Source organism: Blastopirellula retiformator (assembly GCF_007859755.1).
In the GTDB taxonomy this organism is placed as follows: Bacteria; Planctomycetota; Planctomycetia; order Pirellulales; family Pirellulaceae; genus Blastopirellula; species Blastopirellula retiformator.
Genome location: NZ_SJPF01000008.1, coordinates 4,878 through 119,971, shown reverse-complemented (window position 1 = coordinate 119,971; position 115,094 = coordinate 4,878). Strand labels below are relative to the sequence as shown.

General features: G+C 58.5%; 106 protein-coding genes and 1 pseudogene (1 of these 107 only partly in view). 47 read left to right on the top strand and 60 right to left on the bottom strand.

The window, feature by feature from the left end:
• Window positions 1-344: the 5' portion of a GNAT family N-acetyltransferase gene (locus Enr8_RS24745; RefSeq protein ID WP_146436995.1), read on the bottom strand. Its footprint begins 166 nt before the window's first position; the window shows 344 of its 510 coding nt (coding positions 1-344); its start codon is at window positions 342-344; its stop codon lies off the left edge, out of view.
• 33 nt (window positions 345-377) lie between these two features.
• A complete protein-coding gene (locus Enr8_RS24740) occupies window positions 378-1,154 on the bottom strand; it encodes an inositol monophosphatase family protein (RefSeq protein WP_146436992.1) in 777 nt (258 codons plus the stop codon).
• Between the two features lie 330 nt (window positions 1,155-1,484).
• Here Enr8_RS24740 and Enr8_RS24735 point away from each other — a divergent pair, with 330 nt between their 5' ends.
• A complete protein-coding gene (locus Enr8_RS24735; protein ID WP_146436989.1) occupies window positions 1,485-2,201 on the top strand; it encodes a hypothetical protein in 717 nt (238 codons plus the stop codon).
• A 101-nt stretch (window positions 2,202-2,302) separates the two neighbouring features.
• Window positions 2,303-3,592 (top strand): glucuronate isomerase, encoded by a 1,290-nt coding sequence (locus Enr8_RS24730; protein ID WP_146436987.1) that lies wholly within the window; start codon window positions 2,303-2,305, stop codon window positions 3,590-3,592.
• An 18-nt stretch (window positions 3,593-3,610) separates the two neighbouring features.
• Here the strand turns inward: Enr8_RS24730 and Enr8_RS24725 are convergent, their stop codons facing one another.
• Window positions 3,611-4,603 (bottom strand): hypothetical protein, encoded by a 993-nt coding sequence (locus Enr8_RS24725; protein WP_146436985.1) that lies wholly within the window; start codon window positions 4,601-4,603, stop codon window positions 3,611-3,613.
• An 803-nt stretch (window positions 4,604-5,406) separates the two neighbouring features.
• Here Enr8_RS24725 and Enr8_RS24720 point away from each other — a divergent pair.
• Together Enr8_RS24720 and Enr8_RS24715 are read left to right on the top strand one after the other, a co-directional pair.
• Entirely contained in the window at window positions 5,407-5,928 is a 522-nt protein-coding gene (locus Enr8_RS24720) for an RNA polymerase sigma factor (protein ID WP_246120252.1), read from the top strand.
• Window positions 5,929-5,989: 61 nt separating this feature from the next.
• Window positions 5,990-6,844: an anti-sigma factor family protein gene (locus Enr8_RS24715; RefSeq protein WP_146436980.1), complete on the top strand. Its 855-nt coding sequence runs from the start codon at window positions 5,990-5,992 to the stop codon at window positions 6,842-6,844.
• Here the strand turns inward: Enr8_RS24715 and Enr8_RS24710 are convergent.
• Window positions 6,830-7,651 (bottom strand): gluzincin family metallopeptidase, encoded by an 822-nt coding sequence (locus Enr8_RS24710; RefSeq protein ID WP_146436976.1) that lies wholly within the window; start codon window positions 7,649-7,651, stop codon window positions 6,830-6,832. The genes Enr8_RS24715 and Enr8_RS24710 overlap by 15 nt on opposite strands.
• Before the next feature lie 451 nt (window positions 7,652-8,102).
• Between Enr8_RS24710 and Enr8_RS24705 the strand changes: the two genes are divergently transcribed.
• The 3 genes from Enr8_RS24705 (at window position 8,103) to Enr8_RS24695 (ending at window position 10,047) form a co-directional block, all read left to right on the top strand.
• Window positions 8,103-8,495, top strand: a complete 393-nt coding sequence (locus Enr8_RS24705; RefSeq protein WP_146436973.1) for a hypothetical protein — start codon at window positions 8,103-8,105, stop codon at window positions 8,493-8,495.
• Between the two features lie 451 nt (window positions 8,496-8,946).
• Entirely contained in the window at window positions 8,947-9,240 is a 294-nt protein-coding gene (locus Enr8_RS24700; RefSeq protein ID WP_146436971.1) for a hypothetical protein, read from the top strand.
• A 234-nt stretch (window positions 9,241-9,474) separates the two neighbouring features.
• Window positions 9,475-10,047, top strand: a complete 573-nt coding sequence (locus tag Enr8_RS24695) for an RNA polymerase sigma factor (protein WP_146436969.1) — start codon at window positions 9,475-9,477, stop codon at window positions 10,045-10,047.
• Window positions 10,048-10,109: 62 nt separating this feature from the next.
• On the opposite strand, the gene Enr8_RS25655 is transcribed toward Enr8_RS24695, so the two are convergent.
• The 3 genes from Enr8_RS25655 to Enr8_RS24685 all read right to left on the bottom strand — a co-directional run bounded on the left by Enr8_RS25655 (window position 10,110) and on the right by Enr8_RS24685 (window position 11,961).
• On the bottom strand, window positions 10,110-10,250 hold the full coding sequence (locus Enr8_RS25655; protein ID WP_186767874.1) for a hypothetical protein: 141 nt from the start codon (window positions 10,248-10,250) through the stop codon (window positions 10,110-10,112).
• A gap of 12 nt (window positions 10,251-10,262) precedes the next feature.
• On the bottom strand, window positions 10,263-10,760 hold the full coding sequence (locus tag Enr8_RS24690; RefSeq protein ID WP_146436966.1) for a hypothetical protein: 498 nt from the start codon (window positions 10,758-10,760) through the stop codon (window positions 10,263-10,265).
• 190 nt (window positions 10,761-10,950) lie between these two features.
• Window positions 10,951-11,961 (bottom strand): DUF1559 domain-containing protein, encoded by a 1,011-nt coding sequence (locus Enr8_RS24685; RefSeq protein ID WP_146436964.1) that lies wholly within the window; start codon window positions 11,959-11,961, stop codon window positions 10,951-10,953.
• A gap of 251 nt (window positions 11,962-12,212) precedes the next feature.
• Here Enr8_RS24685 and Enr8_RS24680 point away from each other — a divergent pair, with 251 nt between their 5' ends.
• Entirely contained in the window at window positions 12,213-13,592 is a 1,380-nt protein-coding gene (locus tag Enr8_RS24680) for a sensor histidine kinase (protein WP_186767873.1), read from the top strand.
• Window positions 13,593-13,595: 3 nt separating this feature from the next.
• Window positions 13,596-14,981, top strand: coding sequence for a sigma-54-dependent transcriptional regulator (locus Enr8_RS24675; protein WP_146436959.1), 1,386 nt, complete (start codon window positions 13,596-13,598; stop codon window positions 14,979-14,981).
• Window positions 14,982-15,163: 182 nt separating this feature from the next.
• Here Enr8_RS24675 and Enr8_RS24670 read toward each other — a convergent pair whose 3' ends face one another.
• The 3 genes from Enr8_RS24670 to Enr8_RS24660 form a co-directional block, all read right to left on the bottom strand.
• Complete coding sequence (locus Enr8_RS24670; protein WP_146436956.1) at window positions 15,164-15,736, bottom strand: HYExAFE family protein; 573 nt, start codon at window positions 15,734-15,736, stop codon at window positions 15,164-15,166.
• Window positions 15,737-15,812: 76 nt separating this feature from the next.
• Window positions 15,813-17,144: a histidine--tRNA ligase gene (gene hisS / locus Enr8_RS24665; RefSeq protein ID WP_246120255.1), complete on the bottom strand. Its 1,332-nt coding sequence runs from the start codon at window positions 17,142-17,144 to the stop codon at window positions 15,813-15,815.
• Between the two features lie 93 nt (window positions 17,145-17,237).
• Window positions 17,238-17,681 (bottom strand): YkgJ family cysteine cluster protein, encoded by a 444-nt coding sequence (locus Enr8_RS24660; protein WP_146436951.1) that lies wholly within the window; start codon window positions 17,679-17,681, stop codon window positions 17,238-17,240.
• A gap of 218 nt (window positions 17,682-17,899) precedes the next feature.
• Between Enr8_RS24660 and Enr8_RS24655 the strand changes: the two genes are divergently transcribed.
• On the top strand, window positions 17,900-18,757 hold the full coding sequence (locus tag Enr8_RS24655; RefSeq protein WP_146436949.1) for a formyltetrahydrofolate deformylase: 858 nt from the start codon (window positions 17,900-17,902) through the stop codon (window positions 18,755-18,757).
• Between the two features lie 173 nt (window positions 18,758-18,930).
• Window positions 18,931-21,564 carry a response regulator gene (locus Enr8_RS24650; protein WP_146436946.1) on the top strand — a complete coding sequence of 878 codons (2,634 nt, stop codon included), beginning with the start codon at window positions 18,931-18,933 and terminating at the stop codon, window positions 21,562-21,564.
• On the opposite strand, the gene Enr8_RS24645 is transcribed toward Enr8_RS24650, so the two are convergent.
• The 4 genes from Enr8_RS24645 to Enr8_RS24630 all read right to left on the bottom strand — a co-directional run bounded on the left by Enr8_RS24645 (window position 21,535) and on the right by Enr8_RS24630 (window position 29,240).
• On the bottom strand, window positions 21,535-22,239 hold the full coding sequence (locus Enr8_RS24645; RefSeq protein WP_146436943.1) for an N-formylglutamate amidohydrolase: 705 nt from the start codon (window positions 22,237-22,239) through the stop codon (window positions 21,535-21,537). The two genes, Enr8_RS24650 and Enr8_RS24645, sit on opposite strands and share 30 nt — an antisense overlap.
• Before the next feature lie 19 nt (window positions 22,240-22,258).
• Window positions 22,259-24,022, bottom strand: a complete 1,764-nt coding sequence (locus tag Enr8_RS24640; protein ID WP_146436941.1) for a HEAT repeat domain-containing protein — start codon at window positions 24,020-24,022, stop codon at window positions 22,259-22,261.
• A gap of 109 nt (window positions 24,023-24,131) precedes the next feature.
• Entirely contained in the window at window positions 24,132-26,732 is a 2,601-nt protein-coding gene (locus Enr8_RS24635; protein WP_146436938.1) for a PVC-type heme-binding CxxCH protein, read from the bottom strand.
• A 396-nt stretch (window positions 26,733-27,128) separates the two neighbouring features.
• On the bottom strand, window positions 27,129-29,240 hold the full coding sequence (locus Enr8_RS24630) for an esterase/lipase family protein (protein ID WP_146436936.1): 2,112 nt from the start codon (window positions 29,238-29,240) through the stop codon (window positions 27,129-27,131).
• Between the two features lie 220 nt (window positions 29,241-29,460).
• Here Enr8_RS24630 and Enr8_RS25650 point away from each other — a divergent pair, with 220 nt between their 5' ends.
• Window positions 29,461-30,429 (top strand): Gfo/Idh/MocA family protein, encoded by a 969-nt coding sequence (locus Enr8_RS25650; RefSeq protein WP_186767871.1) that lies wholly within the window; start codon window positions 29,461-29,463, stop codon window positions 30,427-30,429.
• Here the strand turns inward: Enr8_RS25650 and Enr8_RS24620 are convergent.
• Window positions 30,426-31,523 carry a sensor histidine kinase gene (locus Enr8_RS24620; RefSeq protein ID WP_146436933.1) on the bottom strand — a complete coding sequence of 366 codons (1,098 nt, stop codon included), beginning with the start codon at window positions 31,521-31,523 and terminating at the stop codon, window positions 30,426-30,428. The two genes, Enr8_RS25650 and Enr8_RS24620, sit on opposite strands and share 4 nt — an antisense overlap.
• A gap of 70 nt (window positions 31,524-31,593) precedes the next feature.
• On the opposite strand from Enr8_RS24620, the gene Enr8_RS24615 reads away from it, so the two are divergent.
• Complete coding sequence (locus Enr8_RS24615) at window positions 31,594-32,085, top strand: HEAT repeat domain-containing protein (RefSeq protein ID WP_146436931.1); 492 nt, start codon at window positions 31,594-31,596, stop codon at window positions 32,083-32,085.
• A 128-nt stretch (window positions 32,086-32,213) separates the two neighbouring features.
• Here Enr8_RS24615 and Enr8_RS24610 read toward each other — a convergent pair whose 3' ends face one another.
• Window positions 32,214-33,191, bottom strand: a complete 978-nt coding sequence (locus Enr8_RS24610) for a sterol desaturase family protein (RefSeq protein WP_146436928.1) — start codon at window positions 33,189-33,191, stop codon at window positions 32,214-32,216.
• 232 nt (window positions 33,192-33,423) lie between these two features.
• On the bottom strand, window positions 33,424-34,962 hold the full coding sequence (locus tag Enr8_RS24605) for a hypothetical protein (RefSeq protein ID WP_146436926.1): 1,539 nt from the start codon (window positions 34,960-34,962) through the stop codon (window positions 33,424-33,426).
• A 533-nt stretch (window positions 34,963-35,495) separates the two neighbouring features.
• On the opposite strand from Enr8_RS24605, the gene Enr8_RS24600 reads away from it, so the two are divergent.
• The 6 genes from Enr8_RS24600 to Enr8_RS24575 all read left to right on the top strand — a co-directional run bounded on the left by Enr8_RS24600 (window position 35,496) and on the right by Enr8_RS24575 (window position 41,061).
• Complete coding sequence (locus tag Enr8_RS24600; protein ID WP_146436923.1) at window positions 35,496-35,933, top strand: type II secretion system protein; 438 nt, start codon at window positions 35,496-35,498, stop codon at window positions 35,931-35,933.
• A gap of 233 nt (window positions 35,934-36,166) precedes the next feature.
• Window positions 36,167-36,865: a redox-sensing transcriptional repressor Rex gene (locus tag Enr8_RS24595; RefSeq protein WP_146436921.1), complete on the top strand. Its 699-nt coding sequence runs from the start codon at window positions 36,167-36,169 to the stop codon at window positions 36,863-36,865.
• A 288-nt stretch (window positions 36,866-37,153) separates the two neighbouring features.
• Window positions 37,154-37,915, top strand: a complete 762-nt coding sequence (locus tag Enr8_RS24590; RefSeq protein WP_146436918.1) for a Crp/Fnr family transcriptional regulator — start codon at window positions 37,154-37,156, stop codon at window positions 37,913-37,915.
• A 191-nt stretch (window positions 37,916-38,106) separates the two neighbouring features.
• A complete protein-coding gene (locus Enr8_RS24585; protein WP_186767869.1) occupies window positions 38,107-38,532 on the top strand; it encodes an anti-sigma factor family protein in 426 nt (141 codons plus the stop codon).
• Window positions 38,533-38,798: 266 nt separating this feature from the next.
• Window positions 38,799-40,784: a carbon starvation CstA family protein gene (locus Enr8_RS24580; RefSeq protein WP_146436914.1), complete on the top strand. Its 1,986-nt coding sequence runs from the start codon at window positions 38,799-38,801 to the stop codon at window positions 40,782-40,784.
• 55 nt (window positions 40,785-40,839) lie between these two features.
• Window positions 40,840-41,061 carry a hypothetical protein gene (locus tag Enr8_RS24575; protein WP_146436912.1) on the top strand — a complete coding sequence of 74 codons (222 nt, stop codon included), beginning with the start codon at window positions 40,840-40,842 and terminating at the stop codon, window positions 41,059-41,061.
• On the opposite strand, the gene carA is transcribed toward Enr8_RS24575, so the two are convergent.
• From carA to rpsB, 8 genes are all read right to left on the bottom strand, one after another.
• Window positions 41,058-42,203 carry a glutamine-hydrolyzing carbamoyl-phosphate synthase small subunit gene (gene carA, locus Enr8_RS24570; RefSeq protein ID WP_146436909.1) on the bottom strand — a complete coding sequence of 382 codons (1,146 nt, stop codon included), beginning with the start codon at window positions 42,201-42,203 and terminating at the stop codon, window positions 41,058-41,060. The two genes, Enr8_RS24575 and carA, sit on opposite strands and share 4 nt — an antisense overlap.
• Before the next feature lie 390 nt (window positions 42,204-42,593).
• A complete protein-coding gene (locus tag Enr8_RS24565; RefSeq protein ID WP_146436906.1) occupies window positions 42,594-43,847 on the bottom strand; it encodes an aminotransferase class I/II-fold pyridoxal phosphate-dependent enzyme in 1,254 nt (417 codons plus the stop codon).
• A gap of 216 nt (window positions 43,848-44,063) precedes the next feature.
• Entirely contained in the window at window positions 44,064-45,902 is a 1,839-nt protein-coding gene (locus Enr8_RS24560) for a peptidylprolyl isomerase (RefSeq protein ID WP_146436903.1), read from the bottom strand.
• 202 nt (window positions 45,903-46,104) lie between these two features.
• Complete coding sequence (locus Enr8_RS24555) at window positions 46,105-46,932, bottom strand: glycerophosphodiester phosphodiesterase (RefSeq protein ID WP_186767867.1); 828 nt, start codon at window positions 46,930-46,932, stop codon at window positions 46,105-46,107.
• A gap of 120 nt (window positions 46,933-47,052) precedes the next feature.
• On the bottom strand, window positions 47,053-47,613 hold the full coding sequence (gene frr / locus Enr8_RS24550; protein ID WP_146436897.1) for a ribosome recycling factor: 561 nt from the start codon (window positions 47,611-47,613) through the stop codon (window positions 47,053-47,055).
• A gap of 226 nt (window positions 47,614-47,839) precedes the next feature.
• A complete protein-coding gene (pyrH, locus tag Enr8_RS24545; RefSeq protein ID WP_146436895.1) occupies window positions 47,840-48,595 on the bottom strand; it encodes a UMP kinase in 756 nt (251 codons plus the stop codon).
• A 184-nt stretch (window positions 48,596-48,779) separates the two neighbouring features.
• The gene (gene tsf / locus Enr8_RS24540; RefSeq protein ID WP_146436892.1) at window positions 48,780-49,628 is read right to left on the bottom strand and encodes a translation elongation factor Ts; all 849 of its coding nucleotides are present in this window, start codon (window positions 49,626-49,628) and stop codon (window positions 48,780-48,782) included.
• A 117-nt stretch (window positions 49,629-49,745) separates the two neighbouring features.
• Window positions 49,746-50,480, bottom strand: a complete 735-nt coding sequence (rpsB, locus tag Enr8_RS24535) for a 30S ribosomal protein S2 (protein ID WP_146436889.1) — start codon at window positions 50,478-50,480, stop codon at window positions 49,746-49,748.
• A gap of 448 nt (window positions 50,481-50,928) precedes the next feature.
• Between rpsB and Enr8_RS24530 the strand changes: the two genes are divergently transcribed.
• The 4 genes from Enr8_RS24530 to Enr8_RS24515 all read left to right on the top strand — a co-directional run bounded on the left by Enr8_RS24530 (window position 50,929) and on the right by Enr8_RS24515 (window position 55,944).
• Window positions 50,929-51,978: an NAD(P)/FAD-dependent oxidoreductase gene (locus Enr8_RS24530; RefSeq protein ID WP_146436887.1), complete on the top strand. Its 1,050-nt coding sequence runs from the start codon at window positions 50,929-50,931 to the stop codon at window positions 51,976-51,978.
• 134 nt (window positions 51,979-52,112) lie between these two features.
• Window positions 52,113-53,945: a divalent metal cation transporter gene (locus tag Enr8_RS24525; protein ID WP_146436884.1), complete on the top strand. Its 1,833-nt coding sequence runs from the start codon at window positions 52,113-52,115 to the stop codon at window positions 53,943-53,945.
• 122 nt (window positions 53,946-54,067) lie between these two features.
• A complete protein-coding gene (gene asnS, locus Enr8_RS24520; protein ID WP_146436881.1) occupies window positions 54,068-55,459 on the top strand; it encodes an asparagine--tRNA ligase in 1,392 nt (463 codons plus the stop codon).
• 35 nt (window positions 55,460-55,494) lie between these two features.
• On the top strand, window positions 55,495-55,944 hold the full coding sequence (locus Enr8_RS24515; protein WP_146436878.1) for a rhodanese-like domain-containing protein: 450 nt from the start codon (window positions 55,495-55,497) through the stop codon (window positions 55,942-55,944).
• A gap of 13 nt (window positions 55,945-55,957) precedes the next feature.
• Here Enr8_RS24515 and Enr8_RS24510 read toward each other — a convergent pair whose 3' ends face one another.
• Both Enr8_RS24510 and Enr8_RS24505 read right to left on the bottom strand, forming a co-directional pair.
• Window positions 55,958-56,329 (bottom strand): hypothetical protein, encoded by a 372-nt coding sequence (locus Enr8_RS24510; RefSeq protein ID WP_146436868.1) that lies wholly within the window; start codon window positions 56,327-56,329, stop codon window positions 55,958-55,960.
• A gap of 140 nt (window positions 56,330-56,469) precedes the next feature.
• Window positions 56,470-56,871: a hypothetical protein gene (locus Enr8_RS24505; RefSeq protein ID WP_146436865.1), complete on the bottom strand. Its 402-nt coding sequence runs from the start codon at window positions 56,869-56,871 to the stop codon at window positions 56,470-56,472.
• A 353-nt stretch (window positions 56,872-57,224) separates the two neighbouring features.
• Between Enr8_RS24505 and Enr8_RS24500 the strand changes: the two genes are divergently transcribed.
• The 4 genes from Enr8_RS24500 to Enr8_RS24485 are packed head-to-tail and all read left to right on the top strand — an operon-like array spanning window position 57,225 to window position 61,733.
• Window positions 57,225-58,130 carry a coiled-coil domain-containing protein gene (locus tag Enr8_RS24500; RefSeq protein ID WP_146436863.1) on the top strand — a complete coding sequence of 302 codons (906 nt, stop codon included), beginning with the start codon at window positions 57,225-57,227 and terminating at the stop codon, window positions 58,128-58,130.
• A 53-nt stretch (window positions 58,131-58,183) separates the two neighbouring features.
• Window positions 58,184-59,383 carry a formylglycine-generating enzyme family protein gene (locus Enr8_RS24495; protein ID WP_146436860.1) on the top strand — a complete coding sequence of 400 codons (1,200 nt, stop codon included), beginning with the start codon at window positions 58,184-58,186 and terminating at the stop codon, window positions 59,381-59,383.
• Between the two features lie 4 nt (window positions 59,384-59,387).
• Window positions 59,388-60,290, top strand: coding sequence for a TRAFAC clade GTPase domain-containing protein (locus tag Enr8_RS24490; RefSeq protein ID WP_146436857.1), 903 nt, complete (start codon window positions 59,388-59,390; stop codon window positions 60,288-60,290).
• 57 nt (window positions 60,291-60,347) lie between these two features.
• Complete coding sequence (locus Enr8_RS24485) at window positions 60,348-61,733, top strand: GAP1-N2 domain-containing protein (RefSeq protein WP_146436855.1); 1,386 nt, start codon at window positions 60,348-60,350, stop codon at window positions 61,731-61,733.
• Between the two features lie 125 nt (window positions 61,734-61,858).
• On the opposite strand, the gene fliM is transcribed toward Enr8_RS24485, so the two are convergent.
• The 16 genes from fliM to Enr8_RS24405 form a co-directional block, all read right to left on the bottom strand.
• Window positions 61,859-62,998: a flagellar motor switch protein FliM gene (gene fliM, locus Enr8_RS24480; RefSeq protein WP_146436853.1), complete on the bottom strand. Its 1,140-nt coding sequence runs from the start codon at window positions 62,996-62,998 to the stop codon at window positions 61,859-61,861.
• Window positions 62,999-63,040: 42 nt separating this feature from the next.
• Entirely contained in the window at window positions 63,041-64,315 is a 1,275-nt protein-coding gene (locus tag Enr8_RS24475; RefSeq protein WP_146436851.1) for a glutamate-5-semialdehyde dehydrogenase, read from the bottom strand.
• A 166-nt stretch (window positions 64,316-64,481) separates the two neighbouring features.
• A complete protein-coding gene (locus Enr8_RS24470) occupies window positions 64,482-65,045 on the bottom strand; it encodes a hypothetical protein (protein ID WP_146436849.1) in 564 nt (187 codons plus the stop codon).
• Window positions 65,038-65,454, bottom strand: coding sequence for a hypothetical protein (locus Enr8_RS25880; protein WP_222434945.1), 417 nt, complete (start codon window positions 65,452-65,454; stop codon window positions 65,038-65,040). Before Enr8_RS25880 ends, Enr8_RS24470 begins: the two co-directional genes overlap by 8 nt.
• Before the next feature lie 116 nt (window positions 65,455-65,570).
• Complete coding sequence (locus Enr8_RS24460) at window positions 65,571-66,131, bottom strand: hypothetical protein (RefSeq protein WP_146436845.1); 561 nt, start codon at window positions 66,129-66,131, stop codon at window positions 65,571-65,573.
• A gap of 31 nt (window positions 66,132-66,162) precedes the next feature.
• Window positions 66,163-67,062, bottom strand: a complete 900-nt coding sequence (gene folP / locus Enr8_RS24455; protein WP_146436843.1) for a dihydropteroate synthase — start codon at window positions 67,060-67,062, stop codon at window positions 66,163-66,165.
• 32 nt (window positions 67,063-67,094) lie between these two features.
• Window positions 67,095-67,628: an LPS assembly lipoprotein LptE gene (lptE, locus tag Enr8_RS24450; RefSeq protein WP_146436841.1), complete on the bottom strand. Its 534-nt coding sequence runs from the start codon at window positions 67,626-67,628 to the stop codon at window positions 67,095-67,097.
• On the bottom strand, window positions 67,625-68,857 hold the full coding sequence (gene bamD, locus Enr8_RS24445) for an outer membrane protein assembly factor BamD (RefSeq protein ID WP_186767865.1): 1,233 nt from the start codon (window positions 68,855-68,857) through the stop codon (window positions 67,625-67,627). The genes lptE and bamD overlap by 4 nt, the downstream gene beginning before the upstream one ends.
• Before the next feature lie 77 nt (window positions 68,858-68,934).
• Entirely contained in the window at window positions 68,935-69,687 is a 753-nt protein-coding gene (gene recO, locus Enr8_RS24440; RefSeq protein WP_146436837.1) for a DNA repair protein RecO, read from the bottom strand.
• A 130-nt stretch (window positions 69,688-69,817) separates the two neighbouring features.
• Complete coding sequence (locus tag Enr8_RS24435; RefSeq protein WP_146436835.1) at window positions 69,818-71,110, bottom strand: hemolysin family protein; 1,293 nt, start codon at window positions 71,108-71,110, stop codon at window positions 69,818-69,820.
• Window positions 71,107-71,604, bottom strand: a complete 498-nt coding sequence (gene ybeY / locus Enr8_RS24430; RefSeq protein ID WP_146436833.1) for an rRNA maturation RNase YbeY — start codon at window positions 71,602-71,604, stop codon at window positions 71,107-71,109. Before ybeY ends, Enr8_RS24435 begins: the two co-directional genes overlap by 4 nt.
• An 8-nt stretch (window positions 71,605-71,612) precedes the next feature.
• Window positions 71,613-73,901 (bottom strand): HD family phosphohydrolase, encoded by a 2,289-nt coding sequence (locus tag Enr8_RS24425; RefSeq protein ID WP_146436831.1) that lies wholly within the window; start codon window positions 73,899-73,901, stop codon window positions 71,613-71,615.
• Window positions 73,902-73,914: 13 nt separating this feature from the next.
• Complete coding sequence (locus Enr8_RS24420) at window positions 73,915-74,862, bottom strand: PhoH family protein (protein WP_146436829.1); 948 nt, start codon at window positions 74,860-74,862, stop codon at window positions 73,915-73,917.
• A 170-nt stretch (window positions 74,863-75,032) separates the two neighbouring features.
• Window positions 75,033-75,941 (bottom strand): phosphatidate cytidylyltransferase, encoded by a 909-nt coding sequence (locus Enr8_RS24415; protein WP_146436827.1) that lies wholly within the window; start codon window positions 75,939-75,941, stop codon window positions 75,033-75,035.
• Window positions 75,942-75,944: 3 nt separating this feature from the next.
• On the bottom strand, window positions 75,945-76,724 hold the full coding sequence (locus Enr8_RS24410) for an isoprenyl transferase (protein WP_146436825.1): 780 nt from the start codon (window positions 76,722-76,724) through the stop codon (window positions 75,945-75,947).
• 123 nt (window positions 76,725-76,847) lie between these two features.
• Window positions 76,848-78,164, bottom strand: a complete 1,317-nt coding sequence (locus Enr8_RS24405; RefSeq protein ID WP_146436823.1) for an adenylosuccinate synthase — start codon at window positions 78,162-78,164, stop codon at window positions 76,848-76,850.
• Between the two features lie 227 nt (window positions 78,165-78,391).
• On the opposite strand from Enr8_RS24405, the gene Enr8_RS24400 reads away from it, so the two are divergent.
• A complete protein-coding gene (locus tag Enr8_RS24400) occupies window positions 78,392-79,066 on the top strand; it encodes a CPBP family intramembrane glutamic endopeptidase (RefSeq protein ID WP_186767864.1) in 675 nt (224 codons plus the stop codon).
• Window positions 79,067-79,155: 89 nt separating this feature from the next.
• Window positions 79,156-80,715, top strand: coding sequence for a bifunctional GNAT family N-acetyltransferase/carbon-nitrogen hydrolase family protein (locus Enr8_RS24395; protein ID WP_146436819.1), 1,560 nt, complete (start codon window positions 79,156-79,158; stop codon window positions 80,713-80,715).
• Here the strand turns inward: Enr8_RS24395 and lhgO are convergent.
• Both lhgO and Enr8_RS24385 read right to left on the bottom strand, forming a co-directional pair.
• Entirely contained in the window at window positions 80,712-81,893 is a 1,182-nt protein-coding gene (lhgO, locus tag Enr8_RS24390) for an L-2-hydroxyglutarate oxidase (RefSeq protein ID WP_146436817.1), read from the bottom strand. The two genes, Enr8_RS24395 and lhgO, sit on opposite strands and share 4 nt — an antisense overlap.
• The gene (locus tag Enr8_RS24385) at window positions 81,893-82,231 is read right to left on the bottom strand and encodes an MTH1187 family thiamine-binding protein (RefSeq protein ID WP_146436815.1); all 339 of its coding nucleotides are present in this window, start codon (window positions 82,229-82,231) and stop codon (window positions 81,893-81,895) included. The genes lhgO and Enr8_RS24385 overlap by 1 nt, the downstream gene beginning before the upstream one ends.
• A gap of 187 nt (window positions 82,232-82,418) precedes the next feature.
• Here Enr8_RS24385 and Enr8_RS24380 point away from each other — a divergent pair, with 187 nt between their 5' ends.
• Window positions 82,419-83,498, top strand: a complete 1,080-nt coding sequence (locus Enr8_RS24380; protein ID WP_146436814.1) for a DUF1207 domain-containing protein — start codon at window positions 82,419-82,421, stop codon at window positions 83,496-83,498.
• 173 nt (window positions 83,499-83,671) lie between these two features.
• Here the strand turns inward: Enr8_RS24380 and Enr8_RS24375 are convergent, their stop codons facing one another.
• Window positions 83,672-84,007 carry a hypothetical protein gene (locus Enr8_RS24375; RefSeq protein ID WP_146436812.1) on the bottom strand — a complete coding sequence of 112 codons (336 nt, stop codon included), beginning with the start codon at window positions 84,005-84,007 and terminating at the stop codon, window positions 83,672-83,674.
• A gap of 382 nt (window positions 84,008-84,389) precedes the next feature.
• Here Enr8_RS24375 and Enr8_RS26340 point away from each other — a divergent pair, with 382 nt between their 5' ends.
• The 3 genes from Enr8_RS26340 to Enr8_RS24360 all read left to right on the top strand — a co-directional run bounded on the left by Enr8_RS26340 (window position 84,390) and on the right by Enr8_RS24360 (window position 86,296).
• Window positions 84,390-84,563: a type II secretion system protein gene (locus tag Enr8_RS26340; protein WP_390620215.1), complete on the top strand. Its 174-nt coding sequence runs from the start codon at window positions 84,390-84,392 to the stop codon at window positions 84,561-84,563.
• Between the two features lie 157 nt (window positions 84,564-84,720).
• Window positions 84,721-85,062: a DUF1559 family PulG-like putative transporter gene (locus tag Enr8_RS26335; protein ID WP_146436810.1), complete on the top strand. Its 342-nt coding sequence runs from the start codon at window positions 84,721-84,723 to the stop codon at window positions 85,060-85,062.
• A 334-nt stretch (window positions 85,063-85,396) separates the two neighbouring features.
• Entirely contained in the window at window positions 85,397-86,296 is a 900-nt protein-coding gene (locus tag Enr8_RS24360; RefSeq protein ID WP_146436808.1) for a DUF1559 domain-containing protein, read from the top strand.
• Between the two features lie 82 nt (window positions 86,297-86,378).
• Here Enr8_RS24360 and Enr8_RS24355 read toward each other — a convergent pair whose 3' ends face one another.
• A complete protein-coding gene (locus tag Enr8_RS24355; RefSeq protein ID WP_146436806.1) occupies window positions 86,379-86,879 on the bottom strand; it encodes an NUDIX hydrolase in 501 nt (166 codons plus the stop codon).
• Between the two features lie 90 nt (window positions 86,880-86,969).
• On the opposite strand from Enr8_RS24355, the gene Enr8_RS24350 reads away from it, so the two are divergent.
• Window positions 86,970-87,389, top strand: a complete 420-nt coding sequence (locus Enr8_RS24350; RefSeq protein ID WP_222434943.1) for a VOC family protein — start codon at window positions 86,970-86,972, stop codon at window positions 87,387-87,389.
• Window positions 87,390-87,469: 80 nt separating this feature from the next.
• Here Enr8_RS24350 and Enr8_RS24345 read toward each other — a convergent pair whose 3' ends face one another.
• The 3 genes from Enr8_RS24345 to Enr8_RS24335 all read right to left on the bottom strand — a co-directional run bounded on the left by Enr8_RS24345 (window position 87,470) and on the right by Enr8_RS24335 (window position 90,146).
• Window positions 87,470-88,093, bottom strand: a complete 624-nt coding sequence (locus tag Enr8_RS24345; protein ID WP_146436804.1) for a hypothetical protein — start codon at window positions 88,091-88,093, stop codon at window positions 87,470-87,472.
• 186 nt (window positions 88,094-88,279) lie between these two features.
• Window positions 88,280-88,978 carry a dioxygenase family protein gene (locus tag Enr8_RS24340; protein ID WP_146436802.1) on the bottom strand — a complete coding sequence of 233 codons (699 nt, stop codon included), beginning with the start codon at window positions 88,976-88,978 and terminating at the stop codon, window positions 88,280-88,282.
• A gap of 136 nt (window positions 88,979-89,114) precedes the next feature.
• Entirely contained in the window at window positions 89,115-90,146 is a 1,032-nt protein-coding gene (locus tag Enr8_RS24335; RefSeq protein ID WP_246120251.1) for an alpha/beta hydrolase, read from the bottom strand.
• Between the two features lie 313 nt (window positions 90,147-90,459).
• Here Enr8_RS24335 and Enr8_RS24330 point away from each other — a divergent pair, with 313 nt between their 5' ends.
• Window positions 90,460-91,932 (top strand): hypothetical protein, encoded by a 1,473-nt coding sequence (locus Enr8_RS24330; protein ID WP_146436798.1) that lies wholly within the window; start codon window positions 90,460-90,462, stop codon window positions 91,930-91,932.
• A gap of 244 nt (window positions 91,933-92,176) precedes the next feature.
• Window positions 92,177-92,761, top strand: a complete 585-nt coding sequence (locus Enr8_RS24325; RefSeq protein WP_146436796.1) for a DUF2239 family protein — start codon at window positions 92,177-92,179, stop codon at window positions 92,759-92,761.
• 65 nt (window positions 92,762-92,826) lie between these two features.
• Here the strand turns inward: Enr8_RS24325 and Enr8_RS24320 are convergent, their stop codons facing one another.
• Window positions 92,827-93,768 (bottom strand): glycerophosphodiester phosphodiesterase, encoded by a 942-nt coding sequence (locus Enr8_RS24320; RefSeq protein WP_146436794.1) that lies wholly within the window; start codon window positions 93,766-93,768, stop codon window positions 92,827-92,829.
• Window positions 93,769-93,943: 175 nt separating this feature from the next.
• Window positions 93,944-95,350: a DEAD/DEAH box helicase gene (locus tag Enr8_RS24315; RefSeq protein ID WP_246120250.1), complete on the bottom strand. Its 1,407-nt coding sequence runs from the start codon at window positions 95,348-95,350 to the stop codon at window positions 93,944-93,946.
• Between the two features lie 635 nt (window positions 95,351-95,985).
• Between Enr8_RS24315 and Enr8_RS25640 the strand changes: the two genes are divergently transcribed.
• Both Enr8_RS25640 and Enr8_RS24310 read left to right on the top strand, forming a co-directional pair.
• Window positions 95,986-96,150: a hypothetical protein gene (locus tag Enr8_RS25640; protein ID WP_186767862.1), complete on the top strand. Its 165-nt coding sequence runs from the start codon at window positions 95,986-95,988 to the stop codon at window positions 96,148-96,150.
• Between the two features lie 27 nt (window positions 96,151-96,177).
• Window positions 96,178-96,951, top strand: a complete 774-nt coding sequence (locus Enr8_RS24310) for a sulfite exporter TauE/SafE family protein (protein WP_246120249.1) — start codon at window positions 96,178-96,180, stop codon at window positions 96,949-96,951.
• Window positions 96,952-97,073: 122 nt separating this feature from the next.
• Here Enr8_RS24310 and ilvA read toward each other — a convergent pair whose 3' ends face one another.
• A complete protein-coding gene (gene ilvA / locus Enr8_RS24305; protein ID WP_146436790.1) occupies window positions 97,074-98,654 on the bottom strand; it encodes a threonine ammonia-lyase, biosynthetic in 1,581 nt (526 codons plus the stop codon).
• Window positions 98,655-98,908: 254 nt separating this feature from the next.
• On the opposite strand from ilvA, the gene Enr8_RS24300 reads away from it, so the two are divergent.
• The 3 genes from Enr8_RS24300 (at window position 98,909) to Enr8_RS24290 (ending at window position 101,622) form a co-directional block, all read left to right on the top strand.
• Entirely contained in the window at window positions 98,909-99,940 is a 1,032-nt protein-coding gene (locus Enr8_RS24300; protein WP_146436788.1) for an aldo/keto reductase, read from the top strand.
• 217 nt (window positions 99,941-100,157) lie between these two features.
• Window positions 100,158-100,760: an HXXEE domain-containing protein gene (locus Enr8_RS24295; RefSeq protein ID WP_186767860.1), complete on the top strand. Its 603-nt coding sequence runs from the start codon at window positions 100,158-100,160 to the stop codon at window positions 100,758-100,760.
• A 79-nt stretch (window positions 100,761-100,839) separates the two neighbouring features.
• Window positions 100,840-101,622, top strand: a complete 783-nt coding sequence (locus Enr8_RS24290; protein ID WP_146436784.1) for a substrate-binding periplasmic protein — start codon at window positions 100,840-100,842, stop codon at window positions 101,620-101,622.
• Window positions 101,623-101,636: 14 nt separating this feature from the next.
• On the opposite strand, the gene Enr8_RS24285 is transcribed toward Enr8_RS24290, so the two are convergent.
• Window positions 101,637-102,347, bottom strand: a complete 711-nt coding sequence (locus tag Enr8_RS24285; protein WP_146436782.1) for an MBL fold metallo-hydrolase — start codon at window positions 102,345-102,347, stop codon at window positions 101,637-101,639.
• Between the two features lie 140 nt (window positions 102,348-102,487).
• Here Enr8_RS24285 and Enr8_RS24280 point away from each other — a divergent pair, with 140 nt between their 5' ends.
• Window positions 102,488-103,624 (top strand): SGNH/GDSL hydrolase family protein, encoded by a 1,137-nt coding sequence (locus tag Enr8_RS24280; protein ID WP_146436780.1) that lies wholly within the window; start codon window positions 102,488-102,490, stop codon window positions 103,622-103,624.
• A gap of 13 nt (window positions 103,625-103,637) precedes the next feature.
• Here Enr8_RS24280 and Enr8_RS24275 read toward each other — a convergent pair whose 3' ends face one another.
• The gene (locus tag Enr8_RS24275) at window positions 103,638-104,120 is read right to left on the bottom strand and encodes an SRPBCC family protein (RefSeq protein WP_146436778.1); all 483 of its coding nucleotides are present in this window, start codon (window positions 104,118-104,120) and stop codon (window positions 103,638-103,640) included.
• Window positions 104,117-104,455 carry an ArsR/SmtB family transcription factor gene (locus tag Enr8_RS24270; protein WP_222434942.1) on the bottom strand — a complete coding sequence of 113 codons (339 nt, stop codon included), beginning with the start codon at window positions 104,453-104,455 and terminating at the stop codon, window positions 104,117-104,119. Before Enr8_RS24270 ends, Enr8_RS24275 begins: the two co-directional genes overlap by 4 nt.
• Before the next feature lie 184 nt (window positions 104,456-104,639).
• Between Enr8_RS24270 and Enr8_RS24265 the strand changes: the two genes are divergently transcribed.
• Window positions 104,640-105,704, top strand: a complete 1,065-nt coding sequence (locus Enr8_RS24265; RefSeq protein ID WP_146436776.1) for an alpha/beta hydrolase — start codon at window positions 104,640-104,642, stop codon at window positions 105,702-105,704.
• A 17-nt stretch (window positions 105,705-105,721) separates the two neighbouring features.
• Window positions 105,722-106,297: an alpha/beta hydrolase gene (locus tag Enr8_RS24260; protein ID WP_246120248.1), complete on the top strand. Its 576-nt coding sequence runs from the start codon at window positions 105,722-105,724 to the stop codon at window positions 106,295-106,297.
• Here the strand turns inward: Enr8_RS24260 and Enr8_RS24255 are convergent.
• Entirely contained in the window at window positions 106,294-107,292 is a 999-nt protein-coding gene (locus Enr8_RS24255; RefSeq protein WP_246120247.1) for an acyl-CoA desaturase, read from the bottom strand. The two genes, Enr8_RS24260 and Enr8_RS24255, sit on opposite strands and share 4 nt — an antisense overlap.
• 727 nt (window positions 107,293-108,019) lie before the next feature.
• Here Enr8_RS24255 and Enr8_RS24250 point away from each other — a divergent pair.
• Both Enr8_RS24250 and Enr8_RS24245 read left to right on the top strand, forming a co-directional pair.
• Complete coding sequence (locus tag Enr8_RS24250) at window positions 108,020-109,438, top strand: SUMF1/EgtB/PvdO family nonheme iron enzyme (protein ID WP_246120246.1); 1,419 nt, start codon at window positions 108,020-108,022, stop codon at window positions 109,436-109,438.
• Between the two features lie 49 nt (window positions 109,439-109,487).
• Window positions 109,488-110,867, top strand: a complete 1,380-nt coding sequence (locus Enr8_RS24245; protein ID WP_146436774.1) for a Gfo/Idh/MocA family protein — start codon at window positions 109,488-109,490, stop codon at window positions 110,865-110,867.
• 90 nt (window positions 110,868-110,957) lie between these two features.
• On the opposite strand, the gene Enr8_RS24240 is transcribed toward Enr8_RS24245, so the two are convergent.
• From Enr8_RS24240 to Enr8_RS24230, 3 genes are all read right to left on the bottom strand, one after another.
• Window positions 110,958-112,682: a DUF1559 family PulG-like putative transporter gene (locus tag Enr8_RS24240; protein WP_146436772.1), complete on the bottom strand. Its 1,725-nt coding sequence runs from the start codon at window positions 112,680-112,682 to the stop codon at window positions 110,958-110,960.
• Between the two features lie 174 nt (window positions 112,683-112,856).
• On the bottom strand, window positions 112,857-114,113 hold the full coding sequence (locus Enr8_RS24235) for a DUF4272 domain-containing protein (protein ID WP_186767859.1): 1,257 nt from the start codon (window positions 114,111-114,113) through the stop codon (window positions 112,857-112,859).
• A 66-nt stretch (window positions 114,114-114,179) separates the two neighbouring features.
• On the bottom strand, window positions 114,180-114,467 hold the full coding sequence (locus Enr8_RS24230; protein WP_146436768.1) for a hypothetical protein: 288 nt from the start codon (window positions 114,465-114,467) through the stop codon (window positions 114,180-114,182).
• 209 nt (window positions 114,468-114,676) lie between these two features.
• Between Enr8_RS24230 and Enr8_RS26685 the strand changes: the two are divergent.
• A pseudogene (locus tag Enr8_RS26685) lies at window positions 114,677-114,941 on the top strand (IS4 family transposase); the annotation flags it as partial.
• Window positions 114,942-115,094 lie beyond the last annotated feature (153 nt).

The window sequence follows — 115,094 nt, the reverse complement described above, 5'->3', positions numbered from 1 at the left end:
GGATCGCCAAGCACGATCACGAACGCCCCGCCCTGCTGTCGCAGTTCTTCCAGCCCTTGGCGGACCAGCGTAGCGCCAATCCCGCGGCCTTGCGACTTGGGAGCGACCGAGACCGGCGCCAGTCCCCAACCCTGGACAACATGGGCGTCACGCTCGATCGTCGCCGGCGTAAACAAGATCTGACCGACGATGTTGCCGTCAACTTCGGCAACGAGCGAAATCTGCTCGCATTTGGAGTCTCGAATTTGGTCGACGATCTCGTTTTCGATCGCGGTCGGAAAAGCGGCGAGCAACAGTTGGCGGATCGCCGGAACGTCTTCCGGCTGTTCTTGGCGGATGATCATGATGAGCAGACTCCAAGCGGCATGAGAGGGAGATCAGGCGCCGATGGAAGCCTGCAGTTGGTCATGCAGTTGCTCGGTCGAAGCGGCGACCACCTTAGGGCGATTCCAATCGAACGGCTCTCCACCAGGCCCGCGAATGACGCCGCCTGCTTCCTGGACCAACAACACGCCAGCGGCGACATCCCAAATTTTAACGCTCGACGCCCAATAAGCATCCAAAGTCCCCGCGGCGACATACGCCAGATTGAGCGCCGCCGACCCCAAACGCCGCATCGCCTGACAGCGCACTAGCACCTCGATAAACTGTTCGATCTCGGGCGAATCGCGCTGGATGCCAGCGGCGAAACTAGCCGCCACCAACGCAGCCTCTAGATCGGTAACGTCGCTGACCTGCAATTTCTCGCCGTTAAGGGTCGCCCCTTGGCCCCGCTCCGCCGCAAAGCATTGATCATGCACCGGATCGTAGACGACGCCGACGATCACTTCGCCGCGATGCTGCAATGCCAAGGAGACCGAATAGTTCGCTAGCCCATGAACGTAATTGGTCGTGCCGTCGAGCGGGTCGGCAATCCACCGATACTCATACTGGCTAGAGACGGCGTTGGCGGGATCTTCCTCTTCTCCCAAGAATCCGTGTTCCGGAAATTCTCCCAGCACGATCTCCTGGATCTTCTTTTGCGACTCGACGTCGGCCTCGGTTACCAAGTCGGCTCGCCCTTTCTCTCGGACGCGAAATTTCCCCTGCCACTCAAGTAAAACGGCGCCAGCAGCGCGGGCCGCCTTCTCGCAAGTCGTTAGGTAGTCAGACATTTGGCTCTCTCACCATCGGGCCATCTTGATCGCCTCTGTAGTTTCCGTCACGACCAATGATAAGAAATCCGGTCGACAGTAGAACTACCGAGACAAAACGCTCGCTCGGATCCCAAACTTTCGCCCAAGTTTTTGGGAACCAAATGGTGGACAATGTCGAACACTCTGGTATCATGACGAGTGGAAGAGGGCCAACTACGGCATCATACCAATCATAACGCCGTGCCTACGGGTGCAAGTCTTCGGCCTCTTCTCTGTTCCGGCCCCGTCGCTCACCTTGGTGAGAGACGGGGTTTTTTTGTTCCCTGGTCGTAGCCGCTCACTTCGCTCATGCCACGCTTGCCGAAATTCGAGATCACGGGCAAAGTGCCCCCCCCACCGAAAAACCTTCCCGTCAAGAAATGGGAAAGCCACGGCCCGCAGAAGTTTGAGTGCAGCTTTCCTAATACTAGCCTTACGACTTGGCACGACGATCCGCTGAAGGTCCGCCTCTTTAAGATCCCGACGGGAGGCTATCAAACGATCCATGTCGACTTCGGAGCCCCGCTTCACTCCGAAGTCTATATTCGCGAGCACGACCTTGTCTTTACCGGGGAAGAACGCGAAAACGTCCCGGTTCGAAGCCAGGCCTACGTTCGCGCTATTCCCGATCAGGATGCCAGCGACCTGATCCTGTCGCGGCAAACGTCGCTACTCGATTTCGCAGCGCCAGTCTCGGTCGAAATCGGCGCCAGCGGCGCCTACCGCCTGGTCGATGGTCAGTTAGTCACGGCCCAGTCCGATTCGGCCCCAGTCGAAGAGGTCGCTTTGGCGGCGCCGATCAATGACGATCTGGCGATCTGCTTGCTGGTCTTCCCAGGCGACGCCGATGCGATTGTCATCGAACCGCAGCGGCTGAGCGTCCGTTCGTTCGTCAAACCGCTCGAGAAGGGCGTCATCCGCCAGGTGCGCGTCCGCGCCCTGCTTGCCGAACGCGCGGGTCTGGCCGAGTTTCTCGCCCAGACGTACGCCACGTTTCGCCAGTCGGAACTGCCGCTAACGACCTAGTTGGCGCCCCCAGCCCTCGTGTTCTTGGGGGATGAAATGCGCGCCTCATTCAGTTACTCTGAGATCTTTGCCACATCCTACCTCACTTAGCCGGTCCCCCCATGTCGATCGAGTTGCGGAAACAGCTTTTCGAACAACTAGACCAAATCGTTCTGGTTGACCCCCATTCGCACATCAATCCGCTCAGCGCCGCGTCGACGACGCTGGCCGACATCCTGGGGTACCACTACTACACCGAGCTATCGCACTCGGCCGGCATGCCGAAAGATCAGATCGAAGAGCCCGGTCTCGATCCCAAAGAAAAGGTCCGCCGCCTGGTCGAAAACTTCGGCCCGATCGAAAACACGATCCAGTACAGCTGGTTTATCGAGTTCGCCCAGAAGATGTTCGGCTTCGCCGACGAGCGGCTGACGACCGACAATTGGGAAGCGCTCTACGATTCGGCCGCCGAGCGAATGGCCAAAGACGACTGGGAAGAAACGGTCCTGCGCGAGAGCAAGCTGGAAGGGATCTTTCTGACCAACGACTTCGACGACACGCTCGAAGGTTTCGATACCGGCCGCTACATTCCTTGCTTGCGAACCGATGATCTCGTCTTTCACTTGGCGAAGCTGACCGTCGTTGAACGCCTGGAGAATGCGACCGGCATTTCGATCAGCGGCCGCGAGGCGCTCGAGAGCGCACTCGACAAGTTGTTCGAGCATTTCGTCAGCAAAGGCGCCAAGGCATGTGCGATTTCGCTGCCGCCTGATTTCGCGCCCCACTACGTCAGCGATAACCGCGCTGACATTGCGATCAAAAACATCTTAGGGAAAGGGGACGACGCCGCCCCGAACGATCGGCACGCCGCATCGAACTTCGTCTTCTGGTCGCTGGCCGAACGTTGCCGTCAACACAAGTTGCCGTTCGACCTGATGATTGGCGTCAACCGCGGCGTCTATGAAACCGGCGTCTACCAAGGACAAGACCTGTACGACAGCCGCGTCTCACTGATCCAATACCGTCAACTCTTCAACGCTTTCCGCGACGTTACCTTTCCGGTTTCGGTCTTGGCCAGCGTCACCAATCAAGAGCTGGTCAGCTACAGCTGGATCTTCCCGAATGTCGTCGCCAACGGGCATTGGTGGTATTCCAACACGCCGGCCTATATCGAAAGCGACCTGGCCGCGCGGCTCGAAGCGATCCCGCAAACCAAGGTGATCGGCTACTACACCGACATGTACAAGCTGGAATTCGGCATGCCGAAGTTCGCGATGTTCAAGCGGATCCTGGCCAAGGTGTTGGCCGAGCGATTCGTGATCGACCGCGGCTGGAGCGAAGACCGGGCTTTAGAACTAGGCAAGACGGTCCTCCGCGGCAACGTCGAATCGATCTTTGGACTGGGCAAGTAGCTCGCCACAGATCCGAACTCACCGTCGCTGCACCTGTGCGCCCGGTCGCGCGGATTCGTACTCATCCGCATTGGCGAAAGTAGTCACCGCTTTCCCTTCGGGGCCCCACAGCCACAAGCGTCCCGCTTCGCCATCTTTGCGATATTCGACGACGACGGCATTGGGAAGGAACGCGAATCCGAGTTCCTTATCGAGATGCTCGGCGTTGACGACGGCGCTGGTGATGGTCCACTCGACAAACAGGCCTGCGTCGTCGGAACTGGTCGCCATCTCGCCATGGTTGCCAAAGCGCACTTGCTGCGGATACCACAGACCTTCGGCAAGTTCTTGCCACTTTAGCACCTTGAAGGTCGCGAGCATTGTCGCTGGTTTGCCGGTCTCGACGTTCGTGCCGGCGCCGGTGACGACAATCCGCAGCGATTCGATCATGTAGCCCTTGTCGCGACGCAACGTTACCAACAGGCAACTGCCGGCATGTTTTCCGGCGATGCGAGTCGGCAGGTCGGCCCGAATCTGAATGGCGACACCGTCATCTTTCATCAATTTGCAGTCCCACTGCTGCACCAGTTCGCTCAAGGTCAGCGATTGGGAGACGACCATCACCGGGATTTTTTCGAGCGTCTGCGGAACCATCTCCTCCATCAGTCCCGGTTTCGCGGGCGAGATCTCGGCGCGATACGACTTCTGATCGTACGGAAGCAAGGACTCTAGTTCGACGTCAAACGCCAAGTCGTACGATTGCTCGCGCATCAGACCATTGGCCAGATAACGATCGACGACCCGCTGTTGCCCAGGCGCCGGATTGATCCGCAGTCGCTTTTGCCGGCTGGTTCGCGAGTAGGCGTAAAAATTCTCCTGCGGCTTGGCCATCGGCCGCGACGTTCCGTTCTTTTCACGTAGCTCCGACTGCACGCGATACTGCAGCTGCAAGTTTTCGATCTGGCTGAGGCTGCGCTCATTCGCAGCGGCGATTTCAGCCAGCGATTCAGCGGCTGTTAGCGGCGGGGACATAGCCCCTAGAAGCGCCAAGGCGAACGTACAGATCGAAAACGCGAAACGTATGCGAGTGAACATCCTATTCATTTCCATTCCGCCCTCATCGCGGCTGGATCGCGAGTCATGGCGAAATTTCTAAGGTGGGTAGCGCTGGGGCATAGCGCCATCAATGGGGTTGGGGTCGCCGCGGCGCGGAGTCCCTACTTAAACGAACCCCGGCGACGCCACCTTGTAACGATTCCAGAAGCGGCGCCCAAGATCAGTTTGATTACGAACGAAAGTCCCCCAGTTTCCCAACGTGTCTTTTCGTGGCGCTGACAGCTCGCTCAAACAAGTCTGGCAAGGTAGGCAAGTTGCCTCGATTCAGCAAGGGGCCATAAGGAAACTTGTCCACCACTATACCCAAGGTTCACGCCTATAATGGGAAGAAAGTGATTGCCGCAACGAACACGGCGTTGCAACATTTTTCCGATTGAGATGCCTCGATGCCATGCGGTCTTCCGCAATGATTGCCCTAGTTGCCTCCCGTATGCAATGATTTATTCCAGATCCTCCAATAAGGCATTTAGCGCCAAGACGATTTCGTACCTCATGCAGGCGGCTGTAGCTGGGGCACGAAAGGCGCGTTCACCTGCGTTGTTGCAGCGCCTATCACTCCGATTTTTCCATGACGGGTTCGGTTCTGTAGGGAGTGCCGATCTCGCTGCGACCCACCTAGCATGAATACGGCAAAAACTCCCAATCTCTCGCGAAGAAACTGCGAGCCCGCTGCATCGAAGATAGTGAATGAATCGACGACTCCGCCGGGAGTTGATCCTTTGGCCTCCATCATTTTGGCTTGCCGCCAAGGGAACATGGCGGCGCGTTGTCAGTTGTACGAAGCCTGCAGCGAGCATGTCTTTCGCGTGGCAGCCCGCATCGCCGGACCGCAGGATGCCGCCGACGTCGCGCAGCAGGTCTTCCTGCAAGCGTTCCGTTCGCTCGACAAGTTCGACGGCCGGTCCCGCTTCGAAACATGGCTCCACCGACTAGCCGTCAACGAGGCGCTGCAGCACTTGCGGCGCAATCGTCGACACAAGCACAGCGATCTCGACTGGGAGCCGGAAGCGACGGCCAGCGGCGGCGAACAATCGGAACAGAAAGAGGCGCTCGAACGTGCGTTGGCGAAGATCGACCCCGAGCTGAAATCGATCTTCCTGCTGCGTGAGCTGGAGGACTTTTCGTACCACGACATTGCCATGGCGCTCCATATTCCAGAAGGAACGGTAGGGTCCCGCTTGAATCGCGCTCGGCGAGAATTGAAGCGACAGTTGCAAGATTTGGGTTATTCTGACAAGTAAACGACGATCTTCCGCCGCAAATGGAGGGGATCGGTGCGATCGACACAAGAAGAAACGCGACATGGACTGCTCGGAAGCAAGAGAACGAATGTCGGACTTCTTCGACGGCGAAATGCCCGAAGAGGAGCAGCTGGCGATGGCCGACCATCTAGCCGACTGCGACGCCTGCGCACAAGAGCTGGCCTCGTTTGACGCTCTTTCACGTTTGACGGCGACGCTCGATCATCCTTCGCCGCCTGCCGGAATGTGGGACCAACTAGAATCGCACCTGGTCGACGCGAATGGCGTCTCGGCTGAGAGTTTGGCGGCGGCGCAGCCTTATCGCTGGACTACCGGCCCTTTTGCTCCGCTGGTAATGGCGCTTGCCGCCAGCGTTGTGTTCGCCATCGGCTGGGTCAGCTACCAGGCGAATCTCACCACGCTAGGCAACCTGGCGATCGGCGCCGTCTTTGACCAGTACTTCGATACGCTGCATCAAGACCCAATTGCCGCGCAGCAACTTTTACTGGCGAGCTACGACGGGCAGCCGGTCGACGCCGACAGCGCCGTCCATCTGGTTGGCTATCACCCCGCCATCACTGGCGGCCTGCCGGAAGGCTACGCCCATCACTCGTGCAGCGTGATCAAGCTGCCCCAAGGAGACGCCGTCCATTGCCAATACCTACGGCCTGACGGCAGCGCGCTGGCGCTGTTTGAACATACCGACGAACGGCCTGCTTGGTTTGGCGATCGCCCAGCGACCGAAGCGGTGCATGGCGATACCAAGGTGAAGGTAGTTGATCTCGATAAGCGGGTCGCGGGCACGTGGCGTCAGGGAGATCGACACATCACCGTGGTTGGCGCCCATGACGCCGACGAGATCGGCCAGTTAGCCGGCTGGTTCGATGAGCAAGGGGACGCACTAGCGGACCAGTGACACAAGCGCCTGCGGAGCTTGCGTGCCGTGACGTAAGGCATATGTTCGCCAACGCCGCTCAAGCTCTGCGACGCCGTCGATCTGATAGATTTCGCGAAGAGCGCGGTCATACCCCTTGTGGCCTGCCGTCTCGGCGAATTCGACCAACCGGATCGGCTCGTCCTGACTACCCAGGAAGTGGACCAGCGACAAGCTTTGCCCGTAGAAAGCTGGTACTTGTTTTGCCGAAGCGAATTCGTCGAGGTGGAGCAATTGTACGACCGGCAGGGCGTCGCCGCTGCGGAGCGCCGCATGACAATCACGTTGATGCAGCGTTCGCTTCTCAGTCGGATCAGCCATGGTCGCGATTCCCTCGTCGAGCCATCGCGGAGGACGTCCGTTGTCAAAACGGTCGGCGAGAACGACGTGCGTCAGTTCATGCGGCAATGCCGATGCCCCCCGCTCTTCGCTGTAGAGCAAGTCGATCCGGCGCAGGACGATCTCCCCCTCGACCGACTGAACCAAACTACTCCCCGAAGTTTGTGCGCCCCCACGACCTATTGCAGTCTGATAGCTCGCTTTAGACGCATGTACGATGACCTGACACCGCGGGCTCCAATCGTGACGATCATCGCCCCCTAACCAAACTTGCTGCAGATCGGACCGCAGCTGTTCGCAACGCGCCAGCAACTTCACGGCGCTGGGACCACCGCGAAAGGTACGAATTTGGAAGTTATCGGATTGGCGATCCCATCCATCCGCTTTGATGGTCGACGCCGCGACCAGCCCCAGCATCAGGAACAGAAATCCAAAGTAACACGTCCGCATTCGTCGAAATCCGCCGAAGAATCCTTGGCTTAGGAAAAATCTTTCGCCCCCAATCGTGACGCAAACGCACAAAAAAGGGGCGATGCATCTGTAAAGACAAATTGCATGCCTAAAGGCAAAAATCCGCATGCGGCTACACGCACACTTGTTTGCAAAGGTTGACTCCGTCGCTGGTTATGACTTTTGGGCCCTGGCGTCAGAGCTAACCCGGTCCAGGTAGCTTGCGGCGCCCCGAGGCAAGGGCGCCGCGGATCTGGGCAGCGGAGTTGAAGCTCCCTCGAAACGGGTGAGACGGCGTTCCAGAAAAAACTTTTAGGGTCGCCGTGAAGAAAGGAGGAGGTCGCCGCATCGAATCTGGCAATGGATCGATTGACCGCGCCATGTGACGCAGCCAACCGCAAGCGAATCGATCCGCGAGCCCAATTCAATGGAAAGTTTGAGGAGAAGTGCGATGAAGAAGATGTTCTTAATGGCCTTACTGGTCGCCCTGATCGCAGGCGTATCAACCACCACCGCGTTTGCCCAACGGGGCGCCGGGTCGAAGCTCAGTGGCGATTTCGGCCATGGTTTCTGGCATCACAATGCGGCCCCGAGCTACCAAGCGGCAGTCAATTTCCGAGCCACTCCCGCGGTCGTAAGCAATCGTAGTTTCTCGTACGAACCGACAGCCCCCGCCGCAACCAACGCCGACAAAGTGGCGCCGGCCCAAGAAGACGCGACGGTGACGCAGCGATTCTCGTACGAACCGGCCCAAGTCGTTCCGGCGACCTCCTATCGCTCGGTCGACCACCACAAACCGTCTTACATGTACCCCAAGACCGACTCGCGGCGGTGGCATCACTAGGCGACCTCCCCTCCGCGGCCGGTGAACTGGTTCGCCAGGCCGGGACGACGCACCGTCGCTTTCCTCCTTTGGACGAGGGCGAAGGTGCGTCGTTTTTTCAAATCTTGGCGGAGGTTCCCAGGCCATCGACCAGATTTTCGCCAAAAAAGTTCTATCCGCAACCTATTTAGCTACAACCACTTACAACGAACCGCGAGCCGCCACACCAACTTCTCAGGCGAAATTGGGAAAATATCTGCGTGGCCCGCGAACCAATCCGACGAAGTACCGTCTTACTGATGTGCCCACTCGATAGCATGTTGCGATCGAGTTGCAGACTTCGGTAAATATTTCACAAAGTTGCTGCGGTCACCGAGGCACGATATATTTCAATGTTCCCCGCCAAGGTAGGTTGGGGAAACGTCTACTACTTAACTCTCTCACTGCGCAAGCCGCGTAGGAGGAACTCACAATGCGTAACGACATTATCAACATCCGCGAAAACATTGTTGTCGCTGCAGTCGCCCGCGTCGCCGTGGTCGCCGTTGATGTCGCTCGCGAGGGTTACTCCACGTGTATGCGTCTCTATGGTCATGCCATGACACATATGACCAAGCCCTCCAAACAGGGCGGCGGTCTGAAACCGTCATGGCTCGGCGGCGAAAGTTGGCTACCAGGTTTACAAGAACCGGTCCAACTACAGCCGGCGTTTAGTTGGGGTTTCGTGCGATCGCAAGGATCGCCGGCCTGGATAGGCAGAAGCTAAGACGCTCACGCGTCGGACAATTCGTCTCGCTTCTCGTCTGCAAGGCTCGCCCCGACGGCGCCTGAGCTAGTCGCGCTCGGCTCGCGCTAACAGTCTCCAGTTTTGGTCTGTTTTCGCGCTCTCGCTGACGCCTCCTGCTCTTCGGCCGAATCGCGGTTGCACGCACCTTCGCCTGCCGCCGCCTCTGCGTCCTCAGCAGTCCCAATACATAGAACCATACGAGAGAGACTTACGATGACTAACTTCGCGCATCTTGATGAAAAAGAGCGGATGATCGCCCTGGTTACGGCTTCGCAGACTGGCGACCGTGAGGCTTTCGGCCAACTGGTCGAGCAGTTCCAGGGAGTCGTCTTCGCGATCGCCCTGAAGCGACTGCGTGACTACGCCGAGGCGCAGGAACTGTGCCAGGACGTCTTCATCCAGGCGATGCAGAAGATGGACCAGCTGCGTGAACCGGCGGCGTTCCCCGGTTGGCTCCGCTCGATCACCGTCCGCATGGCGATCAACCGCGCCGTGCGACGTCCTCCTGACATCGCGACCGAGCCGGAAACTTTGGCGGCGACTTGCGTTGATCGCCGGACTCCGCTCGATATGCTGATGGACGGCGAGCGGGCCGAGAACCTGCACGAGGGCCTGGCCCAACTGCGTGATCTCGACCGCGAAACGCTCCGTGCGTTCTACGTCGAAGGTCAGTCGCTGCGTGAGATGAGCGACGAGTTTGATGCTCCGATCGGTACCATCAAGCGTCGTCTGCACGTCGCGCGTAAGCGTCTGGCGAAGGAGATGGAAGAGCAGATCGCCGTCTAACGGCGACCGCACTTTCTAACGACGTTGGCAAAAAAGAAACCGGCTGAGAGGTGAAATGCCTTTCAGCCGGTCTTGTCTTGTTTGGGTGAATCCTCGAGAAACTTGCGACGAATTTCGGCAAGTATTACCTCTGCGGGAACTCCCACATCGCCGGCCTTCAAATCGTCGATGGCCTCTTGAATCGCCTGAAGTTCTTCGTCCATCGTCCACTCCAACTACGGCCGTGGTTTCGTACTAGCACTCGGTTCAACAGACTGCGGCTGACGATCGTACATCCCGTTGGGCGAAGTCGATTCTTCGTCCATTTCCTCGATCGGCTCCGGCTCCTCGGCCGGCGTCGTTGCCGTCGGTTCAATCTGGACCTGCGGCTCTGTCGTTGGTGGGGAAGCCGGCGAAACCATCCAAACGACGACCCCGATCACCAACAGCGTCGCAATCGTCACGCCGGCGATCAGCAAGATCAGCCACGGAAACCGCGACTCCGATTTTTCCACCGACAGCGCCATCGGCGGTTCATCCGCTTCGCCCGCCTCGGCGACGATCGGCTCTTCTTCGCCGGGCGGGGTAATCGAAACAAGTTGCGAAAGATCCTGGGCGATCGTGAACGACTCGCCGCAGCGGGGACAGGGAGAAGTCTTGCCCGCTAACTTGCGAGGGATCCCAAGCGATTTTCCGCAGTGCGGGCAGCGAAGCTTGGCTAGCTTGATACTCATGGTGAGCCCCGCGGAAAGAGGTTCGAACGTGGAAGCTCGCCGGAAAAAACGTCGCCCGGCTCACGATCGCGCAACTTCCATCGTAATTGCTGCCAGGGGTCAGGGTCAAAAACTACGGCGGCGCAAAAACAAAGCCTGGCGATTGATTTTCGTCAGGCTCGTTTAGAAATGATGCGTGTTTCCGACGCCGCTAGTTGCTGGGGATCACCTCGCCTCCGCTGCGGGTTGCCATGTACCGCCAAGTCGCCAGGTCGATCGTCTCGGGGACGCTTGATACCGAACCATCCAGGCGGACCACCTGAACGACGCCCGGATGCCAACTGCGTGAGGTAACCACGGCATAGGTCGGATCAGTCGTCTTCCCTTCCTGGTTCGAGTTGTAGTCGGCGTCGTAGTCCTTGGTCCCGTCGTTGAAATTGACGTGCGTATTCGGGGTCATCGTCGCCGTAAATCCGGTGTGATGAACGCGCCCGTCAGGCCATTCGGTATGGCCCGTTTCTGACTTGAATTCCCCGGAGGCGGCCGCCACCGCCGCTTCGGCGTCGGCGACGTTGGCCGGAATGGCCGTCGACGAAGGCTGAGTATTGCGGGTATATGGCATCCAGGCTTTGACCTCCGCCGCTAACAAGGTATTGCTAGTGCCATCGGTTGCCGATGCAAAGGTGAGATGGCTGTTCGGATAGAACATGCCGTCCCCTCCCCGCTTCGTGCTCGGGTCGTAGACGAACCAGGTTCCCATATTGAAGCCATAGGTCGTCGGGTACAGAACCGGGCGCCCGCTGCCGGGATCGCGCGAGCGGTCCGAACCAGGATCACTAGGGCAGGAGAAGACCGGCACTTTGATATTGCTGATAGCGGCCTGGTTGTCCCAAGCGACGTTCAGATCGACCAGGTCCTTCAGATTCGCTTGTTCCAGATAGTCCAAGATGCGGCCATGCACGCCCCACGAGCCGTTGTTCGAGCCGCCGAACGTCCCAGAAGCGGGGATGATAATGCTGGCCGGAAACCGTTTGAAGGTGCTCTCGTAGTTGTGAATCGCCAGTCCCAGCTGTTTCAGATTGTTGCTGCACTGCATGCGGCGAGCCGCCTCGCGGGCTTGCTGAACCGCCGGTAACAACAGGGCGATCAACACGCCGATAATGGCGATCACCACTAACAATTCAACCAGCGTAAAGCCGCCTCTCTTTTCCGCGCAATTCATCCTTCGCCTCTTCTGTCCAAGTTCCTAGGCACGGAGAAAGCGATCTCCGTCGCCTGTGCCTTTCAAGCTCAGCTTAGATTAAAATTCGTTAGGGCGATCGGCATCTATTCCCTTTATTACCAATAACTTAGAAAAATGAACGACTGTCGAAACCGCCGACATCGATGACGAAAAAACCGACACAAAATCGATCAGCCGCTTTCGATTACCATGAATTGATTCTCCACATCCACTTTCGCGTACCTATTGCTATGCGCTGGCCGCTCCGTATTCAATTGCTTCTTCCGTTCGCCGCTGTGTTGCTGGCGATCATGGTGGGGGTGACCTTGGTTACGGCGCAAATTTCGGTCGGTAGCGCCAAGTCGCGGATCGAATCGCGACTGCGTGACGTGGCCCAGGTGCTGCAATCCGCGACCTTCCCCTTGAGCGACGCCGTTCTGGAGCAAATGAAGGGGCTCTCCGGCGCCCAGTACGCCGTCACTCAAGATGGCCAATTGATCCGGTCTACGCTTGCCGGCCTCCAGTCGGAGCAACTCGCCCCATTGGCGGTGACCGATTCGATTGAACATCTGTCGCTGACCGAAGAGATGGCGATCGACGACCAAGAGTACTTTCACGCGGCGGTCGCGCTGCAGGGACGTTCTCTGAGGGGCCAGGTATTGCACATGTTCTATCCGGTCGACTCATACCGCAAAGCCTGGACGGCCGCCGCTGGACCACCCTTTTGGATCGGGATCGTCGGCTTCTTCGTGCTGGTATTGGTCGCGTTCGCCCTGGCCCGCACCGTGACGGCGCCAATCGCGCAGCTGCGAAATCAGGTCAATCGGATTGCTGCCGGCGACGCTTCGCCGATCCCGCCACGGAGCACCAATGATGAAGTTCGCGATCTGGTCGACGCCGTCAATCAACTTGCGGAACAACTGACCGCTTACGATGAAAAAATTCGGACGCTGGAGCGAACCCGCGTCTTGGGACAATTGGGCGCGGGATTTGCCCATCAGGTTCGCAACGCCGCGACCGGCTGCAAGCTGGCCCTCGACGTCCATGCGCTCCATTGTCCCCAAGCCGACGACGAGAGCATGGCGATCGCCAATCAGCAGTTGGCGCTGATTACGACGCACTTGCGGGCGATCGTCAATTTTGGCAAAGAGGAACGCCGCGATTTCCAGCCGCTCGACTTGCGTGATGTGGTCCTGGAGGCGTTGCCGCTGGTGCGTCCTTTGGCTCAGCATCATCATGTCGCCATCCATTTCGATGGCGAGGGCGAGTATCCGCTGAATGGCGAACCAACGCTGCTGCAAACCGTCATCGTCAATTTGTTGACCAACGCCGTCGAGGCGATCGCCGCCCAGCCGCGAACCGAAGCGTCCCTTCCTGGCGAAGTCCGCTTAGAATTGAAGCGACAGCCGACCGGCATCCATTTGACGGTCGTCGACAACGGGCCGGGATTGCCGCACGACCTGGAAGAATCCGCCTTTGATCCGCTGATCACCTCCAAGCGAGAAGGGGTCGGCCTTGGTTTGACGATTGTTCGCGAAGTCGCTCGCGTACATCATGGCGAAGCGACCTATCGCCGTGAGAACGGCGAAACGCGATTTGAAATTCACCTGACCGACAAGAGAAACGACTAACCGATGGCGGAAGTTCTTATCGTTGACGACGAGCCGAGCGTCTGCTGGGCCGTCAGTTCGTTAGCCGAAGCGAAGGGGCACTCAACCGAAGTCGCCGCTTCGGCCGAAGAAGCGCTGCAAAAGCTGGAAAGCTACCGCCCCGCCGCGATCATCCTCGATGTCCGCCTGCCGGGGATGTCCGGGCTCGAAGCGATCGACGCCATCCGTCAAGCGTCCGGCAACGCACCGGTCATTCTAATCACCGCCTTTGGCGACCTGGAGACCGCCGTCGCCGCGGTCAAGAGCGGCGCCTTTGAATACATCGTCAAACCGTTTGACGCCGCGACGATTACTGGCGCGATTGAGCGAGCGCTGGCGCCACGCGAATCGTCGCTAGGAGTGCCCCTAGGCGAAGCTCCGATCTCGCCCGACGGCATGGTTGGCAAGTCGCCATCGATTCAGGTTGTGTTCAAAAAAATCGCCCAAGCGGCCGCGGCCGACGCCTGCGTGTTGATCGAAGGGGAAAGTGGTTCCGGCAAGGAACTGGCGGCCCGGGCCATCCATCAACATAGCGCTCGCTCGAGCGGCCCCTTTGTCGCCGTGAACCTGGCCTCGCTCAGTCCGTCCCTGGTCGAAAGCGAACTTTTCGGCCATACACGCGGCGCCTTCACCGACGCGCACGACGCCAAGCCCGGCTATTTGCAACAGGCCAACGGCGGCACGCTGTTTCTGGATGAAGTCGCCGACATTCCAGCCGCCGCCCAGGTCAAACTGCTGCGGGCCTTGGAACATGGCGAGGTAACTCCGGTCGGCGGCGGACAACCGGTAGCGACTCGCTTTCGCGTTGTGTCGGCGACGCATCGCAACTTGCTAGGGCAAGTCGAGGCAGGCGAATTCCGCCACGATCTCTATTTCCGGCTCAGCGCGTTTCGCCTGCAACTTCCGCCGCTCCGCCAGCGGGTCGACGACATACCCGAGCTGGCGAGATACTTCCTATCGCAACTAGGGGGCAATGGCGCGGCGATCACGTCTGCGGCGCTCGAGGAGCTCAAACGTCGCCCGTGGTATGGTAACGTCCGTGAACTGCGGAACGCGCTAGAACATGCGCAAATCGTCAGCATGGGAGACGCGATTCGAGTCGAACATCTGCCGGCCGCGGCGCCCCCGCTCAACACGACTGGGCATGTTGATCTGGGCGAATTGATTCGCGCCTGGGCTCAGCAACAACTGGAAAATGGGGAAGCGATTGACGATTTGCATGCTCGCTTCTTGGCCCTGGTAGAACCGCCGCTGATCCGCGCCGCTCTCGAAAAGCACCAAGGGCAATTCGTCGCCGCCGCCAAGACGCTGGGGATGCATCGCACAACGGTCAAGAAGAAGGCGGACGAATACGGCCTTTCCAGCGACTAGAGCGGTTTTCCTCCATCTGTATCGTTGTGGCTGGTTGCTGCCGCGCTGGTCGGCGTTGACCTGCATCGACGAATCTTGAGGATTCGCCTGCTTCGGTCGCCTTGACCAGCTTGCCTCACCAACGCCAGAAACGCTACTGCTATCAGAAAAACGCTCTAGCCGGCTACCTTTACTCAATGGCGTTAAAACATGGGCGCCATCTCGGTCGCCCGGCGACGATCGAAATCGCCGCCGGACACCGCCTGAGTTTCGAGAAACAGCTTCAGCGGCTGGGCAAGTTGACGGAACGCGGTGGTCGGCATGGCGATGGTCCGCCACTTGGGCGAAATTCGCCGAGCCCACGCCGCGTACAAGTCGATTCGCACGCCGACAAAGGCGTAAACTTCTCCCCGAAAGGGAAACAAGAGGTTCTGCGGCAGCGGCGCCATATCGCCCGTGACGCAGTAGGCGAAGACGAACAGGCCCCGAAATTGCGGCCCGAACAGCAGTTCCCACTGGGCCATCGACTGCAGGTCGTCAATCGTCGCCCAGTTCTTCCAGTAGCGATTCTTGCGTCCTGATGGAAACTGGCGGCCCTTCACATCGACCAACCACGACATCTCGCTTCCCGAAGGAGAGACGATAAAGTCGACGTTTTTGATCGTCCCATCGGCAGCGATCGAGCGACGCGATTCATCGACCGCCACATAGGGGGCCTGCAGGTGACGGAGATAGGCTTCAAAAGCAGCTTCGTAGTGATTCGACCGAATTGTCATCGTTGGTTGTCTCCTCGGCGGCGAGCGTACGCTCACAGTTTGCCAACCGAGGGTGACAACAGTTTGTCACCGTGATTTACGATGACGCAAGGATTTTCTCAATTCGGGTGATTACGGCTGCCGCGCCGTCGGCGAGCGATTCGTCGGTCGCTTCGCCGGCCATCAGGTTCTTAACTTGGCATTTCCCTTCCGCCAATTCGCGATCACCCGCGATAACCGCCACCTTAAATCCGCGGCGATCGGCGTATTTCAGTTGCTGGCCAAGCTTCTTGGGCTCGGGATACAGCTCCACACCCAACCCGGCAGCCCGCAGTTGGGCAGCCAATTTCAGATAGGTGTTCAGGCTCTTGGCGTCGAAATAGGGAATGAAGACCGGCGCCGGCGTGCTGACCGTTTCGACCGGTCCAAGCTCTTCCATCGCGGCCAACAGCCGATCCAATCCGAGCGACGCTCCTACGCCAGGGAGTTGTTCTTTGGTGTAGAGGCTGGCCAGATTGTCATACCGCCCGCCCGAACAGACGCTGCCGATCCCCGGCAAGTCGTCCAGGAAGGTCTCGAAAATCGTACCGGTGTAGTAGTCCAAACCGCGGGCAATCGAGACGTCGATTGCCAGCCGGGCGTCGGTCACGCCGGCAGCACCCGTCGCGTCGAGCAAGTCGCGCAGTTGCGACAGGCCTTCCTCGCCTTTTTCCGACCCCGCGACCAGCGGCTCAAGCTGCTTCAGGATCTCGGCATTGGAACCGGAAACCTCGGCCAGCTTTAACACCTGTTCGGCTTGCTCGGCAGTTGCTCCCGCGGCGGCAATCATTTCTTCCGCGACTTTCTCGCGGCCGATCTTCGCCAGCTTGTCGAGCGCTCGCAGCACTTCGGTCGACTTGTCAGCCAGATCGAGTTTCTCAAGCACGCCGCTCAAGACCTTGCGATTGTTGAGCCGAATCTGAAAGCCTTCAAAGCCGATCGCACGCATCAGGTCATGAATAACCAGCGCCGTTTCGATATCGGAGACCAACGACTTGGCGCCGATCGTATCAAAGTCGCACTGCATGAATTCGCGATAGCGACCGCGTTGAGCGTTTTCGCCACGCCAGACCGTTGCGATGTGATAGCGTTTGAACGGAGTCCCCAGCGTGCCGACATGCTGCGCGGCGAAGCGAGCCAGCGGAACCGTCAAGTCAAAACGGAGACCGACGTCGCGATTGCCATGATCGAAGAACCGGTACATCTGCCGATCGGTCTCGTCGCTTCCCTTCCCGGTAAGCACCTCGGCGTATTCAAGGGCCGGCGTATCGATCGGCGCAAAGCCATAAGAGCGATAGACCCGCTTGGCAGCGTCGATCAGACGCTCGCGCGGCATCATCGCTGCGGGCAGATAGTCGCGGAAACCTTTCAGCGTGCGCGGCTGAATCAGCTTTGTTTTTTCAGACATCGGTTTTCTAGGAACGAAAAGACGGGCGGTGGTTCCGCCCGTGCTGCGTTGATGGAATTGAACCGCGGCGATGCGTTAGTTGAGGACCGGCAACAGCGGCGGCTTGCGACTACGAATGCTTTGCCCGGCGCCGCGCGGAGCGACCGCTTCGGCGTACTCCCAGATTTGCTCGGGAGTCTCAAAGTACATGTCGTAGACCCAATCGTCTTCATACTCGCACGCGTCGGTGGTGTAGTCGCGGCAAATCTGCGGCCGGGTTTCATAGATCCCGCACAGATGATCGTCGCGGAGATGCTTGCAGGTGGTGTGAACCAGCAAGTACCACGAATCGTCATCGACGAAGACCGAAGCCCGATCGTGCAGCAGGTACCAGCGAATGAACTCAAAGTCCGCCATTTCTTCCGGCGTTTCGATCGGCAGGGCAAAGTAACGACAGCACTTGGCGGTGCAATGTTCGCAGAGAACTTCGCCTGGTTTCAGATCTTCTCGATACGGTTTTGTGCGGTTGGCGAGGGACATCGTTTTCCCTGTTCCTTTCCCCCGACGGGGAGCTGAAAAAATAGCGAATTTACGCGGCTCGCGTGTGGATAAATCTAGCAAAACCGGCAGATTACGACCAGTCTCCCACCCTTCCCAGCGGCAAGTCGTCGAATTTGTGGCATATTAGGGAGTCGGCCGAACGGACGCCCCGAGCCGGCGGCTCCCCAATCGCTCCCTTGGCCCCCCACAATCCTGCAATGCGCATCGTTATTACCGCTGTCGGTCCCGACAACGTCGGCCTGGCCGATCCGATCATCCACTACGTCACCAGCCTGGGCGCCAACATCGCCGAAATCCAGATGTACGACCATGACGAAGAAGCGGTCTTCGCCATGCTGTTGCGGATCGAACTGGAAAACGCCCGGCTCGACGAGTTGCAAGCCGCCATTACCAGAATCGGCCAGCAAACCAATCTCTCGATCCGCGTCTGGGCACCGGAGGCTCGACAAAACTGCCCGCGTCTGGCGATCTGCACCACCTATCGTCCCGAACCGGCGCTCGCCCTGTTGCGCGCCATGCGCGACGGCCAGATCAAAGCGGAACCGGCCGTGATGATCGGCAACCGCGATGCATGTCGTGGATTGGCCGAGCAGTTTGGAGTCGAGTGGCGAAACATCGGCGACGACCAAGGGCGCGCCGATGACGACAAGATGATCGACGTTCTCGACGAGTTCGAGGTCGACTATGTGATCCTGGCCCGCTACATGCGGGTCTTGCCGGCCAGCAGTTGCTGGAAATATGCCGGGGGACGCATCATCAATCTGCATCACGGCCTGCTCCCCAGCTTTCCGGGAATACGACCCTATCACGATGCGTTCTCGGCCCGGATGTTGACCTATGGGGCGACATGCCATTTTATCGTGCCAGAGCTCGATGCCGGCAATCAAATTATCAACCAGACAACCTTCACGACCCCGCCGGGCATGAAACTGGATGATATCATCCGACTCGGCCAGGAAGACAACGAACCCCGCTGTCTGGCGGAAGGGGTTCGCCGCGTCGTCGATGGCGAGGTGCAATTGCATTTTCATCGGGTGATCGCGGTCGGATCGTAACGCTTGCAACGATCCTCGCCCCCAGCACGCTCAATTTCTTGTCCCCATGGTGCCGGCTTCGGAAGACCGTAGCCGGGTTGCGACCTATCGTTTTCTTACCGCTTGAGCCAATATTCGAGCGGACGGCGATCGCGAACCGCGCGCAAATCCATAGGGGCAGGATTGGTTTTTCTATGCAACATCGCATCCTAGTTGTCGATGATTCCCCGCTTACGCAGTTCGAAATGCGTGAGTTGCTGGAATCGACCTATGAGGTCGCATCGGCATCCAACGTGCGCGAATGCCGGGAAATCGTCGATCAGTTCCGACCCCACCTGATTCTGCTCGACCTGCAGTTGCCAGACGGTGATGGCGGTCACCTTTGCGAGGAACTTCGTCGTCGCGAGAGCTGCCAGCAGACGCGTATTCTTTTTTTTAGCGGCACCGACAATCCCGCCAAACGTCTGGCAGTATTCAACTGCGGCGCGGTCGACTTTATCTCGAAGCGGATCAACCGTCACGAACTGCTGGCGAAGATTCGCGTTCACCTGCAATTGCTCGACGCGATTCAACGGGCCGAAGATGCCGAAAACAAGCTCCAGCAATACACGCAAGAGCTAGAACGGATTGTCGACTCGCGCACCCATGCGATCGAGGCGACCCAGGATATCGCCGTTTTTGCGCTGGCGAAACTGGCCGACTCTCGTGATACAGAAACCGGCGAGCATCTGGTCCGGATGCGGGCCTACTCGCAAATCCTGGCCGAACAGCTTCAGCGCGACAGCGAATATCGGGACGAAATTGACGACGCCTTCCTGGCCGATCTCTTTCGCTCCAGTCCGCTGCACGACATTGGTAAAGTCGGGATCAGCGACGCCATCTTGCTGAAGCCAGGCAAACTGACCGACGAAGAATACGAAATCATGAAAGGGCATGCCGAGATCGGCGCCCGCACGCTGGAAGAGGTCGCTCGCAGCAGCCCCAAGGGAGATTTCTTTCGGATGGCGATGCAGATTGCGCGCCATCACCACGAACGCTGGGACGGAACCGGCTATCCAGTCGGACTGAAAAAGCGTGAGATTCCGCTCCCCGCTCGCATCGTCGCAGTGGCAGACGTCTTTGACGCCCTGACCTCGAAACGGGTTTACAAAGAGGCGATCTCGCCGGAAGATGCGCACGACATGATACTGGCCGAGATCGAAATGCATTTCGATCCCGTCGTCATTCGCGCCTTCGCCAAATGCTTCGGCAAAATGCGAGAAATCGCATTGAATCAGTTCAGCGAAGATTCGGCGGCTGCGGGATGCCAACAAGGGACGCCTCGCTCTCGACAACCGAAAGAATACGCGGCCGCTTCCATCTCAACCAATCCCAAAGTGCTCGTAATCGAAGACGATGCAAGCATGCGGCGATTGATTGAGTTCTGGCTCGTCGAGGCTGGCTACGAAGTGACGACCTGCAACGACGCCGCATCCGCCTTGAAATTCATTCAAACTTCCCAGCCCCAGTATGTCATCACCGCTTGGAACTTGCCGACGATCGACGGCGGCACGGTCTGCCGCTGGACGCGCGACGCACGTCTGACTCACTATACCTACACTATCGTCATTACCTCCGATACCCGTCCCGAGACGAAGCTAAAAGCGTTTCACGCAGGGGCGGACGACTTCATGCAGAAGCCGCTCGATCGGCATGAACTGCTGGCTCGATTGCACGCCGCGTCACGGGTCGTCGCCTTGGAGGATCGACCAGCTGGACTCACGCGTAATGACCCTCTAACCGGGCTGCCGACGCGCCGGCAACTTGACGAACAGCTCGAGCGGGAGTGGTTTCGGGCGGTTCGATATCATCTGCCGCTGTCGCTCATCGTGCTCGATGTCGACGGTTTCGAGTTGATCAACAACATTCATGGCGCCGATGTCGGCGACAAAGTGATTCAGCGGGTCGCCGAGCTGGTGCAAGGTCACACGCGTTTGACCGATTATGTTTGCCGACTCACGGGCGATCGATTCCTGGTCGCGATGGTCGAGTCGAACGAATCGCAGGCCTCCCATTTTGCGGAACGGCTGTGCAAGGTAATTGGCGGAAATGGCATCGTCGTCAATGGCGAGAAGTTGGCGATAACCGCCAGTTTTGGCGTCGCTCAGACGCTGGCCGACACCTCCAATTTAGACCAACTAATTCAGCTGTCCGAAGAAGCGCTGGTCGTCGCCAAGCAACTTGGCCGCAACCGCGTCGTTCGTCGTTCCGACACGGCGCAGTCCGCCGATCTTCCTTTGACTCCGCCCGACTGGGCCGCCCCGTTGCGCAAGGTGACGGCTCACGACGTGATGACCTCGCCAATCGTCACGCTGCAAGAAGACGATACCGCCCGCAGCGCCCTCCGTTTCCTGCTTCGCTATCGGATTAACTCGGCGCCGGTCGTCAATCGCAATGGCCTGCTCTGCGGCGTGCTGTCGGAAAAGGACCTGATGAGCCACATGACTGACGTGTCGCGCTGGGATCAACCGATTCGCTCGACCATGTGTCCGGACGTCGTCTTCTTCCCCGAGGAAGAATCGGCCGAAACGATCTATAACTTCCTGATGCGAGCCTCGATTCGTCGGATCATTGTTGTGAATGACGGTCGACCGACCGGGGTTATCAGTCGCGGTACGTTGTTACGCTGGTTCAATCGCCAGCAAGAGTCGGAAAGCACCGAAGCGGCCTGCGAATTGCTGGAGGATCGCGGCGACGCCGAACTGGCCGAAAGCGTCAGCAATCTGCTGAAAGAACTCGAGACGTCGATCTCGCTTGAGCTAGCCCACGGCGGGACGAACCCCCGTTAGAAACGTCTGCGCCAAGTCGGCGATCAACGCCTGCCACGCGTCATCCTGCGTCACCAATCGTTGATTGACCTCTAGCTCGATTCCAACGTATTGGGCGTCGGAGTATTTCTTGCGCAGTGACGTCGTCAGGCCATCCGCCTTGCCCAGGTAGGGATAGTTCAGCCGAACCCGCATGTTTGCGTGCAGCGCGATCAGGCGAGTTCGCCAGGCAGCGCAAAACTTCTTTTCCCCCGGGCGACCAGGATCGTAGAGCAATCCGATTTCGGCCGTACGGATTTCGCCGTCCAGTTCCGGCGTAAAGGAATGCAGCGCAAGGTGGATTACCCGCTTGCCGCTCGCTCGAACTCTCTCGACAGCCTCCTGCACAGCCGCCCGATGCGGGGAATAGTACTGGTCGTTGATCGTGCGTTTCGTCTCGGCCGGCAGATCACGCGTGTATTGCGAAAAATGATTCGCGTGCCCCTCCGAGCGATTCAGCTCGACCAGCAACCGCGTCACGGTCGAAGAGACGAGCGGAGCGCCAGTGGATCGCTGAAACGCCTGGGCGACCTCGAGCGAACCGGGATCCCAACCGCGATGCGACGCCAAGACTTGCTCGGCGTCGCGAAACGAATCGCGATACTTTGGCGGCACGTGGTTGCCGCCATGCTCACACGAAAGTACGACCGCATCCATTCGCTGTGCGCTTTCTAGCTTAGGCCCCGCCAACCACCGTATATTCAGCGTGCGAGTCGGCCGGACGTTCGACCTTGGCCCGCAGCAAATCGGCCGAGAACTTCGCCGGATCGATTCGCAAATAGATGGCGTGTTTGCCAGGCTCCAATTCTACCGCCTCAGGCGCTCCTTCCGGCAAGGCGTCATCACCGATCCAAACGCGAACTCCCGCCGTTTCGTTCAAAACCACCTGCACCGCGCCGCCGACGACCACGTCGACTTCGGCCATCAGGTAGTAGACCGGTCGCTCGTCCGAGGCCAAGTCGGCCAACGGCAAGTCGCCCGCCGTCATCGCATAGGCAGGCGTCCAAGCATCTTCGGGGGCCTGAATGATTTCTTCTTCCAACTGACCGATCGTCGGGACTTCTTCGGCCAGGTTGGGCGGAGTTTCTTTCAGCAGCCGCCAACGCTGGATCGTCGGCTGGGTCCGAATGGCGTACTCGCCCGGCTTGCCCAATTCGGCGATGAACCGCGACAGATCGAGAAACTCGTCATGGGTCAGGAACTTCGCTAAACCTTTCGGCATCAGCGAGCCCCCTTCTTTTTCGGCGTCGATATCGTCGACCGGAATGGTCGCCAACTCGCCACTGGCCTGCCGCATGATGACGCGGTCGTCATCCTCTTCGGCGACAATGCCGGTATAGACCTTACCATCAAACGTCAGAATAGTGCGCGTCGTGTAGGCTTCTTTGACCGCTTGTTCGGGATACAGAATCGAGGTGACCACGTAGTCGGCTGGGCTACTGCCGCCGACCGCACTTAGGTCGGGCCCGATCTGTCCACCGGCGCCGCTTAGCGCATGACATTTGAAGCAGTTCAAGTCGGCTCGACGAAAGAGCAACTCGCCCCGATGGGCGTCCCCTTTTTCGAGCAATTCGGCCGCTAGAGCTTTGATTTCGTCGGCCGTCATCTCAGGAGCGTCATCTTCGATGCCGGCCGCCTTCGACAAGACCGAGACCAATTCTGGATCGCTCCGCCCCACCGCGAACATCTGTCGCAAGCACATTTTGGCAACGTCCGGCGTCAACTCGGTTTCGGCGAGGACGGCGCCTAACTTCGTCGGCCCCGATTGCTGGGCGAGAAAGGCGTCGATCATGACCGCCGGATCCGTCGAAGTGTCGGCGCCGGCCAAGATTTGTCCGGCGATCTTCGCCGCTTGATCGACATCAACGTCAACCAGCGCCGATACGCCCAGATAGCGAACAGCCAGCGGTTGATTCGGGCCAGTTAGCTTTTCGAGCGTGGCGACCGCTTGGGGACCGCCAATTTTGGCCAAACTGGCGACGGCCGCCTTTTTTAGCTTCGCGCCCGTCTTCTCTTCGGTCGCCAGCGTCGAGAGGGCGTCGAGTGAGCCTTCCACCTTCCACAAACCGGCCAGTTCGACCGCCATCGTTTGCGTCTGGCGATCGTCGCTTTTTAGCAGTTCGCCGATCGCCGACAGATCCCCGGCCGGTACGGCATTGCGGCTAACGGCCGCTTCATGGAGCGCCTTCAGCGCTTCGGGACGAACCGAGGCCGGAAAACCGTCCGGCTTGGTCGCCATCTGAAAGACGAACGCCAGGTTTTCGTCGTTGGCCCGCTTGCAGATCATATCGACCACCTGCGGCATACGCTGCTCGGTGATGCGGCCGCTGTTGATCATCTTGACCATGGCGTCGACGCTTCCTTGAGCGGCGGCCGAGGAAACGATCAACAAACAGGCGACGCTGGCCATCATAAACAACCGAGCGAAACGGAAACTCATCTGTCCAACCTTTGAGGATTTTCGTTGCGTCAGAGAAAAGAGTCACCCGAACCGTAGTCCGGGTGACTCTGCATCGATTTAAAGCTGCATCCGGAATCAAGCGGGCGAACTAGTTCGCAGCGCCGACGCGGCCTTCCAGCGTCTTGATCGTTTCGCCCAACGTGTATTCCAGGTAATAGTCCTGGTCGTAGGCGAGCGATTCTAGCGCGATGTCGAGCGCTTCCTGCGAACTGAAGAAGCTGAGAGCCCGCACCGCTTCCAGGCGAACGCGAGGATTCTCGTCATTCACTTGCCCTTGCAACAGCGCCAGCGGCTCTTCAACTTGATCGCGCCAGTAGCACAGAACGCGAGTCGCCGCAGCGCGGGCCCGCGGATCGGACGCCCGCAGCATTTTCTGCAGCAGGTCCTGATCGACGATGTCGAGGTTCTGCTTCACCCAGAGGGCTTCCAACAGGTTGTGTTCGTACAACTTGTCATTGGCGTCGAGACCGGCGATCCACTTGGCCAACTCAGCGTTGACCTGTTCCGCGTCACGCTCGCGAAGTTCACGACGAACGCGATAACGCGTACGGTACTCGTAGGTCTTCAGCTCTTCCAGCAATTCCGGAATCGAAGCGTCGGCGATCTTGGCCGGTTCGACCAGGTCGTTTCCTTCGTAGGTGATTCGCCAGATGCGGCCATGCGTGTTGTCACGCTTCGGATCGCGAACCGAGTGTTGCATGTGACCAACCAGCGGGTTGTACCAGTCGACGATGTACAAAGCGCCGTCCGGACCAAACTGCAGATCGACCGGGCGGAAGTTGAGGTCCGACGACTGCAGCAGCGGTTCAACCGGGTCAGCGGCGAAGCCCGAGCCATCTTCTTTCATCTTGTACTGCAACACGCCTTGGAAGCCGATGCAGTTGTTCAGCAGGTAGTTGCCTTGGGCCGATTCGGGGAAGTTGCGGCTCGAAACGAACTCGCAGCCCGAAGTCGGACGCCACTGCTTCTTCAAAAACTGCTTCATGCCCGGGTGCTTGTTGGGATAGTCGACGTCGCCGCTAAAAGCGGTGCCGAAGTAGTTGGCCCCGCCCGAAGCGTCGGCGACGAAGTCTTGTCCCCAATCGTCGAACGTGTGTCCCCAAGGATTAGCGAACGAGTAAGAAACGAAGACGTCGAACTTGTCGGTCAGCGGTTCAAAGCGGAAGACGGCGGCGTTCTTGACCCGCTCGGGACCGTACGGCGTTTCGACTTGCGTGTGGTGGAAGGTTCCTTCCTGGAAGTAGAGCGCACCGCCTGGGCCCCACGTGAAGGCGCTGAGCGAGTGGTGCGAGTCGGCCGAGTCAAAACCGTGCAGGATGTAGGTCCTTTCGTCCGCCTTGTCATCGCCGTCGGTGTCTTTCAGGAAGATCAGGTTCGGCTGGGCCGCCACGTAGCAGCCGCCATCGCCCAGTTCGATACCGGTCGGCAGATGCAAACCGTCGGCGAACACGATCTTCTTGTCCGCTTTGCCGTCGCCATCGGTGTCTTCGAAGATCAGCACCTTGTCGGAAACAGGCGTTCCCGGCAGGTACATCGGGTAGGTTTCCATCGTCGCCACCCACAGTCGCCCCTTCGCGTCAAAGGCGAACTGAACCGGGTTACGCAATTCCGGGAAATCCTCTTCCGAGGCGAACAGGTTGATTTTGTAGCCTTCCGGCAGCTTGAACGACTTCATCGCTTCAGCGGGCGAGTCGAACGAGATCGGACGATCGACGTTCGATTCGATCTTGGCGAACTCGCCCGTTTCCGAGTCATCGACCTGGGCCGGAACTTCTTTGCCGGCCGCGACCGCCCAAATGCGTTCGTCCCGCTTGGACGTCATCTTGCGGAGCTTCTCGAATTCGGCCGGGAAGTTGACGACGCCGAACGGATTCTTGCGACCGCCATAAATATAGAAGCCGTTGACCGCCCGATAGTCGTAGAAGAACTGCAAGTCCTTTTCGTAGACTTCCGAGTACAGCTTCTCGAGGTCGCACTTGTAGTCGGGCGCGGCGCCAAACAGGCCGGCGTCCAGCACTTCGCCAAACGCCTTGTAGCCGTCGTCATTCAGGTGAATCGTGTTAATGGTCAGGTCGCTGTCGCCCGCCATCTTTTCTTTCATCGGTGCGTAAACATCGACAAACATCACTTCGTTCGCTTCGGCGATCTTCTTCATCGCGGCGGCGTACAGTTCGATGTTCTTGTTGTTCGCTTCGCCGTTGGGCAACGTGCGGCGATGCAGATCTTCGTTGGGGATCGGCGAAACGATTACCAGTTGAGGGGCCGACTCGCCGTTGTACTTGGTGGCCGAGGTTTCTTTGACGAACTTGTCAAAATCTTTTTCGAACTGCTTCAATCCGCCGGGACCCGCGAACGATTCGTTGAAGCCGAAGAAAGCCAGGATCACGTCCGGCTTGTGATCTTCCAGGTTGTGGCCATGATCCTGAAAGTCTTTACTCCGCGGGCGAAGGTCGATTTCATCCGCCGACCAGCCAAGGTCGCGCACTTCCAGTTCCAAATCGGGAAAGCGGGCCTGCAGCAAGGTTTCAAAGTGGGGGAAGTACTGCATCCGCTCGGCCAGCGTGTTGCCGATGTAGACGATCTTGTCCCCTTTTTTCAGTTCGAGCTTTTGATCAGCTCGCGCGACGCCGGCCAGCGTAATTGCGGCGGCGAACAGGGTCAGGGCAAACAGTTTCGACGCAATCTTCATGAAGTACACTGCTCCGGCATTGTGGGAAACATGGGACGTGTCGCGCGTCGGCGAGAACGTCGAGAGGGGGTGGGATAGTGGCGGAATCGTAGAAATCTACCATCCCGCTCCTCTAGGGGTGGGGGCTGCGTTGCTCCTATGATAGTCGAAGGAGAACGCGCGAGGAAAGCATTGGCTAGCGATTTCAACGAGTCGAATTGGGAACATTTCCGCAACTAATGTCTGATTGTGCCGAAATTATGTCCCAAAACAACAAACAGGCCGTCTGGAGAGCATCGCCGCCAAGGCCACCACAGTTAGTTCGCAAGCCACGCGAAAGATCATTCCCGAGACATCAATCTCTTGCGCAAGCGGCGACTTTCGAGCCCTTTAGAGCAAAAAAATCACGCAAATCAACTACTTAGGCTCACACTGCCCCACCAGGTGTGGCTGAACCCAGGGGAGTTGATCGGCGTGAACCTGCAAGATCCGCAGCACTTCGCAAATCGCACCGGGGTGCTTGTTCAGATGCATGTGGGTGGCGGAAATCATCACTTCTGAATCGACGCCGGGAAGCCGGGCACTTTTGACCGGCACCACGCCATCGGAAGCGCCGTCGTGAATCGACCACCAGCCGCGGCCGATAATCGAATGCTCACGCACCTCCGGCGCCACGTCCAGCTGATAGATCCCTTTCAGGATCAGACTGTCGGGCTCCAACAGGTCGATGCTGGTCGGCGGCCTGCGGCGTAGTTCTTCGCGAAATGCGGCCGGATTCTCATTCACGAGTTCCTGATGCGTTTGCTCACGATGCTCGATTCCTTCGATCACCAGCGAGGTCGTTTGCCCCAAACAACGTCGCGCCCAAGAGGAACCCTCGTGGGGAGTCGCGATATAAATGACGTCTTTCACGTACGGAGTCGCTGAGAAGAAAAAGCTCTGCTGCAGCCGAATCCGCACATCCTTCGGCGCGACCACTTCTTCGATCGGGACGAAGGCGGCATGTTCCCACAACGTATTTCCGCTGGGCGCCGCCAGCAACTTGGCGATTAAACCGCCCATGCTATGCCCCACGACGACCATATTGTCGAGCGCAGGATCGCGTCCCTCGGGATCACTACACCGCACCGCACAGTCGAGTTGCCGCCGCAACACGGCCGCCGATGCCAAAAAGGGTTCGTCGGTCGGATATTGAAAAGCCCAGATCTCGTACCGTTTATGGAGTTCGGGATAGGCGTAAAGTTCGTTCGCCATCGCCGCCCAGGTATAGGGCGCCGATAGAAGTCCGTGGACAAAGACTATCGGAATCCGCCCTGGCTGATGCGGTTCGAGCATAAACAACCCGGCTGGAGCCGGTTCGCCGATTCCACGATGCGAAGAACGCTGTAGTTCGGCCTGCGGGTGACTCAGCATGTAGGCGAACAGCGCCGTCCAGTCCGCGGCCAGCGCCGTTTGGCACTCGCGAAACTCGACATCGTCGAATTCGTCCGGGTTAAACAGCTGCAGCGTGCCAACCATCCGCTCGACATGCGTCTCGGAATCGGGACACGGAATCGTCACGTCGCTGCGAAACTCGTCATCCACCGGCCGCAGCACGGCGGTCGCGTTGAACGGCGTTTTCCCCGGCAAAAACTGATCATCGGGTCGACGATTGCGGACAATTACCAGCGGCACGCCCAGCCCAGGGCGTTTGTAATGATGCAGCAAGTATTTTGACTGGTACTCGCCGACGACGTTCCACTCGTCAAACTCATCGGCCCGCCAGGCGAAGCCCGCGTATTCAATTTCTAGTACTCGGTACCCATAATCTTCCGGGACTCGCACCCGGATATTTTTTTCAAAGCGACCGGTGGCCGCCGCGATATGAATCAGCCGCGCTAGGCTGGAATGATAAATGATCCAAGCGCGTCCGGTTTGTAGTGAGATATCTCGTTCGACCGGCGCCGTCTGCATGTAGTCCCACGCGCCCAGAATGGCGTCGAGGTAGAAACTCATCGCATGCTCGTCCAGCTTCCGATCGGCTTCCATCGCCATGGCGTAGTAGCTTTCGGCCAGCATGAGACGATCGTCGCGCGGCGGCGGCTTGATTTCAATTTCGGCGATCGGTCCCGACTTGGTCGGCCCCGGCGGAATGGGGCGCGGTATCGGCGTGACCGACTCGCCCCAGGTTCGATCGTTGGGTAGCGGAGACGGCGCCTCCGGCTCGACGGCCGGAAGCCGTTGTGGACCGACGTTTAGATTCGGGTTGCGCCAGAACCCCTCGGCGGGCAACTCAGGCGGTAAATCGGCAGGTTCGGTCGTTGTGGGAATCGGCAGCGCGTTCCCCGGCTCGATCAATTCCAACGTCGCCGCGCATTGCGTCACGCCGAAACACGAGGACTGGGGCGCAGCTGCAGGATTGGGGGGCGCCATGACCGGAGGATTCCAGCGGCCGCGGGCATGCGTCACGCAGCCGACTTGCAGCGCGCAGAAGATGGCTGCAATCCAGGCGACGCCCCAAACGGCGTTGATCCTCATGATCTGCAGCATGCTTCCTACTCCGGAAAGAAAAACCGAGCAAGGCTACCTCACCGTTATGGGGCACGCAAATTTTCTCGCCGCCGAAATGCGAGTTCTTTTCCCAATCGGACCCGATATTTCCAATCGCGCCGGTTGTAGCAATTGGCTTTCCCCGGTTGCTTCTCGAAACGCCGTGCGACAGACTCGTCAGCAGCAGTTTGATCTTCGAGCGAAAGGAAAGCGTGTGACGATGCGATGGGGAATCTTGGGATGCGGCGACGTGGTGCGGAAGCGGGTTGCGGCCGCGATTCAAGCGGTCGACGGCTGCCAATTGCTGGCCGTCTGCCGCCGCGATCCCGATGCACTCCAGCAGTTTTGCGCGGGCTTCTCCGTACCACACGGCTACCCTTCGGCCGACCAACTGCTGGCCAACGCAGATATCGACGCCGTCTACATCGCCACACCGGTCGCTCTGCATCTACCGCAAACGCTCGCAGCGCTTGCCGCCGGCAAACATGTGCTGGTCGAAAAGCCAATGGCCCTTGATCCGCAGGAATGTCGACTGATGATCGACGCCGCCAAAGAAGTGAAGCGGACGCTGGGGGTCGCCTACTATCGCCCCTTTTATCCGGCGCTGGCGCGCCTTGCCGAGTTGATCAAGTCGGGCCAATTGGGAGAGATCCTGGCCGTGCAAATCGCCTGCTCGGCCCCGATTGTGCCGAATGAGGATGGATCGCTTCCGTGGCGCGTCGCCATGAACGAAGGAGGCGGAGGCCCGATCATGGATGTCGGCAGTCATCGTATCGACGTCTTGCTGCGACTGTTTGGCGACGTAGTTGATGTCCGCGAAGTTTGCTCGCGAAAATCGACGCACGAAGTGGAAAATGTCGCCAACTTCGTACTGCAATTCGCTGGCGGTCTGCAGGCGAGCGTCACTTGCCTGTTCGACGCCGGGCAAGATCCCGACTCGTTTGTCGTAATCGGGACGAAAGGCATCGCCGACCTGGGGCCGCTCAACTCGGGCCGGCTCATCATCCGCAACGAGATGGGAGACCAGGTCGAGCACCATGCCCCCAACGCCAATTTCAACGTTCCGCTAATCGCCGACTTTGTCGCGGCGGTCAGCGAAGGACGCGACCCCCGGGCAAGTGGAGAAACTGGCCTACGCGTCAACGAAGTGATCGACCAAATCTATCGTGACGCCCAGCAGGCCAACTAGCGGGTCGCTTCAAAGCGGAACCGTATGATCGTCCCTTCGCCAGGCGCGCTAGTGACTTGGATGCGGCCGCCAAGCAGTTTCGCACGCTGACGCATGCTACTCATGCCAAACCCACCATGGCTCGTTTCTTCGCATTCAAAACCACGTCCCCAGTCGCGAACTTCGGCGTCCACGATGCCGTCGAGATAGCGCAAACGGACGCGAATCCGCTCGGACTGGCTATGTTTGCAGGCGTTGTTGATCGCTTCCTGCAAGATGCGGAACAGAGTCGATTCTTCTGTTGGCGTTAGCCGGGGAAACTGGGCGTCGAGATGCAGCGCAACCGGAATGTCGATAAAGCCGTTGGCCGTCGCCAAAAAATCGTCAATCGCCGCCGGCACTCCGGCTTCTTCTAAACCAGAAGGCTGTAACCCTCCCATCAAGCGTCGCGCTTCACCCAGCGCCTCGCGTAATAGACGCTTCGCCTGACACGTCTCTTCGTTGACGATGTCCGACGCTTCCAGGTGCATCAACGCGCCGGTCGCCAATTGAACGAAACCATCGTGAATCTCACAGGCGGTCATCCGCTGTTCAGTTTCGAGTTGGCGAATCAGCTCGCGCAGCGTCTTCGCTTCGTCGCCAAAATCGGACGCCGTCGAGGCTGGGATTTGCGTCAGGCGATGCACAACCGCCTGGGGACGCGTCCGTCGGTCGACGATGACTTGACCTTGGTCCCGCACAAACCGCCAATCGCCATCGCGGCGACGAACGCGAAATTGCAAGTCAAACGGTCGCTGCTCGGTTAGCGACTCTTTGACAGTCGTCGCGACTCGCAAGACATCGTCAGGATGAACCGTCTCAAGCAAGGCGAAATCATCGAGGGCAAATGCGTTGTCGAGCGCCGGCAAAATCGTGCCGACGCGGTCGATCGCAGCAATCAACGTCCAGCGAGAATCGACTTCGGCGAGCAAAACCGCCTCTCCGGGCCCGGCAGCGATTGCATCAAGCAAGTTGGCGACAGTTCCGCCAAGCTCACTCTGCGCGAGATCGAGACGAGAGATCAGTTCGTTGATTTTGGCAGCTTGGCTATATTGATGGGCAGCGTCCGTCGTCACGGAGAAAACTCCTCTCGATAAGGAACTGGGTGCGTCCCCTTACCCCTGTCCTGGATAAAAGGAAACTGCAATGGCGCCCGATCTCTCGCAGCTAATCGATCACCTCAATAGCGAGGACGTTTCCGTCCGTCGGAACGCGTGTGAACAATTGGCGAAAATCGGACCCGAGTTGCGAAGCGCCGCGGTTCCGTTGTGTCGACTGACGGCTGATCCCGAGGAAACGGTTCGAGAATCGGCAGTCGGCGCACTGGAAGCGTTGGAAACTCCGGCGACGGAGGATGCCTCCGCCCTTTCCCAGTTAATGAGTTCATCCGCGACGGACGTCCGTTATTGGGCGGCCACATTATTGGGCCGCATCGGTCCATCCGCCGAGCGACAAGCACCTGCCTTGCTAGTCGCGATAACAAGCGATCAAACGACAGCCGTTCAGCAAAAAGCGGTCTGGGCGATTGATCAAATTGGCGTGCGAACCGCTTCGGCGAAAGCGGCTCTCGAACAAGCGTCGCAATCGTCCGATCCGCGACTTGCTCGGTTGGCGACCAAGGCGCTCACCAAGTTTTGAACGCCCCAATCTGGGGCATGACGACATCATACCCAGGCCCTAATATAGGAATAGCGAGATTCCATACAAATAGGGGGCTAGAGATATTTCCAGAAAAAGGGGGATCACGACGAAGTTTTCTGCGGGAATCAATTCGGCTCGTCGCTCGCGTCTTTTGCGCAAGCCGCGGTCACTCGCTCAAACTCGGCGTAATAGTCTGGATGATTGGTGCCGAACCAAAGATCCCAGAAATTGAAGTAGAGACCGAAGTTGGAACTGACGCAGCGATGATGCATGTTGTGGTGAACCCCGGTGTTATGCCAACGCGACCAACGGCTACGGAGAAACCAGTGGGGAAACAGCTCAAACCCCAGGTGCCCGAACACATTCATTCCGGTCATGTACAGCATCCAGAACACGACCGTCAGCGGATGCATCGGCAAAACGATCGCCGCCAGCGGCAAAATGATCGCTTGGACAAACGCTTCGATCGGATGAAATGCGAAAGCGGCCCAAGGCGTAGGATTGTGACTCAGGTGATGGATGCGATGCACCTTGGCGTACAACAACTTGGTGTGCAGCAAGCGATGCGACCAATAAAACCAGGCGTCATGAATCAAGATCATCGCCACCACCGAGAACCAGAAGTAGTAGTCGGTCAGTGGATTGCCGCCGTAGTAGAATTGCAAGACGCCGGCGACCTTGCCTAAGTAAACGATGACGCCAACGCCAGCAAAGACCGCCAGCGACGCGATGCTGTAGAAAATCTCGCGCCGCATGTCCGGTGCAGCGGCCAACTTCTTTTGGATTGGCGTCACCCAGCCGATTCGTCGCAAAACGACGTAAAACAGCAGAAACGCCCCTCCAGCGGCAACCACGTACCGAATCAGGTTGGTCACATAAACGGCTGCAAATACGGTTCGGGCTCGTGAGACGACCTGCAAGTTCCAGCCGAAGCCCCAATCCAAGACCGTGATCGTCACCGCGAAGAGGAACAATCCGCTCAGCCAGGGGACGACGGTCTTAAGAAATGGTACGAAAACCGGTTTTGACCGCTTACCGCGCGGCGGTTGCGTCGATTGTGGGGGATCAATCGAACCGGTCGTCGGCTCGCTGGCGGCGCTCATCGCAGTTCTCCTGGAGGACAATGTCGCAGAGAAAGGGAATTCTCGCGCAATTCCTTCGCCGAGGTCAACGTTATCTGGCTAACTCGCCACAAACCAGATTGGTTTCAGCAGAATTGAGGGCGCGCAAAAAAAGCGGCCCGAGTCGAAACTCGGACCGCTCGCTTACCACCAGGCCAGGGACCTCGATCCTGCCAACAGGCGTCGAGGAAGCTGGACGTTCTTGGCCTAGTTACTAGGCGCCGCAACCACAGTCGCTCTTGCAGCAGCAAGGAGCCGGGCAGCAAACCGTCACGGGGACGGTCTTGCAGACCACTTTCGGGACGCAACGCGTCACGGTGTAGGCTTCCTTACGCGGCACGCACTTGCAAACCTGAACGGTCTTCGTGTAGTGGACCGGCTTGCAGACCGTGTAGGGCACCTGCTTGGTGCAGGTTTCCGGAACCATCTTGCAGACGGTGTACGGAACTTCCTTGGTCTTCACTTCGCGTTCCATGTGGCAGACCTTGTAGGTGCAAACCTTGGTACGCGTTTCGGGAACCATGTGGCAGACCTTGTAGGTGCAGGTCTTGGTCCGTTGTTCCGGAACCATCTTGCAAACCTTGTAGGTGCGGGTCTTGACGTGGTTTTCCTTGACCATGTGGCACACTTTGTAGGTGCAAGTCTTGGTGACCGTTTCCGGAACCATCTTGCAAACCTTGTAGGTGCAGGTCTTCACGTGGTTTTCTTTGACCATGTGGCACACCTTGTAGGTGCAGGTCTTGGTGCGAGTTTCCGGAACCATCTTGCAGACGGTGTACGGGCACTCTTTCTTGATCACTTCGCGTTCGTACTTAACGCAGTTGATCGTCTTTTCCTTCACTTCCGGAATCCAAACCTTCTTGCAGCACTTGCGCGGCGGGCACTGGACTTCGACGACTTTCGTCTCGCCCGGGCAGTAAACGCACTTGCAGCAGCAAGGATCCCAAGTCCAGCAACCCGGTTCCTGGACGCACTTCTTCACGACAGGACCCGGAATTTCGGTGACCTGGGTTTCGTAGTGGCCGCAGTTGACCTTGATGGTCTTGGTGTAGTGGACCGGCTTGCAAACGGTGTGGCAAACTTCACGAGTTTTCGTTTCGTAAACCGGCTTGCAGACCGTGTAGTTGATCTCTTTGGTCTTGGTTTCCCAGACCGGCTTGCACGTGGTGTAGCAAATGTCTTTGGTTTTGGTTTCCCAAACCGGCTTGCACACCGTGTACGAGATGTCCTTGGTCTTGGTTTCCCAGACCGGCTTGCACGTGGTGTAGCAAATGTCCTTGGTTTTGGTTTCCCAAACCGGCTTGCACACCGTGTAGCAGATGTCCTTGGTCTTGGTTTCCCAGACCGGCTTGCAGACCGTGTAGTTGATCTCTTTGGTCTTCGTTTCCCAAACCGGCTTGCAGACCGTATAGGTGCAAGTGCGGACTTTGGTTTCGTAGACCGGCTTGCAAACCGTGTAGCTGCAATCCTTGTAGCGCGTTTCCTTTTCGTAACGCACGCAATCAATCGTCTTCTCTTCCATCACCTTGTCGTACACAGTTTTGTAGCAGGTGATCTCTTGCTTTTCGTACTGGACCTCTTTGCAGGTCTTGTTGACCGTATAGCACTGTTGCTTGCAGCACTCATAGCTGACCGGCTCGCAGCAGCAGCAGTTACGGAAGCTGAACAGGCCGCAGTAGCCCGCTTCAGCCGTAGTTACCGAGCCTACGGTAAGCAGTACCGCAAGCACCGGCGCCCAAAGAAACGCTCTCATTTCCAATTCTCCTTAGCTGACAGAATCGCTGTGTTGTGACAAAGGGCCTGGCCTGGTTTGGCGAAGCGCTCGCCGTGTCCTTAGCCCTCAAATCCGAAAAATCCGTGCAGAATCCTCCGACCGCTCCAGATGACGCAGGGAGGGGAAAGTGTGGCGATGCTGTCGCGCACAGTCTTCCCAGCTTTCCCAAGCATTACCTGGATGTCGTAACTTATCGTCAATCTGGGTCACCATCTTGAGATAGTTCGACTAGATAAAATGTCGTCGCCAAACAGACAGGGAGTGATGGATAATTTGAAGGGGCGGCATCCTGCTAGCATTCGTTGCAATCGAAAAATCAGTTACATCCCGCCCAGGAAATTCCTCTTCTCATGGATATTAGGCGCAACGCATCTTGAATCCGAGTCGAATTGCTTGACGCGACATAGCTGTAACGTAAGTACAAGAAGCGGATCGCAGTTTCGCGTCGCTGATAAAGAAACACGTACTTACTTTTTGCCGGGCGGCAAGTAAATCGCAGGAGACAAATCCCCATGTCCACCAAGAAACATTCTGGTTTCACGCTGATCGAAGTTTTGATCGTCGTCGTTATCCTGGCCGTGCTGGCCGCGACGGTGATTCCGCAATTCACCGACTCGACCGATGACGCCAAAGCCAGTAGCGTGAAATTCAACCTTCACACGCTTCGCTCGCAAATCCAGCTCTATCGTGCCCAACACGAAGGCCGCCTACCAAGTGCGACCCTCAGCGAACTGACAATCAAGACCAACGACGACGGCACCACGACCGACTCTCCGGAACTCGGACCTTACCTGTCGAAACTGCCGGTCAACTCGTACACCAATTCCGCGACGATCAAGGCGATCACCACCGATCCGACCGCTGGCAGCGTCAACGATACCGATGGCTGGCTCTATAACACCACCAACGGCAACATCTACATCAACCACGAAGACATGTTGACCGAGTAATTCGCTTGCCCGGCGCGTAAGATTCGTCCATGTCTAGAACGCTACCGAAAGCCCCTTCGCCGAGAATCGGCGATGGGTTTTTTTTTGTTGCGCGAAGCCAAAGCGATTTTTCCGGCTCCTCCGCCCTTAGTCCGATCGGCCGCTCCAGCGGACGTCTTGGGTTGCCTTGAAAGAACCGGAAGCGATAGAGTAAAGGAAGGCAGTCACCACGAGTACTCCTTCCCGCGGATCCGATGAGCAAGTCGAAAGACAAGAACAAACCGACCTCCGACGCCGTTCCCAAAGCGGTGGTCAGTCGACTCAGCTTATATCTGCGAGAACTGCAGCGACTTCAGCGAGATGGCGTCGTCACGACAAGCAGCACCCAACTTGGGCAACTGCTTGGGTTTACAGACGCCCAAGTCCGTAAGGACTTGGCCCACTTTGGTCATTTTGGCTATCCCGGCGTCGGCTATCGCTGCAGCGAGCTGGTCTCGGCCGTCAAGCAGATCATCGGCACCGATCACACCTGGCCGGTCGTCCTGGCGGGCGTCGGTAACCTGGGTCGAGCATTGCTGGGACACCGGGGATTCAGCCACCAGGGCTTCGATATTGTTTCGGCGGTCGACTCCGACCCGGACAAGTACGGCAAGACGCTCGATGGAATCGAAATCAGGCCCATTTCGGAGCTTCCCGAAATCGTCTTGCAGTACGATGTCCGTCTAGCGATCATCGCCGCTCCGGCTTCCGCCGCTCAGGAAGTCGCCGAGAGAATCGTCTCGGCCGGAATTTGCGGGATTTTGAATTTCGCGCCGATCACGCTCCATTTGCCGCCCGAAGTTGCGGTTTCCAGCGTCGATCTGGCGATCGAGATGGAACAATTGTCGTTCGCCATGACGAACCTGCGTCCCCCAAACGAACTCTTATCGGAAGAGAAGCCGTCTGACGGCTGAGGGGCTCTTGTCGACCTGCGGGCCTGTTGGTTAAGATATCGCCTTCACATTTTTACCCCCTAGTGTAATGGTAACACTACAGTTTTTGGCACTGTCATTCGAGGTTCGAGTCCTCGGGGGGTAGCTTTCTTAGACGCCGGCTTCGGCGTCTTTTTTTTTGCCGCTCTGGCAAAATCGTCGTAACGCCCATGACTTGACCGGAATCCAAGGAATCGTCCGCCCGGTCTACGACTTGGCCTCCCCTGCTTTCGGGGGCGTGATCCGCGTCGAACAATTTTGGGGGTCTCGATGACCGAGAAAATTTGGCACCTGAAGAACTGCCGCATCTTTGAGCAACTGTCCGCCACAGAAATCGAACGACTCGACGCTTGCTCGCGGGTCCGTCGCTTTGCGAAACGATCGCCGATTTACCTCCCCGCCGAACGAGCGGATACGGTTCTCTTGCTCGCCTCGGGGCGGGTAAAGATTTGCCACCTGACTCCCGAAGGGAAGCAATCGATTCTGGCCTTTATCGAGCCGGGTGAACTGTTTGGCGAACTGTCGATCCTGGACGGGGAAGCCCGCGACGAATATGCCGAGGCGGTCGAAGCTTCCATGATCGTGTCGATCCCCAAAGAGGCGATGCACGAGTTGATGGAATCTCGCCCCGGCCTGTCGATTGGCGTGACCAAGCTGATCGGGCTCCGTCGCCGACGCATCGAACGACGCGTGAAGAACCTGCTCTTCCTGTCCAACCGCGATCGCCTGGCGCATCTGCTGCTAGAACTGGCTGAAAGCTACGGCAAACGGACCGAGGATGGGGTCGAACTTGAAATCCGTCTGTCGCACCAAGATCTGGCCAATATCGTTGGGAGCACCCGCGAGACCGTTACCGTCGTCCTGGGCGAATTGCAAAATGACGGTCTCGTGAAGGTTGGAAGACGCCGGATTGTTCTCCGCTCGCTGCAGCGGTTGGCCCACAGCGTTCAGGCGCCCGAGCCGCGAATCCCTGAGGCCCCGGAATCGCAGGTCGCCGAACAGCCAAGTCTTCGATTTGGCTTCGGTGCGTAGAGATTTCCCGCGAAATCACCCTGATTCGTAGACTTCCACACCGAACTTCCCTTCCCTTGTGCTTACGATTGGGTAGTTTTCTGGTTTTAACTACCTAAGGCCGAAGCCCTCACTGCATGAACGAGCACGATCCAAAATCCTGGCGCCCCTGTCGATCCGGCGAATTCGCCGAGGTCGCCAGGAACCTCGTCGTGCTGCGTCGTCGCCGGCTGGCTGTTCAAACGGTCGGCAGTTTGTGCTCGGTGTTTCTGGTGATCGGGCTAGTATTGTGGCTCGGCCCGGCGCAGCGACTGCCGGTCTATGCGACGCTTACTTGCAGCGAATGTCGCAATCAGATGCACGCCTATCATTCGCAGGCGCTAACCGTCAGCCAGATGCGGCAGATGGATGCGCACTTCGGCCATTGCCCTGGCTGCAAACGACGATACGACGACATGGTGCGTCAGTGCGACGAGAAAAAAGAGTGCGACAAGGAGAAATGCGACGGCGTCTCGGGCAAGTGCCAGGCAGACGCTAGTTGCAAGGTGTCGCGGTGCCGGCTTTGGAAATGCGAGGCGCAAACCTGCAAGTCGACCCACTCGGGTCGGCCAGACTGCAGTCCACGATCAGAATTGTGAGAGTCAGGCCTTCTAACGCTGCCCTGTCTCGATGATTTCTTCGCCGTAGCTGCGGCGCCCCTCTACACGAGCCGCAATCGCCTTACGGAGCGATTCTCGCAATTCCGCCGATGGCTCGGCCGAAATACTTCCTTAACCTGGGCAAAGACCGCCAGGAGGTTTGAGCATTCTTGCCGCTTCGCCCTGTATTCGAGCACGATCTCCCGTTAAAATTTATAATATAACCTTGCTTCCCCCCCCCCCCTACTCTTGCCCCCACATAGTCGATGTCGACGCTCATTGTCGCTGCGCTCTCCTTCTTTGGATTCATCCTCGCCTACAACACCTATGGTCGTTGGCTAAGTCGCAAGATTTTTCGGCTGGACCAAGAGGCGGTCACGCCCAGTCACCAACTCCGCGATGACGTCGACTTTGTGCCAACCAATCGGGAAGTCGTCTTCGGACACCATTTCACCAGTATCGCCGGCACCGGGCCTATCGTTGGACCGGCTATCGCGGTCTTCTGGGGGTGGCTCCCCGCCCTGCTCTGGGTTGTTTTCGGTTCGATCTTCGTTGGCGCTGTCCATGACTTTGGCGCCCTCGTCGTCTCGCTGCGCAATCGTGGTCAAACGATTGGCGAAGTCGCCGGCCGCTTGATCAACCCCCGGGCGAAGATCTTGTTCCTGATGGTCCTGGCCCTGACGCTAACCGTGGTACTGGCGATCTTCGGCCTGGTAATCGCCCTGATTTTTGCGAAGTATCCCCAGTCGGTCTTATCAGTCTGGATAGAGGTGCCGGTTGCCATCGCGATTGGTTACTACGTCTGCCGCAAGGGAGGCAATTTACTCTGGCCGTCGCTAGCGGCGCTTGGCGTGATGTACCTGGCGATCTTTGTGGGCATCTATTGGCTGCCGATCGACCTGACGCAGCTGCTAGGTGTGAACCTGCTGAACCCCGCCGATATGCCGGCTGACGTCTCTTGGTGGCAATACTACGGCAACGCGGTTGTGATCTGGACGGTGCTCCTGCTCATTTACTGTTTTGTCGCATCGGTGTTGCCTGTTTGGACGCTGCTGCAACCCCGCGATTACATCAACAGTCATGAGCTGGTGCTGGCCCTCTTCCTGCTAGGGCTTGGGCTGGTCGTCGCATCGCTAACCGGCGCCGCCGACCTGTTCGCCAGCGCCCCGCCGGTTGCCGAGAACATCCCACTCGACGCTCCGCCGATTTTCCCCTTTCTGTTTATTACGATCGCCTGCGGCGCTTGCAGTGGTTTCCACTGCCTGGTGAGCAGCGGCACGTCAAGCAAGCAGGTCGATAACGAAAAGGACGCGCAGTACGTCGGCTACGGCGCCATGCTGCTGGAGGGCGCTTTGGCGGTCGTGGTAATCCTGGCCTGCTGTGCTGGCGTCGGAATGGGACGCTACGAACGGACCGACGACGGCAGCTACCAAGCGGTGATGACCGCCGAGGGGACGCCGATGGTCGGTCGCGCCTCGTGGGAAGCCCGCTATGACGCCAGCGCGGGCTGGAAAAAATTCAACAACCTGGGCAACATGGTCGGCGCGTTCGTCGATGGCGGCGCCAACTTCCTGACGGCGATCGGCATTCCGCTGCGAATGGGTCTGGGGATCATGGCGGTGTTGGTCGCCAGCTTCGCGGCCACGACGCTCGATACGGCAACGCGACTGCAAAGGTACGTGCTGCAAGAGCTCTTCGCATCGTCGAAGGTCACCAAGCCGCTATCCGACAAGTACGTTGCGACCGGTATTGCGGTCGGACTGGGCGGGCTGGTCGCCATTTTCGCTGGCAACTCGCCAGGCGCCGGGGGAATGCTCCTCTGGCCGCTGTTTGGCGCCGTCAATCAACTGTTAGCCGGCATCGCGCTGATGGTCACGATTTTCTATCTCTGGCGCCGCAAGATTTCAGTCTGGTTCGCATTGCCGCCGATGGTCCTGATGCTCTTCCTGCCCGCCCTGGCGACGCTGTGGAACATGTTCAACGGCGACACGTCCGGATTTATCGAGCAGTACCCACAGCTGACTTGGCTGGGTGAGTTCTTCCGAGGCGACACCGGGTTCTTCTGGAACGAGAAGTACCTGCTGTTCGACATTAGCGTCGGTACGCTGATCCTGCAGGCCTGGATGATGGTCGAGGCGGTACTGGTTTGGCCAAAGGCGAAGGGCGTACTCGAAGAAGCCCTGCCGCCGCTGGCCGGGTCTAACGATGCAGAGGTCGCCACCGAATATGCGACCGCCGGCGGACAGAATTAGCATGTCCGCCGAGGAAACGTCGCCGACCTGCCCAAATTGTCGACTAGCGGTAACGTTGCCTACAGACTCGCAGACCGGCGAGATCGCTTGCCCGGTCTGCACGATGGCGCTCTATTTCGTTCGCCTGGATGAAGCAGGCGAAAATCCTCCCGTCTTAATCCGCCAAGGCTCGCTGGCGGTATCCGACTGGGAAGAGCTTTGCCGCTGCTTGCAGCGCGGTGATTCTCTGTCGACGGTCGACATAGTGATGCTGATCGAACAATACCGTGACGGCTAGACTTGCTGGCCCGTTACCAGTTCGCGGAATCGCTCGAACAGGTACTCGCTATCATGCGGCCCAGCCGAGGCTTCCGGATGGTACTGCACGCTAAACGCTGGCAGCGTCTTGTGCTGGACGCCGGCGATGGTATTGTCGTTAAGATTGCGATGGGTGATTTCCAAGCAATCGGGCAGCGACTCTTCTTCGACGGCAAAGCCATGATTTTGCGACGTGATCTCGACCTTATTGGTCGTCATATCAAGTACCGGCTGATTGGCGCCGCGGTGTCCAAACTTCAGCTTGAACGTCTTTGCGCCGCAGGCCAGCGATAGCAGTTGGTGTCCCAGGCAGATGCCGAAGATTGGTTTCTTACCGAGCAAGCCGCGGATCGTTTCGATCGGGCCGACTAGCGGCTCCGGATCTCCCGGGCCATTCGACAAGAAGACGGCGTCCGGGTTTTTCGCCAGCACCTCATCGGCGGTCGACGAGCCAGGCATTACCGTCACTTTGCAGCCCATGTCTTGCAGGTGTCGCGGAATGTTCCACTTCATGCCGAAGTCGAGAGCAACGACATGCAGGTCGAGTTCGCTCCGCGATTTCTCGGCTCGCGTCTTGTCCCCCATTTTGATCCACGGGCTGAGCTTTTCGCTCCAATCGGATCCTTCGGCCGGCATTACCTCTTGCACCAGATCGCGACCAACCAGGCCGGCGCTGCTGCGGGCCTTTTCGACCAGCGACGCGTCATCCAGGTCAATCGTCGAGAGGACGCCCTTCATGGAGCCGCTGTTGCGCAGGCGACGCACCAAGGCGCGGGTGTCGATACCGGTCAGACCGACGACGTTGTTTTGTTTCAGAAATTCGTCCAGCGATTGATTCGCCCGAAAGTTGCTGACCCGACGACTGCATTCACGCACGATAAACCCCGACATGTGCGTCTTGGCGCTCTCCATGTCCTCGGTGTTTACGCCGTAGTTACCGATCTGCGTGTAGGTCATGGTCAAGATTTGACCACGATAGCTGGGATCGGTGAGGATCTCCTGATAACCGGTCATCGACGTGTTGAAACAGACTTCTCCGTCGACTTCTCCCTCAGCACCCAAAGAAAAACCAGTAAACACGGTTCCATCTTCCAGCGCTAGTTTCGCGATCGGCTGCGTCATTGCTTTGTCGTCAGGTTCGGTTGCAGGTTGAACGAATGCGACGTCTTTCGTAGTCGGTAAGGTCGTTCTCTTCGGAACGATCGTCCGTGTTACGTGTCGCTTAAAGTATTGATGGGGCGAAGCCCGATATCCAACAGTACGGCTGTGGGTCTCCGGGCTTCGGTCCGGACAGCCAATTTGGGAGGACTCTTGTTTCGGCGAGCGAGAGTCCTCCTTTTTTCATGCGCCGGGAGCGCAAATTTGGGTCATTATAAGGCTCTCCGCTAGCTCCGCCTAGGACCAAGCAAAAAGGAGCGGGCCAATCGGGCTGATTCTGGCTGAAAGCAAGAAAAAGCCCCGAATCTCGCGATCCGGGGCTGCTAGTTTACGGGAATTGCGGTCGGCGGCCGTTTAGCCCTGCGTGCCGACCAGCTCTTTTTCTTCCTGCTTCAAGCAGCGGCCGATCTGACGAACCGCCTGACGCAAGCGTTCTTCGTTTTCGACCATCGCCATCCGGACGTAGCCTTCGCCGCACGGACCAAAACCGCTGCCCGGACTGACGGCGACGTCTCCCTTTTCGAGCAGCATCATGGCGAAATCCATGGTATTCATGCGCTGCATCCAGACTTCCGGAATCTTCGCCCAGACGAACATGCCGGCTTTTGGCGGGGTAACGCCCCAGCCAAGTCGCGTCAGCCCATCGACCAAGACGTCGCGGCGGCTCTCGTAAATCTTGCTCTGCTCTTCGACCGCCGCGTCCCCTTCGCGAAGCGCGACAATCGCCGCGATTTGGATCGCCTGGAACATGCCGTAATCGTAGTATCCCTTGATCGTGGCGAGACCTTTGATCATTTCGGCGTTGCCAGCGCAGAAGCCGACGCGCCAGCCAGCCATGTTGTAGCCTTTGCTCATCGTCGTAAATTCAACGCCAACCGACGACGCGCCCGGGGCCGAGAGAAAACTGGGGGGCTTATAACCGTCAAAGGCGACGTCCGCATAGGCGAAGTCGCTAATCACCATAAAGCCATACCGCTTCGCCAGCTTCACGACCTCGACGAAGAATTCGGGCTCGACCGTCACCGTCGACGGATTGTGCGGATAGCAGAGGATCAGCAACTTCGGCTTCGGATAAAGATGCTCGCATGTGTAGGCGATGTTTTGCAGGAATTTTTCGCTATCGCCCACTTCCAGCGCGATGACGTTGCCCGAAGCCAGGGCGACCGCGTAAGTGTGCACCGGAAAATAAGGCGCCGGGACGATTGCCGTGTCGCCTGGGCCCATCAAGGCTAGGCACATGTGCGAGAAACCTTCTTTCGAGCCGAGGCAGGCGATCACTTCCGACTCGGGATCGAGTCGTACGCCATATTTTTTCAGGTACTTGCCGGCGACTTCCCGCCGCAAGTTGCGAATGCCGTTCGACTTGCTGTAGCCATGGTTCCGCTCGTCCCGGACCGCTTCGCACATCTTTTCCATGACGAATTCTTGCGGCGGATCGGACGGATTGCCCATTCCCAGGTCGATGACGTCATGTCCGGCGACCCGCTTTTCGTACAACAAGGCGTTGATGCGGCCGAACATGTACGGAGGCAGGCGGTAAACGCGCTGCGCATATTCAACCTCAAAAGGAGTCTCGCCACCGATGGGGTGGCCGGATTCGGAGCTCATGGAACTAAACCTGAAAAACGCCGCCAGGCGGCAAATGCGTAAGGGGAAACTAGTCGCAGAAACTGTAATTCTAAGAATCGGCGACCGGGGAGGAAAGGACGACTAGATCGGAGGATTGCCAGCACAGACCGCAGGTTCGCTCGCTACCTAAAAAAAGAAGCCCCGACGACCGTCGGGGCTTCCAGGTTTTGCAGAACTTCTGGAGAAGTCTCGGTATTAACGAGTCGGTTGCTGTCGGGCGGCAGCTTCCAACTTTTTACCCATCTGGGTGGTATTGGCCAGGAAGTTGTCGATCTGGGCTTCTTCCCGCAGTTGATCGAACGCCTTGGCCATTTCCAGGCGAATCTTCTTTTCGTGGATGTCCTTGATCAGTTCGTCACGGACGACGTTGATGTCGGTGATCGTCGGCTTGGTGCGGCCAAGAGCCTTCAGGATCAACGACTGACGGCCGACGTTGATGATGCTCGACAGTTCGCCCGGCTGCAGGCGGAAGGCTTCTTCTTCCAGCTTCGGCTGACCGCCATTGCGGCGAATCGGCGGCACCTGACCGTCGTTGTTCTTCGAGACCGGCTCAATCGAGTACTGACGGGCCAGTTCGCCAAAGAACTGCTCGCTCGGGTTTTTGCGGGCCATGTCCCACACTTCCTGGGCGCGACGCTGATTGTCGAGCACGATCGCCAAGACTTGGACCCGTTCTCCATAGTTGGCTTCAAAGCCCTTCTGGACGTCTTCTTCGGTGACCTGGACCTTTTCGGCGACCAGCTTCTTCAGGGCGACGGTCGGCCAAACGGCATCGCGAACATAAACCTCGACGGTGATGTTCTGCTCTTGGGTCACTTCCTCGAGCCAGGCTTCAAAATCGGGCGAGCCATCCTGTTTCAGGAAACCATACGAGTCGGCGGCGCGGCTGATCTCGTCATTCAGGTCCTGTTCGGTCACTTCCAGGTTGTGCGACTTCAAAGCTTGCTGCAGGACGCGGCGATTGATTTCGCCATCCAGCACCTCGACGCCATGACGGGTGATGCACTCCTCTTCCAGGTCGTGCAGCATGATCGGCTGCCCGTTGAGGGTGGCGATCACGTTGGACGCCGGCTGACCGGTCGGATCTTCCAGGAAGTTCTCGATCTTGGCGTTCTTCTGCAGTTCTTCGTAAACGTCGCCGGCCGACGAGCGGAGCTTGTGCTCGCGAATCGCTTCGACCATGCGTTGGGCGATCTCGGGCTGTTTTTTCTCATCGACTTGGGTTGGCGGCAGATGCGATTCGCAGCGGAAGATCAGGTACTGCCCGGCGGTAAAGAGAACCTGCGAGACTTCTCCTTCCTTCAAGGCGAAGACCAAGTCTTCCACTTCCGGCGTTCCCATGTTCTTGCTGATCGGCGGAATCAGACCGCGAGCGGCGGCGCTGTTCGGATCTTCCGAGAAGTCCTTCGCCATGTCGGCGAACGCCTCCGGATTGGCGGCCGCTTTGGCCCGCAGCTCTTCAGCCAGGGCGCGGTCGGTGACCGAGATCATCCGGCACTTCACCTTCGGGCCAAATTGCGTTTCCCAGGCTTCGTTCAGTTCTTCCTGAGTCACTTCCAAGCGACTGGCGGCCAAACGACGCAAGGCCATCGTCGGCCAGACGATATCGTTGCGGTACTGAGCCGGCGTGACGTTCCGTTCATCTTTCAGCAGCAGGAACCACTTTTCGACCGAAAGACCAAATTTCTTGGCCGTGTGTTCGACTTCGGCGTCGATTTCGGTCTGGGTGATCTGAATGTTTCGTTTTTGGCATTCGTCGGCAATCAAGCGTTTGTTGATCACGCTTTCGAGCACGGTTTCGCCGAAGCGACGAGCCGCTTCGCGTCCCAGCTCATCCCGGGTAATGGGCTCGCGATTGACGACGGCAACCGTCTTAATCGCCGGAGCGGCGGCTTGAGCGGCGTTTGGTTGCTGGGCGACAGCGCTGTTTTCGCCACCAAGATTGCGAACGGTAATCGCGCCGATAGCGACCAGAACGAAGCCGCCCGCGATAATGGCCCAGGTTGTTCGATGGGCGTTTCGAAACGTAGTCACACTCGCCTCCTTGCTTCTGTGAAAATCGATCGATTTTTTCTAAAGTTTGCATCCATGCGGGTCGATCCCTAATAAGTTAGGGCGCAGCAGAATAGGCCTCATCGCGAATGGGGTCAAGATCGATTCGCCCCGCGCAGCAAAAAGGACGGCGCGACCCTTCGCACCGTCCTTGTTTGATCTTCCTGGCTGCTAGCAACCGCTTCTACTTGCGAATCGCGGCACCAATCTCGCCGGGGCGATCGGTGATGATGCCATCGACGCCAAGTTCGACCAGCTGTTTCGCCATTTGCGGATCGTTGACCGTGTAGACGAATAGCTTCTTGCCTTGCTTGTGAACCATGTCGGCGGCCGCCTTATCGACGAACTTGTAGTTCCACGCGATCACTTCGACCTTGTCGACGATCGGGGCGATCCGCTCGGCGGTCAACTTGTCGCTACCCAAAGCGGCGATCGCCAGCGAAGGCTCTAGTTCGGCACAGCGAGCGACGAAATCCCAGTCGAACGATTGGACGACCAGCTTGTCGGTCCAATCTCTCTCTTTAAGCAGTTGGATCAGGGTGTCGGCGTCTCCTTGCTTGTGCTCGATCAGCGTGACGCTTCCAGCTTGAATCGCTTCGATCGCCTGATCAAGTTTCGGCACATTGACGCCAGCGAACTTCGCGTCGAACCAGCTGCCGGCATCCAGCCCGGCGATATCCGACCAGTCTTTGGCGGCGATTTCGGTTTTCTTGCTCTTCCACTGCTGGTTGGCGTTGGTCGTCCGATCGTAGGTCTTATCGTGAATGCAGAACGGCACGCCATCGGCGCTGTGGTAGTAGTCGAGCTCCACCAGGTCCGCCTTCTGCTCGATCGCCAGTTGGAACGACGGGATCGTGTTCTCCGGAGCGAATGCTGAGGCGCCCCGATGTCCAATCACCAGCGGCTCTTTGGTTTCCAGAATGCGTTTCACCCGAGCGTCTCCCGCCGAAGCTTGCGAAGCGGCGCCGAAACCGGCGACCAGCGCCACGGCGGCCCAAACTAACGAAAACATTCGACTCTCAAAACGAAGCATCAGATCAATCTCAACTTACGGCGTCATAAACGAAAAAAGGTCGCGTGCACCAATGGTGGCGCCGCGACCTTGCTGAGCTGTTCTATTTTACGACGAACGTTAGCCGTCCATCACTTCCGTTTCGCGGGCCTTGGCCATTTCTGAGACTTTTTCTTCAAACTTTTTTGTGAGTTCTTGAATTTCGTTCTTGATGTCGTCGCGGATGTCTTCGCCGATCTCCTTTGCCTTCTCCGCGTTTTCGGCCGACTTGTTGCAGTCGCGGCGGACGTTGCGGATCGAGACCTTCGCCTCTTCGGCCAGTTCTTTGATCCGGGCGACCAACTTCTTGCGAACTTCGGTCGACAGGGCCGGAACATTCAAACGGATCACGCGTCCATCGCTCTGCGGGGCCATTCCCAAATCGCTGGCGACGATCGCTTTCTCGATGTCCTTGATCGCGCTGGTGTCATAGGGGCGAATCAACAACTGGGTCGGCTCAGGCACGCTGACCGATGCGATTTGCTTGATCGGTTGCAGCGAACCGTAGACCTCGACGCGCAGCGAGTCGACAAGCCCCGGGGTCGCACGGCCAGTTCGTATGCCGGAAAGATTGTTCTTCAGATGCTCAATCGCCTTGTCCATGCGATCTTCGGCTTCCGTTGTAATTGTGTCAGCGCTCATGGCTCGGTCCCACGATTGAATTTGAGGTGTCCAGCAGAGACGAGAACGACGCCCTGCGTCGTGAACAATCTTCATAAGGCTACCCTACTTTAGCCCTGAAGAAAATATGCGGCTCCGTTGGAGTTATCCTAACAGGAAATTCGCCGCGATCGACGGGAGCAGGGCAAACTGGAGAACTCCAGTAAGGTCAACTTCCCTGTCTCGCAGCGCAAAACCGGCGCCTTCGCTAGTTCACCGGTTGTAGTTCGGGAGAAATCAACGTCCCGACATGTTCGCCCCGCACGGCACGCTGAATGTTGCCGTCGGTGCGGTAGTTGAACACCAAGATCGGCATGCCATGTTCACGGCAGTGGGTGATCGCGGTCGAGTCCATCACTCGCAGGTTTTGCGCTTGCACGGTCGCAAAATCCAAATTGCGATAGAAAATGGCGTGGGGGTTCTTCTCGGGGTCATCGCTATAAACCCCATCGACCCGCGTCGCTTTCATCAGGATGTCCGCTTCCAACTCCAGCGCTCGCTGAGCGGCGGCAGTGTCGGTCGTGACAAAGGGACTGCCGGTTCCGGCCGCCAGGATCACGATGCGACCTTTCTCCAGGTGCCGCTTCGCACGGCGGCGAATGTAGGGCTCGGCGACGCCATCCATCCGAATCGCCGTCGTCAGCCGCGTTTCGCAGCCCAGCGATTCGAGCGCGTCCTGCAACGCCAGCCCATTGATCACGGTGGCCAACATCCCCATATAGTGGGCCGTCGCCTCTTGGATCATTGCGCTTTCATTCTTGAATTGACCGCCGCGGAGGATGTTACCGCCGCCGATCACCACCGAGATCTGGCAGCCGAGCTGCGAGGCCTGGTGGATTTGCCGCGAGATATGCACCACTTCATCCATGGCGATCCCGCGTTCGCCATGGCGGGAAAAGCTCTCGCCGGAAAGCTTGAGAACGATGCGAGAGTAATGCGGCGAAAGTGCGTCCGTTTGGGTCATGCGGCGAACCTTGGCAAAATAAAGAGGGAGAAGCCGAATTCGTCGGTGGAATTCTACCGGAAACGTAGTGCGCCGCACAGCCGACGCCGCCGGTTTGCGGTAGGCAAAGACAACAAGAACGAAAAAGCCCTGCTACAGTGAGCAGGGCCTCTTCATTTTGTTGGTGCGGAACTCCGCGAAAGGACTAGCCTTCGGCCGAGGGCTCTTCACCCAGGCTCCAATGGACGAACCGCTTGACGGTCATCCCCTTGCTCTTGGCGTAGGCGCCAACGGTTTGCTTGTCGTCTTTCACGAACGGCTGTTCGAGCAGAACCGACTCGGCGTAGAAGTTACGCAGGCGACCTTCGACCATCTTTTCGATGATCTTTTCCGGCTTGCCTTCGTTACGAGCCGCTTCGGTCAGAATCGAACGCTCGTTTTCGACAACCTTGGGATCGAGTTCTTCAACCGTGAGGGCCGAAGGACGCATCGCGGCGATGTGCATCGAAACGTCTTTGGCGGTTTCGTTGTCGCCACCTTCGACTTCGATCAACACACCGGCGACGGTGCTGCTGTTGTGGCTATAACCGCCGGCGGACCCATCAATGCGGATCATACGACCGATGTTGAAGACTTCGCGAACGCGATTGAACAGGTCGTCGCGAACTTCGCCCAGCGTCTGACCCGGCTTGATCGTCGACGGTTGAGCCAACAGCTCTTCGGCGGTCGCAGCGCCCGGCCCTTCGGCCAGCACTTTCGCCATATCGTCGGACAAAGCGATGAAGTCGTCGAGCTGGACCACCGAGGCGCTTTCGCACTTCAGTTCGACCATGGCGCCAACGCCCTTCTCGACGTCGGCGTAAACGCCGAAGCGACCGAATTCGGTCACGCGATCCGAACGCTTGCTGGCGATCGCGGCGCCGTTTTCACGCAACCAGCGGATCGCGCCGTCTTCGTCGCCGCCCGCTTCGGACAGCGCCTTCTTGCATTCCATCATGGGAAGTCCGGTCTTTTCGCGGAGTGATTTCACCGCAGCCGCCGAAATTCCTGCCATATCAGATTCTCCGAGATTTAGTCGGTGTCAGAATTGGTTCGTACGTGTATTAGGGAAGGAGTTTAGCCTACTCGCTTCCCTTGAATCTTTGATGAACGAGAGGACCCGCATTCGCAATTACGAAGCCGGCGCCGCGTCTTTGCCCTTCATGGCGATGTTGTGCTTGCCGTCGATGACCGCATCGGCCAGGTGCTTGACGAACAATTCGATCGAGCGAATGCCGTCGTCGTTGCCCGGCACCGGCAAATCGATTTCATCCGGATCGCAGTCGGTATCGGTCAGGGCGAGCGTCGTGATTCCCAGCGATTGGGCTTCGCGAATCGCATTGCGTTCTTTTTTCGGGTCGATGATCACCAGCGTTTCCGGCAGGCGATTCATGGTCCGCAGACCGTTCAGGTTGCGGTACATCTTGCGATGTTCGCGGGCCAGCGACGACTGCATCTTCTTCGAATACTTGTGCAGTTCGTCCCCTTCCAGAATCGATTCCAGCTCTTCCAGACGGGTCAGGCGGCTGCGAATGGTGCGGAAGTTGGTGAGCGTACCGCCGAGCCAACGTTCGTTGATGAACGGCATGCCGCAACGTTCAGCTTCGCGTTCGATCGCGGCGCCCGCTTGACGCTTGGTGCCGACGAACAAGACCAGCGAGCCCCCTTCGGAGACCTGCGTCAGGTACTTCTTGGCACGCAGCAGACCGCGGATCGTTTCGCGGACGTCGATGATGTGGATCTGGTTCTTTTTGGCGTAGATATACGGCGCCATTTTCGGGTTCCACCGGCTGGTGCGGTGACCATAGTGGATGCCCGATTCGACCAGTTCTTTGATTACGGAGTTTGCACTGCCGTCAGTAGACATAGAGGCTTTCCTTAACAGTGGGAACGCCAGGATACGATGTGTGCCAACTGAGCGATGCCGGCACCTACTATTGCCGGAGAAGCGTTTACCTAAGAAGGTTCAGCCTCTGCGAAGCGATACTCCGATCCTTCTAGCCGCAGAACTGTCCGACAAACTTCGACAGTTCCTGACCGATCCGCCTCACTTCGCCAGCAGCGGATCGACAACCAGAAAGACGCTTTCCACATGTTCCGGCCGCGGGCCGTTGGCCCTCTTCCCGGTGATTGTGCTCCCCTGCGGGTGGCAAGGGATGGAAACAAGCGGCTGATCGTACCAAAGCGGCTGAAAATCGTCAACCGGCGCCCTTTCCCCGCAGTGGACGAACGGCGTCAGCCGCCTATAATGACGCGATGGTTGTGTTATGGCCAAGGGGCCCAGCTATTACCTAAAATCATAGAAAGTCGATTTCGTGGCCGAGAAAGTCGTCATTATTGGAAGCGGACCTGCCGGTTGGACTGCGGCGATCTACGCCGCTCGAGCGGAGATTCAACCTCTTGTGTTTGAAGGGGCGCCGCTCCAGGAACATTACGATGTTGGACGCGGACCGCTCGGTCAGCTCGCCATGACGACCGAAGTCGAGAACTTCCCCGGCTTTCCGTCAGGCGACATGACCGCCTATCTGGACGACTCGATCGATTCCGAGCTCCGCCAATACATGGCGCCCCACATGAAGCATGGCGTCAGCGGGCCGGAACTGATGGAGCTGATGCGTCAGCAAGCGAAGAACTTTGGCACCCGCGTTGTCGGCGACGATATCGTCGAGGTCGACTTCGACGTCCGTCCCTTCCGCCTGAAAACGCGTGAAGGAGAGACGGTCGAAGCTCACTCAGTGATCATTGCGACCGGCGCCCGGGCTAACTATCTCGGCCTCCCCTCAGAGGCGATGTACAAAAATCGCGGGGTTAGCGCCTGTGCGGTCTGCGACGGCGCCCTCCCCCGCTTCCGCGACAAACCTTGCATCGTGGTTGGCGGCGGCGACTCGGCGGTCGAAGAGGCCGACTACATGGCCAAATTTGCGTCGAAAGTCTACCTGGTTCATCGCCGGGAAGAGTTGCGAGCGTCGAAAATCATGGCTGAGCGGGCCGAAAAGAACCCCAAGATCGAGTTCGTCTGGAACTCGGTCGTCGAAGAAGTCTTGGGGGATGACGACAACGGCGTTTCCGGCGCCCGAATCAAGAACGTGGTCGACGACTCGTCGAAAGTATATGAAGCGTCCGGTTTTTTCCTGGGGATCGGCCACACGCCGAATACCGACTTCCTGGAAGGGAAGCTGGAAATGACCGACAAGAAATACCTCAAATGGACGGTTCCGTTTCGGACCAACACCAGCGTCGAAGGGGTCTTCGCCGCTGGGGACGTGGCTGACGACTACTATCGCCAGGCGGTTACGGCCGCGGGGACCGGTTGTATGTCCGCCCTGGACGCCGAGCGCTATCTCGCCGCGCAAGGTCACCACTAATCCGCAAACTCTCGAAACTCACCCGCAGAAAAATGTAGCGCCTTCGCTGGAAGGCGCTACAAGCGGGGTTGAATGCGGTTTACACTAGACCCTCCTCACCATCTTCTCACTCACACGAGTTTCCGCCCCAAGCCATGTCCGAATCGAACGCTCCCGCTCCGCCCGAGTCTCAGAGTAACCACGTTCAGACCGACCGAGAAATTTTGCAGGACGCGTATGCCAAGGGGGGGCTCGCGCCGCTTTTCGCCTTCGTGCGCCTCTCGGGGCCGGGCTGGCTGCAAAGTGCGATCACGCTGGGGGGCGGTTCGCTTGCCGGCGCTCTCTATCTCGGTTCGCTCGGCGGCACTAACATGCTGTGGCTGCAGCTGATGGCGATCATCCTGGGCGTGGTGATGCTTTCGGCGATCAGCTATGTCACGCTCTCGACGGGCCAGAAGCCGTTTGGCGAAATCAATTCGCACATTAATCCGGCGCTTGGTTGGGGCTGGGTAATCGCGACCTGCCTGGCGAACATGATTTTCATCATGCCGCAGTTTTCGCTCTGCTATGACGCGCTCGACAAAAACCTGCTGCCCGGCTTGATCGACGGTAGCGTTACGTCGAAATGGACCGTTTCAATCATTCTGTTGGTGGCGGCAGGCTTCGTGGTCTTGCTTAATACCCGTGGCGGGACCGGGGCCAAGATCTTTGACGTGCTGCTGAAGCTGCTAGTCGGCATGGTAGTGATCTGCTTCTTTGGCGTCGTGTTGTTGATGGCGGGACAAGGAGCTTTGAACTGGGGAGAGATCTTCTCGGGCTTCATTCCGGACCTCAGTCAGTTGAGCGCTCCGACCGGCGACTTGGCGATGTTGGTCGATCAAACCACCGAAAATTATCGCCAGTTCTTCTACGACAAGATCGTCAGTAACCAAAGCGCCGTGATGATTGGCGCCGCAGCGACGGCGGTCGGCATCAATATGACCTTCCTACTGCCCTACTCGATGTTGGCTCGCGGTTGGGATCGCCCGTTCCGCGGCATGGCTCGCTTTGACCTTTCGACCGGTATGGCGATTCCCTACATCATCGTGACCACCTGTGTGGTGATCGCTTCGGCCGGCCGTTTTAACGGCAGCAACTACAACGATCCGAAAATCGATCCCTATTGGCTCAGCAGCGATCCGGCCGAAGTCGCCAAGTCGCCGATCTTTGGCGGCGCCACGGCCGTGATTACACCGCTGCTGAAGGAGAAATACGCCGACCAATACGCGGAAATCGCGGAGGACAACGCCGGCCAAACCAAGCTGCAGATCGCCAAAGAAGAGAAAGACCTGACCGCTTCGCTGGCGCCAGAGTTTCTGACGAAGTTGAACGAACCGGAACGGTTAATCGTCGCTTCGCTGGTACAGCGAAATGCCGACCAGTTGTCCGAAGCGCTCGCGCCGCTCGTCGGCAAAGCGACCGCTCGCTTGATCTTTGGTCTAGGCGTCTTCGGGATGGGCTTCTCCACGATCATCATCTTGATGCTGATCAACGGCTATGCGTTTACCGAGATGCTGGGCGCCAAAGCTGGCGGAGCCCCGCACGTGATCGGCTGCATCGTCGCCGGTCTGGCCGGAGCTTCGTGGGTGGTCGCCTGGACCGGCGAAGCCCGCATCTGGCTGGCGATCGCCGCGTCGAGCTTTGCGATCCTGCTGCTGCCGATCGCCTACACGACGTTCTTCCTGATGATGAACAGCAAGCGAATCCTGGGAGACCAAAAGCCGACCGGTATCTCGATGGTCGCCTGGAACGTGTTGATGGTGGCGGCGGTGGTCGGCGCCTTTGGGGCGGCTGGTCAGTCGTTGTGGGGTAAATGGACCGACAAGAATCCGGCGAACGCTCTGGCCACCAACGTGGTGTTGAGCCTAGCGGTCGCCTACATCTTGGCGGTCTTCATCGGCTTTTTCTTACGTAAGCCCGATGCGCCGAAAGCCGACGCCGCAGAATAGAAAAATCGCCAGAAGAAATAACTCCAGGGCGGTCGCATTTTCCAGACGCGGCCGCCCTTTTTGCTTTCGAACCTGCGCGGCTAGAATACAATCTTCGCACCGCAAGCTTCGGAAAGTTCGTCATGCAAAAAATCACCGTTCGCACCGCCCTCTCCGCCGATCAAGTCGGCAATCAAGTCACGCTCGAAGGCTGGGTTCGCACCCGCCGCGACAGTAAAGCCGGCTTCAGCTTTATCGAACTGAACGACGGCAGTTGTATGGGCAACATTCAGGTGGTCGCCGACGGCAAGCTCGACAACTACGAAGCCGAAGTGAAAAAGCTGTCTCCCGGCTGTAGTTTGCGGGTCGTGGGTGAAATCGTCGCATCCCAGGGCAAGGGTCAAACGACCGAAGTTCAAGCGAGCGAAATCCACGTCTACGGCTGGGCCGACGTCGAGACCTATCCGCTGCAGAAGAAGCGGCACTCCATGGAGAAGCTCCGCGAGTGGGCCCACCTGCGGCCGCGCACCAATACGTTTGGCGCCGTGTTCCGCGTGCGCAACTGCGTTTCGCGTTCGATCCACAACTTCTTCCAAGAGCGCGGCTTCCTGTACGTGCATACGCCGATCATCACCGCCAGCGACTGCGAAGGCGCCGGCGAGATGTTCAAGGTGACGACGCTCGACTTGGAAGCGCCGCCGAAACAAAACGGCAAGGTCGACTACACGCAAGACTTCTTCGAGCGGCCTTCGTACCTAACGGTCAGCGGACAGTTGGAAGGCGAAATCTTCGCGACGGCCCTTGGGAACGTCTACACGTTCGGTCCGACCTTCCGAGCCGAGAACTCCAACACCTCGCGTCACTTGGCCGAGTTCTGGATGGTTGAGCCCGAGATGGCGTTCGTTGACCTCGAAGGGAACATGCAGGTCGCCGAAGACTTCATCAAACGGATTATCTCGGACGTGCTACGCGACTGCGGCGACGACCTGCAGTTCTTCAACGACCGCATCGACGACACCGTCCTGTCGACGCTCACCTTGATGGCCGACAGCGAGTTCCTGCGAGTCAGCTACACCGACGCGATCGACGTGCTGCTGAAGAGCGGGCAGAAGTTTGAATACAAGGTCGATTGGGGAACCGATCTGCAGTCGGAGCACGAGCGTTTCTTGACCGAAGTCCATTTCAAACAGCCGGTGATTCTGCACGATTATCCGCGCACGATTAAACCGTTCTACATGCGTTGTAACGAAGATGGCAAAACAGTCAGGGCCATGGACGTCTTGGCCCCCAAGGTGGGCGAAATCATCGGCGGCAGCCAGCGTGAGGAACGATTAGACGTGCTGGAAGGACGAATGCAGGAGCAAGGACTCAATCCAGCCGATTATTGGTGGTATCTAGAACTGCGGAAATACGGCACGATCCCTCACTCTGGTTTTGGACTAGGGCTCGAGCGCATCCTACAGTTCATTACCGGCATGGGTAACATCCGCGATGTGATCCCCTTCCCCCGTACGCCGGGGAGCGCCGAGTTTTAATCGCGCCACCCAAATCGGTTCGGAGGATTCGCTGGATGACGATTCGCACGAATATCACGCTCGTAGCGATTATGCTGTTGGGCGTCATCGCCAGTCAGACCCAAGCGGAAGATCTGAAGAAACTGCTCGCGCGATTCGAGAAGGACGAAATCGTGCTGCTCGACGTCCGCGAAGGGGTCGAGTGGAAGAAGGGACACATCGAGGGCGCGATGCTGGCGCCCTTCTCTCGGATCGCCTTCGACCCCGAATGCAGGAAGATCATCGCGTCGCTCCCCGAGGGAAAAGACGTCTACTGCTATAGCAACGCCGGCAAGCGAGCGTTCTTCGCTGCGAATTATCTCTCGGAACGAAACGGCCAGCCGGCAACCGCCTTGAAGGCTTCGATGCAGTCGCTGATCTCCGCCGGCTTCAAAGAAGCCGACCTGCGCCCGAAAGGTTTTCTCGAGCAGATCAAAGAACAGGAAGCGAAAGACCTCGGCAAGTAGCGTCCAGGCTTTCTTATCTTCCCAACTGCACGAAGAACGCCAGCCAGGGCAACAGGCCGATCACCAGGATTGCCCGGACAATCGCCTTAGGGACGTTGCGGCCTTGCTGCAGCACGATCGGGATCAGCAATATGCTAATTGTGCCGGTCACCATGGCGACCATCAGCAATAACATCGCAATCGATTCCAAACGCATCGAAGGCTCGCCGCTCGCCCAGACGTAACTGAGTACGGCAAGATTCGCGACCTCGGCAATCAGGGTGGTGACGCCGCAGAGCGTCCAGAAGATCGTCATCGAATCGGCGGTCTGCAGTTGCTGACCTTCGCCCGGACGATGGCCGTGCGCTTTCGCTTTGCGCGCGGTCTTAGATTTCCTACTACTCATAGAGAACGCCTGCATAGATGAGGTGGGTAGTCGACGCTTCTATGTTCTATCGTACCCCGCAACCGTCGCCAAAGGCAAAAGAAAAACCCCGCCATACGCTGGCGGGGTTCTTTGATTTCGTACTGCTGAAGCGGGTCGCTCTAGTAGTAAGAGTGAACGATCAGGTCGCCGCAGTGGGTGAAGACCATTTTGACGCGGAAACCGCAGCACCACTGATACTCGACGATCTTGCGACCGAAGATGCCCGCGCGGCTGCAAACTTGCGGAGCGCCGGTGCAGCAGGCCGGCAAGCAAACCGGAACTTCATACGCGCAGCTGGTGCAGGGCTTCTCAACCACCAGGATCGTTTTAACCGGCGGTTCGCAGCTGCAGCAGATCTTCGAACAGCGACGATGATGGTCGCGATACTTGATACAGGGGGTCTCGCAGCACGGCGCCGGCTGCGGCGCACAGCAGGAAGGCTCAACCGAGGCGGCGCTGACCGAACCAACGCTAGCGAGCACCGAAAGCAAAATGGCGGGAAGCAACAATGTGCGAATCATGGGGAAGGCTCCTTCGTTTGCGGCGGAAAGATCAACTGTTGTCTGACCTAAACCTAACATCCATTTGCCGGCATGAAAAAGGTCTACGCTGATTTTAACGGTCGCGCGGAATGTTTTGAATATACCGCCTATGGGCCTTTGCCACGAAAAAGTAGACAAACGGAATCTTGATTCTTTGCCTGCGAGAAGAATTCGACCTACTTTTCAGTTGGCGAAGGTCGCACCCGGCCGCTCGTCCTCATTTCCTTTTCAGAGACGGAGGCGCTTCGCCGCTTCCACTGCTTTTCATACGCAGGCTCGCACTGAAGGCGAGCGCACGAATCGATCACGCCTGGGTGGGAAGAAGAATCGCCGTGACTGCCAATCCAGAACAGTTGCTCCAGGTAGGCTACCCGGCCCTGGAGGAGGCGCTCGAGCAGCTCAAGGCTCACAATCAGGGCCTCGAGCAATTCGTAGAAGAACTCGTCGCGGAACTAGCACGACTCTCCGCCGAGTTCGAACGACGCTCGCAAGAAGCCTCACAAGCCGTCGCTCAGCAAGCGGCTGACGCTCAAGGCGCCTCCGCCTCGTCGGCCGAGCTGGCCCAACTGCAACAGACGATCCAACAGCACGAACAACATCTCGCCGCCGCCCAGTCGGAACTTGCCGCTGCGCGCGCTGAAGCGGAACAATGGAAGGCGCAAAGCGGCGCTGACCAAGCGAATCAATCGTTGCTAGCCGAAGCGCAGCAGCGCAACCTGGAACTTGAACAACAACTGCGAGACTCCGCTCAGGCCCAGCGAGATCTGGAAGAAAGCCGCGGCGAAATCGCCCATCTCAAACAACAACTGGCCGCCGTCAAGATCGAACTGCTCGATGCGCAGCAACATTTTGATCGGGGCGACAGCTTCAGCGAAGGGCACGAAGACGACTTCGTCGAGTTGGAAGACGAACTTGCTCGCGTCCGCAACCGGGCCGCCGAGCTAACCGCTACCGTCGATCGCCAGCAACGCGAAATCGCCGCCGAGCGAGCCGAGTGGTCGACCGAACTGAAGTCGATGCGGACGATGCTTGAACGGCAGTCGGGCGCCATCGCCACCCGTCCAGCGCCGCCTGACGAGTCGCTCTCGTCCACGTCGGTCGGCACCAACACCGTCGTCCGCGAGTCGACTCAGTCGCGTCCGATGGGGGGCGACAACGTTGTCGATTCGGTGATGGCCCAGTTCGCCAAACTTCAACGTGACATCAACCGTCGACGAGCCAACGGCCAGAATCGGTAAGCGTGCGCTACCAGCGCAGGGGCGCTATCAAACTTGTTGCAGGAACGATTCCCATGCTCTTCTTCAAACAACATTGGTTGACGCTGACGATCGGCGTCGCCGTCGGCGCGCTAGGAATCGCCTGGCTGGCCGGATTCTGGCAAATCGTAGTTGGCGTGGCCGTATTGGCGGCGGTAGCCGGCGGCGCCTATGCGCTGCTGCGACGTCGCCAGCAGGCGGAAGCCGCGGCCGTCAACGTAGCGCGCCCGCAAAGATCGAAATCTCGTCCCGAGCCAGAGCCGACCGATACCGAGGCCCTGGCTCGCTTGATGTTAGAGCAGGGACGCTACTCGCTGCTGCTCCGTCCTCAGATCGCGGCCAATCTGCCGCCCCATCTGCTGGAACAGGCGCGCCACGCGTTCGACGACATGATGACGATCGTGCCGGAGGGGGACGTGTTGGTCGGTCGCGCGAAACCGGACGACGAACATTCCCAAGGCTACGGCGGCAACCTGGTGCGGGTCGAAGCGGTCTATCTCGATCGTTTTCAAGTGACCAATGAAGAGTACCAGGAATTCGTCGACGCCGGCGGTTATGAACAAATGCCGCTGTGGGATCCAGAGATCTGGCCCGCCGTGCTCGACTTTGTCGATCAATCGGGGCTGCCTGGCCCGCGCTACTGGCGGAACGGACGCTTTATCGAAGGGGAGGAGCGTCATCCGGTGGTCGGCGTTTGCTGGTACGAAGCGGCGGCTTACGCCCGCTGGGTCGGCAAGCGTCTGCCGACCGATCCCGAATGGATCAAGGCTGGCGCCTGGCCGGTGCCGCTGCCTGGCGCCGAGCCGATTCAACGTCGTTTTCCGTGGGGCGAATCAATGGACCAAGGTCGGGCAAACCTTTGGGGCTGCGGTCCAGAGCATGTCGTTCCGGTCGATCAGTACGCACCGGGCGCGAGCGTCGCCGGTTGCCACCAACTGATTGGCAACGTCTGGGAGTGGACCTCCAGCCGCTTTGGCGCCTGGCGGGCTCCTGGAGATCAACTGGTGATTGATAGTGCGATGCGCAGCCTCCGCGGCGGCGCGTACGACACTTACTTTGATCACCAGGCTTCGTGCGATTATCAAAGCGGCGATAAGGCGATCGCTCGCAAGCACAACATCGGGTTCCGCTGTGCGGTCAGCTATTGCGATATTCTGCCGGACGAAGAATCCTTCGACGGCGGCGAGATGGAAGTAGAACTAGAAGCCGCCGCTGCGGCAGGCGGGGAGAACTAATCTTATGGTACGCAAAGCTCTCGTAGCGATGGAATCGTATCGCCTGGCGCAATACGCGGTTCCGATTTCGTGTTACATCTGCGGCGGCGACAACAACTACGACGTCGAACTCTGCCGACATTGTTCGGCCCCGATGGCCCTGTCGCATCAAGCCAATACGCAAGGGATCGAGCCCGGCATGATTGCGGTGCTAGGTACCGCCGCGGCCGGCAAGACGGTCTATCTCGGCATGTTGCTCGACATGCTGACGCGGCGTAACAATCGCGTACAGGTGCTGGCCCGCGGCGCCTTCTCAATCACGCTACAGCAGCGCACGATGGCCGCGCTCGCCTCGTCGGCGTTTCCCGAAAAGACGCCAAACGAACCGGACCGCTGGAACTGGGTCCACTGCCAAGCCAAGCTGCCCAGCCACAAACGCCCGATCGAACTGATCATGCCCGACATGGCTGGCGAAGCGATCCTCGAAGAGGTCGATCACCCGCACTCGTACCCCGCCATTCATTCGTTCCTCCGCAAATGCGCCGGCGTTCTGCTGTTAGTCGATACCGAGCGGATCGAGGATGGTTCGCAGGAACAAAACTACTTCATGATGAAGCTGATCACCTATCTCAGCGAACAATCGCAAAAGAAGAAACGGGGCAAATGCACCCGGCCGATGGCGATCGTCTTCTCCAAGGCGGACCAGTGCGATCCTTGCTTCGCCAATCCTGATCGATACGCTCGAGATCGAACGCCCAATCTCTGGCAACAAATTGGCGAACGGTTTTCGACGGTCGGGTTTTTCGCTTCCAGCGTGACCGGGGCCTGTTCGCAGCGACTTGATCATGGCAGCAAAGTGAATGTTCCGCTGCGAATCGAACCGCGCGGCATCGTCGAGCCGTTCGAGTGGTTGATTCGCAAAGTCTAAGATCTGTCCCTTGACGTTGCACCTCTGATTTCTCCTCTTTGATCTTTGCCCACTTATATGTCCGTTACAATTCAACAAGCGATTTTCACCTCGGCGCAAACGTCGCGTCTCGACGGCTATCAGTTGGTCGCCGCCAGCAATGGAGTCACCCAGGAAGACTCCCGCGAACTCGCCGCTTGGTGCCCTGCCCACGACGCGATGCTCCGCGAGGACCTCGCCGCGTACAGCGTCAATTTTCATCCGGTCAGCGCCACGCGATACTGCGTCTCGCGGACGATCAACGGACAGTCCGAATACAGCGGCCGCGGCGGTCGGCAGATCTATACGCACTGCCTGCTGATTGATGCGCCGCAGTTCGTGCAGTTCGCCAACAATCCGTTCCATGTGCTCGCCGCGGCGACTGTGGACGCCAATCTCAGTTGGCGAAGCTCGTTGCCTTCGCAGTTGAGCGAGATCAAGCTGGTGCCGACCGGCAAGCCCGTTGATCTTTCGCTCTTTAGGCAATCGCAGCTGGCGCGGATCCCGTATTTAATGACTGCATGGTTTCAAGAGGCGCTCGATAAGCCGCGATTGGCCCTGACCGGTTATGGCGGCGACGAGAGCATCTTCGCCCAGTTCTTCAACTTGACGCCGGTTAACCTGCGGCCGCTCTTCTCGTTTTCGACGGGGCTTCGCTACTCGCAGCGGCGACCGTTCCGCTTCCTGGGACTGGAAGGCAACCATGAAGAGCAGCGTCGCGCCGTTCGCGGCGAAGGCCTTTCGTTGCTCGACCTGGCCAATCCGCCGATGAACGGCGATCGCTTGCGTAACGCGTGGGCGACTTGGGTCTTGGTGGCGCTCCGCACCAACCTGCCGGCGTCAGCGGTCAAATTGCTCAGCCAAGCCGATCCTCAACTCGACGCGTTGCAGCTGGACGCACTCGGACAGCGACTGCGGCTACAGCTGCTTTCGATGGAGGAAGACGAAACCAAGAACGCCGCAGAATTGGAACAGAATGATGCGTCGGAAGCGGAACTTGCCGCCGCTGGAACCCCACGCAGCGATGCAGGGGACGGCCCGCGGAAAATCGTGCGTAGCCACGCGCCTCATCCAGCCCACTCTCGTGCGACTAGCTCGGCCCGTCTGGTTCAGATCGCCGGTCCCCTGCCATCTTCCCAGATCTCAGGGATCTCGGTCCACGAACAACAGCGGCTGGCGCAGCTTGACGAGTTGGTCGCAGGCGCATTGACCGGCAGCATCGAGTCGCTGGCCCAGTTGCAGAACGTCTGGCCAGAAATCGCCAGCGAACTTCCGTCGTCACTACGCAGCGACGTGCAAGAGCGGTACCTCGCCTATGCGGTGATCGCCTGGAAGAAGCTAAACGACCGCCGCGTTAATCGAAACCCACAGACGGCGGCGAGCTTGTTGGACGTGTTGTCGCTGATCTTTTCGTCGGCGGCGTAGAATTGACGAGACTCACACGTGTACCACTGCTGGCTTGTCCAGCAGTGGTACACGTTGAGACCTCTTTCAGATCGCAACCACATTCCCTCGGCTTGCGCCCTTGGGCTACGATTGGCGATGGCCCCTTATTTCTTCCCCGGCGGTTTTGCCGGTTTTGCCGGTTGCGACGGCGTGTTGCTGGGCATCTTTGGCTGAACCGGCTTTTGTTTTTTCGGGGGCAAGATGGCGTCGACCTGAATCGCTTTGTGTCCCTTAAAGGCGCCCGGGTAGGCCAGGAACTTAGTCACGCCGTTGACGCTCACCTTCAGCGGCTCGCGTGAATCCTTGGACGTCGTGATGATGTCGCCAACTCGCAGCTCCAGCAGATCTTCGGTCGTTATCTTCGTTTCGGCCAACGTCACGCCTAGCTTGACCGAAGCGCCGTCCATCTGCGTGCTAAGCGCCTGACGCGATTCGTCCGTGATCTCGGAACTACCGTAGGCGAACCAGGTGTTGGCGGTCAGCTTGCCGCCGATTCGTTCGATCGAGTTGAACGGAATACAAAGGTTCATCATGCCGCGGACGTCGCCGATCGCCAGTTCGAAACTGATCAACACGACCACTTCGTTCGGCGGCACAATTTGGACCAGCTGCGGGTTGCTCTCGACGCGAACGACGCCTAGCTGCAGGTCGAGCACGTTTTCCCACGCGATCCGCAGTTCACCCAAGAAGAGGCTGGTGATCCGCGACACGAGCGTCAACTCGATCTCGGTGAGCGGACGTCGAGAAACGGGGCTGCTCTCTTTGCCGCCCCCCAACAAGCGATCGATGATCGGATAGAGAATCGACGGGTTGATGTCGAGAATCAGGTTCCCTTCCAGCGGACTGGCCGTCAGCAGGTTGAAACAGCTCGGATTCTCCAGACTGAACACGAACTCGCTGTAGGTCAGCTGGTCAACGCTGGTCAGCTTCACCTCGACGATGTTGCGCAAGAGACCTGACAGTGCGGCGCCAAAGTTACGCCCGAAACCTTCATGCATCGACTGCAGGGCCCGCATCTGTTCTTTGCCGACACGCTCGGGACGCTTGAAGTCGTAGGGGGTGATCTTCTCGCGATGACGCGTTGGTCGGGTGATGTCATCGGCCGCGCTGGCGGAAGCGTCCAGACCTTGCACGCCTGAAGAAGCAGGCGGTGGCGGCGCTTCGGACGTCTTCGGCCCACTCGCCTCCATGGCGCTTAGTAGGCTCTCGACCTCCGCCTGGCTTAGCACATTGTCGTTGCCCATGAATTCCTCCCTGAATCCAATCGGCTCGCTACGGCAAGGCCGCTACGAGCGAATCTGGCCGTCGCCGTAAACCACGTACTTATAACTGGTGAGCGCCTCCAACCCGCACGGTCCGCGAGCATGGAACTTGTCAGTGCTGATCCCGATCTCAGCGCCCAGGCCAAACTCTCCGCCATCGTTAAACCGCGTGCTGGCGTTGACCATGACCGCCGAACTGTCGATCCGCGAAGCGAACTCGCGAGCCGCCGCTAAATTTCGCGTGACGATCGATTCAGTATGCTTCGAGCTGTAAAGGTTGATGTGACGAATCGCCGCGTCGAGCGACTCCACCACCTTCACGCTGATGATCGGGCCCAGGTACTCAGCCGCAAAATCCTCGTCGGTCGCCGTCTTCGCTTTCAGGACCAACGACTGCGTCGTCGAGTCGCCCCGAATCTCGACGCCTCGCTCCAGCAAAGCGGCGCCAATTGCCGGCAAAAACAGATCAGCCACATCCTGGTGTACGACCAGGGACTCAGCCGCATTGCAGACGCCATAACGATGACACTTGCTGTTCACCGCGATCGACATCGCCATGTCGAGATCGGCGTCACGGTCGACATAAACGTGACAGTTGCCGTTAAAGTGCTTGATCACCGGCATCGTCGCTTCGTCGGCGACTCGGCGAATCAGCCCTTCTCCGCCGCGCGGAATTGCGACATCGATGTATTGATTCAGTTTTAGAAAGTGCCCAACGGCGGCGCGGTCCGACGTGTTGACCAATTGGACGGCCGTCGTAGGAATATCGTAGTCGAGGGCACAGTCTTGCATCACTTCGACGATCGCTCGCGACGAGTGAGCGGCTTCTTTGCCGCCACGCAGGATGACCGCGTTGCCGCTCTTGACGCAAATGGCGGCCGCATCGGCAGTCACGTTGGGACGAGACTCATAGATGAAGAAGACGACCCCCAGCGGTACGCGAATCTTCTGGATGTCGAGTCCGTTCGGCCGGACCGTCGAGTCGATCACCCGGCCAATCGGATCCTCGAGCATGGCGATCTGCTCCAGACCAGCGGCGATGCTTTCGATCCGTTTGCCGTCCAGTTTCAGTCGATCCACTTCAGCCGGGGTCAGCCCAAACTGGGGCGCCGCCTCCAGGTCGAGCGCGTTGGCGGCGGTGATCGCCGCTTCGGCAGCGCGCAGCCGCTTGGCCGATTCCCGTAGCCAGCCATTCTTCTGTGCGCCAGAGACCAACGCCAAAGCGGCCGAAGCCTCTTTCGCCTGTAGCGCGGTTTCCAGACAGTACTGGGCCAGATCTTGATTCTCGAGAATCGACATGAAACCTTGAATTGGTAATGGGTTAGCGAGCGGCGAGCGCGCAGGCACCGGACTCGGTAGTATCGAGAGATTTGCCGTTTAAGTCAATGGAAACGCGGCAAGCGGAAAGGTTCATCCAGAAGCGATAAACCGTTTCCCTGTCGAAACTTACAAACAGGCGCCAGGTCTACGCGGATTCGTCAGCAATGCGAGACAGCAGATATTTGCGGATGTTGCGGTTCATTCGCCACCCAAACAGCACGCATGCGGACGCCACTAACAAGAGGGAAAGCACCACCATCGTCCACAACAACGCTTCGCCGCGAAAGACCGCAATTATAATGAACACCGGGGCCCACATCAGCGCCAGCGGAGCGAGATATCCCATCGCATATGTCAACCCATGGTTACTCGGACGCTTCCGAAGAGCGAAAGCGGTCAGCCCATGTATCAGCCCCGAAAGCGAACCTAAAACTCCCCCGTATATACCGGCCATCGCCAACGCAATTCCCAGCGAGGTTCGATTTTCCTGTACGGCGATCAAATCAAGCAGCACCCCTTCAGCATAAGAGACGCCCAACACAAAACAGGCGGTAAGAGCTGTTGCGATCCCCGCTCCATTGAGCGCCCCCGAGATAAACGGCAGCGCCAACCAACGCCCGATCTTATCCCCATCCATCAGGGGCGCATCGGCAGGATCTTGCTGCTCGACCGGCGGGCTGGCGAACGGATTTTCGTTGGCGTCAGTCAAGTTCGCCTCCCCGTAGGAGCGCGGCTCTGTTCGCAAACATGGCATGGGCCGGCGATTGCACCCTTCGAAACAGAAACACTCCCATCAACATGCCGCAGAACAACAAGATCGCGGTAATGATCATTATCGTTGGAGTAATGGGAACCCGCACCCAATACGCGATCGCGATAAAGGGACCGGCAAATAGAAGCGGCGGCATAGTGGCACAGCTTACAAATTGCGGAACGCTTCGCCAAGATGAATCGCGCGTGAGCATGGCGACGAGCCCGACAAGGAGACCGCTCAGCGCACCCAAGAACGCGAACACGGCCCCAAAAATCAACATCGTGAATGGCAACGACAAAAGAACCGATGGATTGTCTGGGAAAGCGATCGCGATTCCCAGAAGATACAAGACCGCGAGCAGCACCGAAAAACGCCCCTAGCCGAAGCCCGGCCACCACAGGCGTCTTGCACCATTCGAACGGGGTAATCTCTCGCTCGGCGCTGGCCGTTTCCGCCGTCTTTGGCGGGGCGAACCGGTTGTCATTGACGCTCGTCAACATCGCCTCCTGATGCGGCCATCGATGCTTCTTCTCTTTCGGTGCGATCGAGCGTTTTCAACCCCCCCAACAGGTACAACCCCATCATCAAACCACAGCCAAACAGCACCATGATCGCAAACCCGATGCCAGGATACGCGAGCGAATGGGCTGAGTAATAGTAGGCCGATAGCGGCCCTGCGAACACCGCAGGCGGAACAATCGCACAGCTAAAAAAATGAGCCGCCGTTCGCCAAGCCGCGTTGCGCGTTGCCAGCGCAACGCTCCCCACGATCGCGCCACACAATGCCCCCATCACCCCAAACGCCAACCCGAAAACAACCAGCCTAAGCGGCAACGAGAAGAGCACCCCTGGGTCGCTGGGTAACAGAATCGATAGCCAAATGACATGGAGCACCGCCAACACGGCGCCCTGGAACGCCCCCAGCATGAGCCCACTGATCGTGGGAAACTGACACCAATCCAGTGGCGGTATCCCGGAAGCCTGGATCGGTTTCGCCGTTGCGTGCGGACTGGCGTACGGGTTTTGAAATTCGGTTTCCACGTCCCCAGTCTAATCCAACGCAAGAATTGTATTAGAGGATTTCCCCTGCCTTCCCATCCACACCGCCACACGCCACAAACAGCCGCAGCGCTTCCTTATTCGCCCGCACCTCATGCACGCGGATGATCTGCACACCTTGCCGCGCCAGGGCCAGTGTTCCGCCGATCGTGCCATACGTACGCGGCGCTTCCGCATTGTCGAGCAACTTACCGACAAACCCTTTACGCGAATGGCCGACCAGCAGCGGTTGGCCCAACTCATGATATCGCCCGCACTGAGCCATCAATTCTAAATTGTGCTGATGCGTTTTGCCAAAACCGACGCCGGGATCGAGGCAGATTCGCTCTGGCTCAATTCCAGCCGCAATTAACGCGTCGCGCCGCTCGGCCAGGTAGGCGAAGATATCCTCCACCACATTGTCATACTGCGGGTCGTCTTGCATCGTCTGCGGCGTCCCCTGCATGTGCATGGCGCAGATACCGGCCTGGGTGCGAATCGCCGTTTCCAGCATTTGCGGATCGCCGGAAAGGCCGGTCACGTCATTGATGATCTCGGCCCCAGCAGCAATCGCTTCGCGGGCGACCACCGCCTTGGAGGTGTCGATCGAGATCGGCACGCTGGTCGCTTCTCTCAGGCGCTCGATCACCGGGATCACGCGCCGGAGTTCTTCCGACTTGTCGACCTTGTCGGCATACGGCCGGGTGCTCTCGCCGCCGATGTCCAGAATCGCGGCGCCTTCCTCGGCACAGCGGAGGGCCTGCTCAACCGCCAGCATTGGATCAAAGTAAGAGCCGCCGTCGGAAAAGCTGTCCGGCGTCACATTGATGATCGCCATCAACTGCGGCGTGCAGTCGAAGGTCAGGGTGCGAGTACGTAGCTTCCAGGTCGAAGCGCGGCTCGGAAATCGGGTCGAGAGGTCGTCGGTGTGCATCGCACTATTTTAGCAAGCGGCGATAGCCAGAATCACCAGGGCGCCTGCATGTTTCGGACGATTTGCACCGCCAGGTCGCGGATCGCCTCTTCCTGGGCGATCGCCATCGTTTGCCCCGCTTCGGGGACGTACTTGCTGGAAGTGTTGATCCGATCGGCCGAAAGGGCCGGCGCCAGGCTCAGCGAAAGAGGATCTCGCAAGGCGTTTCCCCGGGCGTCAGTCCAGCGATAGACGACCGTCAAGGTTTCCTGAATCACGCGGGCTTCGTCCAGACCGTTCTCGGCTATAACCGCCTTCTGGTCGGCGACCAGCTCGCCGCTGAGGGTACTGTCGGCCATTTCTTTCGAGACGACCTTATAAGGGGTCGTCGATTCGATCTCACGCACCACCGCTTCGGTCAGGCGTTCTCCCAAACCGGGACGAAACGACTCGGACGGGAACATCGGGACGTAAATCGTCTGGATATCGGGCCGGTAGAGCGTTCGCGCACCAATCTGGTAGCAGGCGCAGCCGGAACTGAGCAGCGCGACTAGCAGCGGCAACGAGATCCAACGACGATCGATCATGGGGCCTGAACGTTAGCGGTGCGGGGAGTCGGGTCTTCCGGCGCAATCTTCGGCATGTCCTTGTCCTCGTCATAGTCGAGCAAGTCGACCAGCCACTGCGCCTTTTGCTCGGGATGGTCGGGACGATCGGCGATCTCCCGCATACGCTCACGGGCGGCGTCGGCCATGTTCGAGTTCGGGAAGTCCTGAATCACCTGGAAGTAGTAGAAGCGGGCGCCGCCATACTGCTGACGTCCTTCAAAGAAGGTCGCCAAGTGCCAGAGGCGTTCCGCTTGTTTGGCTCGCACTTCTTTCTTGGCGGCGTCAATCGCTTCGCGATGTTCGGCGACGCGATCGGGGAACTGACGCTCCATCCGCTCGGCCAGTTTGCCCGCTTCGTCCAGCGACTGACCATCATACGACGGTCCCTGATACATCTTCAGCTTGCAGAACATGCCCAGATAGTGAGCGATGAACTGATGTTCGCTGGAGGGGAAGTTCTGCCGGAGGTCGGTGTAGAAGCGATCGGCCGCTTCGTACTTCTCTTGCTTGAAGTTGGCGTTGGCGGCGGCCAAGGTGGCGTCGTCGGCTAGCTTGCCGGTCGGGTCGTCCAACCGAATCATGTCGTAAAGCTTGATCGCATTGCCAAAGCGGTCGAACAGCGGACGCTGCTCGTCGGTAAGGTTCGGCTGCAGCGACGCGTCGGGGTTTTCGTTGTACCGCTCAACCCAGTAGCGAGCTAATTTGAAACGGCGGTTGCCGACCTGATCGAGATATTTGGTATTCGGGTACTTCTTGACCAACTTGCCATACATCTCGACGGCGCTGGGATACTCGTCCAAAAAGTAGTAGCACTCGGCGGCGTACATCAGCGAGTTTTCTTCGAGGTCCGACTCGGGATAGTACTTGCCGGCCAGTTTGAAGTTGTCGGCCGCCCGATGCAACGAGCTGTCGCGTTTGTCGACCGGGGCCTTCATCCCTTGGTCGTACAGCGTTTCCGCTTCGGCATAGAGACGCTTGGCGCGGGCTTTGTCTTGCACGACGCGGCCGGTCGATTCGCGGATCGAGCGTTCGACGCTACTGCCGCCCAGCGATTGCCACCATGACTTTTTCTCAACGGTGACCGGATCGACCTCGGCGCCGGGGGGCTCGTTTTCTTCAAACGAAACCTGGCGAACGCCGGTCGACGCTTCGGGGGTATTGGCGACTTGCGTCGCTCCGCCTGGTCGCCATGAAGCGCAGCCTAGCATGGTCGTCGCCAGCAAGACGACGGCAAGGCTTCCTGCCCATAACGATCGACGGGGGCATCCATGTCCCGGCATTCGTTTCATTCGCTCAACATTCCCAGCATGTCGTGCATCTTAAGCCGATGGCCCGCTTGATGCGTGATGTATCGATTAATAACGCCGCGGCATTCGCCGCTGCGCTTCGGCGGGATCTCCGTTTCTCGCCACGCGTCTCCCGGCTCGGCAAACCGACGGAAGATCTCTAACGTTTCCGCACTGACGTCAATCACCTGCCGATGTCCGGCCCTGGCTTCTGGCGAAAGTACGCCGCCAGCCAACAGCCCCAACGGCACGCGACCGGTCTTTGGGGCGGGCGTACCGGTATCGACGCAAAACGATAATTCCGGCAATTGCCCCAACAACCGCAGCAGCTGCAGTTCGAAATGAAGCGTTAACTTCATTACGTCTCCGCCGCTATCCAGTTCGTGCAAGGTCTGGTCCGTAATCTGGAATAACTCCTGATACGGATCCGATTCGTGCGTAAATTGGGCGAGCAACTCGGCGATGTAGTACCCCGCGTACAAATGGGGCAGGCTACGCTGAGCCGAGCGAAACTTTCGAAGAAGTTTAGCTTCGGTCAGGATATCGAGGGAGTCGCTCGTTTTGTGGAGGAACACTATGCGACAGAGGGACAACAGGTCAATAGCAGACTCGAACGCGCTTTTCGGGCGGCGGCATCCCTTGGCAATTCCGGTAATCTTGCCGAAATCCTCCGTAAATAGCGTGGTAATGCAACTGCTTTCGCTGAATTCGACAATGCGAATAACGATCCCAGTAGTTTTTTCGCTCGACATAGATGCGGTGCTAGCGGACAGATTTCTTGGGCGACCGCCCTTCGTAGGGGTCCGCTGTGCGGACCATCGCGCTACGCTGCGGTTTGTCTGGTCCGCACAGCGGACCCTACGCCGACCAGCATACCCGAAGTTACGAAGAAGGAGACTCAGCCGGATCGAGCTTCGTCAGCTTCAACTTTTGAATCCGACGTCGATCGGCCGCTAGCACCACGATTTCGACATCGTCGATGCGCAAACGATCGCCCGTCTTCGGGATCCGCTGCAGGTGACTGATCACCATGCCGGCCAGCGTATCGTAGTCGTCTCCCACCGGCAGATCGAGACCGAGTTCTTCGTTCACGTCGTCGATATGCGCCCGGCCTTGCACTTCGGCATGATCGCGGGTGACGCGGACGATTTCCTCCTCTTCGTCCAAGTCGTGCTCGTCGACGATCTCGCCAACGATCTCTTCCAGGATATCTTCGATCGTGATCAGGCCAGCGACGGCGTGATACTCGTCGATCACGATCGCCATGTGATTGCGATCGCGCAAGAACTGCTTCAGGAGTTCGTCGATCGGCATCGACATCGGCACCATCATTGAGGGACGCGCCAATTCGCGGAGCGACGCTCGCTCGTCCTCTGGCTTGACCAGTTCCGGCAGCAGGTCCTTTACAAACAGCACGCCGACAATCTGATCAAGACCTTCCTGGAAGGCGGGAATTCGCGTCCGACCGGTCTCCTGAACGAACTTGACGGCGTCTTCCCACGACGCTTCGACCGGCAACGCGTCGATCTCGTTGCGGGTGGTCATCACCTCAGCGACGTCGATATCGCCCAGTTCGATCACGCTTTCGATCATTTCCCGCGCGTCTTCTTCAAGCAGACCTTCGCGCAAGCCTTCGGTCACGATCGTGCGAATTTCGTCTTCAAATTCCTCTTCTTCGTCGACCACCTCGTGCGGAATGTTGGCGAGCCGGCGAATGACCCCTTCCACCAGACGCACGCCCCAGGCCAGCGGCGAGAAAATGACGCTCGCGACCGCCCAGAATCGCCAGGTGTAATAGATAAACTGCGGCGCAAAATGCTCGGCGACAGCCCAAGGAAGCCAAATCGTCGAGGCGATCAACAGGAAAGCGACCGCCAGCACATCAGTGGCGAAACCAGCCGGCGTGAGCGTGTTCGTCTTGCCAAGGTCGAGCAACCAGGCCTGACCGGCGACCAGAAAAAACGCCGTCCCCAATACCTGCAGACACTGGGCCGCGAAAGCGGCGTCCTCATGATTTTCGTGAATCGTGCGGAACCAGCGAATCTGTCGCCGTCGTTCGCAAAACTCTTCCAGTTCGTGCCAGCTTAGATAATGGAGGACACGTCCCGTTACCGCCGACAATATCATGAAAGCGGCGCCAACGCACGAAGTCCAAAACACCAGGGAAGCGTTCATCCGACGGCGCCTCGCTGTTGGGGCGCTTGGTCGAGATGGCGATGCGACTGCGGGGGCTCTAGCTGTATTCGCTCGAGATAAATCCGCTCCAGTTTCCGCATCGTTAGGCGATCTTCGTCTTCGTGATCGTCATAGCCTGCCAGGTGCAGGGCGCCATGAATGACGTAGAGCAACGTCTCGTGCTCGGCCGGCCACTGGTACTTTTCGGCCTCCCCCGCGGCATATTGGCAGCTAATGACGATTTCCCCTTCCAGCAGATCGTCATCGGACGTCAGATTGAACGTCACAACGTCAGTGGGGTAATCGTGCTTGAGAAAGCGATTGTTGACCTCGTGGATCTCGGCGTCGTCGACCAGGGCGACGCTCACTTCATACGCTTCGATGGACTCGCCGGCAAAAACCGCTGCTAACGCTTGGCGAACCGCTTCGTCGGTCGGGGCCGCATACTCGGTGCGACGTACAACTTCGACCGCCTCGTCGGGCTCATCATCCATGGGACGCTCTAGGCTCTCTGTTGGCTGGGGTATTTGACGCGACCGTGGTAGACGGCCGTCAGGCTCTTCGTCACGCTGTCTTGAATCTTTCGCAACTCGGAAAGGGTCAAACCAGATTCGTCGAATTGACCGTCCAGCAGACGCTTCATCGTCAGTTCTTCGACCAGGTTTTCAATACGGGCCGGCGTCGGATCGACCAGCGTGCGGCTGGCGCTTTCGATCATGTCGGCGATCATCATGACGCCAGCTTCTTTGGTTTGAGGCTTCGGTCCGGGGTACCGATAGCTGCTTTCGTCCACTTCTTCGCCGCTGGAAGGGTCGCTCTCGCTACGGCGACTCGCCTCGCGATAGAAGTACTCGACCAGCGTCGTGCCGTGGTGTTGTTCGATAAAGTCGATGATTGCGCGGGGCAACTTATGCTTTCGCGCAAGGTCGGCGCCATCTTTGACATGGGCGATGATGATCAACGTGCTCATCGCCGGCAACAGGCTGGCGTGGCGGTTGCCGTCGCCGGATTGGTTTTCGATGAAGTATTCGGGCTTCATCATCTTGCCGATGTCGTGGAAATAGGCGCCGACGCGGGCCAACAGGCCATTGGCACCAATCGCATCGGCGGCCGCTTCGGCGATCGATGCGACGTTGATCGAGTGGTTGTAGGTGCCGGGAGCGCGCCGGACGAGCTCTTGCAACAGCGGATCGGCCGCATCCCCTAGTTCTAACAAACTGATGTCGGTCAATACTCCGTACGACTTCTCGATGAACGGCAAAATCCCGGTCATCAAAAAGCCGGTCACAATTGCCCAGCCTGCCTGCCAGGCGGCGATTTCCAGCAATCGCATACTCAACGGCTGACCAACGACGACCCCGACCCCAAGCTGCGTCATGAAAGCTGCGATGGCGGCCCAGACGCCGACAAAAATCAACCTGGTCCGGCTGCGAATGCGCACCGTCATCAAAATGGCCGTCGCCGTCGCGGCCGCGATCGTCACATAGGTGGCCAAGCCTTCGCCCACCAGAAACACGACCGCCAACATTGCACAGGCGGAAACCAGCAGCGCCAGCTCTTGCCGATAGACGATCGACAGCAACATCCCGAGCGCCATCAGCGGAACCAGTTCGGCCCGCCAAGCGTCGTCAATCCAATAGGCCAGCGCCACCGCGCCAGCGATCGGAACCAAGAACATCAAGAAGTTGTGGACCGACGCCAGCACCTGAGGCGACTTAAACGCCAGGTACACGCCCGAGAGCGTGGCTAGTGCGATGAACATGCCGACGATCGAGAGCGAACGCCAGAGTTGCTTGGTCAGAGGCAAACCGTCGCAATAGGCGTCATGTTCGCTCCGCAGCAGTTTCAGCGGTTCCCCTTCGAGCGGCACGCCTCCCTTGGCGAGCGATTCGCCGGTCGGAATGTGACGCATGACCGGTTCGACCTTGTCGACGGTCGCCTGACGTTCGGCGATGGTCGCCACTTCGTTCTTGGAAAGCGTGCCGCGCAGGTTGGAGCTGATCCAGTAGTAGATCGGATCGATCACTTCGGCGCTCGACTCTTCCTCTTGCAGCCGGCTCAGTTCGATCTCAAGGTTTTTCTTCAGGTTGTTGCGGGCCTGGGCGATCAGCAGATCGGAAATCGAAACGGTTCGCCGCGCGTCGGGCTCTCCCTTGCGATAGACGATGACCTCGGCCTTGTTCCCTTTGTTTTCCGCCTGATCGTTGTTGTCCATCAGGCCATTCTTGGTGAAGCTCGTCAGAGCGGCGGCGACTCCTTGCTCGAGCGCCGTCAACTTTCCTTCCTTCGCGTAGAAGGTGCGGAACTTCTCGTACAGCCGTTTCTTTTCGGTTTCCGGCAAGGCCTGGTCGGGAGCGGCAGGCGCCTTCAGAAAGTCGTCCCAAGCTTCTGCAATCTTCGGCGTAAACTCGGACGCCCCGACGATACCGTTGAGGGCCGACTGCAGCTTGCCGCGCATCTGCTCGAGCGGCTCCGGGTTATTTTCGTAGACGGTGCGGGCATTGGCGGCCGCCGCATCGCGAGCCCGCTGATCGCCGGCCGGGTCAGGCACCGCAAAATCAATCCGCGACACGATGTCGCGGGGCGGCACAAAGTCTTCGCGATAGGGGAATGGCGGCTCCCAAGAAATTGTCGCCATCCACAAGATCACCGCGGCGGCTGCGGTAAGCGCCACCATGGCGGCATTTTCAGGCCGCTGCAATTGCTGAAGCAGGCGTTTGGCGGCGCCAGGCTTCAGCACGATGCTGCTAACGTGATCGGACCGCGTTCTTGATTTGATATGGGGAGGCATGATTCGCGTTGGGCTAGTTCGTGTTCGTTCCCCGTTCGTAAGCGTTCACGATCTCTTGGACGAGAGCGTGCCGCACGATATCGGCTTGCGTGAGATGGACCTGGCCAATTCCCTTGATATCTTTCAATCGCATGATCGCATCCGCTAAGCCGCTGCTGACGTTCGGCGGCAAGTCGTTTTGCGTCGCGTCGCCGGAAATCACCATCCGCGAGTTCTTGCCCAAGCGGGTCAAGAACATCTTCATCTGCGATACGGTCGTGTTTTGGGCTTCGTCCAAAATAATGAACGCGTCATTGAGCGTCCGTCCCCGCATGAACGCCAGCGGGATCACCTCGATGACGTTCTGTTCCATGTATCGGGCTACCTGCTCTCGATCGATCATCTCGCCGAGCGAGTCGAGCATCGGCTGCAGGTAAGGATTGATCTTCTCGTGCAGCGTCCCCGGCAAGAAGCCGAGCTGTTCGCCTGCTTCGACGGCCGGTCGTACCAAGACGATCTTGCGGATCCGCTGCTCCAGCAACGACTCGACGGCGTAGGCGACCGCCAAGTAGGTTTTGCCGGTACCTGCCGGTCCCAGGGCGAACACCATCTCATGCTCGCGCATGATTTCGACATAAGCCGCCTGACCGGGGGTCATGGGAGTGACGCGCTGCGTCTTCTTGAAGACCGAGATCGGCAGCGTCTTCGGCTTGGTCGTCGTCTCGCCGGTGACGTCGGCCAGCGAGTCTTCGACCTCGTCCAGTGTGATGAGTCCTTGGCGTTCCACTTTATTCCGTAACGCTTCGATCACCTTGGTCGCCTGAGCGACGGCTAGTTCCCGACCGGCGATGCGCACCCGGCCGTCACGATGCGTAATCGTGACGCCGAGCGATTCGCGAATCCGGCGAACGTGTTGGTCGCGGGCTCCGAACAGCTGAAGTACAGACGAATTGTCGAGAAATCGGATAGTCGCTTCGTACATGCAGTCGGCGTCAGCCGCTGGGGCTGCCGCAGTTGGAAGGTTTTCAACACCACTAAAAATATAGACAATCTTTCGTCCGGCGAAATCAGAAATCCACCGGAAGTGCGGTAACTCATTTCATGGCTACACTTTAGGCCTATTCGGATCGTTGCGGCGGGATTAAAATCTAGCTATTGCGGCCCTACCAGACCGATTTCCCAGAAAAAAAGGGCCATCGGGGCCGCCACCAGTAGCGAATCGAGGACGTCCAAGACTCCTCCCAGCCCGATCAGCCAGGTGCTGGAGTCCTTACTTTCCATATCTCGCTTGAACAGCGATTCGGCCAAATCGCCCACCATCCCGGCGATCGCGACGCAAATCGCATACAGACAGAGACGCCAAAACGCTGGGGGTTCGCTTGTCGTCAGTTGCGGCGCGACCAACGCGAAAATCACCCAGGCGCCAAACACGGCGAAGACCAATCCGCCCAGCGCCCCCTCGACCGTCTTGCCGGGGCTCAGATTGGGGGCCAGTTTCGTCCGTCCGAACAGCCGCCCGGTAAAGTAGGCGCCGGCGTCCGACATTTTGGTGGCGACAATCATCGACAACAGTGCGATCATCCCCCAGGCGTTACCGTCCGGCAGTTCGCTATGGACCAATCGCAACCGGATCACAAAGCTCATCAGCCCGCCAACGTAGGCGATCGTAAAGATCGTCAGACCGACATGCACGATCGCCCAGCCTGGCTTTTCGTACCGCCGCATCTCGCTGACCAGCGACAGCACCATTCCCGCGGCTAATGAAAACAAGATCCACTTCGACTGCATGCTGGTCGGGGGCGTCTCGAACGGCCACCAGATCGACATCGCGGCGGTCCCCAAAACGAGGAGCGTGCCGACATGACATGCCCATCCGGCAGGGCGCAGTTGCTTGGCTCGCAACAGCCCCAAGACCTCTTCGGCGGCGAACACGGCGATCATAACCGCCAATGGCAGGAGCCAAATTCCAGGACGATCGAAGTTCCAGCTGAAGTCGAGCCAACAGAGCGTGATTACCGGAATGATAATCGCCGCGGCGCCGATCAATCGCCATCCTAGCACGGGCTAAGTCGCTCCTTCCGCGGTATCGTCATTCAACCCGCCGAATCGCCGGTCTCGCCCGGCAAAGTCGCGTATCGCCTGATGCAACGTCTCTTCGCAAAACTCTGGCCAACATTGCTGGGTGACCCAAAGTTCGGCGTAGCTGATCTGCCACAGCAGAAAGTTGCTGATCCGCATTTCGCCGGCCGTGCGAATCAACAGGTCGGGATCGGGCATGCCGGCGGTGTACAAGTGAGCGGCGATCGCGTCTTCGGTTATCGAGGCCGGATCGAGCGCGCCACTAGCCGCCTCGGTCGCCATTTTGCGGACCGCGTCGACCATTTCGCCCCGGCCGCCATAGTTGATCGCCAGACAAAGCGTGGTGCCGGTATTGGTTGAGCTGAGCTGGATCGTGCGATCCATCTCTTGCTGGACCTGCGGCGGAATCCCATCGCGGCGACCGATGATCCGAACCTGAATATTGTTGGCCATGATCGTGCTGCGTTCTTCGATCATGTACTGCTCGAGCAGATGCATGAGGAAGTCGAGTTCGTATTGCGGCCGCTTCCAGTTTTCACTGGAAAGACAATAGAGGGTCAGCTGCTCGATGCCCAGCCGAGCACATTCCTCGGTCGTCCGCCGCACCGACGTCACGCCGCGGCGATGCCCTTCGACCCGCGGCAAGCCCTGCCGCTGCGCCCAACGTCCGTTGCCGTCCATGATCACCGCAATATGTCGCGGCAGACGCTCGGCGGGAACGCCCAGATCAGGCTGAACGGATTGGCTAGACGATTGCGAGGTCATTGCGAACTGCGGGTACGAGCCATGCGATACCAGTCGAATGAATGCGACCACGAAAACGCGTTACGCTTTCGCGGAGTTTCGGCTTATTGTAGCGACTCGTCTCGGTTCCGTGCGAGCGGTCAACTACGAGGCGGCGCCGACCAACTCCGCCAGTTGCTCGGTGAAAATCGTCTGTTTGCGATCAGGGCCGACCGACACGACGCCAACTTCACAGCCGACCAGTTCCGAAATCCGCCGGATGTACGCCAGCGCGTTGGCCGGCAGATCTTCCATGCTACGGGCGCCGGTGATCTCGTCGGCCCAACCGGGCAGCGTTTCGTAGATCGGCTTAACCTTGCGGACGTCGTCGACATGGCTGGGGAAGTGGGTCAGCCGCTCGCCATCCAGTTCGTAGGCGACGCAGATCTTCAGTTCGTCCAGCGTCGACAGCACGTCGAGCATCATTAGCGCAATCGTGTCGATGCCGCTAATTCGGGCGGTGTAGCGGACCGCCACCGCGTCGAGCCAACCGCAGCGACGCGGACGCCCGGTCGTGGTGCCAAACTCGTTACCCCGGACGCGGATCTTCTCGCCCAGTTCGTTGTCTTGCTCAGTCGGAAACGGCCCGCCGCCAACCCGCGTGCTGTACGCTTTGACGACGCCAATCGTCTGGTTGATGAACTTCGCCGGAACGCCCGAACCGGCCGAAGCGCCGACGCCCGAGCTGTTGCTGCTGGTAACGAACGGGTAGGTGCCGTGGTCAACGTCGAGCAGCGCGCCTTGGGCGCCCTCAAAGAGAATGCGTTTGTTCTCGTCGGCCGCGTCGAGCAGATAGGCGGTCGAATCGGTGACGTATTCCCGCAGACGATCGGCGTAGCCGGAATACTCGGCGTAGATCGCATCGGCGTCGAGCGGCGTGAATTCCCCCTCGTTGTACATGCTGGCGATCGTCTTGTTCTTCGCCGCGGTGATCAGTGCGATCTTCTCCTTCAGACCAGGACGAACCAGGTCTCCCAGGCGAATCGCATGTGAACGGCCGACCTTGTCGCGATAGCACGGGCCAATGCCGCGCATCGTGGTGCCGATGTTCTCGCCATCGGCGGTCGACTGGTTCATCGCCCGATCTTCGGCCATGTGCCAGGGGAAGATGATGTGAGCGCGGTCGCTAAGCAGGAGGTTCTTGACCGGAACGTCCCGCTCCTTTAGCCCGTCGATTTCCTGCAGCAGGATCGGTGGATTGATGACGACCCCCGCCGTGACGACGTTGGCGACGTCCAAGCTGAGAATCCCGCTCGGAATATGGTGCAGCTTGTAAGTGTTCTCTCCGTCGACGACGGTATGGCCGGCGTTTGCGCCACCCAAAAACCGTGCGACCACATCGTGGCGCCTGGTCAACAAATCGACGAGCTTTCCCTTCGCTTCGTCGCCCCACTGCAAGCCGATGACGCATGTACCTGGCACCGGATTCGCTCCGCTTATATCAAGTCTTTGGACCAACACACAAACTTCCCATATTACGGCGACCGGAACCGCTCGGTCAACCAGGAGGAGGAACCGCCTCCACAGAGGGGCAAGGCGGGAATGCCGACTTGGTCGCCGGAATGACGCGAAGCTCAGATTCCGCTAGGATGAACGCGAAAATCCCAGGACCATTCGATTGTCCGCCAATTCCTCATCCCGAGATTTCTTTGACTGCCGATATCCCACCGAATGAGCCGGAATCGAGCGAAGCCCGGCCGGTTTCTTCCCGCAAGCAGGCCGAACGGTTTGTCAGTTCGGTGGTCAAGCTCGAAGGTGCGTTGCTGGTCCTGGCCATCTTTCTCGGCTGGCTGTTTGGCGTTTCTCCTTGGCAAAGCGCTAGTTGGAACGCTGCTGATCCGGCCGCGGCGGCCCAAGCGTTTGGCATCGGCATCGTCGCCACGCTGCCGATGATTGGCTTTTTCTTCCTGCTGCGGTTCAACAAGAGCGTCGCTTCGGTCGAACTGCAGCGGTTGATGGAGACTCAGGTCATACCGCAGTTCTCCCGTGCGACGATTGTAGAACTGGGCGCGGTCGCCTTTGCGGCCGGCCTGTGCGAAGAGGCGCTGTTTCGCGGATTTCTCCAATCGGGTTTCACGGAAATTATTCCGGATCCCTTCGGGGGCGCCGCGACGGCGATCCTGATCGTCAGCGTCCTGTTCGGCCTAGCCCACTTCCTTTCGCTAGAGTACGCGGCGGCCGCTACCACCATGGGCTGCTATTTCGGCCTCCTGTTCTACTGGACCGGCGACCTGATCACGCCGATCACGACTCATTTTCTGTACGACTGGTTTGCGCTCGTCTACCTGCGAAACACGTCCGAAACGCCGACTGCCGCCGAATAGCTTCGCAGTCGCGATTGGCGACTCGGGGCGAATCTCAAATAGTTAGCACTGTTCGTCGCACCGCTGACCCAATAGCCGAAAGCCATTTGATGGAAACGCTAGATCTAAAGGATTTTGAGTGGAAAACTGTCGTCCGTCGCCTGACGATGGATGACTTCGACCAGTTAGTCGAAATGCAACTCCGCTGTTTCCCCGGCATGAAGCCCTGGAGCCGTGAGCATATCCAGAGCCAGATCGACACCTTTCCGGCTGGTCAACTCTGCGTCGAGATCGACGGCAAAATCGCCGCCTCGGCCAGCAGTCTGATCGTGGAATACGATCCCAATATGGCTTGGCACAACTGGTCGGCGATCTCCGACAATGGCATGATTCGCAATCACGATCCCAAGGGAGATACCCTCTATGGGATCGAGATCATGGTCGATCCGGAGTTTCGCGGAATGCGACTCTCGCGGCGGCTCTATGACGCCCGAAAAGAGCTTTGCCGCAACCTGAACCTGTCGCGGATCATTATTGGCGGCCGGCTGCCCGGTTATCACAAGTACGCCAACGAAATGTCGGCGCGAGAATACATCGACAAGGTGATCGAGCGGGCCCTGTTCGACCCGGTGCTGACCGCCCAACTTTCCAACGGATTCGCGTTGCAAGGATTAATTCCCGATTATTTCCCGTCGGACGAAGCGTCGTGCGGTTACGCAACCTTCCTGGAATGGCTCAATCTCGATTATCGGGCCAACGCCAAACGTCGCTATCATCACGTCGTCGAGCCGATTCGCCTGGCCGTGGTGCAGTACGAAATGCGAGCCGTGAAGGACTTTGGCGAGTTCGCTACCCAATGCGAGTTTTTCATCGACGCCGCGTCGGACTACAAGAGCGACTTCGTTGTCTTTCCGGAGCTATTCACGACGCAGTTGCTGTCGTGCGTTCCTCCGTCACGTCCGGGTCTGGCGGCGCGGCAATTGGCCGAGTTCACCCCGCAATATCTCGATCTGTTTACCGAGATGGCGGTCAAGCACAACGTCAACATCATCGGCGGATCGCAATTTGTGATCGAGGACGAGACCCTTTACAACATCTCGTACCTGTTCCGCCGCGACGGGACGCTTGGCAAGCAATACAAGATTCACATCACGCCCAGCGAACGTAAATGGTGGGGCGTATCGCCAGGCGATAAGGTGGAAGTCTTCGACACCGACTGCGGCAAGATCTCGATCCTGGTCTGCTACGACATCGAATTTCCGGAGTTGGTCCGCATCGCAGCTCAAAAAGATGCCGGCATCGTCTTCGTGCCGTTCAACACCGACACCCGGCAAGGCTACCTGCGGATTCGTCACTGTGCGATGGCTCGCTGCGTCGAGAACCACGTGTACGTCGCCGTCTCGGGCTGCACCGGCAACTTGCCGTTTGTAGAGAACTCGGACCTGCACTACGCTCAATCGGCGATCTTTACGCCGGCCGACGCCGAGTTTGCCCGCGACGCGATCGCGGCCGAATGCAATCCGAACATCGAAACGATGATCATTCACGACGTCGACGTCGAACAGCTAAGACGCCACCGCGAAATCGGCAACGTGCAAAACTGGAACGATCGTCGCCGCGACATCTACAAAGTCGTCTACAAAGAGGAGGGCCAAGAGCACGAGATCTAGAGCGAGTCGACAATCGTTTTGGCGATCTGTAGCGAAGAAGTCGCCGCGGGACTGGGTGCGTTGAGAACGTTGATCATCCGCCCTTCCCGCTGGATCAGGAAATCGTCGACCAAGTCGCCGCTCTCGGCGATCGCCTGGGCTCGGATACCGGCCGGCGCCGCAAAAATGTCAGCGGCGGTGATCTCGGGAATCAGCCGCTGCAGCGATCGTACGAACGCCTTCTTGGAACAGGAGCGGTAAAACTCCTGCAACCCCGCTTTCCAATGGCGGGCGACCAGCTTGCGAAAACCGCGGTAACTGACCGATTCCCACAGGTCGGCCAAGTTGATATCCAACTTGCCATACCCTTCGCGGGCCAGCGCCATGACCGCATTGGGACCGCAATCGACGCCTCCTTCGATCATGCGGGTAAAGTGGACGCCGAGAAAGGGAAAATTGAGGTCGGGAACTGGGTAGATCAGGTTCTTGCAGAGATGCTCCGCCGAGGGGCGTAACTCAAAGTACTCACCGCGAAAGGGAACGATCTTCGCCGCCGGCTTTGCTCCAGTCAGGCGAGCAACTCGGTCGCAGTAGAGCCCGCAACAGTTGATCGCAATCGTTCCGCTAACCGATCCAGCGGTCGTCTCAATCGAAATCTCACTCTCGCGCTCGAAGATTTTTTCGACCTTGGCGCCGAGCCAGATTTCTCCTCCGCGCTCACGAATCAGATCGGCAAGTTTCGTGCTTACCTGGCGATAGTCGACGATCCCCGTCTCCGGCACATGGATCGCTTCGACCCCGGCGCAGTGCGGCTCCAGTTCCAGCAAACGCTCGCGACCGATTCGCTCGCAGCGGACGCCGTTTGCCTGACCGCGCTGATAGATGCCTTCCAACTGCGGAAGTTCCGAAGAGTCGATCGCCACGACCACCTTGCCGCAGATGTCGTAGGGAATCGCATGCTCGCGACAGAATTGCTCCATCAGCGCTTTGCCGGCGCGGCAGTTGGTCGCCTTGAGCGATCCCGGCTTGTAGTAGATGCCCGAATGCAGCACGCCGGAGTTGCGTCCCGTTTGGTGCGTTGCGACAGCCGCTTCTTTTTCGCAGACCACGACGCGTCGATTCGGGTCGCGCTGGAGCAGCTCATAAGCGGTCGCAAGTCCGACAATTCCTCCGCCGAGGACGATCGCATCGATCGACATTACGAATCTTGCTCGCTGCTAGCTGAACCCAACGTCTTCACACGGCGTCCCAGTTTCTGCTCGACCGAGTCGACTTTCGTCTGCAAGCGTCCCGAATATCCAGCGCGATAATCTAATTTTGCGGAGCACGTGATGCGATCGCAATCGGCCGCCATCGCCTCTAAACAGGCTTTTAGCACCGCTAGCACCTCATCAATCTCGCCTTCAATGATCGTTCCCATAGCATGGAGTCGATAATCGAGTCCACTTCTGTCGATAATATCGATGCTCCGGGCAACGTATTGGCTGACGCTGTCCCCTTTGTTCAGTGGGGACATGCTGAATTCCAACAATACCATGACTCTATCAACGTTTCGCTAGCGGAATTATTTCAAGATTTTGTGAACCGGTTCACCTTTGAGACGAAAAGTGCTCTAGAGCCGGTTACACCCAATCACTAAACTACGCCCCCTCATGTTTCGCCAAGTAAGGCGAGCGGCCCAACCAACTGCGGCGAAGTTTAGGAAGCAACGCAGGACCAGGACGATGACTTCCGATAAAAGCGACAAACTGACGATCCGCTACGCGACGACCATCGCCGTAGGGATAACGTTATGTCTGCTGTTTACCGTGGAAACCGCTCACGCCCAATATCGAGAAACCCATCAACGCGATCTCGATACCCTGATGCCAGGGGACGATTATACCGGGCCGCGGCCGACCTTTGGGATTTCGGGCATTTCGCATATCGAAGCGGTCGAACAGCAAACCGAATTGCCGTTTCCGGATCACCCGATCGAAGTGTCGGAATACGAACTAGCCCAAGATCCGTTCTGCGGTCCCTGCACCGACCAGTACGACTTTCAACTATTGCCGACCGGTCACATCTACAAAGCTCATCTGGCAAACGTTCAGGAGTCGCGTCTGTCGGTAAAAATCGGCGACCTGACCGGCTATCGCGGTTCGACCGTTCTAGACGGCAACCTAGGTGGTCGTTTTGGCGTTTTCCGCTATGGCAACCACGACCCGTTCCTGCCGCAAGGCATCCAGTGGGATGTCGAAGGTTCGGCCAAGGTGCGGCTCGATATTCCGGAAGATGTTGACGTTCGCAGCGCCGACTTCCGGGCAGGCACGCAGCTGACCTGGAGCTATCGCGAACGCCCGAATCATCGCACCCGTTTCGGCTACTACCACGTCAGTTCGCACCTGGGTGATGAGTTCCTGATTAAGAACCCGGGCTACAACCGGCTGAACTACTCGCGCGATGTGCTGATCCTGGGGCACTCGATCTACTTCTCCGACCGAGTCCGCATCTACGGCCAGTTGGGGTGGGCGTTTTACACGACCGTCTCGCAGCCATGGGAATTGGACTTTGGTTTTGAGTGGGCGCCGACGCGAGCGACCGGCATCCGAGGCGAACCATTCTTCGCTGTCGACGGACACCTGCGGCAAGAAGTCAACTGGGGCGGTAGCCTGACGGTGCAAACCGGATGGGCCTGGGTCGGCGACGACTCGGGTCACCTGCTACGGATCGGCCTGAACTACTACAACGGCAACAGCAGCCAACTTTCGTTCTACGAATATTGGGAACAACAAGTTGGCTTCGCGATTTGGTACGACTACTAATCGCCGCCGGGTTGATTCGCCTAACAGTCCGTTGATTTTCTCGGCGGACTGCGTGATCGCAGGGATGCGATCCCCAAATAGCGACGTAAGTCGTTATTTTGCGAGCCGCGAAGAGCTACGCTCTGAGCCTGGGGAGGTTGAAAAATGCCACGATGGCATTTTTCAACAGGCAGCTAACGTCGCGACTTGGCGCGTTCGACCGTAAAAGTCGGCGTGTTCGTGCCTGGCGTCACTTCTAGCTCCAGGCCCGACGTCTCGAAGCGCTGATACTTCGACTCGATCACCTTGCCGACCACTTCGTCGCCGGTTGACTGCCGCGACACGATCAAGACCCGATGCTTGCCCGGCACGGCGCCATCTTCGGCTTCGTAGGTGGAGATCACAAACTTCCCCTCGGCGTCGATCGATCCGCGAGCGCTGATCGGCTGTTCGAGCGAGTCAAGTTCGACCGCTCCTCCCGCCAATTCCTTGGCAGGCGTACCGTCGGAAAAGACGATGGTTCCATGCACCGGGTAAGTGCCGTTGCTACAGCCGGCCGCCACAGCAACCAGAGAAATTCCACCGACAAGGAGGAGTGATCGCCAGCATCCCATAAATTACCCCGTGATTATGCAAAATAACGCTTTCGATTCAGATCTAGTCTAGTAGATTTGCAGGCAAACAGGAATACTCTGAAAATTTTGTAAATTCCGCGATTACACCACCCGGCAGGCGATCCCGCCTTGGCCATTTGCCCCACCCGCTCAAAGGCTTCTGACTCCCCTTCATGCCGCTCGAAATTTGAATTCATCACGCCCGCGTCGTCCCTCGCCGCGATCGACGCCGGCGCCGCATGTTGCCAATGCAGATGGATTTTCCATTTCCTTTTCTGACACATGAAGGGCGAATCTCTTGACCAGTTATCCATCTTCGCGCCGCGGGTTCACGCTTGTTGAACTTCTCGTGGTGATTGCCATCATCGGCGTCCTGATTGCGCTGCGGTTGCCCGCCGTTGAACAGGCCCGCGAGACGCCGGTCGATGGTATTTTGTTGCCCCTCACGGCGCGGTCCGATGCTCAGCTGTGAAGAGACGCTGCAAAACGGCGGCAACAACCCGGTCATCGGCATGGTCGGCGACTATGCCGCCAATTGCAGGACCGGAAGCAATGACTAAGCCGACGACGCCAATTTCACGGGCGTTTTCCGATTCTACGGAAACAGCGGCCATGGCGCCCCCAAGGGAATCGCCTTTCGCGACATCACCGACGGGCCATGCAACACGTTGCTGGTCGGCGAAAAACATGTCGATGTCGATCAGTGGGGAGTCGGGGGCTCGACCTATGCCGACGGCGGCGCCTACAACGGCGACGGTTTCAACTCGATGCGATTTGCCGGCCCAGGCAAGACGCTTGCCCGCATCATCTTCGACAACTCGATCAACATCTTCGGCAGCCACCACCCCGGAGTTTGCCAGTTCGTACTGTGTGACGGAAGCGTGAAAGCGATTCCAGTCACGGTCAATGCGGCGACGCTCGGCTGGCTGGCGGCCCGTGCTGACGGCGAAGTGGTCAGTCTCGACCAGTAACGTCGCTTGCCAATTTCGAAGCAATTTCGCCGGGCGGCTGCTGCGTCGCTCGGCGTTTCTTTTTCGAAGAGACCAAACCCTTTGGGGCATGCTCCACCCCGCAACCCAGGCTATTTGATGGAATAGCCTGAAACGAGCTCCTTTGCGCAGATTTACCCCCGAAAATGAGCAGGGAAGCCAGAGCGCCGTTACGGCCCAACTACAAACGAAATCTTCCTGCAAAGAGACATAATACATTTGAATATTTTATTGTTTTTGATACTTTAAGGTTACTGCGCGAAATCCGCGCAACCATCCATCGTTCAATATCTCGCTATCCTTTGGTGTCTCCTCCATGTCCAAGTCCCCCCGTTATGCCCGATCTCCCCGCGGGTTTACTCTGGTCGAACTGCTGGTCGTCATTGCGATCATCGGCGTTTTGATCGCGCTATTGCTCCCCGCGGTCCAGCAAGCTCGCGAAGCGGCCCGTCGCATGAGCTGCTCAAACAATTTGAAGCAGATCGGCCTGGCGATGCACAACCAGCACGATACGTACGGGCAACTGCCAAACAGCCGGAAAGACGTTTATCAGACTTGGCTGGTCGACATTCTGCCGCAGATTGAACAGACCAATCTGTACGAACAGTGGGACCTGACCAAGACCTACTACCACGCTGACAACCAACTGGCCCGCGAGACATCCGTCGAAGCTTATTTCTGCCCCTCGCGACGAGATGGAAAGACCCTGCTGAGCGTTGGCGACGAAAGGGATGGCGATACCAGCGTGGTCGTCAACGGTGCACTGGCTGACTACGCCGGCAATGCAGGAACCAACGGCGCCGACTATTGGACCAGCTCCAACTTCAACGGCATTTTCTATCGTCTCCAGGGCGAGCCAACTTCTCAAGGAAACCAGAAGGGCCTCGCCTTCCGCGATATTACCGATGGCTTGAGCAATACCTTCCTGGTGGGCGAAAAGCACGTCGATCAAGACAACTTCGGCAAAACGACCGCCGGCGATGGCGGCGCCTACAACGGCGACCATGGCAACTCAACCCGCAAGGCAGGTTCCGGCTATGGTCTGGCCCGCTCGATCCGCGACAACAGCGGCGCGATCTTCGGCAGTTACCACCCCGGAATTTGCCAATTCGTGTTCGCCGACGGCAGCGTCCACAACATCCCGGTCACGATTGACCTGACCACGCTGGGCAACCTGGCCGCTCGCAACGACGGCCAGGTCATCGATCTCGACTAACAATTTACGGCCCCGCATCACCACCCCGTCGGCCGTCAAGGGCTCTGCGATCCCCGTCGCAGGGCTCTTTTCTTTTCACCTGTTAAGAATTCGCTCGAAAGCGTTCGTAGTAGAGGAGCGCTGCGATCGTTTTGCCATCCTTGATACGGCCGTCGCCGATCATCGCCAGCGCTTCGCCGCGCGAGACCACTAGATTCTCGATCTCTTCTCCCGCTTCTCGCGCAGGCGCTCCTGCCGTCAGCCAGGTCGCGATGTAGACGAACATTCGCTCGTCCATGATCCCGGGCGACGGATAAAACTGCATCAACAATTCGACCGAGTCGGCGGCGTAGCCCGTTTCCTCCGTCAGTTCCCGCGCTGCGGTCACCTCAGGCGGCTCGTTGGGCTCAAGCGTCCCGGCCGGCAGTTCGATCAACGCTTCTTCGACCGACACCCGGTAGTTGCGAATCAAGCAGATCTGATCGTCCCTCACGATCGGCAAGATCACTGCGGCGCCAGGATGCCGCACGATGTCGCGCTGGCGGCCGTCATGCACGACGCGATCGACCGCAAAACGGACTCCCTCGTATCGACGATCAACCATCCGGTCCCTCTCAAATTCCTTGGATTCGCGCGACGCGTGCGGTAAATCACCGGCTGCGTCGGTCTAATTTCGTTTTCCAGGAGCATCCTAATGTCATCTACTGCCGTTCACCAGGGATCGATGGTGATCTCCTGCTTGCGCTACCGCGACGCGGCCGCCGCCATCGACTGGCTCTGCGACGCGTTTGGCTTCCGCCGACACGCCGTTTATCGGGGCGAAGGCAACGTGATCGCCCACGCACAATTGACGTTCCCTGGCGGCGGCATGATCATGCTCGGCTTGGCCGAGAACGAGTCGGACTGGGGCAAGCTGATCAAACAGCCTGACGAAATCGGCGGCTGCGAAACGCAAAGCATCTACCTGGTTTCGAGCGACGTCGTCGCGATCTACGCCAAGGCGAAAGAGGCCGGCGCCCAGTTATATGATTGGTATCCGGGACGAAGATTACGGCGGACGCGGATTCACCTGCCGCGATCTGAAAGGACGCCTCTGGACTGTCGGATCGTATGATCCCTGGCAAGCGCCCACCGAAGAAGTCGAGGGCGCATAGAAAGGGGACGAGCGTTTAGGCTCGTCCCCGTTCCCTCGTATTAGCGCTGGCCGCGTCCGCCACGCTGACCGCGTTGTCCACCAGGTCCACCCTGCATCATCTGGGCAATTTGGGCTTCCTGTTCGTCCGTCAGGATGGCGGCAAGCTCTGCATTGACCTTCTGCTGCAGCGAGGCGACGGCCGCCCGTTGCTGCGGGGTCAGATTCAGCATCTGCTGCACAAAGTCAGGCATCACTTCGCCAATCCGCGGCGGTCCCATCATGCCGCCGGGCCCCATTCCAGGACCTCCGGGACCGCCAGGTCCCATCCCTTGGCCACCCGGTCCGCCGCCTTGGCCGCGCTGGCCGCCGTTCGCATTCGCCTGGCTGGCAAAAAAGGTTTGCATCTCTTCCGTGGTGAGGACGTCGTCCTTATCGGCGTCAGCCGCGACAAACAAATGCAACAGGCGGCGATCGGTCACTTCTTCCTTGGTCAGCTTGCCGTCCTGATCGGCATCCAGCTTCATCATCCGAGCGATCAATTCTTCGGGCGAACTGGCGCCACGTTGATTGCCGCCGGGACCGCCAAAACCACCTCGGCCACCAGGACCTTGCGCCCACAAAGAAGTTGTCGTCAAGCCAATCGCCACAGCCACGGCCAGCGGCGCCACGTTATGCCATCTCATGTTCCAAACTCCAGAAGAAAAGAAAAGTCTGTCTTAGCTGCCTGTTGAAAAACGCCCTCGTGGCATTTTCCAACCTCGCCAGGCTCAGAGCATAGCTCTTCGCGGCTCGCAAAATAACGACTTACGTCGCTATTTTGGGATCGCATCCCTGCGATCCAGCAGCCCGTTGAGAAAATCAGCGGACTGTTAGCGATCGCCGCGACGGTTAGCGGGGAAGTCGCGATCATCCGGCGTACGGCCAATCACAAAATCGAAAGTAGCCGCCAATTCGCCAATCTTGGAATCGGCAATCGGCGTGAAGTCGGTCGTCACCAACTCGCGATCAATCAGGTCGCCTGCGCTGCGGTAGACGCCATCGCGAGCATTGCCTACGGCGCCGCGGACAAAGATCTGCGTCGTCAAAACTTCGCGGCCGCCCACTTTGACCTTGGCGTGAATATGGCCCGCCGGACGTCCCGGATACGGAACCGGTTTGATCGTGCGGAAGCGATACTCGCCGGTCGATGCGGTTTCAAACCGCCCAAAGCCTTGGAAGTTTTTGTCTTGTTGATCCTGCTTTCCGGCGCTGTCGCGGGTGTGCAAGTAGACGGCGTTGGCGTCGCACTGCCAGATTTCGACCGTCGCGTTGCGGATCGGCTCGCCGCTGGTCGACAGCACGCGACCCGTCAGATGCGTGATCTCGCCCACCGCAGGCGTGATGCTGTCGTTGATCAGGATCAGGTCGTTGTCTTGATCGAGCGGCATCTTGTTGGGATAGAACGGCCCCTCGGTCAGCGACGGCGAAGGATATAGATAGTCGGCCAACAGCCCACGGTTCGAAAAACAAGCGATGCCGAAGGCCCCTGCCATCCAGCGACGGCGCGAAAATGATGTTGAGTTATTCATAGTCAGCAAAGTCCTTGGAAAAGTGGGTGCGAGCCTGGCGTTTCGGCGTCGCCCGGCAACATCCAATTCAACTAATTAAACAGTAGAAAGTTTCGCGAGTCGTCAAAATTGTTGAAAAACTCGCCCCAACCGGACATTAGCGGAAGTCATCACGCGTTAATTCACCATCCTCATTACGGTCCAAGACCGGAAACAAGCGGGGAGGGCCATCGAACTCTTCCTTCGTGACTTTGCCATCCTTGTTCCGGTCAGCCCGGGCCATGACTTGCTCGTAGCTCATCTGCGGTCGGCGTCCCTGAGCAGAACGAGCGGCGCCGCGCGGCTCGCTCGCTTTGCTCTTCGACGTCATTTGCTTGTTCTCAATCGGCGCTTCGCTTTTGAGCGTCGCGGCGAAAAACTGGTCGACCATTTCGGTCACGTCGGCGCCGCCAAATCCCTTCCCGTGGCCAGCCCCTTCGATGGTATGAAAATGGACCGGCAAGTTCTCCTTCTTCAAAGCGTCGTACAGCAGCACGCTTTGAAGATGGGCGACCGTCGGGTCGGCGTCACCATGCACGATCAAAAAGGGAGGGGTCTTCGGACTGATGTAGGTAATGGGATTCGCCCTAGCGACCTTGTCCTTGTTCTCCAGAATCGGACCGCCAATCAGCTTCGATTCAGGCGAATCGGGCCCGTCATGACGTCGCCGCGCCGTGGCCGGTTTTCCTTCGTCCATCTTCAGCATGTCAGTCGGGCCGTAGTAATCGCAAACCGCCTGCACGCGGCTCGAAACGTCGAGATGATCCCCCACATCGAAATGTTCGGTATCGCTGGTCGTTCCCAACAGCGCGACCAGATGTCCACCGGCCGAACTGCCCCAAACGCCGAACTTATTGGGATCGAGTCCATACTTGTCGGCATTGGCTCGCAACCACCGAACCGCCGCTTTGCAGTCTTCGATCTGGGCGGGGAAAATCGCTTCGCCGCTCAGGCGATATTCGATGCTGGCCACCGCGAAGCCATCCGCGATCAGTCGCCGCGCTGGACAGCCATCCTTGGTTCCGCTCATCCAGCCGCCGCCGTGCACCCAAATCACCAGCGGCAACGGCTTCTTCGCCTCCTGGGGCAGGTAGAGATCGAGTTTCAGCGGGCGATCCCCAATTGTGGCGTAGATTAAATCCTTTTTCATGTCCTTTCCAGCAGCGACTTGTCTCGGCGGCTGCGCCCATACCGATGTCGAAACCATAATCGCGAAGACCAGCGATGCCACACTCATCACTTTGCCCATCATTGTAGCCGCTCCCGTTTGTTAGACGTTCAATCATTGCCAACTCTCCTAACCGAACTCCAGTAGACAGCGAAAGTTTCGTGGATCGGCGGGAAATTCTTCATTAAACCTTCAAAATGACAGTTTCTACTTAAAGCTTCGACTGGCCCAGCCAACCCTCGTTGGAGGGAAACCCTTGTCGAGCCAACAGCAACGCTAAAGAGGAATCCGCCTGATGTTTTCGCGTCAATTCATCTCGACCTTTTGTCTCTTCGTCCTCGTTTTGTTGACGCAAACATCGCACGGTCAATTCCAAGACCTGGTTCGCAAATTGCCAGACGGCGCCAATACGGTGCTAATGATCGACTTCGCCAAGCTGCAAGATACGCCCTTAGCCAAGCAGGAGAAGTGGGCCGAGCAGCGTGAGAAACTATTCGACGCGGGACTCGAAATCGTCCCCCCCTCGGCCACTCATTTCTTGGGCGGCGCAAAAATGCAGATCCAGGGGATGACTCCTGAGTGGCAAATTGGCTTGCTGGAAACGTCGCACGAACCTTCGCTTCCGAAATTGGCGGTCAACTTCAACGGCACGCTCGACCGCTTGGCCGAACGAGACGTCGCCGTACTGCCTGGCGACGTCTACGTCGTTCAGTTTGGTAAGCGGTTTGTTGCGATGGGGATGCCTGCGAATCGCCAAGATGTCGATCGTTGGCTCGCCCGCTATGACGCCAATGCTCTCGGCGGCCTTTCCCCATACCTGAAAGAGGCTCAATCGTATGCGGAAACTAGTTCACCGATCATTTTGGCGATCGACCTGAGAGGCGCCATCGCGCCATCGGTCGTCAAATCGCGCTTGGCCAGTTCGGCAGTCGCGGAGAAGCTTAACGGCGATCTCGATTCTTTGAGCCGTGCGATCGCCTCGATCCGCGGCATGACGCTGGGCGTAACGGTCGACCGAACGATGACCGGCGCCGTCAAAGTTGACTTTGAGCAAGACGTCACGGCCCTGGGAGACGCCGCCAAACCGCTAATTCTCAAATCGCTGAGCAATAACGGTCTGGTTCTGGAAGACCTTGATCAATGGGACGTTTCGCTGCAGGGCAAACGCATTCAATTAACCGGTCCGTTGTCGCATAGTGGGCTGCGGCGAATTCTAAGCTTGCTAGATATGCCTCCCGGACTCTACGCCGCCCATGCCGACGAAGAGCAAATGGGAGATGAAGAAGCTGAACGTCAAGTCGTTATCGCGGCGACGCAAAGCTACTTCCATTCGGTTGAATCGCTGCTGGAAGATTTGCGAAACGACAAAAAGGGACGGCAGACGTTGGGCCAGATCAGCGTTTGGTTCGGTAAGTACGCTCGCAAGATTGATCGCTTGCCAATGCTGCATGTCGACGCCGACATGCTTGACTATGGACGACTAGTTTCGACGGCGCTGCGTACCGGTCAGGTTAACGTCACCGACGCCGCCGCCGCATCGCGACTTCGTCAACAGCAAGTTCCCAATCAGGTCAACGTTCAGTCGTATGGCTGGTATGGTTGGTCCTACGAAAACAACCCGAACGAGACAGGCCGTCAACGAGCGATCGTCCGCTCGCAGGAACAGATTCGTGGCGCCAGCTCCGCCAATTCCGTGATACAACAACTCGACGCTGCGACCGCCGATATCCGTCGTCACATGACGCAGAAATACCAGGTCGAATTCTAACTGCCTGTTGAAAAATGCCATCGTGGCATTTTCCAACCTCGCCAGGCTCAGAGCGTAGCTCTTCGCGGCTCGCAATATAACGACTTACGTCGCTATTTTGGGATCGCATCCATGCGATCACGCAGTCCGTCGAGAAAATCAACGGACTGCTAAGCCAACACGAACTCTCCCACCGTAACCCCGACTTGCCGTCGCTCCCTATCTCGATAAACTTCCGAGACGGCAACACTTAGGGGAGACGACAATGGCGACCACAGCGCCAACGCAATGCACCGCCTTTGCTGGCACTCGCCAAATCGGATCGGGAGAACTGGCGACAGTCGCCCCGGCCGTCTGGCAGGCGATGCAGGCGGACAACGATTTAGAGGTCCTGGTTTACGAGGACGCTACAGGAACGTTGGTCGACTTCGATTTCTATGGCAGCCTCGAAGAGATTCTGGATCGACTGGACTCGGCCGACCGCTGGGCTCAAGACGACGCGATTCACGCCGCCAAGCGCCCGCAACGAAAAGCGGTAGTCCGGGAAGTGAAGTTGCTCCCCCGCCATTGGCAGTGGCTCGACACACAGCCAGGCGGCGCGTCGGCGGCGTTGCGGCGATTAGTCGAAGAAGCGAAACGCGTCAGCGGACCTGCCGATCGGGTGCGTCGCTCGCAAGAAGCCGCCTATCATTTCATGGCCGATATGGCGGGCGACCTGGTTGGATTTGAAGAAGCGAACCGGGCGTTGTTCGCGGGGGACCTTGCCCGGTTCGAGGAGATGTCGGCAACCTGGCCGGTTGATGTGACGAATTACATCAAACGCTTGGGCGCCGCCGCGTTCGCCAAGTAGGGCAGGCCGTGCCTGCCAAGATCAAACCGGTCTCCATCGGCAAGCACGGCCTGCCCTACATCTGACTACTCGGCGTAGTGCTCGTTAACGGCGTTCCACGTGATGTGCGGATGATCGGTCGCGAACGACATGAAGCCGAGATCAAGCAGCTTCAAATAGATCACCTCGCTCGCTCCGCCATAAGGAAGCGTCTGATACAAGATCCCGCGTTTGCGCAACTCTTCGCCGCGAGCGATCAGAAACGCATCGGTCTCTTTAAACGGATTGATATCGGTTCGCTTCACCTGGTCGGCTGGCTTGGTCAGGTGCACATGGATCTGCAGTTGGGTCACGTCGGCAAAGTCGGTTGCGCGAAGCTCGTCAAACCGCTTCTCCAATTTGGCGTCATCGCCGCGCATCCAAAGTAGCGTTTGCGAATGTGGCGAGAGCCGCATCCACTCCTGCAGTTTCGGATAAAGGGTCGACGCAAAGATCACCTGACTTTCAACATCCTCCTTCTTGACCAGCGCGGCCAACTGCGGCAGGTCGGCGTCTTTCCAGTCGAGATAGAGTCGCCGCGAACGATCTTTCCGCATCAAGGCGAAAACCTCGGCCAACGTCGGCGTTTGGCGATTCTCAAAATCGCTCCCCTTCCACGATCCGACATCCAACTGACGCAGTTGGTCCAGCGTCAGGTCTTTCACGCCCTGCTTGGCCAGTTCCGGCGTGACGTCTTTTGCCACCCGGGCAAAGTTGGCGTCGTGGAACGCTACGATGACGCCATCTTTGGTCGTCCGCACATCCGCTTCTGGGATGCAATTCAGGCTCCAGCCAAGTTCAAACGCTTCCAGCGTATTTTCTTCCGACAGTTCGCCGGCGCCCCGATGGGCCTGCAGCGTGAACTGCTCGATCGGCAAGTGATCTCGCAACTGCCAAGACGCGGTTTGCTGCGCAAGCGCGACGCCGAACATTCCCAGCCAAACCCAACCTGCTACTGTCGCCGCTCGAATCATGCTGTCTTGACTCATTAAGGTTTTCCGTGGACGCGACTGGCAGGGCCCCAAAATGCGAAGCGTCTACCGTCACAGCCCAGGCTAACCGTCGTCACCGAGATCGTCGAGCCAAGCCCACAACTCTCGAAGACTTCTTCATCAAGAACTAAAAAAGCCGAAAGCAAGTTACCCTGCTTTCGGCCTGTGCGTCTTAGCGTTCGCCGCCGGTTCGGCGTTTTGGCTTCCCGCCGAAGGGGCGTTTTCCGCCTGGGCGTTTCGAGCCGCCGCGACCACCCTGGCCGTACGACTTCGGACGTTCGCCCGATGATTCGCCGCCGCTCTGGCGATCGCCGCCATACTTGCTGCCGCCCGAGCCGCCGCTTTGGCTTCGGTTGCCGCCGCCCGAACGTCCGTACGGCTTGCCATACTTGCGACGCGGTCCGCCACCGCCGCTGCGCGGTCCACGCGAACGGGGTTCAAAATGGAACGGGTGTTCGGCGTCCACGACGATCGACATCCGAATCAGGCGTTCAATGGCACGCAAGGCGCCGATTTCGCCATGATCGCAGAACGACAACGCGATCCCTTCGCGACCAGCGCGGCCCGTACGGCCAATGCGGTGGACGTAGCTTTCGGGATCGATCGGCAGATCGTAGTTAACGACGTGGGTGACGCCATCGACATCGATACCGCGAGCGGCGACGTCCGTGGCGACCAACACCTGGGTGCGCCCCTTACGGAAGCTTTCCAGTGCACGATTACGCTTATTCTGCGTCTTGTTGCCATGGATCGCATCGCTGCGAATCCCAGAGGCGTTCAAGTCTTTGGCCAATCGATCGGCGCCATGCTTGGTTTTGGTAAAGACGAGCGTACGGCCGACCCCTTCGCCTTGCAGCGAATGTTCGAGCAACGCCCGCTTATCGTTTTGGTTGACGTACAGCACGCGTTGCTCAACGCGTTCGGCGGTGGTCGACTCGGGAGCGACCTCGACGCGAATCGGGTTTTGCAACAGGCCGCCAGCCAACTGGGCGACCTTGGGCGGCATGGTCGCGGTGAAGAAAACGGTCTGACGCTTTTCCGGCAGCTCCGAAATGATCGTCTTCAGCGCGGGCAAAAAGCCCATGTCGAGCATCCGATCGGCTTCGTCCAGGACGAAGGTCGTCGTTTGGCTTAGATCGACGTAGCCTTGATCCATCAAGTCGATCAGGCGGCCCGGCGTGGCGATCGCGATGTGCACGCCGCGTTTCAAAGCTCGGACCTGCGGGTTTTGGCCGACGCCGCCAAAGATGGTGGTCAGCCGGAACTTGATGTTACGACCATACGTCTTGAAGCTCTCGGCGATCTGGGTCGCCAGTTCGCGGGTCGGCGACAAGACCAAGACCCGGGGCGCACATGGGTCAGCGCGACGGCGACCTTGCTCTAGCTGATTCAAGATCGGCAACGCGAACGCGGCGGTCTTGCCGGTACCGGTCTGGGCACAACCGATCAGGTCGCTCCCTTCCAGCAGGTGCGGAATCGCCTGACCTTGGATCGGGGTCGGGGTGTGGTAGTTTTCGGCGGCCAGCGCTTCTTGGATCGATTCGCTCAGCTGCAATTCACGGAAACTCGAAATACTCAATTCAATCCTAACCTGTTTAAGTGCAATCCGACCGCCATGAGCGCAGTCCGCGATCATCGAGGACCTTACAAGGGTTCGCTCCAGCGGCGTCTGGCGACCTTCAAGACGCATTTTGATCCCGGTAAGGAATCGGCGCGTGCATGAGTCGCCTGTCGAGAGACGCAAAGATCCGCTACTTGCAGATCGGCCGCGAGCTGGTCGCGTTCATTCGGCCTGTCATTGCAGATTCGCAAGCCTAAAGGCGAGCGGCCGAATGAAAGGAAGCGATTAATGCCAGTCTGAGATCTTGAACGCCAGGCAATTCCGAAGAAGCCGGGCCAAAAGATTGAAGTAGATCAACCGACGCCTCTTTCGAGCGCCGGTGCGTGCTCAACTCTATTGAACCGACGGGAATCAATCTCCCGGCTTGGTTCAAGTGTGGAATTGTAACCTTCTGGCTCGATTTGAATAGGGGAAAAATCGCTTCCCTCCCGCGGAATCCCGCGATCTCTTCGCCAGAACCGACAAACGAGCCGCGAATAGCCGCAATCGGGGAGAAATTTCCCCTTCGCCCAAACCATACGTCCGCGGTTGGCGACACTGGCCAGATCCGTACAATCGGAGAGTCGCCCCCTTGAGCCACGGAGAAAACCGGTTTGAGCACTCCCCTGTTGATCGCCGCCAGCGTGATTATTCCGCTTGCATGGGGATGGGGTACTCACGTCGTTTTCGAGTGGCTTTGGCCGCCAACGCCCCCCAGCAAGACCGACGCCCGCGACTCGGAGCGGCCGCCAGGACCTCCGTTCGACTTTCAGATCTAAAGGGGCGCGTTGATGCTCTCGCCTGAGATGCAAGATTTTCTCCGGTACGCACCAATCGGGTTTCTGGTTGGCGCCTACGGAACCTTGGTGGGCGCCGGTGGCGGATCGGTCCTGGTGCCGATCTTGCTGATGATGATGCCGGATGAGTCGCCCGCCAAAATCACGGCGATCTCTCTGGCGGTCGTTTTCTTCAACGCCTATTCCGGCACCGTCGCCTACATGCGAATGGGCCGCATCGACTATCGCGCCGGAACCATCTTCACCGTCGCAGGCATTCCCGGCGCCATCCTCGGCACGATGCTCGTCCGCACGATGCCGCGGCAGTTGTTCGATCCGATCTTTGGCACGCTGTTGGTGCTGATCGGCGGGTGGCTATTTTCTAATCCGCTCGGCTCGGCGAAGCTGGACGACGACAACAACCAGCCAATCAGCGGTCCGCGGATGTTGATCGGTTCGCTCGGCAGCGCCTACATCGGCGTGGTCTCCAGCTTGCTGGGGATTGGCGGCGGCATCATTCATGTGCCGTTCCTGATTCGTGCGCTGCACATGCCGCCCCATTTCGCCACCGCCACCTCGCACTTCGTACTGACGTTCATCGCGTTGACCGCAACGATCACGCATGTCTGCATGGGCGAGTTTCAAGGCGAGCTCTCGACCACCATGTATCTGGCGGTCGGCGTGATGATGGGCGCCCCAATCGGCGCCGCCGTCTCGACCAAGCTGAAAGGCTCGCTGATCGTCAAGATGCTGGCGTTGGCCCTCTGCTTTGTCGGCATCCGGTTGTTGATCCGAATGTTTTAGCTGGCTGACAGACGCTAACTGCCTGTTGAAAAATGCCATCGTGGCATTTTCCAACCTCGCCAGGCCTAGAGCATAGCTCTTCGCGGCTCCCAACCTACCAACTGGGTTAGGCTGTTACCGCTCTACTGCAAGAACAACCGATACGCCGGGTTCTCGGTCTCGTCGACGCAGGGATAGGCCAAACCGCTCAGAAACTCATCGACGCCTGGCAACTCGCTCTCGGGAACTTGAATCCCGGCCAGGATCCGCCCGACGTCGCCACCTTGGCTGCGATAGTGAAACAGGCTGATGTTCCAACTGGGCGGCATGTGCGATAGGAATTTCATCAGCGCGCCGGGGCGTTCGGGAAAATCAAAGCGATAGAGTCGCTCGTTCGTAACGTGCGGGCTCCGTCCGCCGACCATATAGCGGACATGCATCTTCGAGAGCTCATCGTTGGTCAAATCAACCGCGACAAAACCATGCTCGTTCAGCTTGTCGATCGTCGCCTCGGTATCTTGGCGGCTGGATGTCGTTAGTCCGACGAAGACATGGGCCTGAGCGTTATCGGCCATGCGGTAGTTGAACTCGGTAATGCCGCGGGTTCCCAAGATCTCGCACAGCCGCTTGAAGCTGCCTGGCTGTTCGGGAATGGTGACGGCGAACAGGGCTTCACGCTGTTCGCCCAATTCGGCCCGCTCGGCGACGAAGCGCAGTCGATCGAAGTTCATGTTGGCGCCGCAGGTGACCGCGACCAGATTTTCGTCGACGGCGCCCTTCTGGGCCACGTACTTCTTCAGACCAGCGACGCTGAGTGCGCCCGCAGGCTCCAAGATGCTGCGAGTATCCTCAAACACATCCTTGATCGCGGCGCATACCGAATCGTTGTCGACGACGATAAACTCATCGACCAGCGCCTGCGTAATCCGGAACGTCTCTTCCCCGACCAGCTTTACCGCGGTGCCGTCGGAGAATAGTCCAACTTCGCTCAACTGCACTCGCTGTCCCGCGGCGACCGATTGGACCATCGCGTTGGAGTCGGCGACCTGGACGCCAATCACCTTGATCTCGGGCTGAACCGCCTTTACGTAGGCGGCGACCCCCGAAATCAATCCACCGCCCCCAATCGCACAAAAAATGGCGTGGATCGGTTGCTGCAATTGCTGCAAAACTTCCAGCGCAATCGTCCCCTGTCCGGCGATCACTTCGGGATCGTCAAACGGATGCACGAAGGTCAGTCCCTGCTCGGCGGCGATCTCGGTGGCGTGGTTGTAAGCGTCGGTATAGCTTTCGCCATGCAGCGTCACTTCTCCATGGAAGGCGCGGACCGCTTCGATCTTCAACTTGGGGGTGGTGACCGGCATCACGATTAAAGCGCGACTCCCAAGCCGATGAGCGCTTAGCGCGACCCCCTGGGCGTGATTTCCGGCCGAAGCGCAAATGACGCCGCGCGACAGTTGCTCTGGCGACAGGTGAGCCATTTTGTTGTAGGCGCCGCGCAGCTTGAAGCTGAACGACGGCTGATTGTCCTCTCGCTTGAGGTAAACCGCATTGCCGAGCCGCTTCGACAATCGGGTCGCCTTTTCTAGCGGCGACTCGATCGCCACATCGTAGACCCGCGCGTTCAAGATCTTCAGCAGATAGTCGGTCAGCCCCAAAGGCGCGGCGGTCGACTTTTCGCCCGCGGCAAGCTGATCATGAGGAGTTTGGCCAGGGCCGAGCATAAACGTCTCTGTTCGCGAAATTCAGATACTACGCCCTCGATTATAACTAACAAGCTCCTTGTGACGTGTCCGGGGCCCCTAAAGAGCGGCTTGAAGATTCACTCGGTTTCCCACTCATTTTCTCTTACGCTTCCCCGGCTTGCCTTGCTCGACGGCATTGCGTTAATAGGAGACGGCGGGCGAGTCGCAGGCCTGTGCGGCAGGGCTCAGGCTTCGTAGTCCATTTCACGCAACCCCAGAGAAAGCAGTTCAGCATGCAATATCGACAACTCGGCGGATCCGGTTTCAAAGTCCCCGTCCTCAGTCTTGGCACCGGCACTTTTGGCGGCGGCGGAGAGATGTTTAAGGCGTGGGGCAGCACCGACGTCGCTGAAGCGACCCGTCTAGTCGACGTCTGCCTGGACGCCGGGCTGACGATGTTCGACTCGGCCGACGTTTACTCACAAGGCGTCGCCGAAGAGATTCTTGGCCAAGCGGTCAAAGGGCGCCGCGACCAAGTGCTGATCTCCACCAAAGCGACCTTCCGCATTGGTGACGGTCCGAACGACGTTGGGTCGTCCCGGTTTCACCTGACGCGAGCCGTCGAAGCGAGTCTCCGTCGCTTGGGAACCGACTACATCGACCTGTTCCAACTGCACGGCTTCGACGCGACGACGCCGATCGAAGAAACCTTGATGACGCTCGACGATTTGGTCAAAGCGGGCAAGATCCGCTACATCGGCTGCTCGAACTTCTCTGGCTGGCATTTGATGAAATCGCTCGCGATTTCTGAAAAGTACGGCCTATCGCGGTACGTCGCTCACCAAGCCTATTACTCTTTGGTCGGCCGCGACTACGAATGGGAACTGATGCCGCTAGCGCTCGATCAAAACGTGGGCGCCGTCGTCTGGAGTCCGCTCGGTTGGGGACGCTTGACTGGCAAGATTCGTCGCGGCCAACCACTTCCGGAAACGACCCGCCTAAAAAGCAAAGTGGCCCGCGACAATGGACCGCCGGTCTCGGATAAGCACGTTTACGACGTTGTCGACGCGCTTGACCAGATCGCCGCGGAAACGGGCAAGTCGGTCGCCCAGATTGCGCTCAACTGGGTGCTGCAGCGTCCGTCGGTGGCGACGATCATCGTTGGCGCCCGTAACGAAGAACAGTTGAAGCAGAACCTGGACGTGGTCGATTGGAACCTGACGCCCGAGCAAGTGGAGCTGCTCGACAAAGCGAGCGAAACCACGCTCGCCTATCCATACTGGCATCAACGCGGATTCGAGGAACGAAACCCACGACCGGTCTAATCGAACGGACCGGCACAACAAAATCCCTTGTCGCCGACTGGCAGCGGCAAATCGAGAAATGGTATGTCTTATAGCGGTCGAGCGGCGATCGTACCGCTCGCAATGGCTTAGGCGTTTGTTGGGCGTGCAATCGTGGCGATTTGACAGTTTGCCGCGACGACCTAGACTTCCAAAATTTCTCGAGGTTCTTGTACTCTTTGGCAGAGGCTTGAAGTCGATGTCGATTCCGGAAAAAACGCCTTCCCCGCTCCAGTGGCTCGATGACAACTGGCCGTTCGCCGGCGCCGTCTCGATGCTGTTTTTGATCGGCATGCTGCCGCTGGTCGCTGGCGTGTGGAGCTTCGCCCTGGTGCTGGTCTTTCTGCAGTTGATTGTCTATCAGATTCACCAGCTCGAAGAACACCTGGGGGATCGTTTTCGCCGCTTCGTCAACGAAACGGTCGCCGGTGGTCAAGAGGCGCTGACGCCGCGCGCCACCATGTGGATCAACGTCGGCTGCGTCTGGATCGTCTACTTCGTCTCTTTGCTGATGGCAGGCCTGTTGGACGTTGGCTGGGGTTTGATCGCCGTTTATACGATGCTGCTCAACGGCATCGCCCATGTCGCCATGACGCTGGCCCTGCACCGCTATAACCCAGGACTATGGACCGCGATCTTCTTGTTCCTGCCGATCGGCGGGTTCACCTGGATCATCTTGAGCGAGAGCAATGGTCTCGGCATGCTGGCCCACGTCGTTGGGCTCGCGACGGCGCTGGCAATTCATATTGGCATCGTCCTGAGCGTGAAACATCGCCAGCAGATGATGACGCACTTGGCCTAACTGCAGAAGCGCAACTCCGCTCAGAACAACGTACAATAGCGGCGTCCCACGTCTCGCCGCTTGTTCGGAGTCCGTTTCGATGAAGTCCCTCGTCGCCCTGCCGCTGCTGGTCGTCATTTTCCAGACGGTTGGTTGTCAACCTTCTCCGCAATCAACGTCAGAATTTGACGCGCGGAAAGAATTGGTCGTCGCCATTTCGCCCGACATTCCGCCGTACGTCCTGGACGGGGCGACCACTGGCCTGGAAGTTGAGCTAATGCAGCTCGCCCTGTCTCAGTACGAACTGAGCTTCGTGCAGTTGCCTTACGGCGAACTGGAAACCGCGGTTCCCAACAATAAAGCGGATGTTTCCGTCGGGGTGCGGGAAGCGAACGGGGGCGAGTTCGACTCGATCGACTTCATCGGCTTCTCCAACGTCGCGATCGCCAAAAAGACAGCCGACGCCAAAATTGAGAAAGTCGCCGATCTCGGCGGCCATCCGATGCTGACCTGGCAAAAAGCGGATCAAGAATTGGGCGACAAGTTTCAAGCGATGTTCGGCCCCGGCGGACCCAACCGCGCCAACTATCAAGAAATCGCCGACCAACGGCAGCAAGTCGAAGAGTTCTGGAAGTCGGACGACGCGGTCATCGTAATCGACGAGAACATCTTCAACCACTTTTCCCAAGATCTGGGGCACTCTCTTACCGACATGCAGGTTTTTAAGATCTTTCCCGACGTCACCAATTTCAAAGTGGCGTTTGCAAACGAGTCGCTGTGCGCCGAGTTCAACGATCGCATTCACGAACTTTGCCAAACCGGCCAGTACGCCAAGCTGCTGAAGAAGTACGCGGTGGAACTTCCGGCAACGCCGTGCGACTAACCTCAGCCGAACAACTAGTCGACCGCCGGTTTGTTCGCCAATCGGTTCGCCAACTTTCGCAACCGCTGCAGATGGACATCAGGCGGCGAAACGTCGCAATGATTGGGAAAAATCCCTTCCAAGTCGAACGCCAGGGCTGCATCGACGCTCGCCGGAATCTGCTCCGGCGCGGTATTGAAGATGTCAGGCGGCAAACTTGCCCGATATCCATAACTGACGAAGAGATCGCCGCTGAACAGCAGTCGTCGCGCTGGCGAATAATAGCCCATATGCCCTGCGGTATGCCCCGGCAAATGGACCGCTTGGAGACCTTGCCAAACGTTGATCTGATCGCCGTCATCCAATAATCGGTCTGGCCTAAAGGGACGAAACCCTAGGATCGGGCGCCCAACTCTCTCCAGCCACATGGCGACGCGGGCCTTGCCAGGGTAGTTCGACTTGCCGCGATATTGCTCGGCATCAAGTCGCGGCGCGACGATCCATGCTCCATACCGCTTGGCAATTTGCTGCACGTTCAAAATGTGGTCGAGATGTCCATGCGTGATCAGGATGCCGCCAACCGGGAATCGATTCCAACGCCGCCGCGCCAGCGCCCGATGCAGCAACCGCGGTCCGCCGATGAACCCGGCGTCAATCAGATAAAGCGTTTCACCGTCGCGCAAGACGTAAAAATTGATCCCCGGCGCCCGCACTTGCAGAATGGTTCCCTCTTCGGTCAGGTTCATCGAGTCGTTTGGTCCAATTGGCCGCGGGTCGATTCTTTAGTTGGAAACGGGGCGAGAATCGTTCATAATAGAGCCCTGCGACCATCCTACCTAACAGCCTTCCTTTCCGCTTCTCCCAACACACCGCAAGAGCTACTACCATGCCTGAACCTGCCACACGCCGCCAGCTGTTTCTGTTCGTCACTCTCGCCACGTTGTCCGCATTCGCTTCATCCGCCTGGGCCGAAGCGCCCCAGCCGCAGGTCGAAGATGGCGTCGCCTGGTATGACGTGCAAGACTGGGGCGTCGAAGGGAAAGGGTGGGACGACGTCGTTCGCTACTACGATCGTTTACCAAGTCGGGCCGAAGAGAAGGTTCGCGGCGCCGTCTGGAGCCTCAGTCGCCACTCGGCCGGAATGCTGACCCGTTTCACGACCGACGCCACGACAATTCACGTTCGTTACAAACTAATGAGCAACCGACTCGACATGCCGCATATGCCTGCGACCGGGGTGAGCGGCGTCGATTTGTATGCTCGCGACGAAGCGGGCCACGATCGTTGGCTGGCCGTATCGCGGCCTGGTGCGCAACAGGTCAACGCAGAGTTGGTCAGCGGAATCGATCCTCGTCCCAACGGCGAGCCGCGACTCTACACGCTGTACCTTCCACTCTACAACGGCGTCGACCAGCTGGAAATCGGCGTGCCGGAAGGAAGCAAATTCACTGCCGTCGCGCCGCGTGACGAAAAGCCGATCGTCTTCTACGGCACGTCGATCATGCATGGCGCCTGTGCTTCGCGCCCCGGGATGTCGATCAGCGGCATCGTTGGTCGACGGATGAATTGCCCGGTGATCAATCTTGGCTTTTCCGGCAACGGCCGTCTGGAAGCCGAAGTGGGAGAATTTCTGACCGAACTGGACCCGGCCGTCTTCGTGATCGACTGCCTGCCGAACGTCGGCCATGAGACGATCGCCGAGAAGACCGAACCGCTAGTGATGCAGCTACGCAAGTCGCATCCGGATACGCCCATTCTGTTGGTCGAGGACCGATCCAACACCTCCTCGCCTTTCAAGAAAGCGCACCGCGATCGGCACGAAACGAGCCGCGCCGCATTCAAACTGGCCTACGAAAACCTGCAGGCCGCCGGGGTCAAAAACCTCTACTACCTGCCCGGCGAAGATCTGCTGGGAGACGACGGCGAAGCGGCGACCGATGGCTCGCATCCGAGCGACCTGGGCATGGTGCGATACGCCGACGCCTATGTTCCGGCGCTGCAAGAGATCCTTGGAAAGAACTAGTCGCGAGTCGCGTCTAGAAGCTTTTCACCAGCTCAACTAGTTGATCGAGCGCCGCATTCCAACCGGCGTGGAATCCCATCTCTTCGTGCTGTTTCCGTGCGTCGACGTCGCGGTGCAGCGCGGTGGCGGTGTATTTGGTTCCTTCGGGCGTCGACTCTAGCGTCAGGATACCCGTCATGAAACCTTGATCCGCAGGGCGAAAGCCCGGCAGCAACATATCGGTCCAGATCAGACGTTCGCCGGGGATCACTTCGAGGTAGCAACCAACATTCGGAAATTGCTCCCCTTCCGGCGAGCACATTGTCGTGCTGAAAACGCCTCCCGGGCGCAGGTCGATCACGCAATCGCTCACCGTCCAAGGACGCGGGCAAAACCATTGGCAAATATGCTCCGGCGTCGTCCAGGCCGTCCAGACTAGCTCGCGCGGAACGTCAACGACTCGCTCTAGAACCAGGTCCAGGTGCGGATCGGGCTGCAAGGTATACGCACGACTCATGATTGCTTGTCCTTCAGGCTTTGTAAGTAATCATCCAACTGATCCAACCGCCGCTGCCAAAGCTGCCGCTGTCGCCCTAACCAATCTTCGGCCGTCTGCAGGGTCTGCGGAACAAGCTCAAAGGTGCGCACGCGTCCCTGCTTCTTCGAGCGAACCAGGGCGCATTCCTCTAGCACCGCCAGGTGCTGCACGAACGAGGGCAGCGCCATCGAAAATGGCTCGGCCAACTCACTGACCGAAGCCGGGCCGCGCCCCAGCCGCTCTAGCACTTGGCGACGCGTTGGATCGGCCAAGGCCCGAAAAATGTTGTCGATCGCCGCCGTTTTCTTCACCATCGCAGGCATCTTCCTGATTGGATCGATCGCGGGTTTGGACACTTTCTTGCGTTACTCTATTAGTACCGACCGCCAACACTTAGGTCAATTCCTTAGTTTTATTTGTTCGCAGAGTCCCGCGTCTCGCCATGCTAGAATGGAGCGTCCCCCAACCTCCCCGTGCACCTGCTTGCCAGAGTCCCCGATGCCCAAAACACGCTCGCTGCGCGTCATTGTCCTATCTTGCTTCTCGCTCGCCTTCTTGTCGCTGCTGGGCTCCGCCGTGACGGCGGAGCAACCCTATCAAGAGAATCCAGGCTCAGCCGGGAACGGCGATTTCGTCGTCGGCCCCGACTACCAGATCGACCCCGATTTGACCGACCAGGGCAACCCGAAAGGGAAGCTGTTTGAGTTCTCGATGCCGCTCGCCGATAGCAAGATTTTTCGCGGAGACGATAAGACGCTCGATCCGAAAAAGCCGGTCCGGGAAAAACGCCGCATCTGGGTCTACATTCCCGCCGCCTACAAAGAGGGAACCAAGGCGCCGATCTTGGTCACCCTGGATGGGCCGAGCCGTTTGAACTTGGTTCGCAATGCGCTCGACAACCTGACGATTTCGACCGATCCCGATCGACGCTTGCCCCCGTTCATCGTGATCGCGGTAGAAAACGGCGGTAACGATAGCAAGGGGAGCCAACGCGGCCTGGAGTACGACACCATGTCGGACCGGTTCGCCCGGTTTATCAACGATGAAGTGCTACCGGCGGTTCTGGCCGATCCGCAAATCAAAGCCGCTTATCCGAATCTGGCGTTCACTGACAATCCGTGGGGCAAAGCGATCATGGGCTGCAGCTCTGGCGGGGCTGCGGCGCTGACGGCAGGTTGGTTTCGGCCTGATCTGTTTCGCCGTCTGATTACCTATTCCGGCACGTTCGTCGATCAACAAGATGATGACGCGGCGGAAGAAGCGGAGTACCCGCTGGGGGCGTGGGAGTATCACTCGGGCAGAAAGCTGATCGAAACCAGCGAGAAGAAGCCGCTGCGAATCTTTACCCACGTCGCCGAAAACGACAATCGTGCACGCGATCCTGAAGAGACCTATCACAACTGGGTGATGGCCAACCAGCGCACCGCTGCGGCCTTGAAGGCGAAGGGCTACGACTATCGATTCGTCTACAGCAAAGCGAGCCGTCATTGCGACGGCCGCGTCTTTGAAGCGACGCTAGCCGATACGCTGGTCTGGATGTGGCGCGGCTATCATGCCGAATAGTTAGTGTAGGGCAGGCCGTGCCTGCCGAAGTCCATACGCCCGAGATCTTTCAAGCGATTCGCATTGTTCGAGCACACGCCGCCGAGTGGAAACTAGATCCCAACAAGATCGGCATCATGGGCTTCTCGGCCGGGGCCGAACTGTCGGCGCCAACCGCCGTGGCGTACGAAGCGTTCGAACGGGATCATCGGGACGCGGGCGATCCGCTGGCCGACGTCTCGGCTCGCCCTGACTTTGTTGGCGTGATCTATCCGGGACCAACCCCTTTTACGGCGAAGCCGGAGACGAAGATCCCGGCCGACGTTCCCCCCAGCTTTATCGCTTCGGCTGGATCGGGTGATCGCGTCCACGCCTTGTGGGCGACCGACTACTTTGCCGCGATGCTGAAGGCGAGCGCCCCCAATTTAGAGATGCACATCTACGGCAACGGCCGCCATGGCGGCGGCATCAAAGAGCGAGACGGGATTCCGTTCGGAACCTGGCCTGCCAGTTACCTGGCGTGGCTGAAGGACCTCGGCTTTTTGAACAAGCCAGGCGTGCGGACCAAAGCGGCGAAAGACGTCGCCGCATACGCGAAGAAATCGAAGAGCTAGGCGGCGGCCTGCTCATCTTTTTGCTTCTGCTTCCGTTTGGTATCCGGACGCGAAACGTCCCAGGCCAGGCCGACCATTTCCAGCAGCCAAATGACGCGGTAGGAGAGATCAAACTCCCACCAGTTTTGTCCATGCGCCGCTGCGGTCGGCCAGGCATGGTGATTGTTGTGCCAACCTTCGCCATGCGTGAAATAGCCGATCAGCCAATTGTTGCGGCTGTCGTCATTCGTCTCAAACGTCCGATAGCCCCAAATGTGCGTGATGGAGTTGACGGCCCAGGTTAGGTGCCAGACCACGACCGTCCGCACGGCGACGCCCCACACAAGCAAACTCCAGCTCATCCGCCAAGCTTCCGGCCAGCCGCCATACGACCAACCAATCGCGCCGCCAATCAAGTAGATCACCACCGCGTGAGCGAGAAACACGAACAGCCCGTTCTGCCCTCGTTCTAGCCAAAGGTAAAACGGATCGCGAACAATGTCGCGGGCATAGCGGTCCAAGTGAGCCATCTTGCCGAAGTTGTGATCCTTCAGCGTCAGCCAGCCAAACTGGGCCCACATGAAGTTGACCAGCGGCGTATGCGGATCTTCGCGATGGTCGGAATGCTGGTGGTGCACCCGATGCGTTGCGACCCAGCGGGCAGGCGTATCTTGCAAACAGCAAACGCCCAACACGGCGAACGTATGTTCCAGCCACTTCCGGCATTGAAAACTGCGATGGGTCAACATGCGGTGATAGCCGACGGTGATCCCGAACATGCCGAACAGATGATGCCCGACCACAATCGAAGCCACCCCAACCCAGCTAAAAAGCCAAGGCCAGAAAGCGTAAAGCGCCGTGACATGGATTACCGTAAGGACGCCGACGTACTCCCACCAAATGCGAATCGGGTAAACGCCGGTCGGCTTTTCCAACCGCTGACGCCTCTCCGAAGCGGGAGGGGGCGACGATTCGAACTGCGGAGATTCGACTTGCTTGGTTTCAATTTTGAGCACGTCGAATTCTTCCTAAGAATGGCGTTCGGATCGGCAACCGAGGTCGATGACATAAAGGGGGGTATTCTATGGAGCGACCTGTGATTCAGGAACATCGATTATCTCCTTTTTTCAAGCCGTCATCTTACCCAGACCGCAAGCCGCCCGCAGCCCTCCTAGGCCTCTCAGACAAGAGTCTGAAACGCTGCAAGAGTGGGAGGCTTGGCGAAGCTGGGATCCTGCCGGCGCCCGTTTCTTCGAGGCTTCCAGGAACAGGTTCCTTGCGCAGCCCGCTGCGATCGCCGGTCCATTCGCAGCTTCAGTCGCCCCGCTGGGCACAACTCTTAAGGGCGATCCCCTGCCCTAATGCGTTTCCAGGTCGCGCTAGCGGCAGGTTCGCATTCGCTCGACGATCAAAACTTACTCGATCTACGCCCTGCATTCTTGCGAATCGAGACCACCCATCGTGACAGTCGCACCGCTAAACCGGTGCGTTGAATGCGAAAGGCTGTGAATGCCGAGATAAAATCATTTGCGGATTTCGAGAAAAACCGAAAGTTGCCGCGATTTCGTGGCCAAAAAGACAAGCAACTGGTGGACTAACTATCTAGAATGAAAGCCCCCAGGTGATGATTTCTTCGCCCAAAATCTTAACTGATTGCCCAGTCAGCCCCTCCACATTGACTCTTGCTCGGCGAACAGAATACCCACCGCTCCGCCCACCTAAAAACACTAGAGGAACAACCGCTTGATCCGCACTCTCAAGGTAAGCGCCCAGTTGCTTAGTTATCTCTCGATTGCCTGCTGGAGCGTCACCGCCGTTGCCGCCAAAGTTGATTTTGAAAAAGAGATCGCGCCCATTCTCGAGATGAACTGCGTCTCGTGCCACTCGGGCGATGAGCCGGAAGCGGATTTCAATCTGACCACCAAAGAGCTGACGATGGACAGCGGCTCGGGCGAAGGTCTGGTCCCCGGCGATCCCGATAGCAGCAGCATCTACACGCTGGCAATCCTTGAGCGGACCGACGACATGTTGATGCCGCCGCTGCGAACCGGGGGCCCGCTCACCAAACCGCAGACAGAATTGCTTCGCGCTTGGATCGCCGAAGGCGCCGATTGGCCCGCCAGCCGCACCTTGGTCGCCAAACCAAAACCGCCGGGCCTGTTTGTCTCGGTCGACGACTTTGAGCTGGTGCTGAAGATCCACAAGAAGATCGTCGAGCAAGCCGAAAAGGAAGCGGGCGAGCCGAAAGACTATCAAAACAAAATTCCCGCCACCCAGGTCGACTACCGCATGGTCGCCGTTCCCGGCGGCGAGTTCCTGATGGGCAGCCCCGACGGCGAAGAACTACGTCACGATGACGAAGGTCCGCAGACCAAGGTCGAGGTCGATCCTTTCTGGATCGGCAAATACGAAGTGACCTGGGATGAGTACGAACCGTTCATGATCACCCAAGTCGATCGCCGCAAAGATGGCGGGCGGATTGACTACGACGGCGCCAAGCATACGATGGTTGACGCGGTCAGCCAGCCGACGCCTCCCTACACCGAGATGAGCTTCGGCATGGGACAACGCGGCTATCCAGCGATCAGCATGACGCAGCACGCCGCCAACAAGTATTGCCAGTGGCTCAGCGCCCAGACGGGCCATTTCTATCGTCTGCCGACCGAGGCCGAGTGGGAATACGCCTGCCGTGCGGGCACCAACACCGCCTATTCGTTCGGCGACGATCCCGAACTGCTGAAGCAATACGCCTGGTTCTATGACAACGCCAACGAGAAGTACCAAAAGGTCGGTCTGAAGAAGCCTAATCCCTGGGGCCTGCACGATATGCATGGCAACGTGATGGAATGGACCGCCGATCAGTACGTGCCCGACTACTTCAAAAAGCTGGCCGAACTCGGCAAGAATCCTTACGTCAAACCAACCACGCTCTACGCACGCACCGCGCGTGGCGGCGGTTGGGATGACGACCCCGATCGCTTGCGGTCGGCGGCGCGACGCGGATCCGACGCTTCCTGGAAGATTCAAGATCCGCAACTGCCCAAGAGCGTCTGGTATCACACCAATGCGACGCAACTTGGTTTTCGCATCGTGCGTCCGGTAGAGATTCCTTCTCCCGAAGAAATGTACTTCTACTGGAACAGCGCTCGCGACGTTTACTAAGCCCCACTCCCCACTCACCCCAACACTCCTCCAAACAGCAGGAATGATGATGAGCGAACGACCTGATTCGACCGAGAATCGCCGCAACTTTATCAAGACGGCCGGCGCCGCTTCGGCCTTGGCCGCCTTCGCGGTCCCCACCGTGCACGCCGAAGAAAAAGAGATCAACACGATCCAAGTCGCCCTGGTTGGCTGTGGCGGACGCGGCTCGGGCGCCGCCGCCGACTGCTTGCGCGTGCCGGATGGCCGCACCAAGCTGGTTGCGATGGCCGACGTCTTCCAACATCGCCTGGACGGCAGCTACCAATCGCTCGATCGTTCGTTCCAGTCGAACAAGGACAAGGTCGACGTGCCGAAGGAACGTCAGTTCGTCGGCTTCGAAGCCTACAAGAACGCCATGGACGCGCTGAACCCGGGCGACGTCGTCATCCTCGCCACGCCGCTCGCCTTCCGCTGGGTTCACTACACCTACGCGATCGAAAAGGGCCTGAACGTCTTCATGGAGAAGCCGGTCATCGCGGACGGTCCTAGCGCCAAGCGGATGCTGGCCCTGGCCGAAAAGGCGGATGAAAAGAACCTGAAGTCGGCGGTTGGCCTGATGGTCCGTCACTGCCGCGGTCGCCAGGAACTGCACAAGCGGATCCAAGATGGCGAAATCGGCGATATCGTGACGATGCGGGCCTATCGCATGCATGGTCCGGTCGCCTCGGCCTTCTCGACGCCCAAGCCGGAAGACAAGCCGGAGGTGATGTTCCAGATCGAACGCTTCCACAGCTTCCTGTGGGCCAGCGGCGGTTGCTTTAGCGATTTCTACATCCACCAGATCGACGAAACCTCGTGGATGAAGAACGCTTGGCCGGTCAAAGCACAAGCGTTGGGCGGACGTCACTACCGCGAGAACTTTATCGATCAGAATTTCGACGCCTACGCCGTCGAGTACACCTACGACGACGGTTCGAAGCTCTTCTTCGACGGCCGAACGATGATGGGTTGCCGCAACGACATGTCGAGCGTCGTGCACGGCAGCAAGGGTTCGGCGATCGTCAGCACCTCGGGTCACACCCCTGGCAAGGTTCGCACCTTCCAGGGACAGCGTCAGAACCGTCGCGAAGTGACTTGGGCCTGGCCGCAACCCGAAGAAAACCCGTACCAACTCGAATGGAACGACTTCATTGACGCGATCGTCAACAACAAGCCGTACAACGAAGTTCCGCGCGGGGTCGAAGCGAGCCTGGTCACCAGCATGGGACGCATGGCGGCCCATACCGGTCAGGAAATCACCTACGAACAAATGCTCAACTGCGAGCACGAGTTCGCCCCGAACGTCGACAAGCTGACCGAGAATGGTCCGGCCCCGATCATGCCCGACGCCAACGGCCGCTACTCGGTCCCGATGCCGGGCAAGAACAAGGAACGCGAATACGCGTAGTCGAATTTTGCGTTTTGCCAATAGCAAAGCCCGACGTCTGCTCTCAGTCGCCGGGCTTTTTCGTTTGGCTGAAGCTGCGACGCTTGGCGCCTAATTTTGCGGTATGATCTGTCCGTCATTCCGCTGCAACAGCAGTTGCAGCCGCTTGGCCGACGTCTGATCGCTGATCAGTCGGACGCTGCCATCGGCGAAGGCCGCGTTGAAGCCGCCAACTTGCGACTTGCCCAGATCCTTCCAGACATCGGTCAGATCGACTTCCAGGTCCTCCGGTTGCGTCCAGATCACCGCGGCGTCGTAGTTGTTTTCCACGCACAATAGCGTGTTGGAAGTCCCATCGGTCATCGAATATAACGATGTTCCTTTCGCAAACTTTTGACCTTCCGGCGTGGGTCCCGGCTCTTCAAAGGCCATCCCTTTGCCAAGCGGAACCACATAGTTGGTAGAACCATGGGGCGCGGTGCTGTTCGGATTGATGAAGATGTCCGGCATTTCCTCAATCAGCTGGCTGTTGTGCTCGCTATCCCACGGTTCGTCGAGATGAAACTTCTCGTAGAGCTCGTTGTAGCCAAGTAGGGGCAGCAGCGCGACTCGCCATGACAGCAGCTTCTTCCCATCTTTGTCGGTGATCGCCTGGGGAGGAAAATGCTTGTAGGTATCGTGGAACACATGCATCGAGAGCGCGATTTGTTTCAGGTTGTTGGTCGACTGCGCACGCCGCGCCGCCGCTCGGGCCTGTTGAACCGCCGGAAGCAATAGGCCGATCAGCACGCCGATCACCGCGACCGACATTGCGGCCGAACCGCCATCGGCCTGCTCTAGCGTGATCTTCAGCGAGGTTCCATCTCGCTTCGGCTCCAACGTTTTCAGCAGCGATTCCGCCATTCGCAATTGATAGCGTCCCATCGCCGCTTCGATTTCATCTTCGCTCTCGGCCTGCCTTTTGGCTTCGTCCACCAGCGCCGCTTGCGCCATCCCCATGGTAAAGCCAACCAGGTACTCCAGCGTCTCGACGCCTTCCTTATCAACGGCGTCAATTGACAGCGTCAAGGCGGCCTTATCGCTCAGCTGACCACGCAATGAGATCGACTTCGTGGCGATCGGCAGTTGCTTGTAGACGGCAAACGGAAACGGGATCGATTGCGATTTGACAAAGCCTTCGATCGGATCGCGGACCGGATCGACGTTCAGCACCAGTGCGACTTCGGCGTTTTCGCTCGTTGCGGCCAGTAGCTTCGCCGGATCGCTATGCTCCTTCTTCAAATCGCGATCGAGGGCCTCGGCGATCCCTAGCATCGTTCCGATCAGAAACGTCTGATCATCGACCAGATGGGCGGCGAAATCGTCGACCGGAAAACTTGGCACGCGAAACGCCTTCCCCTGCAGATCCGGCAACGCTTCCTTCACCAGATCGCGGTCGGTCAAATCCTCGGCGAATTCACCGATGCCCGCCAGAAAACCTTCGTCGGCGTCGATCTTCTCCGACACCTTCACGACCGCGACCACCTGCGGGGCCGGAGCGGCCGGAGAAGGCGCCACCGCGTAAAACGTGATCGACGAAATCTTCATCGGATTGAAGCCGAGATACTTCGCCCCAAACGCTTCCGCCACTTCAACCGGATAGTTCTGCGCGAACGCAGAAGTGAGCAGAGGCTCGGTTCGCAGAAATCCCATGCCAACCGCGTCTTGGGGAATGTACTGCAGTTGAGGACCTGTGTTTGACTGCCCTGCCTCTTGGGCGTGAACCGCCAACTGCGGCGAGATCACCATCGTCGCCGCGAGAAAACCAACCAGTATCGCCTTCAGCCTAGGAATCATCGCTGGGTCGCCTTCGCTTGAAGAGTGTGGGAGAAGTTCCCCCTACGCAAATGCGGCCGGATCATCACCACCGCCAGGGGGCCTTCGACCAATCTACCGGATTCCATCGGCCACGCAAATCCGCTGAGCACGACCTGCCGGTTAAGATTTGCCTGGCCGCCAGAGCCCGATCACTTACGTAGACGTATCCGTTTCCGAGTACTTTTCGCTAGATCCCATCAGCCAGTTAATCGCCAGATGCCGCTCCAGCGCCAGGCTTTGGACGATGGAGAATCGCTCAGACTCGGCGTCCGCGATCGCGGCGTCCCCAATCGCCAGATCGTTGTCGATAAGCCGGAAGCGGCTGACGTCGAACTGGCCAAACCAGCAGTCTTTGGAAAACGCGACGAAGTCCATCGGCTCGGGACGCAACCGAAAGTCGCGGACGCGCCAATTCAGCATCATCAAGTGGATTTGCATCTCCTCTAATTCCTCGGCAGACCGAAGTTCCGGCGCAGCGAGAACAGCCCGGCCCAGATCCGCGTCTAAAAAGCCGAGTGACTGGTAGAGTTCCATCGGCACGACCAGTTCATCATCCGGCGGCAGATCAAAACGGCCCAGCGCCCACGCCAGCACAGTCAAACCTTCGACTCGCCACATCGCGTTGAGATGATCTTGCGGCTCCAAATTGCCGACCGGCCGCTGTAGCACTTTCCATTCGTCCGGTTCAAACTCGTCGTCGATCTCGAGCGCCGCTACCCATTCCAAGAGCCGCGCTCGCAACTCTTCAGGCTCATCCAACTGCGGCGCATCCATCTCCAGCGTCGCTCGAGCGGCGACGGCCGTCAGAGCCAACGCTCGCCGTGCAACGCGCTGCGCGGTTGGCGGATCAGCATCCTCGTACTCTTCGTCGTCTCCGTCGTCCGCTGGATTTAAGCTGGTCGGCTCCGTAGCCGGAATGGAGGGAAGAACGGCGTCGGCGTCAAACAAGCCTCCTTCCCCAATCAACGTGCGGCCGTGGGCGTCGATCAGGCCATACGGCGTAAAGATGACGCCATCGATCTCTTGGCAAACCGAGTGGAGCAGCGGAATCCGCTGGTCGTCGCTCCAGATGTCGAGGTCTTCTTGAGGAACCGCCAGAACGAAACGAAAACTGCCGATCATCCGCATGATTTCGTTCATCCGCGGCACTTCCGCGAACCGGGAAAAGTATCCCTGCATCCCGTTGACCTGCCCGTCCCACCCCGCGTCGTTGTAGTAGTCCGAATCATGCGCGAACGTCAACACGCGCCGCTTGCTGAAAAAGCTTCCCTTTTTCACTTCGACGACGATGTCGGTCCAATCATCCTCCGGCCCAGTAACGTCAATCGGCAGACCGCTTCGACGCAGGGCCTCCAACACGCCGCGGGGATCGATCTTGTGAGAGAAGATGTTAATCGGTTCAAAGGCCATCGGCGGCATTTCCACGTCGAAGATTGAAGTCGGCGAAATTTGCGCCGCAGAACTGGAAAGCCGCGATTATCGCTGACGAAAAACAGAATGCAAACGCGCTGCCCGTCGTACCGCGCGAGATCCGTTGACCGACAGATTGTGCAACAGCGACGTGTCCGGCAAAGTGAACATCCACCACAACAACGTAAAGCCGACGAAAAAGCCAAGCCAAGTCGCAGAAAAGGCGAGGCCAATCTGAATCGAGCGATATACGCCATACGAAAGGCACGACTGCTGCGGATCGCCTGGATCGTAGCGTACGCGGACGACGTTGGTGACCGTCGCTGGCGTCGTCGGCCAATTCCCGGCTTGCATCGACTTCTAGCTGCCTGTTGAAAAATGCCATCGTGGCAATACCGTTCGGCACGCCATTTGCGCATTCAAATTAATTCCATTTCGCCGTGCCACATTGGCAGGGCGAAGCTTGGTTTCAACCTTGGATGCAGTGACATTTTATCGTGCGGAAGTCTTCAAAAAAACGGAAATCGGCGACCCCGCCTGCTAGCGCCGACGACCAGCAACCGATCCGTGTGCAAGGCCTGAAGTACTTTGCCAAGTTGCGGCCGTTGTTGGCGGAACTTCATGACGAGGGGACGGAGCGCGATGTCGCTGGCAATCGCACGCTGCACTTCGATCAGTATTGTCTGCTGGTGCTGCTTTACGTTTTGAACCCCGGCATTTCTAGTCTGCGAGCGCTTTCGCAGGCAAGCGAACTGACCAAGGTTCAGCAGAAACTTGGCAACGAGAAAGCGTCGCTTGGCTCGCTTTCCGAAAGTGCTCGGCTGTTCGATCCGGAACGGCTGAAAGCCATTATCGGACTGCTGACCGAGCAGGTTCAAGCCGGAAAACTCGACGCCAAAGCGGCGAAATTCGCGCAAGGGCTGATCGCCGTCGATGGTAGCGTAGTGAACGCGTTGCCGTCGATCATGGCCGCGACGCTGT

Excerpts from the sequence above, each read along its gene's own strand:
- Enr8_RS24670 (WP_146436956.1), bottom strand. The coding sequence starts at position 15,736 with ATGACAATTCGGTCGAATCACTACGAAGCTGCTTTTGAAGCCTATCTC.
- Enr8_RS24345 (WP_146436804.1), bottom strand. The coding sequence starts at position 88,093 with ATGAGATGGCATAACGTGGCGCCGCTGGCCGTGGCTGTGGCGATTGGC.
- recO (WP_146436837.1), bottom strand. The coding sequence starts at position 69,687 with ATGTCGAGCGAAAAAACTACTGGGATCGTTATTCGCATTGTCGAATTC.
- Enr8_RS24690 (WP_146436966.1), bottom strand. The coding sequence starts at position 10,760 with ATGAGTATCAAGCTAGCCAAGCTTCGCTGCCCGCACTGCGGAAAATCG.
- carA (WP_146436909.1), bottom strand. The coding sequence starts at position 42,203 with ATGACGCAGCCGATCGCGAAACTAGCGCTGGAAGATGGAACCGTGTTT.
- Enr8_RS24590 (WP_146436918.1), top strand. The coding sequence starts at position 37,154 with ATGACCGAGAAAATTTGGCACCTGAAGAACTGCCGCATCTTTGAGCAA.
- Enr8_RS24275 (WP_146436778.1), bottom strand. The coding sequence starts at position 104,120 with ATGAGTCGTGCGTATACCTTGCAGCCCGATCCGCACCTGGACCTGGTT.
- Enr8_RS24340 (WP_146436802.1), bottom strand. The coding sequence starts at position 88,978 with ATGAATAACTCAACATCATTTTCGCGCCGTCGCTGGATGGCAGGGGCC.
- Enr8_RS24555 (WP_186767867.1), bottom strand. The coding sequence starts at position 46,932 with ATGTTTTCGTTAGTTTGGGCCGCCGTGGCGCTGGTCGCCGGTTTCGGC.
- Enr8_RS24295 (WP_186767860.1), top strand. The coding sequence starts at position 100,158 with ATGTCGATTCCGGAAAAAACGCCTTCCCCGCTCCAGTGGCTCGATGAC.
- Enr8_RS24600 (WP_146436923.1), top strand. The coding sequence starts at position 35,496 with ATGTCCACCAAGAAACATTCTGGTTTCACGCTGATCGAAGTTTTGATC.
- Enr8_RS24645 (WP_146436943.1), bottom strand. The coding sequence starts at position 22,239 with ATGGATGCGGTCGTACTTTCGTGTGAGCATGGCGGCAACCACGTGCCG.
- frr (WP_146436897.1), bottom strand. The coding sequence starts at position 47,613 with ATGAGCGCTGACACAATTACAACGGAAGCCGAAGATCGCATGGACAAG.
- Enr8_RS24515 (WP_146436878.1), top strand. The coding sequence starts at position 55,495 with ATGACGATTCGCACGAATATCACGCTCGTAGCGATTATGCTGTTGGGC.
- ybeY (WP_146436833.1), bottom strand. The coding sequence starts at position 71,604 with ATGGATGATGAGCCCGACGAGGCGGTCGAAGTTGTACGTCGCACCGAG.
- Enr8_RS24435 (WP_146436835.1), bottom strand. The coding sequence starts at position 71,110 with ATGAACGCTTCCCTGGTGTTTTGGACTTCGTGCGTTGGCGCCGCTTTC.
- Enr8_RS24725 (WP_146436985.1), bottom strand. The coding sequence starts at position 4,603 with ATGTCCCCGCCGCTAACAGCCGCTGAATCGCTGGCTGAAATCGCCGCT.
- lptE (WP_146436841.1), bottom strand. The coding sequence starts at position 67,628 with ATGATCGATCGTCGTTGGATCTCGTTGCCGCTGCTAGTCGCGCTGCTC.
- Enr8_RS24610 (WP_146436928.1), bottom strand. The coding sequence starts at position 33,191 with ATGAGCGCCGCCAGCGAGCCGACGACCGGTTCGATTGATCCCCCACAA.
- Enr8_RS24635 (WP_146436938.1), bottom strand. The coding sequence starts at position 26,732 with ATGAAGATTGCGTCGAAACTGTTTGCCCTGACCCTGTTCGCCGCCGCA.
- Enr8_RS24355 (WP_146436806.1), bottom strand. The coding sequence starts at position 86,879 with ATGGTTGATCGTCGATACGAGGGAGTCCGTTTTGCGGTCGATCGCGTC.
- Enr8_RS24680 (WP_186767873.1), top strand. The coding sequence starts at position 12,213 with ATGCGCTGGCCGCTCCGTATTCAATTGCTTCTTCCGTTCGCCGCTGTG.
- Enr8_RS24695 (WP_146436969.1), top strand. The coding sequence starts at position 9,475 with ATGACTAACTTCGCGCATCTTGATGAAAAAGAGCGGATGATCGCCCTG.
- Enr8_RS24655 (WP_146436949.1), top strand. The coding sequence starts at position 17,900 with ATGCGCATCGTTATTACCGCTGTCGGTCCCGACAACGTCGGCCTGGCC.
- Enr8_RS24240 (WP_146436772.1), bottom strand. The coding sequence starts at position 112,682 with ATGATTCCTAGGCTGAAGGCGATACTGGTTGGTTTTCTCGCGGCGACG.
- Enr8_RS24650 (WP_146436946.1), top strand. The coding sequence starts at position 18,931 with ATGCAACATCGCATCCTAGTTGTCGATGATTCCCCGCTTACGCAGTTC.
- folP (WP_146436843.1), bottom strand. The coding sequence starts at position 67,062 with ATGCACACCGACGACCTCTCGACCCGATTTCCGAGCCGCGCTTCGACC.
- Enr8_RS24310 (WP_246120249.1), top strand. The coding sequence starts at position 96,178 with ATGCAAGATTTTCTCCGGTACGCACCAATCGGGTTTCTGGTTGGCGCC.
- Enr8_RS24580 (WP_146436914.1), top strand. The coding sequence starts at position 38,799 with ATGTCGACGCTCATTGTCGCTGCGCTCTCCTTCTTTGGATTCATCCTC.
- Enr8_RS24280 (WP_146436780.1), top strand. The coding sequence starts at position 102,488 with ATGCCTGAACCTGCCACACGCCGCCAGCTGTTTCTGTTCGTCACTCTC.
- lhgO (WP_146436817.1), bottom strand. The coding sequence starts at position 81,893 with ATGTCGATCGATGCGATCGTCCTCGGCGGAGGAATTGTCGGACTTGCG.
- Enr8_RS24330 (WP_146436798.1), top strand. The coding sequence starts at position 90,460 with ATGTTTTCGCGTCAATTCATCTCGACCTTTTGTCTCTTCGTCCTCGTT.
- Enr8_RS24490 (WP_146436857.1), top strand. The coding sequence starts at position 59,388 with ATGGTACGCAAAGCTCTCGTAGCGATGGAATCGTATCGCCTGGCGCAA.
- Enr8_RS24475 (WP_146436851.1), bottom strand. The coding sequence starts at position 64,315 with ATGTCGATTCTCGAGAATCAAGATCTGGCCCAGTACTGTCTGGAAACC.
- Enr8_RS24675 (WP_146436959.1), top strand. The coding sequence starts at position 13,596 with ATGGCGGAAGTTCTTATCGTTGACGACGAGCCGAGCGTCTGCTGGGCC.
- Enr8_RS24505 (WP_146436865.1), bottom strand. The coding sequence starts at position 56,871 with ATGATTCGCACATTGTTGCTTCCCGCCATTTTGCTTTCGGTGCTCGCT.
- Enr8_RS24615 (WP_146436931.1), top strand. The coding sequence starts at position 31,594 with ATGGCGCCCGATCTCTCGCAGCTAATCGATCACCTCAATAGCGAGGAC.
- Enr8_RS24485 (WP_146436855.1), top strand. The coding sequence starts at position 60,348 with ATGTCCGTTACAATTCAACAAGCGATTTTCACCTCGGCGCAAACGTCG.
- Enr8_RS25650 (WP_186767871.1), top strand. The coding sequence starts at position 29,461 with ATGCGATGGGGAATCTTGGGATGCGGCGACGTGGTGCGGAAGCGGGTT.
- Enr8_RS24495 (WP_146436860.1), top strand. The coding sequence starts at position 58,184 with ATGCTCTTCTTCAAACAACATTGGTTGACGCTGACGATCGGCGTCGCC.
- Enr8_RS24425 (WP_146436831.1), bottom strand. The coding sequence starts at position 73,901 with ATGCCTCCCCATATCAAATCAAGAACGCGGTCCGATCACGTTAGCAGC.
- Enr8_RS24360 (WP_146436808.1), top strand. The coding sequence starts at position 85,397 with ATGTCCAAGTCCCCCCGTTATGCCCGATCTCCCCGCGGGTTTACTCTG.
- Enr8_RS24510 (WP_146436868.1), bottom strand. The coding sequence starts at position 56,329 with ATGAGTAGTAGGAAATCTAAGACCGCGCGCAAAGCGAAAGCGCACGGC.
- Enr8_RS24735 (WP_146436989.1), top strand. The coding sequence starts at position 1,485 with ATGCCACGCTTGCCGAAATTCGAGATCACGGGCAAAGTGCCCCCCCCA.
- Enr8_RS24335 (WP_246120251.1), bottom strand. The coding sequence starts at position 90,146 with ATGAAAAAGGATTTAATCTACGCCACAATTGGGGATCGCCCGCTGAAA.
- Enr8_RS24245 (WP_146436774.1), top strand. The coding sequence starts at position 109,488 with ATGAGCGAACGACCTGATTCGACCGAGAATCGCCGCAACTTTATCAAG.
- Enr8_RS24230 (WP_146436768.1), bottom strand. The coding sequence starts at position 114,467 with ATGCAAGCCGGGAATTGGCCGACGACGCCAGCGACGGTCACCAACGTC.
- Enr8_RS24420 (WP_146436829.1), bottom strand. The coding sequence starts at position 74,862 with ATGTACGAAGCGACTATCCGATTTCTCGACAATTCGTCTGTACTTCAG.
- Enr8_RS24640 (WP_146436941.1), bottom strand. The coding sequence starts at position 24,022 with ATGAGTTTCCGTTTCGCTCGGTTGTTTATGATGGCCAGCGTCGCCTGT.
- Enr8_RS24395 (WP_146436819.1), top strand. The coding sequence starts at position 79,156 with ATGGAAACGCTAGATCTAAAGGATTTTGAGTGGAAAACTGTCGTCCGT.
- Enr8_RS24265 (WP_146436776.1), top strand. The coding sequence starts at position 104,640 with ATGCCCAAAACACGCTCGCTGCGCGTCATTGTCCTATCTTGCTTCTCG.
- Enr8_RS24595 (WP_146436921.1), top strand. The coding sequence starts at position 36,167 with ATGAGCAAGTCGAAAGACAAGAACAAACCGACCTCCGACGCCGTTCCC.
- Enr8_RS24630 (WP_146436936.1), bottom strand. The coding sequence starts at position 29,240 with ATGCTGCAGATCATGAGGATCAACGCCGTTTGGGGCGTCGCCTGGATT.
- Enr8_RS24715 (WP_146436980.1), top strand. The coding sequence starts at position 5,990 with ATGGACTGCTCGGAAGCAAGAGAACGAATGTCGGACTTCTTCGACGGC.
- Enr8_RS24710 (WP_146436976.1), bottom strand. The coding sequence starts at position 7,651 with ATGCGGACGTGTTACTTTGGATTTCTGTTCCTGATGCTGGGGCTGGTC.
- tsf (WP_146436892.1), bottom strand. The coding sequence starts at position 49,628 with ATGGCAGGAATTTCGGCGGCTGCGGTGAAATCACTCCGCGAAAAGACC.
- pyrH (WP_146436895.1), bottom strand. The coding sequence starts at position 48,595 with ATGACCCAAACGGACGCACTTTCGCCGCATTACTCTCGCATCGTTCTC.
- Enr8_RS24705 (WP_146436973.1), top strand. The coding sequence starts at position 8,103 with ATGAAGAAGATGTTCTTAATGGCCTTACTGGTCGCCCTGATCGCAGGC.
- Enr8_RS24285 (WP_146436782.1), bottom strand. The coding sequence starts at position 102,347 with ATGAACCTGACCGAAGAGGGAACCATTCTGCAAGTGCGGGCGCCGGGG.
- Enr8_RS24565 (WP_146436906.1), bottom strand. The coding sequence starts at position 43,847 with ATGAGCTCCGAATCCGGCCACCCCATCGGTGGCGAGACTCCTTTTGAG.
- Enr8_RS24380 (WP_146436814.1), top strand. The coding sequence starts at position 82,419 with ATGACTTCCGATAAAAGCGACAAACTGACGATCCGCTACGCGACGACC.
- Enr8_RS24410 (WP_146436825.1), bottom strand. The coding sequence starts at position 76,724 with ATGACCTCGCAATCGTCTAGCCAATCCGTTCAGCCTGATCTGGGCGTT.
- Enr8_RS24525 (WP_146436884.1), top strand. The coding sequence starts at position 52,113 with ATGTCCGAATCGAACGCTCCCGCTCCGCCCGAGTCTCAGAGTAACCAC.
- bamD (WP_186767865.1), bottom strand. The coding sequence starts at position 68,857 with ATGCTAGGCTGCGCTTCATGGCGACCAGGCGGAGCGACGCAAGTCGCC.
- asnS (WP_146436881.1), top strand. The coding sequence starts at position 54,068 with ATGCAAAAAATCACCGTTCGCACCGCCCTCTCCGCCGATCAAGTCGGC.
- Enr8_RS25655 (WP_186767874.1), bottom strand. The coding sequence starts at position 10,250 with ATGGACGAAGAACTTCAGGCGATTCAAGAGGCCATCGACGATTTGAAG.
- Enr8_RS24325 (WP_146436796.1), top strand. The coding sequence starts at position 92,177 with ATGGCGACCACAGCGCCAACGCAATGCACCGCCTTTGCTGGCACTCGC.
- fliM (WP_146436853.1), bottom strand. The coding sequence starts at position 62,998 with ATGGGCAACGACAATGTGCTAAGCCAGGCGGAGGTCGAGAGCCTACTA.
- Enr8_RS24300 (WP_146436788.1), top strand. The coding sequence starts at position 98,909 with ATGCAATATCGACAACTCGGCGGATCCGGTTTCAAAGTCCCCGTCCTC.
- Enr8_RS24740 (WP_146436992.1), bottom strand. The coding sequence starts at position 1,154 with ATGTCTGACTACCTAACGACTTGCGAGAAGGCGGCCCGCGCTGCTGGC.
- ilvA (WP_146436790.1), bottom strand. The coding sequence starts at position 98,654 with ATGCTCGGCCCTGGCCAAACTCCTCATGATCAGCTTGCCGCGGGCGAA.
- Enr8_RS24730 (WP_146436987.1), top strand. The coding sequence starts at position 2,303 with ATGTCGATCGAGTTGCGGAAACAGCTTTTCGAACAACTAGACCAAATC.
- Enr8_RS24290 (WP_146436784.1), top strand. The coding sequence starts at position 100,840 with ATGAAGTCCCTCGTCGCCCTGCCGCTGCTGGTCGTCATTTTCCAGACG.
- Enr8_RS24350 (WP_222434943.1), top strand. The coding sequence starts at position 86,970 with ATGTCATCTACTGCCGTTCACCAGGGATCGATGGTGATCTCCTGCTTG.
- Enr8_RS24235 (WP_186767859.1), bottom strand. The coding sequence starts at position 114,113 with ATGGCCTTTGAACCGATTAACATCTTCTCTCACAAGATCGATCCCCGC.
- rpsB (WP_146436889.1), bottom strand. The coding sequence starts at position 50,480 with ATGTCTACTGACGGCAGTGCAAACTCCGTAATCAAAGAACTGGTCGAA.
- Enr8_RS24320 (WP_146436794.1), bottom strand. The coding sequence starts at position 93,768 with ATGAGTCAAGACAGCATGATTCGAGCGGCGACAGTAGCAGGTTGGGTT.
- Enr8_RS24660 (WP_146436951.1), bottom strand. The coding sequence starts at position 17,681 with ATGTCCCTCGCCAACCGCACAAAACCGTATCGAGAAGATCTGAAACCA.
- Enr8_RS24270 (WP_222434942.1), bottom strand. The coding sequence starts at position 104,455 with ATGGTGAAGAAAACGGCGGCGATCGACAACATTTTTCGGGCCTTGGCC.
- Enr8_RS24385 (WP_146436815.1), bottom strand. The coding sequence starts at position 82,231 with ATGGTATTGTTGGAATTCAGCATGTCCCCACTGAACAAAGGGGACAGC.
- Enr8_RS24685 (WP_146436964.1), bottom strand. The coding sequence starts at position 11,961 with ATGAATTGCGCGGAAAAGAGAGGCGGCTTTACGCTGGTTGAATTGTTA.
- Enr8_RS24605 (WP_146436926.1), bottom strand. The coding sequence starts at position 34,962 with ATGAGAGCGTTTCTTTGGGCGCCGGTGCTTGCGGTACTGCTTACCGTA.
- Enr8_RS24700 (WP_146436971.1), top strand. The coding sequence starts at position 8,947 with ATGCGTAACGACATTATCAACATCCGCGAAAACATTGTTGTCGCTGCA.